This is a genomic window from Polynucleobacter parvulilacunae (assembly GCF_018881715.1).
Taxonomy (GTDB): Bacteria; Pseudomonadota; Gammaproteobacteria; order Burkholderiales; family Burkholderiaceae; genus Polynucleobacter; species Polynucleobacter parvulilacunae.
Genome location: NZ_JACVPW010000001.1, coordinates 56141 through 171483 on the forward strand (window position 1 = coordinate 56141; position 115343 = coordinate 171483).

The following is a 115343-nucleotide window of genomic DNA, read 5'->3' on the forward strand; positions in this document are numbered from 1 at the left end:
ATTATTTTTCATCAACAGAACCTCCAAATGTCATGCGACTCAACAAACCATCTTTATCGATGAACTGATGTTTCAATGCAGCCAGGATATGAAGTCCAACCAATACCATCAGCCCATTTGCTAAAATCTCATGAATTTCCTTTAGTTGATGACCCAAGGCCTTATCTTTATCAACTAAATCTGGCAACTCAAATAAACCAAAGTAGTTCACCGTATACCCCTTTGCGGAACTCATTAACCAGCCCACTACGGGGATCGCCAGCATCAACAAATAAAGAGTGAGATGAGTTAGCTGCATAGCCTTTTCTTGCCATGCGGGCATTTGTAGCTTGAGAGGTGGCACAGAATGTGTAGCTCGCCATAGCAAACGCAGTATCACCAAAAAGAAGATGGTGACGCCCAACCACTTATGCCAACTCAGCCCTGTGATTCTGGCGGGGCTCAAAGGCATGTCGTCGATGGCAATTGCAATTGACCATGTTGTAAAGATCAAGAGCGCCATCACCCAGTGAAGGATGATGGCAATAAAGGTATATCTGACCTTACGCATTAGCCGCGCAATTGCTTAGTGATTTTTGCAATACGCTCCCCATAAAGACGCGCTGTCTCTAGGTCGCCTACATTAACTTCATCAGCACTTGCATCGGATGGGGTTTGCATCATCGCACCGGCAAATGAACCAACATAGTTAACGTCGTCACGTTTAGCGGCTTTTGAATTTGAAGGCATCAACCCTGTACCAATCCATAATCCTGAATGCTGCATTGCCAGTGTAAAGAAGTAATGCAATGTGGAATGTTTATCGCCATTCATGGTTGCTGAATTCGTAAAACCTCCAAATACCTTGTCTTTCCATTGCTGCGAGAACCACTGTTTAGAGCTAGCATCCGCAAACTTCTTAAACTGCCAGCTCACAGTGCCCATGTAGGTTGGCGAGCCAAATACAATCGCATCCGCATCATTTAAAGTCACCCATTGTGCATCGGTAATATTACCTTCAGCATCAATGGCCACCAGAGTGCCATTAGCGCCCTTAGCAACAGCTTCAGCCTGTTTTACAGTGTGGCCATAACCACTATGAAATACCACAGCTACTTTGCTCATGTAATTCTCCTTGTCTTGCTCGGCTTGATTAAAAGATGTCTTTCAATAACTTAAGAGATTTCTCAAGCTGTTGCAATTCATCTGATGATAATTTTTTAAATGCCTTATTTAAAAACTCCAAATGCTCAGGAAATACTTTTTCAAATACAGATTGACCATCCGACGTTAATCCAATGAGCTGACTACGAGCATCCTCTGAATTCGCCTGTCTAAGAATGAGTCCTTTTGCTTCTAAGCGCTCCAATACACCTGTGAGCGTCCCTTTGGTAACCAAGGTCTTCTCCCCAAGCTCCTTACAGCTCATCGGCAACTGATTTCCCAAGGTTGCGATTACATCAAACTGTGTCATCGTCAGACCCAAGGATTTAATGTGGGGTGCGGAATAACGATCAAACGCTTGATAGGAAGAAACCAGGTTTCTTAGGGTTGGTAAAAAGTTCATTTCTCTCATTTAAAGTACTAATTAGGACTAGTTTAGTACTAACGCGAACTAAATGCAAGAACTACCAATAAAAAAACCCCACAGTTAATGTGGGGTTTAGGCCAAATCTCGTGCACACCTCAGAATTGGACCGTCTCACCTTCAGTCATAGGGATGATTTTGATATTGCTACCTTTCATTGCAGCCTGGAACTCTGCCAAGGTACCCTTAGTCATTGGATTTGAGTTGTAGTGCATTGGAATCACCATCTTTGGCTTGATCCAAGTTTTTAATGCATATGCAGCATCATCTGGAGCCATTGTGAAATTTCCACCAATTGGAATCATGACCAAGTCTGGCTTGTAGTGCTCGCTAATAAATTTCATGTCGCTAAATAATCCGGTGTCGCCCATGTGCCAAATCTTGAATCCATTCTCAAGCTCGATGATGTACCCCATCGGCTCGCCAGCAGGATGTGATTCCATTTTCTCGGTGGCAGGATTTTTCCAAACCAACAAAGAAGAATGCTCAGCCTGTACGGCAGTAACTTTAACTCCAGGCAAAGGAGTCACGCGACCGGTCTTATTGAAGCGATGGCCTAAATCTGCAGGCAATATTCCCAGTGTCGTGAGCGGGGTCACCATATCGGCAGGGCCATACAACTTAATATTGTTAGTCTTAGCAACCGTAGGCGCATCACCAATGTGATCCACGTGTGCATGAGTGACTAAAAGTAAATCAATTGGTCCAATAGCCGCTAAATCATTTTTGTACATTGGGGGCGTCTTTGGACCACCAGTAATCCAGGGGTCGATCAAAATCATTTTTCCCTGAGGAGATTTGATCCTAAATCCCGCCTGCCCAAACCAGAGCGCCTCTGTCTTGCCCTGTGCGCTAGGTGCAGTTGAATTCTGCGCACCACTCAATGAGGGTGCAGAAGCAAGCGCCACTGCAATCAATAAACCTAAGCCGCTTTTAGATGCAAAGCTCTTCATGAATGTGTCTCCTGATATTTGTATTCATCAGGAAACTATAGACCAAATTGAACCTTTAGGCTTATGACGCATTGCGTCATTTAGCAAACTACGACTTCCAGAAAAGAAAAATTTTTTGTGGTGAGTCAGACTTGATGGAGAAGGCCCTCTTCTGAACCACCCCCTGGTAGGCAGCCTCAATCACGTAATCCCCAGGCACAAGATTAACCAGCATGTAAGGTCCATCCGCTTGAGCATCAAAAATTACCCGCTTTTTTGCATCGATCATTTTGATAGTGGCCCCAAAGATCCAAACTCCTCTACCATTTTCAATTTGAGACATCTCCAGCAATAAGGGCCATTGCTTTGCCTCGCCAAGTATTGCAACAGTCTCGCCCTCACCAACGCCACCAGTGATGTACGAAATGCCCTGAGAGTGCTGCGTCTCCGGAATTTGTGACAAAGCCCAAGAACTCATTAAGAGTAATTGGATGGAGATAATCATTTTGAGAAGTGTTTTCATACTTTCATGTTACGACCGATTGAGATATAAAAAAAGCCCCGCTGCTAAAACAACGGGGCTTATGTTCGTCAGGACACTTAAATCTAAGGTGTCATCACAATCGCGCCTGAAACTTTTCGACCCTCTGCAGCACGGTGGGCATCAGCAGCCTGCTCCAAAGAAAACTTAGCACCAATTTGTACTTTAACCTGCCCTTTGGCAATTGCATCAAATACTGCTTTGGCATTTTCTTTTAACAATGCTGCAGTAGCGTTATGCGGGAACACAGAAGGTCTCGTTAAAAACAGGCAACCCTTCTTGTTTAGAATTTCTGGCTGAATCTCTGGAGCTGGTCCAGAAGCCGCACCAAACAAAGCGACCGTTCCAAAAGGGGCAGTGCAATCTAAGGAACCTAAGAAGGTAGTTTTAGCTACAGAGTCATAAACCACGTTAGCTTTTTTACCACCAGTGGCTTTAATTACCTCTTCAACCCAATTCGGCTGCGAGTAATCAACAACCGCATCGCAGCCAGCCTCTTTGGCTGCTGCAAACTTTGCTGGCGAACCCACGGTACCGACAACAAATGCGCCCAAGGCTTTTGCCCAGCCAGCCAAAATCTGCCCAACACCACCGGCTGCAGCATGCACTAGGACAACATCGCCTGCCTTAACCTTATATGTCTTCTGAACCAGATATTGCGCCGTCATCGCCTTAAAGAAAACAGCGGCAGCTACCTCATCAGAAATATTGCTCGGTATTAAAACCAATTTATCAGCAGCAACATTACGCGCACTTGCATACGCACCAATACCTGCATTCATATAGACGACGTGATCGCCAACCTTCAAATCAGCAACGCCATCACCAACTAACTCAACGACGCCGGCGGCCTCATGACCAAGGCCAGTAGGCATTTCCAAGGGATAAACACCAGAGCGTTGATACACATCAATGAAGTTGAATCCAATAGCAGTTTGACGAATCTGCACCTCACCTTTTGCCGGGGGTGGCAATTCTTTGTCGATTACTTTAATTACATCTGCGCTACCTAGCTCAGTAAGACTAACTACTCGTGCTTTTGTCACATGTCACCTATATAGTTTTTATCAAAAAATAATCATACAGTAAGGGCGCCTGAAGATTCCTCTTCAATTACTGCCCAAGTACTATCGCCCAATTTTTTTACCGCCATTGAATATGTCCAACCATCAGGAATGCCACAGCTCCATCCGCTTGGGCCATTCTGAATTAATACATTGACGCTATTTCTACTGTCGTAATACAGGTGATAAATCTTTCCGTGGATTGGGTTAAAGCTGAACTTAGCGCTATGCACCATCTCTGTAGCATCTAGTCTTGCTTGCAGGGCTTTAGCTTGCTTCATTAAGACTTCGGCCTGCTCCATGATGCGGTCGTACTCCAGCTTGGCATTCTGACGCGCTACATTGACGGCCTTATCTTTTTCTTCAGTAACTTTAATGGGCGCAAATACAGGGGCGCCCACTTCCATTGGATATTCAATCCCTGCGTGACGCGCCGGATCGGTATCTTCGATTCTCATGTAATGCCCTGTATCTTTAAATGTATTGAAATAGATTACTTAATCAAACCACATGCAATGCGTGGCCCAGAATTTCCAGCGGGCTGAGATTTGTAATCATCCGGATCGCGATGCACTACCACTGAGCGGCCAATAATCCCAGTTGGTCCAGTGTTGACTGAAAATCCATGTAACTTTGCTGTGTAAGTAGCGTTACCACTTGCATCAGATTTAATGTTGGGTAAATCACCAGCATGATTCATGCCGCTGTTAGGCATACCGTGGGATTTCGTTTCGGGATTAAAGTGGCCGCCTGCACTAGTTGCATCTGGAGCCGAGCAATCACCTTTTTCATGAACATGAAATCCCTGCTCTGAATTTGGCTTTAATCCAGAAAACTTACCATTGATCAGAACGTCGTTACCTTGCCATACAAAGTTAACTTCACCTTTGGCTTGTGAGCCTGAACGAGAATCTAAACTTGCACTGGCTTTTTGCCCTGTACCCTGTTCCATCGATTGACAGGCCACCAAAGATAAAATTCCTATGGTGGATAGAGCAATTGAAACCTGCTTAAATTTTAATTTCATTTAGATCTCCATGGGATGGGCGCTCAATGACGCCCTCCAAGAAAGTGTGACACAAATCCAGTGCTTTTGCTCAGCGCTTGTAGAAGCTCAAGGTCACCTCACCCAATTCAATGCCAAACTTACTCATCTTGGCCTTATTGAGCATTACTTTAGGGGTTACTAAGTACATCCAATCGTTAAATTGAACGTGGTAAATCGTGCCATCAACCGGTAAAGCGAGGGTATAAGTCCAATTCAGAGCATTACCAGCCGATTGGCCTAGTGCATCTCCTACGACATCATCTGCCCTGCCAATGTAATTACCTGGAGACTGCTCAGTTAGGGTCCAGATACGTTTTTGTTTTGTGCCATCAGAGTACTCAAAGCTTTCGTCCAATGTTCCTACTTTTTTCCCATCAACTACCGTCCAGTTTGATTTGATAAGAACGGTAAAGCGTTTCTTTACTTCGCCACTGCGATCCGTAAAGATGCCATAGGCATCAATCGTTCCAGAGAAATATTCACTCAGATCTAAGGTCGGTTTCTCAGCAGCATATTGAGAAACCTGAGGTGAGGCACAAGAAACTAAAAGTAATACACAAAATGCAATGGAGATGAAGCGAGTGAAGAGCGATTTCATAAATTAGCAAGTCTCATTAAAGAGCGGTGGTGGACAAGTTTGTCCTAGTAATTCTGTTCTGAGCTTTGGCGCGCTGGTTTTAGGGTCCAACCAGATGCCAAAAAATGCTTTAGAAAACTCGGCACCAGGAATTTGAGCGATCTGCTTACCTTCAAAATAAAAGGTTGTCCCTTGCTTTGGGGCGTAGATGGCAGTCAAAGTTTGTCCTGACTCCACATTAGGCAAAAAGCCAGTTAATTCCTTACCCCAAAGTGTCGCCTGAGCATCAGGAACGCCGATACGCTTCATTTCTTCAACACTCCGATTGGCAATGGAAGCCCCTGAGAAGGATTTCTGATAACGCATCTCCAACGCAAACTCAGGCGAAGATAGTGATCCGACTCGATAAAACGAGGCGTCATAAATATGCAAACCCCACCAAGTTAATCGTCCACTACCCTGAAGCTTGGCAGTGCTTAAATGCTGAGGTAGCTCTAAAGGCTCACGCGCAATGACAGCCGAAGTAGATACATTGAGCAGAACAAGCACGAGAAGATGACGCAGAATCTTCATTGTGATTTTGACTTTACCAAACGCAATGCCGCGGGCCCTAACAGACTTGAAATAGCGTGTCTATTCTTAGCGAAAAAGAGATAAGCCAGCTTCAAGAATGGTTGTAGCGGCTTTCTTGAGAAGAACCAAGCCATACGCGGCAAGTTTGCGCGCCGATAAGCCTCAGGAAATACCGAAACACCTTGAATTAATTTACCGCTAGCAAACTGTCCATACATTGCTGCCAATGCAGCCTCACATGAGACTCCCACTTTTTGCGGATCAAACTGTGCCGAGTTGATATCAACAAAGTCTAAAAGATTGGCCTGATTTCGCCCGGATAGGAAAAGAATCTCAGCCTGACACAAAGGGCAGGCGCCATCATAAAACAAGGTGAACTTTTCTAGCTGAGACATGGTTAAGCAAGTTTACGGCTTATTCAATAAACTGGCTGACACACGAACTTTAAGGTTGTTATGCAAAAAGAGATTGCGTTAAATGTATTTGGAGAGCCATTAATTCCCTGCTCTTTTGACCCTCTAACAGGCTTTTTTAGGGATGGTTGCTGCAAAACCAATGAAGAGGATGTGGGCAGCCATTTGGTATGTGCGATTGTGACAAACGAGTTTTTGCAATTTAGCCTACAAAAAGGGAACGATCTCATTACCCCAAGGCCAGAATATCAATTCCCAGGATTGGTAACAGGTGATCAATGGTGTTTATGCGTCAACCGCTGGGTAGAAGCATTCAACGCTAATTGCGCTCCATTCATCAAACTTGAAAGCACCCACATTAAGGCTCTAGAGACAGTACCCTTAAATATTCTTAAGGAATATGCGAGAGAGGTGTGAGTAAACCGTGAAGGCTTTTTACACAGATCACTTTGTATTACCTCTTCCGTCGGGCCATCGCTTCCCGATGGAGAAGTATTCCCGCTTACGTGATTTAGTTGGTAATCTTTATGACCTGGAGCTTGTGGAGGCGCCACCTGTAACAGATACACAAATTCTATATGCGCATGATCCAAGTTATCTCATTAAGGTAATTGAAGGGAGACTTTCCCCACAGGAACAAAAAGAAATTGGCTTCCCGTGGAGCGAGCAAATGGTAGAGCGCTCCCGCCGCTCTGCTGGTGCTACAGTCGCTGCAGCTAAAACTGCTTTGCGAGAAGGCATTGCCGCTAATCTAGCTGGTGGTACACATCATGCCTATCGAGATACTGGCAGTGGATTTTGCGTGTTCAATGATTCGGCTATCGCTGCGCGAACCCTCCAAAAAGAGGTAAGTCAAAATCTTAAAATTGCTGTAATTGATTTAGATGTACATCAGGGTAACGGAACGGCATCTATTTTGCAAAATGATGATTCTATTTTTACGCTCTCCATTCATGGGGAAAATAACTTCCCATTTAAAAAAGAAGAAAGCGATCTTGATATAGGTCTAGCGGATGGATGTAATGATGAAACCTATTTACAGTCCCTGGAGAATTGTCTAGATCAACTCGATGCACGGTTTAAAGCAAACTGCCTGATCTTCTTAGCGGGCGCTGACCCCCATGAAGGCGATCGACTGGGAAGGTTAAAAATCAGTAAAGATGGAATGCGCCTACGAGATGAAATGGTCTTTGAGTACGGACTAGGTCGACAGTTACCAATTGCATTTTCTATGGCGGGCGGTTACGGTAAAGAAATTGAATCCACAGTCGATATTCACTTCCAGACCATCAAAACCGCCCTGCAATTTCAGAAACAGTATTAACGAATTCATCGAATTAATACTGACAATCTTCAACCCTTCTTTTTAGAAGCGCCCTTTGGGCTGGTAAGGTTGCCGACATTCTCAACGCTCTTCTCAAAATTAGTAAATGAGTCTGCCATTGCAGCACGTATCAATTCAAAATTCTGTAGCGCATTATTAAATGAAGTTTTAAATACGGAAACGTAAGCCTCGCTACCAAGCGGTGCATTGTCAGTAGCGTCATTTACAAAATGAATTAAATCTGCCTTAGATTCCTGAATCATAGTCTCGGCAATATCAGCTAACTCCTGGTTGCCACTTTTAAGCACCTGGAGCAATTGATTGTGATACTGGGTCACTTCTTTAGCAGCATCCTGTAAAACTTCTGCATGGATAAATTCAAAGGCAGACTTAGGGTCTTGAGTTTTCATAAGCTCAGAAACACGCTTTTGAATCATGGAGGCTAATTCTTGGGTGGCTTGCTGATTGATCTGCGCAATCGCCTGCGCACTTTCGATTGCCACACGTCCGGCAGCCTTGGTCGCATCGATAGCTCTTTGTTGGCCTGGTATCGCACTCATATCAAACGATTTCTTACTCATATCAGCCTTTCAATTGGGTGAGGACAGATACCAATCTACTCTCGTTAAGGTGGGTTTCTATAGAGAAATACCAGTAGATACGCTCAGACCAAAAAAGGAAAAAGCCCCGGGTATTGCCACCCGGGGCTCTAAAACAATTAGAAACGGACTATTTCTTCTTGGGAAGACTATTTAAAGTCGCCGCATCATTGAGTTGTTGATCCACTAAATAGAGGGTTCCTCCATAGTTGGCTTGAAGGTCATAACCGGAAAGTCCCACAGTGTAAAAAGTGATCTCAGGATTGAACGAACGGATCGTGCCACCTGAGCCAGCAGAGAAATTGGCATCCACATCAATGCCACCGCGCTTGCCGTCAATAGACGTTAATAAAAACTGATCGATTGCAGCGGGTGTTTTAAAAATTGCCACTTGGTATTGGTCTTGATATCCAGCTCCTAGACCTTCACCCGTTTTAAGTGCCTGCATAAAAATGGGCTCTTTGCGTCGCTTATCGAATAAGACACCTTCGCCACGTGCTACCACTATCAAAACAATATTGACATTGGTGGTGGTAAAGACTGCATAGCCAGCAGCTTGATCAATCTCTTTTTGAACTTCTGGCTTTTGTTTAATCAAAGCATCAAGACCAGTCTTCGACATTTTCAAAGTGGCATCACGCTTTTGCAAGATTTCCGCGGTAGTAAGCGGCTTACCATCTTGGCCAGTAGATTGGCAGCCCGCTAGAAATATTGAAGCAAGCAAGGTAATAGAAATACATTTAGAAAGGATTTTGAATCGGTTAGTCATAGTGAAAGTATCTGGTTAAGTGAATGAATAAGGTTTATGCGGCTTGAACAGCACTAGGTATCAAAACCTTATTCAAGAAAGATACATCGGCCTCAGCAGGCTTAGTTAATATATAGGAAAAGATACAGGCAGCCAAAATAATAAGTGCCCCTGCTACTAGACTCCAAGTTCTGATGTTTGACCTCAATCTCAAATCCTCTGCTTTATTTTTGTTAAATCTATTTTAAAGGCATACTAGGGCCACTATGAAAGCATCCCCCTGGACACAATACTGGCACCAAATAGGCGCCATTCATAGACTGCTAATTGTTGCTTTCACTGGAATAGCGTCTTATTTCCTGCTTTCAGCCGATCAAAGCGCAATCGTCCGGCTAGCTCTTGCATGGGTGTTAGCGGGAGGACTCTACCTTACCCTGACTTACATCATGATGTATTTTTCCACCCCAGAAAATATTCTCGACCTCTCAAAGAAGGAGGATGATGGCGCAGCAATGATTCTCTTGATAATTGTGCTGGCAGCTGCAGCCAGCCTGGTAACCATTGTGATCATTCTTTCAGGCATCAAGGCACTTCCTACCAACCTTGCTATTCGTCATGTTGGGCTAGTTTTAGCGACTTATATTATTTCTTGGTTGTATGTACATAGCGCATTTGCCCTGCACTACGCGAACGTCTATTACCAAGAGCTTGAGAAAAACAGGGAGGCGCCTTTGCTGTTTGCCTCAAAGCCTAAACCTACATATGTAGACTTTCTGTACTTCTCCATAGTGATTGGCATGACCTGCCAAACCGCTGACGTCAATATTGCCAGCTCCAGAATACGATTCTTAGTCATGCTTCAAGGTATGGCTGCCTTTGTCTTTAATGCCTCATTACTAGCTTTAGCCATCAACTTAATTTCAGGAGTGGTCGCTCTTTCCTGAAAATAACTCGTAGCCATTGGTTGCTAAAGAAGCTCGACAAGCGAGCTTCTTTTCAATGCTTAGCGTCTTAACCTCACTCGATTAATTCACCGGAACCAAAATTTTTGGTTGAGCCAATTTAACGTACTTAATTTCTTTAGCATTCACATCCATTTTCTTCAGATCGAATGCATAGACATTACTGTTTTCAAACATCTTGACGTTGTAGACCATGGTTTTGTTGTTTGCCACGATAGTCCATTCAGTTACTTCGTAGCCACCCGTGCCGCCCCCGTAAGGATTGCTAGCCGGCAAGGTCACCGATCCTGGAGGAATATCAAAGCTTCCTAGGATATGCCAAGCAGCACCATCCATCTGAGCATTAGTAAAGTTGGTTGGTACTGAGTTGGATAAAAATAATGCGCGAATGAAACGACTAGGACTGAGGAAATCGCCAGGAAGGCCATGCAAGCCATTACCAGAGCTTGGGGCTGCATAAGTAGCGCCATTAATAACGAGGGGTGGCTTTTCTACTTTAGAGAGATTGGCATAATTTCCAATGCTATTGAGGTGATCCTGAAAAGGAGGATCGTTTGTCAATACAGTCGTTGGATTGTCGAAAATAGACAAGCCATTTTTAGAGTACTCAACCACAATACTTTTCCCATTGCTATCGTGAAATGTATAGTGCACTGGCGGAGTCTGATTTCCATAAACAGCCAACTTAGCGCCATTGACCTTAATCTTCGGTAGACCGGCCTTCACCTCGTCCACAGAAGCAAAATTTGTCAGGACATAAGTGAGTACCTGAACAGAATTGATACTGCTTCCTGAATCAGCTTGTGTAACCGCTGGATATACAGCACTATTTGGGAAGTTAAGCACTCCTCCAATGAGGCCTTTTTCATTCATACCATCTACAAACTCAGGCAAGCCCAGCGCATTCATGCCAGCTACTGCATATTTTGAAGTCCAATTTAGACCTGAGCCGTATTTACCATCAACACCAATTCCCTTGAGGGCATAAGCCCTTGGAATCGAAGTTAACTGAGAATTCAGGGGCAAACCAAACTCCATTGTGCGCCCATAAACATAGCCACCATCACTGCCCTTGAGCAAGAAACTAGTACAAGCATTGCTCGCTATTGGCGCAAATGCTAATGTCATTGAAACTGATGCAGCTAGTAATTTTTTTAAGGTCTTTTGATTCATTATTAACTCCCGATCATTTATAAGTACGTACTTGTAAAACGAATTATTTCAAAATGACTAATGTTGCCGTAGCACGCGCACCCCAACCAGATGGTCCACCTGGTGTATTGCTGACGTAATACATAGGACCCGCTCCAAAGGATATAGGCACACCATCAAATACGAATAATTTAGATACGCCAGCGTAAAGAGGATTAGAGGTACGGCGAGTATCGTAGTTATAAAGAGCCTCCATATTCACCGTATATGTCCAAGCTTCTTTATTGGTGTAGGCAACAAAAGGCTGCCCGTATAAATTATTTTGCGTACCAAAAGTTGGATTGCCGCCCACATTCCATGATTGATAGCCGAGCAAGCCATAGGTCCAGGGGCCTTCACGATTCAACACCACAGCAGTTACACCAGCACCTGTCTGTTGTGAACCAAACTTGCCACTATTGCCTGATGGTGATTGCGCATATGGGCCAATACCCCAAATCCAAGAAGAATTGGTATTCGGCGCATAGAAAGACTCGAGAGTTACGCTAGCAATACCGTACCCGGAAAATGTTTGGCCAGATCCGGTTTGTACACTAGTCTCTCTAACGCCCGCAACAATCGGACGCACAATGAAAGTGTCGCCGCCGCCCAAATTAAATGGCGCAACTGGCTGAAATAGAAGAGTTTGCTCAGAGCCACCCTGATTCAGGCCAACGCCGCGGCTAAATTGGTATTGCAGCGGCACCGAAATCATATTGGCGATTGGATTTGCCAATTTCTTAGCAATGCCCACAGTGTCTACTGCAGGTTTAACGGAAACGGATACAGCACCAGAATTTTCAGCAGCTACCGTGCCAGCGCGCGCAGGAATTTCTTGAGCGAAAGTTGCAAAAGAAGAGAATGATGTAGCTATTAAAGCAGTCGCTATTTGGAATTGAAGTTTCATAGATTTTCTTCTCTGAAGCAGTAATTAGAAGTGGAAAGTTGCCGATAATTGCGGGCCTTGAAAGGTAGTCTTTTGCAGAAGACCTGCACCGTTTGTCTTTGAGCTATTCATGTCATAGTAAAGACTGCGATAGACCAAGGAAACATCAACCCACTTCTCAATGGTTTTCCCAATACCCGCCATCGCCTGCCAAGTCACATTGGTTGTGCCACCACCACTACCGATATCAGCGTAGAAAGGAATATACCAATTAGATCCTGCTAGACGGTAGCGCCCCTTAAAGCCAGCAATCGGATCAACAGTACTTACAGTCTTTGAGTCGCTCAATGAATAATTCGTACCATCAAGCGCAAGATTCAAGGTAGCCGTCATGCTGATCCAACGAACTCCCAGCAAACCATCAACAGTAGCGTCTTGATTATTTATGAAGTTATAGGTAGCTGCTCCAGTCAAAATAGTTTGCTGAAGAGTAGGTTTATACGCTACCTTAAAGTTATAACCTGGTGCTGGAGTTACTGGCGCTGTGCCGCTATTTTGCAAAGTAGCACTTACCAAGTCAGCCATAATTCCCCAGCTACCATAACGAGCCTCTCCAGCAATCATTCCTCCTGATTTGAGGTTGCTGATGATATCGTTCATGGTCACGTCTGCAGTATTAAGATATTTGCCCTTGTAGTTGAGTGTAGAGTTAATATTTGACCCCCAAACATATGGCGTCACGTCAAAAGTCCACTCATTAACAATCTTGGGGATCGGAGTAAGAGCCTCCTCCGCATAAGCGCTGCAATTAGCAGAGAACATTGCATATGCAGTCAATAAAACTGCCAAAATTTTCTTGTTCATAAATAGATCGATTGAATATGGGGTTATGGAAGGGTAATTAATACTAAATTTGAGCGTAATTATAGCCCGCAGGGCTAATGGGATTCGGCTAAATCACTGATTTCTTAATGAGAAACGGGGGAAACAATCTCATAAAAGTAATGCCACCATAAGGTGGCATTACTTGCATCAATCTCATTAAATACTGTACGACTTATGGCGCCACAACATGCCATACATTATTCACGTTATCACCAGTCTTATCGCCAGGATTTTTGTCCTTAACGAAGAAGTACAGTGGCTTGCCTTTATAGGTCAATTGTTTTTGACCATCATTACGGCTGATGTAAGAAAAGTTGTCAGAGAGCTTAATACCAGGCTCTACATAGACTGGCGGCCAATTATCTGCACAAGTTGAAACGCATTCAGACTTACCCGAACCAGCCTGATCTTTATCAAAGGTATACATGGTCTTGCCATAACTGCTGGTCAAGATACCATTTGTCACTTTTACAAAATCTGCTGAGGATGTTTTTACATCCGGAGTATTAGAGCAGGCGACCAATGACATCGCCACAACTACTGCTGCGCAAAGCTTTAATAAATTTTTCATTCTCTATCCTTATATGGGCTATGAATTAATTACCTGGACCAACCAAGGTAACTTCGATACGACGATTTTGTGCACGGCCTTCTGGAGTTGCGTTAGAGGCTACTGGATTGGATTCACCCATGCCTTGCGCAGAAATCAAGCCCTGGCTTACACCCTTGCGAATGAGATAGTCGACAACGTTATCTGCACGCTTAGAAGACAAGTCAAGATTTGTTGTAATGCCTTGCTTGCGCAACTCAGGGCCAATTGAAAGATTGTCTGTGTAGCCACGAACCACAACCTTGGTGTTTTGAAAACCAGAAAGTGTTGGGGCCATTTTTGCCAACACTTGTTCCGCTTTTGCATTTAAACGATAGCCGCCCTCAGGAAACAAAATTTTGTCGCGGATCGTAATGCGTAACTCGCCTTGCAATTGACGAATTTCAACTTCATCACCCTGATAGGCCTGCTGAAGCTGGCTATATGCCTGGTCCAATTGGTTGTATTTGCCCTGAGAAACACAGGCGCCCAAAAGAGCCATCGCTGCAATAGATAAAGCCAAAAATCCTTGTTTAACTAAATTCATACTATTTCTCCGCACTATTAAAAAAATTAGCCATATAGACAATAGATCCACTATAGCCCAATGAAACAACTAAATCCTTCAAAAATCCAAAAATAAAGGGGACAAAAACAGCAATTGTTGGCTTCTAGGCACCCCATACGCCGTAAACAGTCAATTATCTATATTTTCGATAACAAGCATCAAATTTATTCATTAGACAAATAAACAAGTGAGGTTCAAAATTCGTTCAGTTGCATTAGTTACTAAAGAGATTGATTAACCAAAACAAGGAGCACAGTATGTCCATCATTAATACAGCAGTACAGCCATTTAAAACCGAAGCTTTCCACAATGGTAAGTTCGTAACCATTACTGACGAAACCCTTAAGGGCCACTGGTCAGTTCTCATTTTCATGCCAGCAGCATTTACATTTAACTGCCCTACTGAAATTGAAGATGCAGCAGAAAACTATGCTGAATTCCAAAAAATGGGTGCTGAGGTTTACATCGTAACAACTGATACTCATTTCTCACACAAAGTTTGGCATGAGACATCCCCTGCTGTTGGCAAAGCAAAGTTCCCACTCGTTGGCGACCCAACACATACTTTGACAAATGCATTCGGCGTTCACATCCCTGAAGCAGGTTTGGCATTGCGCGGCACATTCATTATTAACCCAGAAGGCATCATCAAAACTGCAGAGATTCATTCAAATGAAATCGCTCGTGACATTTCTGAAACATTGCGCAAGTTGAAAGCTGCTCAGTACACAGCCGCACACCCAGGTGAAGTTTGCCCAGCTAAGTGGAAAGAAGGCGCAGCAACGTTGACTCCTTCTTTGGATCTCGTAGGCAAGATCTAAGCTGCGAAGTTAAATAGCTAATCCATAGACTCTCTTTAAGAGAGTCTATTGGAGAGGACCAGCTCCTGCCCAATAGACTCACCTAAAAAATACCCAAGGAAATTACCATGCTCGATACCAATATCAAATCTCAATTGAAGGTTTATTTTGAAAAGATCGTAAGCCCTATCGTTTTAGTCGCTAGTGTTGATGACGGCGACAGCTCCAAGCAAATGCTTGAACTATTAAATGAAGTTGCTGAGCAATCAGACAAGATCACGGTTAAAACGGATGGTAAGGCTGAACATAAGCCAAGCTTTACGGTAAGTAAAGTAGATCAAGAGGCACGCATTACTTTTGCCGGCCTACCAATGGGCCATGAGATGACTTCTTTTATCCTGGCCATTTTGCAAGCAAGCGGCTATCCAGCCAAGGTAGAGCAAGAGGTAATTGATCGCATCATTAAGCTTGATAAAAAACTGAGTTTTCAGACTTTTATCTCTTTGTCATGCCACAACTGCCCTGATGTTGTGCAGGCTCTGAATTTAATGGCAGCCCTCAATCCAAACGTTACCCATGAAATGGTGGACGGCGCCCTTTACCAAGGCCTGGTTGATCAATACCAAATCATGGCTGTACCAACCGTTATCTTGAATGGCGAAGCATTTGGTCAAGGTCGCATGACTGTTGAAGAGATTGTTGCCAAACTCGATACCGCAAGCCCCAAAGATGAGGCTGCAAAACTCTCTGCCAAAGCGCCATATGATGTTTTGGTGATCGGCGGCGGACCCGCAGGTGCAGCTGCAGCTATCTATGCCGCGCGCAAAGGTATTCGCACTGGTATTGTGGCTGAACGTTTCGGCGGTCAAGTCATGGACACTATGGGCATTGAAAACTTCATCTCCGTCAAGGAGACGGAAGGACCTAAATTGGTTCAAGCACTTGAGCAGCATGTGAAGAGTTATGAAGTCGACATCATGAACCTGCAGCGCGCCAATGCCTTGCGCAAAACCACCAACGGCGTTGAAATTGAGCTAGCCAATGGCGCAGTCCTGAGCAGCAAGTCTGTGATTATCAGTACTGGCGCTCGCTGGAGAGAAATGAATGTTCCTGGCGAGCTAGAATACCGCGGGAAAGGTGTTGCGTATTGCCCTCACTGCGATGGCCCACTATTTAAAGGTAAGCGAGTAGCTGTTATTGGTGGTGGCAACTCTGGCGTTGAGGCTGCAATTGATTTGGCAGGTATCGTTAGTCACGTCACCTTAATTGAATTTGATAGCAAATTGCGTGCTGATGCGGTCTTACAAAAGAAGATGGCTAGCATGCCAAACGTGACTGTCATTATGAGCGCCCTTACTAAAGAGGTATTAGGCGCGAATGGTAAGGTAAATGGCTTACGCTACGAAGATCGCACCAACAAGACTGAGCACACGATTGAACTGGACGGCATCTTTGTACAAATCGGCTTGTTACCAAACACCGATTGGCTCAAAGGCAGTATTGATTTATCAAAGCATGGTGAAGTTATCGTTGATGCTAAAGGCGAAACTTCTGTCCCTGGTGTATTTGCAGCAGGTGACTGCACTACAGTTCCTTATAAGCAAATCATCATTGCGATGGGCGAAGGTGCCAAGGCTTCACTCGGAGCATTTGATTACTTGATACGCTCGTCGGTTGTAGAGACTGAAGAAGCGGTTGCTGCATAAGCAATAATTAGCATCACAAGCATTCAGCAGTAATACAAAAGGGAGTCGAAAGACTCCCTTATTCTTTTTGTGGAATAAACGCAAATTATTCAGTCTGGTCTGGCCTAGGCGCTTGCCAGGGCCAGCGACCATCAATCTCCAGAGTTAAGGACCAGCTCAAGAAACAACGAATTAAAACAATGGCACCTAGTACAGCCACACTTGTTAAGGTTGGGCTAATAGCAACAGTGCGAATCACATCCCCGGCAACCAAGACCTCAAGACCAAGAATGAGAGAGCGAACGATCTGAATGCGAAAGGTTTTGTAGGCAATAGCTGCCGTCTGGGTAATCAAACCCTTAGCGAAACAAAAGAGTCCCCATAAAACACCGATGGATACGACTGCTACCCCAAACGCGTCCATGACATCACTAACGTCGCGAATAATTTCAATTTGATTCATGTTGTAGTCTTCGTAGATTGAACGAGCCCATATTAACCCGTTTAGTAATATATCCCGTTATAAATTACACTGAATCATCTACTTTTTTATTAAATCCAAGGAAATCCGAATGAGCTTAATTGACAAACTTCAGTGGCGCTATGCAACCAAAAAAATGGATCCTTCAAAATCCGTATCCCTGGACAAGGTGGAGCAAATCTTAGAGGCGATTCGTTTGAGCGCCAGTTCTAGTGGTCTGCAACCCTATGAGATTCTAGTGATTACCAATAAAGCGATCCGTGAAAAGATCAAAGCAATATCCTGGGATCAAACCCAAGTAGTAGACTCTTCTCACTTGCTCGTTTTTGCTGCATGGGATACCTATACAGCAGACCGAATCAATCAATCATTCGATATGACAGAGAAGTTGCGAAACTTTAAAAGCGAAGCTGGTGACATCTATCGCCAAAAGCTCCTAGCAGGCTACACCGCAAGAGATGCTGAAACCAATTTCACCCATGCTGCAAAGCAAGCATACATCGGGCTAGGAACTGCACTCATTGCAGCTGCATATGAGCAGGTGGACTCTACGCCAATGGAAGGCTTTGATGCCGTAGCGCTTGATGAAATCCTAGAGCTAAAAGCAAAAGGTTTACGTAGCGTTGTGATGATGCCCCTCGGCTACAGAAAGACAGATGAGGACTGGTTAGTAAATCTGAAAAAAGTGAGAAGACCTAAGGAAAGCTTTATAACTTGGATTGAGTAAGTCATTCATGCAATCGGGAATGAAAAAGCCACCCGAAGGTGGCTTTTGTTAACACTAAAACTAAGTAGCTAATTAAGCAGCTTTACGGCTTTTAGCAGCTGGCTTAGCAACAGCGTATTGACCTTGAATGTTTGCCAAAGCAGCATCAACACTCTTTTCGAAGTTAGCAAATGCGTCAGTTGCAGTTGCACGAACTTGATCGAACTGTTGGAGTGAAGAATCAAAAGCAGTTTTGAATGCAGAAACAAATGCCTCAGAACCAGCAGGAGCTGTCTTAGTAGCTTCTTTAACAAACTTAACCAAATCAGCGCGTGCGTCATCAATAGAAGCGTCAACTACTTGAGCAACTTCTTTGTTACCGTTACGAACTACTTGGTTTACTTTAGCTTGGTAAGCAGCAGCGTATTTAGCAGCTTCTTGAGCAGCTTCTGGCTGAGCTAATTTAGCTAATTGTTGTGGATCCTTGATTGCCAACAATTGTGAGCTTGTATCTTGAGCAGCAACCAAAGCATCTTTAGCAGCAGCTTGGTTGATTTCAGCTAATTCTTGAGCGCTTTCAACAGCAACTTGTGCCAAATGTTTAGCGTTTTCGATAGCTTTAGCTTGAGCAGCAGCCAATTGGTCATTTAATTGAGTTTGGAACATGATTAATCCTTTATTTATTTAATGGGTTTTTTTATTGCGATGCACCATTTTAAAATCGCTATTTTGGAATTGCAAGATATTTTTTGTTGCAAAGCAGCATATATTTTCAAAAACTTCATTTTTAAGCTTTAAATGAGGTTTTTCAAGGACTTAACTCAGTCTTAAAATTAGGAAAATGCCCGGAAATTAGGCCAAAACCCTCCAAAAATGGCTGAAATTACCAACCTAGGAAAGCTACCTTACCCAGGTAGTAAAGTCCTCAGCACTCACCCTAGGGGTAATAAAGGTGTTCACAATCTCGCTTTTATCGGCATAACCCAGTGCCATACCGCACACAAGCATCTCATTCTCCTTGGCGCCAATAGATGGGAGGATGATCTTTGCAAAACCATTCCATGCCGCTTGCGGACAAGTATCTAAGCCCGCACCCCTGGCTGCAATCATCATATTCTGCAAGAACATGCCGTAGTCAAGCATTGAACCTTTGCCAAGATCTTTATCTATAGTAAAGAAGATACAAACTGGCGCACCAAAGGCCTCGAAGTTTTTACGATGCTGAGCATGCATCTTATCTTTGTCACCTTTAGTAATTCCAAGCAAGCCATATAAGCCCCAGCCATTTTCGCGGCGTCTATCAATGTAGGGGCTAAACCATTTGGCAGGGTAATAGTCATAAGCCGGTTGATATTCTTTTGCCAACTCAGGATTTACAGCAATTGCGTCATAAGCCGCGCAAACTTTGCCGCACAACTCTTCAAGCGCCTTACCTTCTACAACATATGCTTTCCAAGGTTGTGTATTTGTTCCTGATGGTGCGCGTGCAGAAATATTCAGTAATTTGAGAATAGTCTCTTTCGAGACGGCATCTTTGGTAAACGCCCGCACAGACATGCGAGAAGTAATTGCTTCAGCTGGAGTGAGTGATTTCATGACTTACCTCTTAATTTATAAATACAAAAACTATTAAGGCGCCTTACTGGCTCGCGCCTTATGCAGCTTTCTGTAGCTATCAATCAGGCGATGGTGCCTATCAAGGCCTTCCAGCTTCATGCTTGTTGGCGTTAAACCAAAGAAGCGGACGCTTCCATCAATTGAACCCAAAACAGCATCCATCCTTGCGTTGCCATACATGCGACGGAAGTTCACCTCATAATCAGCCATCTCCAGCTCGTCATCAAGAAGAACCTCAAGAGCAGCATCTAGAGCTTGATAAAACAATTTTCGCTCAACGGTATTGTCGTTGTACTGAAGAAAGGCGCCTACCAAATCATGCGCCTCGTCAAATTGCTTTAAAACCAAATTAATTAGTAACTTCAGCTCGAGAACGGTAAGCTGCCCCCAAACGGTATTCTCGTCAAATTCGATACCTATCAGTGTAGCGATGTCGCCATACTCATCAAGCTCGTTATTCTCTAGGCGCTCAAGTAAATGTGCCAGACTTGCGTCGTCAAGCTTAGATAAATTTAAAATGTCACTTCGGAATAGCAATGCTTTATTCGTGTTGTCCCAGATCAGATCTTCAATTGGGTAAACCTCAGAATATCCTGGCACCAAAATTCGGCAAGCGGTTGCGCCTAACTGATCATATTCAGCCGCATAGACTTCTTTACCCATCTCTTTCAAGATGCCAAACAAAGCCTCTGCTTCCTTAGCGTTTGAGTCAGGCCCTTGGCTGGTGAAATCCCAATCTACGAATTCATAATCTGACTTTGCACTAAAGAAGCGCCATGACACGATCCCACTGGAATCAATGAAGTGCTCAACAAAGTTATTAGGCTCGGTCACCGCTTCACTAGCAAAGGTAGGTGGAGGTAAATCGTTTAAACCTTCTAAGCTGCGGCCCTGCAATAACTCAGTCAGACTTCTCTCTAGTGCAACCTCAAGACTTGGATGCGCACCAAAGGAAGCAAATACACCGCCAGTGTGTGGGTTCATCAAAGTAACGCACATCACCGGGTAGATGCCACCAAGTGATGCATCTTTGACCAATACCGGAAAACCCTGCTCCTCTAGACTCTGAATACCAGCCAAGATACCAGGATATCTTGCTAACACTTCTTTAGGAACATCTGGCAAGGCAATTTCGCCTTCCAGAATTTCACGCTTGACTGCTCGCTCGAAAATCTCTGACAAGCATTGCACTTGCGCTTCTGCCAGCGTATTACCAGCACTCATTCCATTACTGACAAACAAGTTTTCAATGAGATTAGACGGGAAATATACTGTTGCGCCATCAGATTGACGGACATAAGGCAAAGAGCAGATGCCACGCTCTGCATTTCCAGAATTCGTATCAACCAAATGGGATGCACGTAACTCACCATCTGGGTTATATATTGCTAGACAGTAGTCATCCAGAATTTCTGTCGGCAATGCGTCTTTCTTGCCAGGCTTAAACCAGCGTTCATTCGGATAATGCACAAACTCTGCATTGGCAATATCTTCACCCCAATACGAGCCAGCATAAAAATGGTTATTACTTAGGCGCTCGATGTATTCGCCTAGCGCAGAAGCTAAAGCACTTTCTTTGGTAGCGCCCTTGCCATTGGTAAAACACATTGGTGAATGTGCATCACGAATATGTAAAGACCAGACATTCGGAATGAGATTGCGCCATGAGGCAATTTCAATCTTGATGCCCAGGTTTGCTAGTAAGGCAGACATATTGGCAATCGTCTGCTCTAAAGGGAGGTCCTTGCCAATAATGTGAGTGCTGGATCCAGCATCAGGCTTCAGAGTCAGCAGGCTTTGTGCATCAGCATCTAAATTGGCCACCTCTTCAATAACAAACTCTGGTCCAGCTTGAACTACCTTCTTGACAGTGCAACGCTCAATAGATCGCAGGATACCCTGACGGTCCGCAGCAGAAATATCTGCTGGTAATTCAACTTGAATCTTAAAAATCTGTTGGTAACGATTTTCTGGATCAACAATATTGTTTTGTGAGAGGCGAATATTCTCAGTAGATAAATTACGAGTCTCGCAGTACAGCTTCACAAAGTAAGCTGCACATAAAGCAGAAGAAGCTAAAAAGTAATCGAACGGTCCGGGCGCAGAACCATCACCTTTATAGCGGATGGGCTGGTCAGCAATGACAGTGAAGTCATCGAACTTTGCCTCTAGGCGAAGCTTATCGAGAAAGTTGACCTTGATTTCCATGGGGATGATTCCAAAATTGCGCAAATAATGATGTGGACACCATTATCCACCGCAAAGACAATGCTGTGTGTGCCAGCGCCTATCAGCCTAAGTGCGCACGTACAGAGGCAATAATGGGAATCTGCTGCTCAGGTCTCAAAAACTGGCCAAGCTCTACTCGGAGATTAGATTGACTTATGTGGAATACCTTAGATCCCGCCAGCGGCAATTCAATTTTTGCCCACTGCGTATTGAATTCATACATGGTTTCTTTGTAACCAATAAACTTTTTAATAGTGATGCGCTTACCGTCGACCTCTATAGTTTCACAGTCAAGCGCATGCCTGCAGTAAATTAAAAAACCTAGCGTTACCGCACTCAACTCTATAGCTGTAAAAATGGGGATCATCCAAACACCAGCCAAGAAGAAACCTGTCGCCACTATTAGCGAAAGACATACCAAAGCAATATAAAACTGCAGAAGCTGCTTCGGTGTCAGCGCGCAATTTCTTCGCATTTGCCAATGTTTCATTACTAAACCAATCAGGATTTACTCTTAACTACATCTTCACTGAGTTTTCCACCCACTTCAGGATTTAACTGTTTTGGCTTATTAAGATTTAAGCTTGGAGCAGCCATTTTTTCTCCATCCCAAACTTGCCCACACCAGCATTCGCCAGCATCATTGATGATGCATACACCGGATCCACAACAACGTTTATCTGGGGCTTTCATAAACCCACCTTATCAGAAATTGAAATTAAGACCATTCTAGGATCTTTACCAAACTGCTGCTTGAGGCGCTCTAGCGGTAGGGGCTACTTCCCTTGTTATCGACGCCCTCCAAAAGATGCCCCGTCTTCACAAAAATAGTGCAACCTTCTTTGCTAAATGGCTGATGCAAGCTCATATGAGGACTTCTGATCCAAGAGCCAGCGGGATACCGTCCATGCTCATCCTCAAATACACCATCAACAACAAAGATCTCTTCGCCACCGTAATGCTTATGGGGATTGAAATACGTTTGCGGCGCCCAACGAACTAAGGTTGAGCCACTACCCTGTTGCATTAGCGGCATCACATGAAGACCTGGCACCATACCTTGATACCAAGGGGCAGTTTTAGTATCGATTATCTCTCGCACCACTTGATCTGGACCCAGATGTCGCAACTTCACAAAAAGAGTGCAGCCAGATTTACTAAATGGCGCATGAGAAGATCCAGGGGGATTCATTAAATAGGTACCAGCAGGATAGTCGCCAGTCTCGTCACTAAAAACGCCATCCAAAACCAAGATCTCTTCACCGAATTTATGAGTGTGGGTTTTAAATTGGGAGCCTGGTGCGAAACGTACGATAGAAGTTGCCTTTGCAACTTCATCGCCCATGCGGTCAAGCATGCGCCTCTCAACCCCTGGTTCTGGACTAGAAACCCAAGGTAAATCATGGTGGTTAATGACGACTCGTTGGGTGTAATCGGAGTTAATATTCACTGGATATATTCGTATGTGCAAACAACCCCAAGCATAGCAAGCAAATAGAGTATCTGCTTAAGAGACAAATTCAGGAGCGTACGCTCAGAGCCATTCTGGGATAAAGTCTTTGAAAACCCTAACTTCATTAACACTCTTAAAAACTTTATGAGCTTACTTCCCAATCCATTTAAAGCGCTCATTATTGGGGCCTCGGGAACTATTGGATCGAATTTTGTGAAGCTCCTAGAAAGCAATCCATCTTGCTCGCAGGTAATTGGGATTCACCGCAACTCTCAACATGCGATTGACTACAGCCGCCCCGAAACTATTGAAGCATCTGCAAGTAGCCTGGCTGAATTGGGGCCATTTCAATTAATCATCAACACTATTGGGGTACTGCACTCTGAACAGTGGATGCCTGAAAAGAAACTGGATGATTTAAATCAGGATCAACTAACTGAAATGTTCAATACAAATACTATTGGCCCCGCTTTAACAATCAAGTACTTTTCAAAACTCTTAGATCCAAAGCATGGAGTCATGGCAACACTGTCTGCCAAGGTTGGCAGCATTGAAGACAACCGTCTTGGTGGCTGGTACAGCTATAGAGCTTCCAAGGCTGCGCTAAATATGATCATCAAAACCGCTTCAATCGAATTTGCAAGAACAAAGCCTAATATTGCTCTGATAGCACTTCATCCGGGTACGGTGAACTCTGGATTGTCACAACCTTTTCGTGGTCAACAAATCGGTAGAGACCCTCTAGAGGCTGTGACTGACATGTTTAATGTCCTTGCAAGCGTTAATAAAGAAGATTCGGGAAGCTTTCTGACTTACTCAGGTGAAAAGCTGCCTTGGTGAAATTTAATTACTAACGGTCTAAGAGAAAAGCCACTGGCGCTATGAACGCTAGTGGCTTTTTTGCTGGTGGGCCCACCAGGACTTGAACCTGGGACCAAAGGATTATGAGTCCTCTGCTCTAACCAACTGAGCTATGGGCCCGTTAGTCTTAGATCAATCTTCTTCGAGGAAGGTCTTGAGCTTGTCGCTACGGCTTGGATGACGCATCTTGCGCAGAGCTTTAGCCTCAATCTGACGAATACGCTCACGTGTAACGTCAAACTGCTTGCCGACTTCTTCAAGAGTGTGGTCTGTACTCATCTCAACACCGAAACGCATACGCAATACTTTTGCTTCGCGTGGTGTCAATGAATCGAGAACGTCTTTGACCACATCGCGCATAGAGTCATGCAATGCCGCTTCAGCTGGAGCCAATGTATTGTTATCCTCAATAAAGTCACCTAAATTGGAATCTGCATCATCTCCAATTGGAGTCTCCATGGAGATAGGCTCTTTAGCAATCTTCATAATCTTGCGAATCTTATCTTCAGGAATCTCCATCTTCAGCGCTAAAGTTGCAGCATCTGGCTCATGACCAGTTTCTTGCAAGATCTGACGGCTGATACGGTTCATCTTATTGATCGTCTCAATCATATGAACAGGGATACGGATCGTACGCGCCTGGTCAGCAATCGAACGAGTAATTGCCTGACGAATCCACCATGTTGCATAGGTAGAGAACTTATAGCCACGACGGTATTCAAACTTATCTACCGCCTTCATCAAACCGATATTGCCCTCTTGAATCAAATCCAAGAACTGCAAGCCACGGTTGGTGTATTTCTTAGCAATCGAGATTACCAAACGTAAGTTGGCTACTGTCATCTCACGTTTTGCTTCGCGAGCACGCTTCTCGCCAGCGATCATTTGCTTGTTTACTTCTTTTAACTCTGGAAGTGGAATAACAACATTCTTTTGAATATCAATTAACTTCTGTTGCAGCTCTTGAATCGCTGGAACGTTACGTTGCAAGAGTGCACTGTATGGCTTGTTCTCTTTGAGCAACTTCTCAGTCCAAGTTAAATTCATAGACATCTTAGGGAAGTCTTTTAACACTTCACCACGATTGACGCCTACTTTATCAACTAACAAGCTAACGATGCCGCGCTCAAGCTTCCAAACTTGATCTACCTGTGAACGCATGGTGTCGCATAACTTCTCAACACTCTTCGCGGTTAAGCGGAAGCCGAGCAACTCAGCACGAATCGCATCTTGCGCTTTTACATATGCAGGGCAGTTGTAACCTTCTTTATCAAAGGCGCGACGCATCTTGTCGGCTTGGGCACGAACAATTGCAAACTTCTCTAAAGAGATTTGCTTCAACTCTTCTAATTGCTTAGCGTTCGCTGTTGCAGCACCACCACCGCCGCCACCGCTTTCATCTTCCTCGCCGCCTTCTTCACCCTCTTCTGCATCCGGGTCAATCTCAGGCTCTTCAGGTCCAAGCTTAATATCTTCTGCATTTGGATCAACCAAGCCATCAACGAACTGGTCAATCTCCATTTCGCCACTTGTAATTTTGTCAACGTTGCTCAAAATCTCAGCAATCGTTACTGGGCAAGCAGCCAAAGCCATCACCATGTCTTTAAGGCCAGCTTCAATCTTCTTCGCAATCACGATCTCGCCTTCGCGAGTCAAGAGATCAACAGTACCCATCTCACGCATATACATACGGACTGGGTCAGTAGTGCGTCCGAACTCTGAATCCACTGTAGATAAAGCGGCTTCAGCCTCTTCTTCAGCCTCTTCCTCGGAAGCGGCAGCTGAAGCGTTGTCAGACAAAATCAATGTTTCTGCATCAGGAGCTTGTTCGTAAACAGTAATGCCGATGTCGTTGAGCAAACTGATCAAAGTTTCCAATGCATCAGCATCAGACAATTCGTCAGACATCACGTCATTCATCTCACCATGGGTTAAGTAGCCCTTGGACATACCCATCTTGATCAATGTCTTCAAGCGAGCGCGACGTAATTCTTGTTGCTCTTCAGTACCTAACTGTTGTGCAGCAAATTCTTTTAAGAGGGCCTTCTCTTTAGCCTTACGCTCACGTGCTTTTTGGCGATCCGTTAATACTGGCTCAGCCGCTTCAGCAGGAATATCTTTAGCCTTACGGCCGCGTTTCTTCTCTTCTTCAACTACTGGAACTTCAACTTCAGCAACTTTGGCTTTTTTGTCCTTAGTTTCTTTTACTTCTTTGGATTCTTTAATTGGCTCAGCTTTAGGTGCAGGAACGACCTTACCTTTTTTTACTGAATCTACCTTGACCTCTACCTTTGCAGATTTCGCAGGAACTTTTGCAACTGGCTTAGCGGGTGCTTTTGGAGCTGGCTTTGCAGCGGCCTTCACTGGCTTAACCGGAGTCTTTGCTTTTGGTGCTGGCTTTGCAGCAGCTTTCAGTGGCTTAGCAGGCGCCTTAGCAACTACCTTTGCTTTCGGAGCAGGTTTTGCTGGAGCTTTAGCTTTTGGTGCTGGCTTTGCAGCAGCTTTTACTGGTTTAGCAGGCGCCTTAGCAGCTACCTTTGCTTTCGGAGCAGGTTTTGCTAGAGCTTTAGCTTTCGGAGCTGGCTTTGCAGCTACTTTTACTGGTTTAGCTGGAGTCTTTACTTTAGCTGCAGGTTTTGCGGCTGGCTTAGCTGGTTTTGCTGGAGCTTTAGCTTTCGGAGCTGGTTTTTTGGTCTTGGTATTTGGCATTTATTAGCACTTACTCACATTACTGTTGTTGATATCGACTGATGAAACACACAGCCCCGTAACTCAATTACTCACTTACCCCAAATTTCATCAAAATAAAGCGCAAGTGGCTGAATTAAATCGGTTTTTTCTTGGGAACAGAGGATTATAGTCGATTGCGACTTTTTGGACCCTGCTCTCCCTAAAAATATGGGGTAATTTCAGGGGATTTCTAGGGGTGTTTAGGGAAATTCTTAAGAGAATTTCAGCTTTTCGCCCAATTCCCGATAACGGGCTTTATCTTGCTCGGAAGCAGTACTCCCAGCGATCTTTTGGGCAATTTCGGTCATCTCTTGTTTGAGATGGGTTAATTCCAACTTTTTGAATGCCCCATCAAGATCCGCGGAAGCACCATCCAGGTCTAAATCAGAACCCATCACTCGATTTCTCAGCACTTCATACAAAGGGGCCAGTTCACTACGCGAGAGTTGATCTTGGAACATTGCAAATGCACCAGCGCCTGCGATTGCTGGCTTATTGCCTTCTCCCGGAATTAATTCAACCAAATCACACTGCGACAAAAGATCTTTCATCAAAGCATAGGCTTTTTCTGATCTTTGCTGTGCTGCCTTTAATGCAAGTTCACGTTTATTCGAATCCAGCGCTTTACCCAAATGTGGAAACTGAATAATTACTCGTAACATTTGCTCCGCCAAATCCGTTGGCGCTTTAGGTGGCTCAATGTTTTGAGTAGCCACTCGCTTGGCTGATCCTTTGGATGCTTGCCAGGGAGCGCCCTGTCGATTTCCATTGCCCGCAAAATTATTCTGATTACTTGGATTACCTTGACCACCTTGCGCTCTTGCCTGCATTGGCTGATAAGTCGTTTGACGAACGGGAGCAGGCGCTACTGTTAATCCACAAAATGCTTCCAGCTCTGCCGGAGTCGTATTGGTACGAATTGCTAACTCACGCAAGATTTGTGTACGTAGCGCAATTGGTGGCATCGACAGCAACAGTGGCTTAGCTGCATGATGGGTATGGGCTCGACCCTCTGGGGTAGTCTGCTCATGGCCTTCGCTAACAACCTTAAAGAAGAAGCTCGAGATCGACATAGCTTCTTTAATCACCTTCTCAAAAGCTGGTGCGCCATAAGCGCGTACATAACTATCGGGGTCATGTTCGGTTGGCAAAAATAAGAAACGAATTTCTTTGTCGTCAGACATCAAAGGCAAACAAGCTTCGAGTGCGCGTTGTGCAGCACGCTGACCAGCAGAGTCGCCATCAAATGAAAACACAACTTTGTCAGTCTGGCGCAAAAGCATGCGTACATGGTTTGCAGTACAGGCCGTGCCTAATGTTGCAACCGCATTCGGAAACCCTAATTGCGCTAAGGCAACGACATCCATGTAGCCTTCACAAACCAGAACATATTCTTGTGCGCGAATCGCTTGTCTTGCTTCAAACAAGCCGTAGAGCGTATTACCTTTTGAGAAGAGTGGTGTCTCTGGAGAATTTAAGTACTTTGGTTCACCTTGATCTAGGATGCGTCCACCAAAGCCAATCGTTTGGCCTTTGGGATTGCGAATCGGGAACATGATGCGATCGCGAAAACGATCGTAGCGTTTAACAGGTTGACCGCCTTCCGCTTGCTCACCCTGAATCAATAGGCCACCCTCCACCAAGGTCTTTGCTATCTCATCATTGGCGTAGGTGCCAAATACCGCCTCCAAGCCTTGCCAACCATCGGGCGCGTAGCCCAAAGCATAGCGTTTAGCAATCTCACCAGTAAGACCGCGACCCTTCAGGTACTCCACCGCTCTGGTATTGCCTTTGAGTTGTTGACGATACCAATCAGCGGCTGTGCTCATCACTTCACTCAGCGCCATCGCTTGCTGCTGTCTTGCCACATCATTTGCAGTGCGCTCTTCACGAGGCACATCTAAACCTGCAGAACGCGCTAAGTCTTCAATGGCATCTACATAACCAAGACCCGAGTATTCCATGAGAAAGCTAATGGCAGAACCATGCGCTCCACAACCAAAGCAGTGATAAAACTGTTTAGTTGGCGACACTGAAAATGAAGGGGACTTCTCTGAATGAAAGGGGCACAAACCTTGAAAATTTGCACCCGCTTTTTTTAACTTAACGTGCTGCCCAACCACATCAACGATATCAACCCGATTTAAAAGATCGGCAATGAAGGATTGCGGGATGAGTGCCATATGGCGAGTATGAAACTATTTCTCTTTTTTGAATACTTACTTGGCGAGCGCGGCTTTTACCAAGCCAGAAACTTTACCCATATCCGCTTTACCAGCCAATTGACCTTTAAGCACACCAATGACTTTGCCCATATCTTGTGGGCCTGCAGCGCTAGTAGACGCAACAGCAGCAGCTACTGCAGCTTCAACTTCTGCGTCAGATAACTGAGCAGGCAGGTAAGCCTGCAAGATCACCATCTCAGCTGCCTCGATCGCAACCAAATCATCGCGCCCTGCTTTTTCAAACTGAGAGATAGAGTCTTTACGTTGCTTGATCATTTTTTCAACAGTAGCGATTACGCCAGCATCATCAACCACAATGCGCTCATCCACTTCACGCTGCTTGATAGCGGCCAACAAAAGACGAATGGTTCCAAGGCGCTCAACTTCTTTAGCGCGCATCGCGTTTTTCATATCTTCGGTAATTTGGTCTTTTAGTGTCATGGCTTGATTCCTGTTGTTGAATATATCTAGCTGTAGAGCTTTTACCGCATCGCTTCTATTAAGCAATTCAAAAAGCAAAAACCCGCTGCGTTTCACCGTCAGCGGGTTTCAAAGCTTCTCGGTGAAGAGAGCTTTTAAATTCTATTAGTAAAGCTTCTTAGGCAACATTTGGCTGCGAATACGCTTGTAATGGCGCTTTGCAGCTGCAGCCTTCTTGCGCTTACGCTCAGCTGTTGGCTTCTCGTAGAACTCGCGTGCACGCAAGTCTGTCAAAAGGCCATTCTTTTCAATGGTGCGCTTGAAACGGCGCAATGCCACTTCAAATGGTTCGTTTTCGCGGAGACGGACTGTAGTCATACTTATTTAACTCGTATATGCTCGATAGATATCGAAAAATTAACTGAATAGCGATTCTAGCACGGCTAAGTAAAAAAATGATTGTTTTAGGAATAGAAACTTCTTGTGACGAGACCGGAGTGGCTTTATACAACACCACGCCTTGGGAAGAGGGTAAACCGGCCTTCCAGGGCATACTGGGCCAGGGTTTGCACTCCCAAATCGCCATGCACCGGGACTATGGGGGCGTTGTCCCCGAATTAGCCTCTCGTGACCATATTCGCCGTGTTTTACCCCTTTTAGACCAGTCTTTGGCCCAATCCGGCCTGAAATTAGCCGATATTGACGCCGTAGCCTTCACCCAAGGACCCGGATTAGCTGGCGCCCTCCTCGTAGGTAGCGCTTTTGCTAAATCCCTCGCCCAGGGACTCAAATTGCCCTCCATTGGGGTGCACCACCTCGAAGGACACCTCCTTTCCCCGCTTTTGGGTCAAACAGTGCCGCAATTTCCATTTATTGCCCTTTTGGTGTCTGGTGGTCACACCCAGCTCATGAAAGTCTCCGGAATTGGTCAATACGAGCTACTGGGTGAAACTCTGGACGATGCAGCAGGAGAGGCATTCGACAAGACAGCCAAATTACTCGGCTTAGATTACCCAGGCGGTGCAGCTATTTCCAAAATAGCAGAGCAAGGTCGTCCAGGCATTTTCGATCTACCAAAACCCATGTTGCATTCGGGTGATCTTGATTTTTCCTTTTCAGGATTAAAGACTGCAGTCCTTAATCAGACTAAAAAGTTTGCAGAGAAAAATATAGTTGAAGCGAGTGAGGTTGCGCAGTTTCATGCAGATCTTGCTAGAAGCTTTGTCGATTCAATCGTGACTGTGTTAGTTAGCAAGTCCGAGAAAGCGCTCAAGCAAACCGGTTGTAAGCATTTGGTGCTCGCTGGTGGCGTCGGCGCCAATCTGCAACTCCGTAGCGCACTGCATGACAAAGCAAAGAAAAATGGTTTTGAAGTGCACTACCCACCACTTGAGTTATGTACTGATAACGGCGTCATGATTGCTTTTGCTGGAGCCTTACGCATGCTTGCCAAAAATAATGGCTCCACAACTTCTGGAGCCTTTGATGTCAAACCCCGCTGGGATTTGCAAAGCAATAATCTGAAATAACTGATTGCTTGTTTGTTATTGCCTGTAGTTATTAGTTGCTATTGCTCGTTATTTTTTATGGCTGATTCTGGCAAATGCGCTGTGATTGTGGATGGACTCAAAGTTCTCGGCCTCAACTACAAAAGACTGAATGCGCTTATCTGCCTTGAGGTTGCCGGCTACGTCGCGCACTAAGTCTTCAACAAATTTAGGATTGCTGTAAGAGCGCTCGGTCACCCACTTCTCATCAGGACGCTTAAGTAAGCCCCATAGCTCGCTAGAGGCTTCACTCTCAGCAGCAGCCACTAGATCCTCTACTGTCATTTTTGTTTCAGCGTCTAACACCACCGACATAGTGACATGCGAACGTTGGTTATGAGCGCCAAAATCAGAAATCTCTTTTGAACAAGGGCACAAACTCATCACTGGAACTTGTGCACGCAAACCTAATTCAATATCAGCGCTGCCAGTTAGATTTTGCTTCGCTGTTGCCATCCAAGTCACTTCGTAATCCATCAAGCTTTCCACACCAGACACCGGCGCAGCTTTTTTAACGAAATGCGTATACGTAAATTGAACGTGGCCTTCTTTAGCATCGAGCAAGGGCAACATTTCGCGCACCATCGCCACTACTGAAGTGCTATCAACTGCGACATCTTGTTTTTGCAGAAGCGCCATGAAGCGGGACATATGTGTACCCTTCACATGCGCAGGCAATGCAACATCCATCTCAAAAGTTCCAACCGATGGAAAATTGCCAGAATCGCTTCGAATCGTCAATGGATGACGCACGCCACGAATGCCAACCTGCTCAATTGGCAAAGCACGCTCATCACGCGTTGATTGCACGTCAGGCATTGCGCTAGGCTTGAGAAAGGCGGGGTTCATGTCATTCATGACTCTATTTTCAGGCAAAACCGGCTTATTTGCCTACAAGCGATGAATTTACGGTCAATATCGCTGGAAAACGTTGTTTGATGGACTTGGCAAGACCTTCTACATCCAGGCCACACTTGGTCATGAGCAAGCTATAGTCGCCATGCTCAATAAATTGATCGGGAAGACCTAACTGCAGGAGGGGTTTATTGATGCCAAGATTCGCAAGCGCTTCTAAACACGCGCTACCAGCACCACCAGCAATGGCTCCATCCTCAATCGTCACCAAATAATCATGATCAGCGGCCAGAGATTGAATTAAAGCTACATCAAGCGGTTTAACAAAACGCATATTGGCAACTGTTGCATTAATTCCCTCGGCAACTTCGAGCGCGGGATAAAGCAAAGTACCAAATGCCAAAATCGCGACCCGCTGCCCAGCAGGCGCCGTTGATTTTCGACGAATCTCACCCTTACCTATTGGCAAAGTGCGCAACTCTTTAGAGGGAATGGTGCCAACACCTGCGCCGCGTGGATAGCGCACTGCACTAGGGTGTGGCTGATGAAAGGCGGTAGTTAACAAGTCACGACACTCAGCCTCATCGGCCGGAGCAATCACCAACATATTAGGAACGCAACGTAAGAATGGAATGTCATATGCGCCAGCATGTGTAGCGCCATCGGCGCCAACTAGCCCAGCGCGATCGAGCGCAAATAAGACAGGCAAATCTTGCAAAGCCACATCATGAATAAGCTGATCGTAAGCGCGCTGCAAGAAGGTTGAGTAAATAGCAACAACGGGTTTCATGCCCTCGCATGCCATACCCGCTGCAAATGTGACGGCATGCTGTTCAGCAATACCTACATCGTAATAACGCTTTGGGAAATTCTTTTCAAACTCAACCAAGCCAGAGCCTTCGCGCATTGCTGGAGTAATGCCCACCAACAAAGGATCTGCATGTGCCATGTCGCATAACCACTCACCAAAGACTTGAGTAAAAGTTTTCTTGCTAGCAACAGCCTTTTTAACGCCCTCTTCAGGGTTGAATTTACTTGGGCCGTGGTACAGCACGGGATCGGCCTCAGCCAACTCATAGCCCTGACCTTTTTTGGTCACGACGTGCAAGAACTGTGGGCCACGACCTTCTAGAGCTAGGCGACGTACGTTCTGCAGCATTGGAATGAGTGCATCTAAATCATGCCCATCAATTGGACCAAAATAATTAAAGCCAAATTCTTGGAAGATAGTTGAAGGTGAAACCATACCCTTGGCATGATCCTCGAGTCGCTTTGCAAATTCGCGTAAGGGTGGCGCAATCGATAAGACGCTATCAATACCCTTCTTGGTTGCAGAATAAATATTGCCACTGAGTAATCTAGCGAGGTGACGATTCAGCGCGCCCACTGCTGGGGAGATCGACATATCGTTGTCGTTCAAAATCACCACCAATGGCAAGTCGTCATACACGCCGGCATTGTTCATTGCTTCAAATGCTTGACCACCGGTCATAGCGCTGTCACCAATGACTGCCACTGCTACATGTCGCTCACCTTTAGTTTGGAACGCACGCGCCATACCCATCGCCGCAGAAATACTGGTGGATGAATGGCCTGTACCAAAAGCGTCAAACTCACTCTCCAGGCGATGCGGAAAACCGGAAAGCCCCTTGTACTGACGCAAGGTGTTCATACGCTCGCGACGGCCAGTCAATATTTTGTGTGGGTAGCTTTGATGACCCACATCCCAAACAATACGATCGTCTGGTGTATCAAATACATAGTGCAGAGCAATGGATAGCTCTACTGTTCCTAGATTTGACGATAAATGCCCACCGGTTTTGGATACTGAATCTAAAACAAATTCGCGCAACTCATCGGCCAAAGCGGGTAGCTCTTCACGAGTAAGCTTTTTAAGATCGTCAGGGGAGTTGATGGAATGTAAAGTCATTGAATCTAAATAATTTGTACTAGTGTATTTCTCTTGTATTTTTCTTGCGTCTTTCTTACTTGCCGCGATTGACAACTAAGAGAGCCAAATCTTTTAATGCTTGTGCAGACGCACCAAAACTATCTAAGCTAGCGATTGCAGTTTCTTGCAACTCTTTGGCCTGCTTCTGTGCATAGTCTAAACCCATCAAGGTCACATAGGTCGGCTTATTGGCTGCAGCGTCTTTGCCGGCAGTCTTACCTAGTGTTTGACTATCGGCAGTCGCATCCAACACATCATCCACAATCTGAAACGCTAATCCAAGAGCTTTTGAATAAACATCGAGATGTGCCATTTGCGCTGGATGAAGTTGGGCTACGATCCCACCTAATTGAGTAGCGCATAACAACAACGCACCCGTCTTCATGGCATGCATTTGCTGTAAGCCAGCAAGATCTAACTTCTTACCAACACTCTCCAGGTCAATTGCTTGACCACCGGCCATGCCGCGCGAACCGGAGGCGGCCGCTAAAGCGGCAATCATTTTTAAACGGACTTGCGCATCACAATGAGCATTAGCCAAGATTTCAAAGGCACGGGTTTGTAACGCATCTCCAACTAGCAAGGCAGCAGCTTCATCAAAGGCTTTGTGTACTGTCGGACGACCACGACGTAAGTCGTCGTCATCCATGCATGGCAAGTCATCATGTACTAATGAGTAAGCATGAATACACTCAATCGCCACTGCGGCTGCATCCAATGCATCAGACTCGGTTGCGCTTGATTGATTGCCAAGTTGCCCGGCTGCATAAACCAAGAGCGGACGTATACGCTTGCCACCGCCCTGCGCTGCATAGCGCATTGCCTCATGCAAACGATGAGGGGTAGTTTGTGCGGAATCAAGTAAGCGATTTAACGCTGACTCAGTTCGCTCAGAGTGGGAAGTGACCCACTCCTGAAATTGAAAAACAGTACCCAATTAAGCCTCGAACACTCGAACCTGTTGCTCAACCTGCGCCAACATTCCTTGACAATGTTTTAGCAAGGCAGCGCCCCGTTGATAAGCTAACAAGGTTTCCTCTAGGGAAAATTTGCCGGACTCCATGTCGGAAATCAGCTTTTCGAGCTCTTTTACGGCCTGTTCATAACGAAGATCAGGATCGATTTCGACCTCTAAACCAGGTTTTTGACTCTCGGACTTCTTGGTTGCCATAAGCTTATTTCCTTCGTATTTCCCACACGGATAGCCCTACATATTAAAGCGAGAAACCCCTTGGATGGGTATAATCCATCCCTTCCTTTCCAATATCGATCCGTCGATGGTTGGATTGGTTATTCCGCTTAGCTTCGGCTGACGTTTTCGGGGGTGGGGAGAATGACTAATCTGGCTACCGCGCAGAAGCTTGCGCCGTCCAATCTGCAACTGCCAGTTTCGGCATATTTTGACGCTGACTTGTATCAGCGGGAAATTGCACTGCTTTTTAAGCAGGGGCCTGGCTATGTTGGCCACGAACTCATGGTGCCTGAAATGGGCTCCTATCAAACCCTTAGCGCAGAGAATGAAGGTCGCATTCTCGTTCGCAATGAATCTGGCGTAGAACTACTTTCCAACGTTTGTCGTCATCGTCAAGCACTCATGCTCAATGGCAGCGGCAAGGCCGACAATATTGTTTGCCCATTACATCGCTGGACTTATGACTTGGGCGGCAATTTATTAGGTGCCCCACACTTTGAAGATAAGCCTTGCTTAAATCTTGGCAAATCCCCCTTGCAAAATTGGCAGGGACTATTGTTTGAAGGTCCACGCGATGTTCGTGCCGACCTTGCGAAACTCGGCGTTGCTGAGGATCTGAAATTTGACGGTTATGTACTAGATCATGTTGAAGTACATGAATGTAATTACAACTGGAAAACATTCATCGAGGTATACCTCGAGGACTATCACGTTGTGCCTTTTCATCCTGGATTGGGAAAATTTGTTTCTTGCGAAGATCTCAATTGGGAATTCGGCGATTGGCATAGCGTACAAACTGTGGGCATTCATAAAGAATTACAAACCCCAGGCTCGCCAACCTATCGCAATTGGCACGAGGCAGTATTGCGTCAATTTGATGGCAAATCCCCACGCCATGGGGCTATCTGGCTTACCTACTACCCTAATGTCATGGTGGAGTGGTATCCAGGTGTACTGTGTGTATCTACATTGCATCCAATGGGCCCCGGTAAAACGCGTAACATTGTGGAGTTCTACTACCCAGAAGAAATTGCTTTGTTTGAACGCGAGTTTGTAGAAGCAGAACGTGCTGCTTACATGGAAACTTGCATTGAAGATGATGAAATTGCTGAGCGTATGGACCAAGGACGTGCAGCACTATTGGCACGCGGCATTAATGAAGTAGGTCCATACCAAAGCCCCATGGAAGACGGCATGCAACATTTCCATGAATGGTACCGCCGCGTCATGAACTTTGAAGGCGCATAATCAAAATAAGCTTTATCAATACACCCCGCCACTTATAAAGGAAGCATCATGACTCCTCTAATCTCAGCAAACCAGTTAGAAGAAATCATCAACAGTGGCGAGAATGTTTTGCTTTGTGATTGCCGCTTTGATTTAGTGGACCCACTGATCGGTAAAAAATCTTACGAAGAAAGCCATATTCCCGGCGCGATCTATGTTGATCTGGACAAGGATCTGTCAGGCCCAAAAACTGGAGCCAATGGTCGCCACCCCTTACCAAGCCCTGAAGCTTGGGCACAAACCAAGACTCGCCTAGGCATTAGCCCAAATACTTTAGTGGTTGCCTATGACAAGCAAGGCTCCGTCTATGCCAGCCGCTTGTGGTGGATGCTAAAAGCGACGGGGCATGCCAATGTACAAGTTCTCGACGGCGGTTTAGATTCCTGGAATGGCCCGATGGGTAACATTCCCAGAACCCCTACTCCTTGCACCCAAGCAATCGGGGTGTTGCCTTATGCTGGGCTCGTTCTGGTGGATGAGGTTGTAACCAATCTCCAGGCCCAGAAAAACAAAGTTGTCGATGCTCGTACTGAAGATCGCTTTCATGGTCAGAATGAAACACTCGATCCAGTTGGCGGGCATATTCCCGGCGCCATGAATCGCTTCTTTAAAAATAATCTCAATGCGACGGCATTTAAATCTCCAGAGCAATTATTCAAAGAGTTCTCAGAATTCCTTGGGCCTATTAAAGCTTCTGAGGTGATTCATCAATGCGGATCTGGCGTTACTGCTTGCCACAATCTTTTGGCAATGGAGCTTGCTGGATTTAAAGGTTCACGCCTATATGCCGGCAGTTGGAGTGAGTGGTGCGCAGATCCCAAAAGACCTGTTGAGCTTTAGACTTATCTCGGTTTTTTAATGGAGCAGGGATAGCAGGATCACAAATCCTACGCCACAAGCAATTAATACCGTCTGACGTAAAGACTCTACCCAGTGCGGGCGACGATGCATTTGCGGTATGAGATCACTCACCGCAATATAAATAAAACTACTAGAAGCAATCACGAGCAAGTACGGCATCGCTGCATGGGCGCGCTCCAAGAAGAAATATGCGAGCACGCCACCTACCACTGCTGATAAGCCACAAATAAAGTTATATAACAAGGCGCGTGCACGTGAGAAGCCAGCATTCAACAACACAATGAAATCGCCAATCTCTTGTGGGATCTCATGAGCAATGATAGCGATGGCAGTAAAGATGCCTACCTGATAATCTGCCATAAAGGCTGCTGCAATCAAGATGCCGTCTACGAAGTTGTGAATACCATCACCAACCAAAATCATCCAACCACTACGCCCAGCATTTTCAGCATCGTGCCCATGGTGGTGATGGTGACCATCACCTTCATGATGGTGATCATGGCGCAATAAGGCGATTTTCTCGAGCAGAAAGAAACCCAGTAAACCAGCCAACAAAGTAGCAAACAAGAACTGGGGGTTAGCACCCTCCATGCTGAAAGCTTCAGGTAAGGAGTGAAGTAAAGCCGTTGCCAACAAAATGCCAACAGACAAACTGACCATGTTATTGACCATTTTCGACAGCATGGCCAAAGAACAGCTTGCCGCCACTAAGACGCTAGCTGTACCTGCTAACGCAGTAACCAAAAGAATGCTTTGCAGAACACTCATTGCTATCAAACCACTCCGTTTTTCTTAAACCAAGCCAGGCATTTTTCCCAACCATCCCTTGCGGGACCTTCGCGATAGCTAGCGCGGTAATCGGCATGGAATGCATGAGGGGTATCTGGATACACTTCAAACTCACAAGCTTTAGCGGCTGGATTCTTTGGAGCCGCTTGCGCTAGGGCCGCACGCATTTGGTCAACACTCTCCAAAGATATGCCAGTATCTGCTGCGCCATATAAGCCAAGCACTGGAGCCTTTAAATCCATCGCAATATCTACGGGATGACGCGGATTACCTTCTGTTTTTTCTCCAATGAGACGACCATACCAGGCCACGCCTGCCCGCACTTGCGGCAAGGTAGCCGATAGCCAAGTAATACGCCCACCCCAACAAAAGCCGGTTACTCCAACTCGCTTGAGATCACCACCATTTTTACCAGCCCATACTAAAGCTGCCTGCAAATCGTTTAAGACCTGTGAGTCCGGAGTTTTGGCAACGATGTTTTGCTGAATCTCTGCAATTGTTCCGTAAGTGTTAGGATCGCCTACGCGCGTAAAGAATTCTGGGGCAATCGCAAGGTAGCCTAACTTCGCAAAACGCCTTGTAACATCGGCAATATATTCATGCACACCAAAAATTTCACTGGTCACAATAACGATAGGTAAAGAACCTTTTGCCTTTTCGGGGCGTGAGACATACGCCGGCAACTGAAAGCTACCCACTGGAATCATTTGCTCTCCGGCCTTAAGGCCCTTGAAATCCGTTTCAATCGCAGCCGCCATGACTGGCTCAGACGCCGCCACAAAACCAATACCAATAGCAGCAGTGCCCAGCGCAGATGTCTTAATAAAGTTGCGTCGACTATTTTGAATATCGTTACTCATTACCCTGCCTCCTAGCTTCGATTGCTAATTTCTCATTTTGTAATTAGTTAGTGCGCTTCTTCCCAATTATCGCCAATTCCAATACTCACCACCAAAGGTACTTTTAATTGGGCAACATTGCACATTAAACCGGGTAATGCCGCTTGTACTACCTCAAGCTCATCGAAAGGCACATCTAAGACCAGCTCATCATGCACCTGCAATAAAAGCTTGGTCTTGAGTTGATCTTTTTCAAGCCAATCCTCAACGGCAATCATGGCCAATTTGATTAAGTCAGCAGCAGTACCTTGCATTGGAGCATTAATCGCAGCCCGCTCGGCACCTTGGCGGCGCGGTCCATTCGAGCCCTTGATTTCCGGCAACCAGAGGCGTCTTCCAAAGACCGTCTCTACATAACCATTTTCCCTAGCCTCGAGACGCGTGCGCTCCATATATTGAGCGACTCCTGGATAGCGATCGAAGTATTTGGCAATGTAATTTTGCGCAGCAGAGCGTTCAATACCTAAATTACCAGCCAAGCCAAAAGCACTCATGCCATAGATGAGGCCGAAGTTAATCACCTTGGCATACCGGCGTTGCTCAGAACTTACATCACCCAATGGAATACCAAAGATCTCTGCTGCGGTAGCCTGGTGAACGTCTTTACCCTCTCTAAATGCAGTCAGTAAATTTTCATCTTCAGCAATATGCGCCATGATGCGTAATTCAATTTGCGAGTAATCCGCTGATAATAATTTGCATCCGTCTGCCGGGATAAATGCCTCACGAATACGGCGACCTTCTTCTGTGCGCACCGGAATATTTTGTAAATTTGGATCGCTTGAAGCCAGGCGACCCGTGACCGCAGTGGCTTGTGAGAAGTTTGTATGGACGCGGCCCGTCTTAGGATCAGCCATACGAGGAAGTTTCTCAATATAAGTCGACATCAATTTGGCTAAGCTGCGATAGTCCAGAATGCGTGCTGGCAATGGATAATCCTCGGCCAACTTCTGCAACACTTCTTCATCAGTAGATGGCGCGCCCGATGGCGTTTTTTTAATTACAGGTAACTCGAGTTGCCCAAATAAAATTTCTGCGATTTGCTTGGGCGACTGAATATTAAAAGGCTGACCTGCTAGCTTATGAATCTCGCCTTCCAACTCCAGAAGACGCTTGCCTACCTGCTGCCCCTGTTTTGCCAATAGCGCAGAATCAATTCGAATGCCATTACGCTCCATGATGCCAAGAACCCGCATAGCAGGCATCTCAACGTTTTCATAGATATAGAGCAGTCCAGGACTTTCCTGAATCTGCGGCCATAACTCCAGATGCAGGCGCAAGGTAATGTCAGCATCTTCTGCCGCATAGTCGGTTGCAATTTTCAGGTCTACCTGGTCAAAGCCAATCTGATGAACCCCCTTGCCACACACTTCTTCATAGCGAATGGTTTTCATGCCCAGATGGCGCTCAGCCAAGCTATCCATATTGTGTGGCATGTGTGACTCGAGTACATACGATTCCAGCAAGGTGTCAAATGCAACACCGTTTAAGGTAATGCCATAGTTAGCAAAAATATGGGCGTCGTACTTTAAGTTTTGACCTACCTTTAAATGCGTTTTACTTTCTAACCAAGGCTTAATGCGTTTGAGCACTAAGTCACGATCAAGCTGCGCCTCACCATTGCGATGTGCAACAGGAATGTAACAAGCCTCACCTGGCTTAACTGATAATGAAATGCCAACGAGCTCTGCAGCAAGTGCATCGAGACTAGTAGTTTCTGTATCAACTGCTGTTAGCGCAGAAGAATCTATCTTGCTTAACCACTTATCTAGGCCCACTTCATCAACCACGCACTCATAGTGACGTTCAATGGCATCTTGCGAGTCCCGAGTTTCTTGTGACAAATCTTTGGTTGGCGCACTAGCAATTGAACGAGTCTTTTTTTCTCCGTCTGCACTGCTTTCGACGGAGAAAATTGGACTGCCCGCTAAATCAAATACTGCCGCTTCGCCCTTATTCTCTGGGCTTGTAAGCTGTTTTTCGACATCTCTTAGCCAAGTTTTAAAGGCATAACGATCAAACAACTCGCGTAGCAATGGTGCATCCTCAGACTTCGCATGCAGATCATCCAAGCTAGGTAAATGTGGCGATAAATCACAATCCGTTTTTACCGTAATCAGTTGACGGGCTTGTGGCAGCCAAGGCAATGTGGCACGTAAGTTTTCACCAACGACACCTTTAACTTGATCAGCGTTTGCCATCAAGTTATCAAGATTGCCAAATTCCGCTAACCACTTATTTGCCGTCTTTGGCCCCGCCTTAGGAACGCCCGGTACGTTATCGACGGTATCTCCAATGATGGATAAATAATCCACAATCAATTCTGGTGGAACACCAAATTTTTCTTTTACGCCCTCGATGTCCAATTTTTCGTTTGTCATCGTATTAATGAGAGTGACCGAAGGATTTACCAATTGCGCTAAATCTTTATCGCCCGTGGAAATAATCGTTTCCCAGCCCGCTTGAGTTGCTTGGCAAGCTAAGGTTCCGATCACATCATCCGCCTCCACTCCGGAGACCATCAATACTGGCCAACCTAAAGCCTTGACCATGGCGTGGATAGGTTCAATCTGTTTGACCAAATCCTCGGGCATCGGGGATCGATGTGCCTTGTACTCTGAGTACATCTCGTCGCGAAAAGTCTTGCCTTTGGCATCAAAAACACAGGCGATATGGTCAGCCTTGAGCTCGGATCGCGCCCGACGCATCATATTGACCATGCCATAGATAGCCCCAGTGGGCTCTCCAGCCCCATTTCTGAGGTCTGGCATGGCGTGGAAGGCGCGATAGAGGTAGCTAGAGCCGTCTACCAACAAGAGTCTATGTTTAGTCATACCGCAATCGTACAATCTAGTTGTGAATTGCCTACCGGTCTGGTTAAGGAACCGTCCGAGAGTAGGCTTTAAAAGGTGAAAAAATGCATTATTTAACAAACTCAATTGGCCGTGCAATAAGCCGAAACTTTGCTCTTACGAGCATTTTGGTAGTTTTTGGTCTTTTTGCTACGAATTCAGCCCAAGCTCAGAATAACAGCCAGGCACTGAGCCCATCTGAATTGAATCGCATCAATAATCAACCGCTCGCTCCAACCGTCAGCCCCGCTGGAGCCATGAATACTCCTGAACAGCGTAAACCCAATTATCAGTACAAAGATAAAAATGGCACAACCGTTACCGAATACAAAGATGCCAACTCTCCAACTCAAGTCGATGTAAAAACACCTTACACCAGCTATGAAATGGCGCCCCCAACGTCAGTGATGCCAGGACCTCCAAAAGAAACTGATCTGATTAGCGTTCCTAGCATCAGCATTCCACTTAGATAACAAATCGTTTAATTAATTTAGTCAATTTAGTTCATGGCCGTATTTACTCCAATTAATCTTGAGGATATTTCTCAATGGATTTCTCAAGACTTTGATATTGGCCAAGCCAGTGAAATTCGCGGCATTCATGGCGGGATTGAAAACTCTAACTTTTTCTTAGACACTATAAAAGATGGCAAGAAACAGGAATATGTTTTAACCATCTTTGAAAGATTGTCTGCAGAGCAGCTGCCGTTCTATTTAGAGTTAATGCGCCACCTGGCAAATAAAGGTGTGCCGGTTCCCAAGCCTATTGAGAATAGACAAGGGCAGATCTTATTTGCCCTCAAAGGCAAGCCAGCAGCCATTGTTACAAAGTTGCCCGGCCTATCTAGACTTCAACCAGAAGCCAATCATTGCGCCCTCGTCGGCGAGATGCTGGCGAAGATGCATTTAGCTGGAAAAGATTTTCCCAAGTCACAAGAAAATCTTCGCAGCCTTGCATGGTGGCAAAAAACAATACCCCAAGTGCTATCGCATTTAAATACGTCTCAGAAAGAATTAATTTCTCATGAGTTAAAAACCCAAGAGGAATTCTTTTCTTCTAGTGCATACGATGGTTTACCGCAAGGGGCAAGTCATTGCGATCTATTTCGTGACAACGTCTTGTTTGACCCAAAAGGGTCGAATACAGCCGACGATCAACTTGGCGGCTTTTTTGATTTCTATTTTGCTGGCACTGATAAATGGCTGTTTGATGTCGCCGTTACAGCGAATGATTGGTGTCTTGCAGAAAATAAACAGGATTTAGATCCCGTCCGTCTAGATGCGTTCATGAAAGCCTATCAGTCAGCACGCCCCTTCACTAAAGAGGAGCAGGCTAGCTGGCCCTTGATGCTTCGCGCAGCTGCATTACGTTTCTGGGTATCAAGACTGTGGGATTTCTATTTACCACGGGATGCCCAAATGCTAACCCCGCATGATCCTACGCACTTTGAACGCATTCTTTTAAGTCGTCGCTCACTATGAAACTCAACTCCGTAGCACCTAAAGAGGGTTACACCTGGATTAGGCAAGGCATCTGGCTTTTTAAGCAGAATCCTTTGGGCTTCTTAATGCTGGTCTTTATGTATGTATTTGCCGCACAACTCGCAGTAATCATTCCGGTCATTGGCGTGTTTGCAGTGCTATTGCTTACACCAACTCTCTCCGTTGGCTTTATGACCGCCTGTCGCCAGGCCATTCAAAAAGAGCGTATCAGACCAACGGTGTACTTAATAGCACTCCGGTCTAGCCCCATTATTCGCAAAAGAATTTTGCAATTAGGCTTGGTGTATGCGGGTATGATTTTGTTGTTGAGTTTTATCTTAAGTCTCTTGGTTGACTTTGAATTACTACTCCCGTTGATGACGAGCGAAAAACCTATTACTCCTGAAGTATTGCGTCAGGTTTACTTAGTGCTTTTCTTTGGCGCGATGCTGTATATCCCAGTCGCTATGTTGATGTGGTTCTCGCCAGTCTTGGTGGCATGGGCCGACATGCCTGTACCTCAGGCACTCTTCTCCAGTTGCTTGGCATGCTGGACAAATAAAGCAGCATTCTTCTTGTATCTGTCTATTTGGAGCGCCATTCTGATTGCTATCCCACTAACCGTGGGAATGATTTTTGATGCGCTCGATCTTGGGCAAGCAGCCTCATTCATCATTGCCCCCATCTCCATGGCGGGTTTGACAATCATGCACTGCTCTTTTTATGCGACCTGGAAGGCTTGCTTTACTGAAGATGAAGTGATCTTAGCTGCGTAAGTTAACTGCATCAGCTACTTCAGTCGCGATTGATCAATCAATCGCAGCAAGCTTCGCAATACTCAGCTGTAACCACTTGATGCCGTGACGCTTGAAATTGACTTGCGCACGTGCATCCGCATCCACACCCTCTAGACCGGTCACGCGCCCTTCACCAAATTTGGTGTGGAACACATTCTGCCCAATCGTGAATGGATAATTTCCGCGTGGTGGCGAAGCTAATCTCTTGACTTCCATTGAAGCAGATCCAACTCGCTTAGCCGGTCTCTGACGCTCAGAGCCTGAATCAAAAAAGTCATTCGATTCATACTCGCGTTGACGGGTGTAACCATCTTGCCAAGTTGATCCCGATCTTGAATTACTGCCACCACCCCAGCGCGCATCTCTTGCTTTAGGTGTGAGCCATTTCAATGCATCTGATGGAAGCTCTTCCAAGAAACGGGAAGGCATGTTGTAGCGTACTTGGCCATGCAACATGCGTGATTGAGTGTGTGAAAGATATAAACGCTCTTTGGCACGAGTAATCGCCACATACATCAAGCGACGTTCTTCTTCCAAACCATTCTGCTCATTCACACTGTTCTCATGAGGAAATAAACCCTCCTCAAGACCAGTAATGAACACAGAGGTGAATTCCAGACCTTTAGCCGAGTGCACTGTCATCAGCTGTACCGCATCTTGACCGGCTTGAGCCTGGTTATCCCCTGCCTCTAATGAGGCATGGGACAGGAAGGCAGCTAAGGGTGACACTTCTACTACGCCCAGGGCATTCTCACCCGGCAGCATCGCGGCTGCAGCATCTTGCCCATAACCCTCTTCGGCAATAAATGCAGTGGCAGCATTAATCAATTCCTGCAAGTTCTCTACGCGATCTTGACCCTCACGCTCTGCAAGGTAGTGCTGAATCAAACCGCTATGCTGAATGACAAACTCAACCGTTTCCGGGAGAGTGTTGTGCCGGGTTGCCTCGCGCATATGATCCACTAATCGCACAAATCCACCGAGCGCTGCACCTGCTTTACCTTCTAAGGTGGAGGCCGCTAAATATAAAGAGCACTGCTGCGCTCTCGCTGCATCTTGCAATGCTTCAATCGATCTTGCGCCAATTCCACGCGTTGGGAAATTCACCACTCGAGAGAATGAAGTGTCGTCATTCGGGTTCTCGAGCAAGCGCAAGTAAGCCAGTGCATGTTTAATTTCAGCGCGCTCGAAGAATCGCAGACCACCATAGACGCGATACGGAATACCTGCAGAAAATAATGCGTGTTCAATGATGCGTGACTGTGCGTTGCTGCGATAGAGCAAAGCTACTTCAGTGCGTTTGATGCCGCTATTGACTAAAGCCTTGATCTCATCAACCAACCAAGCTGCTTCAGCATGATCGCTAGGCGCCTCGTAGATACGGACTGGCTCGCCATGACCAGCATCGGTCCGTAGGTTTTTACCCAGACGCTCAGAGTTGTTTGCAATGAGGTGATTTGCTGTATCGAGGATGTGGCCATGAGAGCGATAGTTCTGCTCTAGCTTCACCATCAAGGGGTGATATTGTTTTTCGTAGAGGCGCATATTTTCAACATCCGCACCACGGAATGCATAAATACTTTGGTCATCATCGCCTACTGCAAATACAGAACTACTACCCATGCCGCTGACATTGATGCGACTTGCGTCGTGACCGGATAACAATTTGAGCCATGCATACTGCAAAGCATTGGTATCTTGAAACTCATCAATCAAAATGTGACGGAAGCGCTCTTGATAGTGAGTACGGATCGCTTCACTATGTTTTAGCAATTCATAGCTACGCAATAAGAGCTCAGCAAAATCAACCACGCCTTCACGCTGGCACTGCTCATCATAAGCACCGTAGAGTTGCGCCATCTTGGCCTGGAAGTCATCGCCAACGGCTAAGTCTTTTGCACGCTGCCCACGTTCTTTGGCATGCGCAATAAAGTATTGCAATTGCTTAGCAGGGTACTTTTCATCGTCGACCTTTAAACCCTTCAAAAGGCGCTTAATCGCAGAGAGTTGATCCTGGGTATCCAAAATCTGGAAAGTCGATGGCAGACCTGCCTCTTTATGGTGGGCACGCAATAAACGGTTACACAAACCATGAAAGGTGCCAATCCACATACCCCGGGTATTAATCGGCAACATCGCGCTTAAGCGCAGCATCATCTCCTTGGCAGCCTTATTGGTGAAAGTCACCGCTAGGACGCCAATTGGGGATACCTGGCCGGTCTGAATCAACCAGGCTATACGGGTGGTGAGGACGCGGGTCTTGCCACTCCCTGCACCAGCCAAAATCAAGGCTGATTGGGCCTGGCCATTTTCATTTACGGGCGGGAGGGTCACTGCCTCGCGCTGTTCTGGATTGAGGTTCGCGAGCAAGTCTGAGTACATCAGCCCAATTATAATTTGCCTCTTATGCCAAATGCCTCAAATACCCCTAATTCTCCAGCGGCCAGCTCAGCGGACGAGCTCGCTAAATCCTATGAACCCGCCCCGATAGAGGCCTACTGGGGTCCTGAGTGGGAGCGCCGGGGTATTGCCGACTCCACCATGGATGAGGGTAAGGGTGATTTTTCTATTCAGCTACCACCACCGAATGTGACCGGCACCCTGCATATGGGGCACGCCTTCAATCAAACCATCATGGACGGCTTGGTACGTCACGCCCGCATGTCAGGCAAAAACACCTTATGGGTACCTGGTACCGATCACGCCGGTATTGCTACACAAATTGTTGTTGAGCGCCAACTCGACGCGCAAAAAGTATCTCGCCACGACTTAGGTCGTGAAAAGTTTTTAGAAAAAGTATGGGAATGGAAAGAAACTTCCGGCAATACCATTACTCGCCAAATTCGTCGTCTCGGTGCATCGATCGATTGGGGTAAAGAATATTTCACGATGGACAGCAAGATGTCCAAAGCTGTTGTGGAAGTGTTTGTACGCTTGCACGAGCAAGGTCTGATCTATCGCGGCAAACGTCTAGTGAACTGGGATCCAGTGTTAGGTACCGCAGTCTCCGATTTAGAAGTGGTGAGCGAAGAAGAGGATGGCTCAATGTGGCACATCCGCTATCCATTGACTGATGGCTCTGGCCACCTTACCGTTGCCACCACTCGCCCAGAGACCTTATTGGGTGACGTTGCTGTTATGGTGAATCCAGAAGACGAGCGCTACAAACACCTCATCGGCAAATCAGTCAACCTGCCTTTGTGCGACCGCCAGATCCCCATCATTGCAGATGACTATGTTGATTTGAACTTTGGTACTGGTGTTGTAAAGGTAACTCCTGCACATGACTTTAATGACTATGCAGTTAGTCAACGCCATCAACTACCAATGATCAATATCCTGACATTGGATGCCAAGATTAATGAGAATGCTCCCGCCGCTTATCAAGGCATGGAACGTTTTGCAGCCCGCAAACAAGTGGTTACCGACTTAGATGCCGTCGGACTGCTTGAAAAAGTTCAGCCCCATAAATTGATGGTGCCGCGCGGTGATCGCACTCAAACCATTATTGAGCCGATGCTTACAGACCAATGGTTCGTGGCGATGTCTAAACCAAGTCCAGATAATAAATATCAACCGGGCTCATCCATTGCTGGTGCAGCCTTAGATGCCGTTACCAAAGGTGATATCAAGCTCGTTCCAGAAAACTGGATCAATACTTACACCCAGTGGTTGGCCAATATTCAAGACTGGTGTATCTCGCGTCAACTCTGGTGGGGCCATCAAATCCCCGCTTGGTACGGCGATGATGGGCAAATTTTTGTAGGGCGCTCCGAAGAAGAGGCCAAGGCGAAAGCTGCAGCAGCTGGGTACACCGGCAAACTCAACCGTGACCCTGACGTTCTGGATACCTGGTTCAGCTCCGCCCTCGTTCCATTTAGCTCATTAGGTTGGCCTGAAGAAACGCCTGCTTTAAATCACTTCCTACCTTCATCCGTCCTCGTTACTGGTTTTGACATCATCTTCTTCTGGGTAGCCCGCATGGTCATGATGACTTGCCACTTCACTGGAAAGGTGCCGTTTCATACGGTCTATGTACATGGTCTAGTACGTGATGCCGAAGGTCAAAAGATGAGCAAGTCCAAGGGCAATACTTTGGACCCAATTGATTTGATTGACGGCATTCAGATTGAAGAGTTAGTAGGCAAGCGAACTACTGGTCTCATGAATCCAAAACAAGCTGAGAGCATTGGCAAGAAGACCAAGAAAGAGTTTCCGGACGGTATTCCAGCTTTTGGTACTGACGCCCTGCGCTTTACCTTTGCCTCCCTGGCTTCGCTTGGCCGCAATATCAACTTTGATCAAAAGCGTTGTGAAGGCTATCGTAATTTCTGTAACAAGTTATGGAATGCAACTCGCTTTGTTCTCATGAACTGTTCTGGCAGTGATGAAGACAATGGCTTAGCTCCTTGTGACAACCAGTGTGGGCCTGATGGTTATTTAGACTTCTCGCCTGCAGATAAGTGGATCGTGTCCCAACTCCAAAGAACTGAAGCTGATGTTGCTAAAGGCTTTGAAAACTATCGCTTTGACAATATTGCCAGCAGCATTTATCAATTTGTTTGGGATGAGTATTGCGATTGGTATCTAGAGCTCGCCAAGGTTCAGTTGCAAACTGGTACGCCAGCACAGCAACGCGCCACTCGCCGCACCCTATTGCGTGTTTTGGAAACTATTTTGCGTATGGCGCATCCTTTGATTCCATTCATCACCGAGACACTCTGGCAAACCGTCGGACCGAAGTCTGGAAAAGAACTAGCCAAACAAACAAAACAAACGATTGCACTTCAACCCTATCCAGTTTCTCAGCCCGAAAAAATTGATGAGCAAAGTGAAGCTTGGGTAGCACAGATCAAAGCAATTGTGGATGCATGCCGCAACCTGCGTGGCGAGATGCAAGTTCCCCCAGGTCAAAAAGTACCACTCTGGATTTTTGGGCCACAAGCATTCTTGGAAAAAGCGACGCCTTATTTAACGGCGCTGGCTAAGCTTGCTGAAGTCAAAATCTACAGCGATGAATCCGCCTTAGAAAAAGATGCGCCTGGCGCACCAATTGCTTTGGTAGGCGATATCAAACTCTTGCTCAAGATTGAGGTGGATGTGGCTGCTGAGCGCATTCGACTGGGTAAGGAAATTGAGCGTTTAGCTAACGAAATCAATAAAGCCAAAGGCAAATTGACCAATGAAAGCTTTGTGGCTCGCGCCCCAGCTGAGGTTGTTGCCCAAGAAAAACAACGCCTTGCCGGCTTTGAGCAAAATCATGAGAAGCTTGTTGCACAATTAGAGCGTCTTAAATAAATCATCCAGCAAAAAGAACGGATCATTCATGGCATTGAATTTCAGCTCCAAAAAAGTAACGAAAGCTGTATTTCCTGTTGCAGGATTTGGTACACGCTTTTTACCCGCTACTAAAGCCAGCCCAAAAGAAATGCTGAATGTCGTAGATAAGCCGCTGATTCAGTACGCAGTCGATGAAGCCATTGCAGCTGGTATTACTGAGTTAATTTTCGTTACAGGCCGCAGCAAGCGCGCGATTGAAGACCACTTTGATAAAGCGTATGAATTAGAAGCGGCATTAGAGGCCAAGAATAAGCAGGATCTCTTGCATCTCGTTAGAAGCGTGAAGCCAGACAATGTTGATTGTGTTTACATTAGGCAATCTGAACCCCTGGGGCTAGGCCATGCTGTTTTATGCGCTGAAAAATTAGTTGGCGATGAGCCCTTTGCAATTATTTTGGCCGATGACCTCCTAGATGGTCAGCCTCCAGTACTCTCACAAATGCTAAAGGTGCACGAAGAACAGCAGGGATCCGTCTTGGCAGTAGAGAAAATTGATCCTTCCAAAAGCAGCTCATACGGGATCATCTCAGGGGATGCAGTCAGCAAAGGCATCTATCGTCTCAACGGCATCGTTGAAAAACCAAAGCCAGCTGATGCCCCTTCTGACCTTGCAGTTGTTGGCCGCTACGTACTTTCATCCAAAATTTTTGATCACATTCGAAATGTAAAACCAGGTGCAGGCGGAGAAATTCAACTCACCGATGCCATTGCAGCCCTGCTAAAAGAAGATCCTGTATTTGGCTATGAATATGATGGTGTACGCTATGACTGCGGTAGCAAGCTTGGCTATCTCAAAGCTTCAGTAGATTTCGCTCTACGCCATCAAGAGGTAGGCGCTGAGTTCGCAGAATACTTAAGAAGCTGGTCTTTAAAGTAGCCACTCTTTTGAGGCAATAAAAAAGCAGAGATTGTTCTCTGCTTTTTTATTGATTGCTTACTTATTTTTTAGAAGCATGAACGTCAGACTTTTTCTTATCTACGCTTCATAAAGAAAACCAATACATCGCCTTCAGTAGTACTTGCGAGCAACTCGTTACCAGTTTGCTTAGCAAAGGCAGGAAAGTCATGAGCGGCGCCAGCATCTGTTGCCTTGATCTTCAAGACTTCGCCAGACTGCATAGTTGCCAACGCTTTTTTGGTTCGCAAGATAGGTAATGGGCAATTCATCCCAATCGCATCTACCTCTGCGTTAAAGGCAATATTCACTGACTCACTCATTTGCTGGCTATCCAGTTTTTAACGCCATCTAACGCTGCACCCAACTTACTAGGGTCGGTTCCGCCAGCCATCGCCATCTCTGGCTTACCACCGCCTTTACCGCCCACTTGCTGAGCTACAAAGTTCACGAGATCGCCTGCCTTCACTTTGCCAATCGAGTCAGACGTCACGCCAGCGATCAGACTTACCTTATCGCCTTGCACTGAGGCCAACACGATGGCTGCAGTCTTGAGCTTTGCCTTGAGGGCATCCATGGTTTCGCGAAGCACGCCAGCATCTGCCCCATCAAGTCGAGCAGCAAGTACTTTAAGACCATTTACATCAATAGCTTGACCAGCCAATTCATCGCCTTGACTTGCGGCTAACTTGGAATTCACTTTTTCTAATTCACGTTCGGCTTGACGCAGACTATCTTGAAGTTGTGCAACACGATTTACCAAATCCCCTGGGTGGGTTTTCAGAATCGCTGCAGCTTCATTAATCTTATCTTCTAAGCCTTGCAAGAAATGCAGTGCATTACTTCCTGTAACCGCCTCAACACGACGAATGCCAGCGGCAACACCGCCTTCAGAAACAATCTTCAAGCTACCGATGTCGCCAGTTCGTCCAACGTGAGTTCCACCGCACAACTCTTTAGAAGAGCCGATTTCCAACACGCGCACTTCATCACCATATTTCTCGCCAAAGAGCATCATGGCGCCTGTCTTTTGCGCATCATCCAAAGACATCACTTTGCCTGAGGTTGCCGTGTTTTCCAAAATCTCCTGATTCACGATATCTTCAATGCGACGAATTTGTTCTGCTGTAATCGGCGCATTGTGCGTAAAGTCAAAACGGGTCTTAGTAGCATCTACTAAGGAACCTTTTTGCTGAACATGGTCACCTAATACTTCACGCAATGCTTTATGCAAGATGTGAGTAGCACTGTGGTTGCGCATCGTATCGGTTCTTTGTTGGGTATCAACCAATGCATTGATTGAGTCACCTACTTTGAGTTCGCCCTCAAGGACTTCGCCCTGGTGACCAAACACATCGGCCTGGATCTTGAAGGTATCTTCCACTGCAAAGCGGATGCTCTCGTTGCGTAACTCGCCCTTGTCACCAACCTGGCCACCAGATTCAGCATAGAAAGGGGTGTTATCCAAAACAATCACGGCAGCATCGCCCGCCTTCACTGACGGCACGGCAGAACCATCCACATAAAGTGCAGTCACTTTGGCGCCCTCATGCTTTAAGGTGTCATAACCATGAAACTGCGTAGGTTTGCCCTTGTAATCTAGACCCTGAGCCACCTTAAATTTGCCTGCAGCTCTTGCTTGATCGCGCTGCTTTTGCATCGCCACCTCAAAGCCTTCAGCGTCAACTGTTACACCACGCTCACGACAAACGTCAGCAGTTAAATCCAATGGGAAACCAAAAGTGTCATGTAAGCGGAACGCAGTCTCGCCATCAACCACTTTTGCACCACCAGCTAAAGCACCATCCAAAATCTCCATGCCATTAGCAATCGTTTGGAAGAAGCGCTCCTCTTCTTGCTTGATGACTTCACTGACTTTGTCTTGTGCTACACGTAACTCTGGATAGGCTTCACCCATCTCTTTAACAAGCGCAGGCACCAACTGATAGAAGAACGGTTTGCGTGCACCCAACTTGTAACCGTGACGAATCGCGCGACGCGCAATGCGACGCAATACATAACCACGACCGGCATTACCTGGAATGACACCATCAACGACAATGAAGCTACACGCACGAATGTGGTCAGCAATCACTTTCAGTGATGGGCTTTGTGGGTCACAGTTCTCACCACCAGCGGCATCTACCGCCTCCTTGGAAGCCCTAAGGAGATTGACGAAGAGGTCGATTTCATAATTAGAGTGCACATGCTGTAGAACAGCAGCAATACGCTCAAGACCCATACCGGTATCCACGCTAGGCTTCGGCAGCGGATGCATTACACCAGCTTCATCGCGGTTGTATTGCATGAATACGTTATTCCAAATTTCGATAAAACGATCGCCATCTTCATCCGGACTTCCAGGAGGGCCGCCAGGAATATGATCGCCGTGATCGTAAAAAATCTCAGTGCAGGGACCGCATGGTCCTGTATCGCCCATCATCCAAAAATTATCGGATGCGTAACGTGCACCTTTGTTATCACCAATGCGAATGATGCGATCTGCAGGCACGCCGATTTGTTTATTCCAAATTTCAAAAGCTTCATCGTCTTCCGCATAAACGGTTACCAAAAGCTTTTCTTTAGGCAACTCAAATACCTGGGTTAATAAATCCCAGGCAAATTGAATGGCATCTTTCTTGAAATAGTCCCCAAAGGAGAAATTTCCGAGCATTTCAAAAAAGGTGTGGTGACGGGCCGTATAGCCCACGTTATCCAAGTCATTGTGTTTTCCACCGGCCCGGATGCACTTCTGGGCAGTCGTAGCGCGGCTATAAGGGCGCTTATCAAATCCCAAAAACACGTCTTTGAACTGATTCATACCCGCATTCGTAAATAGCAGGGTTGGGTCATCCCCCGGCACTACTGGGCTGGATGGGACGATTTGATGGCCTTTTTGGGCGAAGAAATCCAGGTAAGCCTGGCGAATTTGGGAGACTTTCATGGCAATAATTATCGCATTGGCACCTCTCTAGGGCAAACCCTAGACAAGATCCCCATATCCTGCCTTACAATCGCTCAACATCAATAAATCGACAAATAAGTCGGTAAATAAGGAGCGCAACTTGGAAATCCGCAATCAAAAAGATTTTGGGGCCGGCCTAATGTATATGGTCATTGGTCTCTTTTTTACCTTCATGGCTACCCAGTACCCAATGGGAACTGCCGCCAAAATGGGGCCTGGATACTTTCCATTCTGGCTCGGCCTAGTAATGACAGCGCTGGGTTTACTCATCCTAGTGAAGTCGCTCAGCGCTAAAGCAGCGATTGAAAAAATCCCTCCTTTCAATTGGAAGGTTATTGGCCTCATTACTGGATCCGTCATTGCATACGGTATCCTCCTGCCAACGATGGGCTTTATCGTAGCCGTCTTTGTTTTGGTATTTATGTCAGCCAGCGCAAGCCATGAATTTCACTGGAAGGGCACTTTAGTTAATGCCATATTTCTAATTGTTTTCACTTACTCGGTATTCGTTATGGGTCTGAAATTACAGTTCCCATTACTGCCTTTCTTCTTACAATAACGAGCCGGGATACTAAAAAATGGATTTATTCGCTAACTTAGCTCTCGGTTTTGATACCGCGTTTACATTACAAAATCTTCTTTACTGTCTGATCGGCTGCGTATTGGGAACCCTGATTGGCGTATTGCCAGGCTTGGGTCCAATCGCGACGATTGCAATGTTGTTGCCAGCTACTTATGCCCTGCCTCCAATCGCTGCATTGATTATGTTGGCTGGTATTTACTACGGTTCACAGTACGGCGGCTCTACAACAGCGATTCTGTTGAATATCCCTGGAGAGACGTCCTCGGTGGTGACGGCGATCGATGGCTACCAAATGGCCAGAAATGGTCGAGCTGGTGTTGCACTGTTCACTGCCGGCATGGGTTCATTCTTTGCAGGTTGCGTGGCAACTTTAGTGTTGGCCGCTTTTGCTGCACCACTCTCACAGTTGGCATTTAAGTTTGGTCCAGCTGAGTACTTCTCTCTGATGATCCTGGGCTTGATCGGTGCGGTTGTATTGGCATCCGGCTCTTTGATCAAAGCGATTGGCATGATCGTCTTGGGTCTTCTAATGGGCTTGATCGGTACTGACGTTAACTCTGGTGTTTCGCGTTATGCGTTTGATATTCCTGAGTTAAGTGATGGTATTGGTTTCGTTGCTGTTGCTATGGGCGTATTCGGTTTCGCAGAAATCATGGGCAACCTTGAGAAGACGGATGAGGATGAAGGCTTTCTCAATAAGATGACCACCATGATTCCTACCAAGGAAGACGTCAAGCGCATGATTCCCTCCATCTTGCGCGGCACAACAATTGGTTCGATTCTAGGTATCCTGCCGGGCGGTGGCGCAGCACTTGCTGCTTTTGGCGCTTACTCGGTTGAGAAAAAATCCTCTAAGTACAGCCATGAGTTCGGTAAAGGCGCCATTGAAGGTGTTGCTGGTCCTGAATCAGCTAATAACGCTGCTGCTCAAACCTCATTTATTCCATTGTTGACTTTGGGTATTCCACCAAATGCAGTGATGGCCTTGATGGTTGGCGCGATGACTATTCACAACATTCAACCAGGTCCCCAGGTAATGACCAGCAACCCAGCCTTGTTCTGGGGTCTGATCGCTTCCATGTGGATTGGTAATGTGATGTTGATTCTCTTGAACTTGCCCTTGATTGGTATCTGGGTAAAGTTACTGAAGATTCCTTATCGCTTCATGTACCCAGCCATTCTGGTTTTCTGCTGTATCGGTGTCTACACCGTAAACAACACTGTGTTTGATGTGTATGTGACCGCTGCCTTTGGCATCATTGGTTACCTCTTCTTCAAACTGGGTTGTGAACCGCCTCCATTGCTTTTGGGCTTTGTGCTTGGACCAATGATGGAAGAGAACTTCCGCCGCGCGTTATTGTTGTCCCGCGGCGATTTCACTACCTTCCTGACTCGTCCACTTTCTTTGGGATTACTCATTGCATCAGCCCTTTTAGTGGTGATCGTAGCCCTGCCTGCGGTTAAGAAGACTCGCGAAGAGGCATTCGTCGAAGACTGATACTTTTACGCCGCACAGAAACGAGCCCGCAGCTGTTTGCGGGCTTTTTCTTTATGGGCGGGGGTTTTCTCTACAATATGGCTATGTCCCAAGATAGTAAATCCTCTAAAGCAGCCGCCAGCGCAATCGCTGAGCCCTCTAACTTTCTACGTCAGATAATTGATCATGACTTGGCAAGCGGCGCATTTTCGCAACGCATGAATTTGGCTGGGGAAGTTATCCCATCCATCATCACCCGTTTTCCGCCAGAGCCAAATGGCTACCTGCATATTGGTCACGCCAAAAGTATTTGCCTCAACTTCGGTTTAGCTGTTGATTACAACAATCAAGCTGGTGGTGCTCGTTGCAATATGCGTCTAGATGACACCAATCCAGTCAAAGAAGATGTGGAATACGCTGACAGTATTTTGGATGCAGTGAAGTGGTTGGGTTTTGATTGGGGAGCTCATCTGTATCACGCAAGTGACTACTTTGACAAACTCTATGAGTTTGCTGAGATCCTGATTCAACATGGTAAAGCATATGTGGATAGTCAAAGTGCTGATGACATTCATACCAATCGCGGCAACTTTGGCCAAGCTGGAAAAAATAGCCCTTATCGCGATCGCAGCCCAGAAGAAAATCTACAACTGTTCCGTGACATGCGCGATGGCAAGTTTAGAGATGGTGAACATGTTCTTCGCCTGAAGATTGATATGGCGCATCCGAACATCGTGATGCGCGATCCCGTGGTTTATCGCATCCGTCATACCGATCACCATCGCACAGGTAGCAAGTGGTGCATTTACCCGCTTTATGACTTCACGCATTGCATCTCGGATGCACTAGAAAATGTCTCTCACTCCATATGTACGCTGGAGTTCGAGAACAACCGTCCACTCTATGACTGGATTGTGAATTCCCTCAAAGAACTGGGCGTCTTTAAAGATCCAGTGCCACATCAATATGAATTCGCTCGTCTTAATCTGACTTACACCATCACCAGCAAGCGAAAACTCTTGCAGCTAGTGGAAGAAAAACACGTTGAGGGTTGGGATGATCCGCGCATGCCAACGATTGTTGGAATTCGTCGTCGTGGCTATACCCCGGAAAGTATTCGCTTGTTCTGCGAGCGCATTGGTGTCTCCAAAGCGGATAGCTGGATTGATATGAGCACGCTAGATCAAGCGCTTCGTGATGATCTTGAAGTGCGAGCACCACGCGCTACTGCGGTGTTAAAACCACTCAAGCTCGTTGTTGAAAATTTTGACGCTTCAGCAAAAGAGGCTTGCTCTGCGCCACGCCACCCTAATCATCCCGAGTGGGGTAATCGTGAATTTAATTTCACACGTGAGTTGTGGATTGAGGCGGATGACTTTATGCAAGAACCTATTAAGGGATTCTTCAGACTGCATCCACCGATCGGAGATCAACCCGGTAGCCGTGTACGTTTACGTCATGGCTTTGTGGTCGAGTGCACTGGTTTTGAAACCGATGCGCAAGGTAATGTCACTCAAGTCAATGTGACCCACTTCCCTGATAGCAAGAGCGGCACTGCTGGCTCCAATAACTATAAGGTTAAGGGCAATATTCACTGGATCAGCGCAGCTGAGGCCATCCCAGCAGAAATACGTTTATACGATCACCTCTTTAGCGATCCACATCCAGATAGCGGCGATAAAAATTTCCTTGATGCCATTAATCCAAACTCCATGCAAACGATTTCCGCATACTTGGAGCCTTGCATGAAAGATGTCAATCCTGAAGATCGCTTTCAGTTTGAGCGTCATGGCTACTTTGTTGCTGATAAGAATGACTCCAAACCTGGCAAGCCGGTGTTTAACCGCACGGTTGGCCTTAAGGATTCTTGGAAATAGTTTTCAGAAAATGTCCTACGCTGGGATAGCGTAGTGGTGTTTTCAGTTCATGCAAACGCGTGTTAGTCACTCTGCGTGATTCACGCATAAAAGACCAAAGCATTGGGCTAACGATTTTTTGCAACTCGTTACCAGGCAATCGAGTTGGTCTCTCCAAACCAAAAGCATCTGCAACTTCATCAAAGTAATCGCCCATCTTGGTTTCGCCGCCATCACAGGTATTAATCACGCGTTGAGGCTTACCGTGATAGATCGCTGCGCAAACTAATCTCGCCAAATCATCGCTGTGGATATGATTGGAATAGGCATCCTCTTCGGGGAGCAGTGCTGGTGTTTTAGCTTGCAGCCGCTCAATCGGCAGGCGGTCAAGAGCGTATATCCCAGGAACCCGCAAAATCGTTAGAGTCACTCCATGCGCAGGCGCCCATAAACGGAGCATCCTCTCGGCATCCGCCCTTCTTTGCGCGCGCTCACTTTGCGGGCTAACTGGGGTCACCTCACTCACTTTACCGCCCCTGTGGTCGCCATAGACCCCTGTAGTACTGACATAGATCAGGCGCCTGACGGCATCAGATCCTTGGGCTAAAATTCGGAGTAGGTTGCGGGTTCGGCAATCACGATTTCCACCATTTTGAGGTGGCGCCAAATGAATGACGGTTTGAGCCAAACCACTGAGGCGCCACAAAGACTCTGGATGATCCAGGTTACCCAAAATCGGAGTCGCGCCAACCTCCCTCAACTCCTGAAAGCGATTCTGTTGAGAAGTGAGTGCAAATACACGGTGACTTCGAGAAAGCTGTTTAGCTACCCGAAGACCTATATCTCCGCAGCCAATAATCAGGATTGAAGGTTTACCAAAAGATTGCATAAATGACATCGTAACGATTTATTGAAAGGAATGAGAGTGTCTTATCAAGTCACGCTCAAAACGAGCGGCAAACAATTTACCGTCAATCCAGATGAAAACCTCCTGGAGGCCGCTCTACGTCAGGGCATCAACCTACCTTATGGCTGCAAAAATGGTGCCTGCGGCTCCTGTAAAGGCAAAGTTTTAGAGGGTCAAGTGACGCATGGCCAGCATAGCGAAAGTGCTCTGAGCAAAGCCGATGAAACCGCCGGTGGAATTTTATTTTGCTGTTCTCACCCACAATCCGACCTCCTCATTGAAGCCCGTGAAGTACAAGGGGCAGGTGATATTGCTATTCGAAAAGTGCCCTGCCGAGTCAATGCCATTAACAAACCGAGCAACGATGTGGCTATCCTCAAACTCCAATTACCAGCCGCTGAACGCTTTCAGTTTCTGGCGGGGCAGTATTTAGAATTTCTACTAAAGGATGGCCAACGCCGCGCTTACTCTATTGCCAACGCGCCTGAGCAAGAAGGTCCGCTTGAGCTACATATTCGCCATTTACCTGGCGGCCTGTTCACCGACTTTGTATTTGGTGCTGTTACACCAGCATTGAAAGAAAAAGATATCTTGCGCTTTGAGGGTCCATTAGGTAGCTTCTTCTTGAGAGAGGATTCTAAAAAACCCATTATCTTTGTTGCTGCTGGTACAGGCTTTGCTCCGATCAAGTCGATCATTGAACAAATGCAAGCCAAGAAGATTGCAAGGCCAATTCACCTCTACTGGGGTGGCCGTCGCCCAAGCGATTTGTATTTGGACGAGCTATGCAAATCTTGGGAAAAAGAAATTGCTGACTTTAAGTACATCCCCGTGATTTCTGATGCATTAGCAGAAGACGCATGGCAAGGTCGCACTGGCTTTGTCCATCAAGCCGTGATGCAAGACCATCCCAATATGAAGGATTTCCAGGTGTACGCTTGCGGGGCTCCAGTGATGGTCAATGCAGCCAGAAATGACTTCTCAGCCAAGTGCCAGCTACCTGAAGAAGAATTCTTTGCCGACTCCTTTACCAGCGCAGCTGATTTAGCAACGGCTTAGAGACTGCAAACCCATTCAGTTAGATAATAGATACTTCTTTTGACCTTATTGACCACTAAATCAGCATGAATAAGCCAGCTCAAGCCATTGACACCCATTCAGTGATGTTCATTACCCCACGCCCTGAAGTGACTATGGTCGAAGGCAAGGGCTCATGGCTAACAGACAACAATGGCAAACGCTATTTAGACTTCCTGCAAGGTTGGGCAGTCAATTGCTTGGGTCATGGCAATCCAGGCATGATTGAGGCGCTCAATGCGCAAGCAAAGAAGCTCATCAATCCAAGTCCTGCGTTTTATAACGAACCCATGATTGGTTTATCTAATCTGCTCACAGAAAATAGCTGCTTTGACAAAGTCTTCTTTGCCAATAGCGGTGCTGAAGCAAATGAAGGTGCAATCAAGTTAGCCCGCAAATGGGGTCAACTCAATAAATCTGGTGCGTTTGAGATCATCACCTTTGATCACAGTTTTCATGGTCGCACATTGGCAACAATGAGTGCCTCCGGAAAGCCGAACTGGGATACGATGTTTGCCCCACAAGTTGCAGGCTTTCCTAAAGCAGACTTGAATGATTTAGATTCCGTTAAAAAGCTGGTAACTGACAAGACAGTCGCAGTAATGCTCGAGCCCGTGCAGGGTGAAGGCGGCGTCATTCCAGTCACCCAAGAATTTATGCGCGAGCTGCGCCAGTTCACTAAAGAAAATAATATTCTTTTGATTGCCGACGAAGTGCAAGCTGGCTGCGGCCGTACTGGCGCCCTCTTTGCTTACCAAAACTATGGTATTGAGCCAGACATCATGACCTTGGGTAAAGGTATTGGTGGTGGTGTCCCTTTAGCAGCACTATTGGCAACGGATGCAGTAGCCTGCTTTGTGCCAGGCGATCAAGGTGGCACCTATAACGGCAACCCACTCATGACTGCAGTAGGCATTAGCGTTATTGAGCAGCTATTAGCTCCAGGATTCTTAGATAGTGTTAAAGCCAAAGGTGAGTTACTCAAGTCTGAATTACTCAAACTGGCAACAGAGTTCAATCTTGAAGGAGAGCGCGGCGAAGGTTTATTGCGTGCACTGATGCTCGGAAAAGATATTGGTCCAAAACTGGTTGAATTAGCTCGCGATCGCAGCCCTGAAGGCTTGTTAATCAACTCCCCTAGACCAAATCTATTACGCTTTATGCCAGCCCTGAATGTGTCTGATGATGAAATTCGTCAGATGTGCAATATGCTGCGTGAGTTACTCAAAGAAGTGGCTTAAGAATTGTTGTTACCTACCGCCTACTTATTCTCCCAAGTAGGCTGCACGCACTCGGGGATCCTCCAGTAAATCTTTACCGGAGCCATTGAGAGTGATTAAACCGCTCTCCATGACATAAGCACGATCCGCCATTTGTAATGCTAGGCGCGCGTTCTGCTCCACTAGCAAAATAGTCATCCCGCTGGCAGATAAGCTACGCACTACATCAAAAATGGTTTCCACCATGATCGGCGATAGGCCCATTGAAGGCTCATCTAACAGCAGCAACTTAGGCTCGGCCATCATCGCTCTACCCATTGCAACCATTTGCTGCTCGCCACCAGAAAGCGTGCCTGCCAGCTGAGATAGACGCTCTTTGAGTCTTGGGAAATAGGAATACACCTCTTCAAGCTTGCGCTCAATTTCTTTAGGGTCTGACTTTAGGTAAGCACCCATTTGGAGGTTCTCCAAAATCGTCATGCGCTTAAAGACGCCTCGCCCTTCAGGCACCATACTCAATCCTAGGCGCACTAATTCATAAGCAGGTAGTTTTTTTGTCGCCTGATTTGCAAAATCAATTTCACCGGCAGAAGGGGTAAGTAAGCCTGCAATTGCTTTTAGACTTGAACTCTTACCAGCGCCATTAGCGCCAATTAATGCAACGAGCTCACCTTGATTGACATGTAGATCAATTCCTTTGACAGCATTAATGCCGCCATAAGACACCTTGAGATCTTTTACATTCAGCAAGGCACTCATTAAGCAGCTCCCTGGCCAAGATAAGCTCTGATCACTTCTGGGTGCACCCGAACATCAGCAGGCTTTCCGGCAGCAATTACTTTGCCGTAATCCAGCACTGTTAGGCTGTCGCAAATTCCCATAACCAAACTCACATCGTGCTCAATAAGTAAGATGGTTTTACCGTCAGCACGAATGCGTAATAGCAATTCACGAAGTTCTAATTTCTCGGTGGCATTCATGCCGGCAGCTGGTTCATCTAAGGCTAGGAGCTTAGGCTCAGTGGCTAAGGCTCTAGCAATCTCCAGACGACGCTGGTGGCCATAAGACAGATTGCGCGCTTCCATCTGCGCAAAGTCACTGAGACCAACGTAAGCCAGCAGCTGGTATGCCTTATCCCGTATGGCCTGCTCTTCACGCCTAGTTGATGGAAAGCGGAAGATCGCCCCCAACAATCCAGCCTTAGTGCGGCAATGACATCCCACCATCACATTTTCAAGAACAGTCATTTCACCAAAGAGACGGATATTTTGAAATGTTCTCGCCAAGCCAGATTTAGTCACTTCAGACACTGATTCTGGAAAATACGATTTGCCATTAAACAAAAATATTCCAGAATCTGCTGGATATAAACCAGTGATCACATTAAAGAAGGTGGTTTTACCAGCACCATTCGGGCCAATCAAGCCCACAATAGATCCTTGAGCAACTTGTAAGCCAACAGAGTCTAAGGCTTGCACGCCACCAAAGCGCTTAGAAACATCCGTCACATCTAGCAATAGAGGAGAACTCATCTACTACCCCCACGCTTTTGCCAAATACCACCTGGACGATAAAGCATGATCAAAATTAAAGCTAAGCCATAAATTAATTGGCGAATGATTTCAACATCAACAATCACATGACCAAATAAAAACTGTTGAACTGGCTGGGCAATGCCCCGCAAGACTTCCGGAAAGACTGCCAATAAAACTGCGCCCAATATCACCCCAGGAATATGACCAATGCCGCCCAGAACCACCATAGCAAGTACTACGATGGACTCCCACAGCGTAAATGACTCTGGAGAAACAAATCCTTGGAAAGCAGAAAACAACACGCCTGCGACTCCAGCAAAGGAAGCGCCAATCGCAAAAGCAAGCAACTTCATATTGCGGGTGTTGATACCCATCGCTTTAGCAGCAATCTCATCTTCACGAATCGCAATCCAAGCACGCCCAATACGCGAATCTTGCAAATGCAAACAGGTAATTGCCACTGCAATCGCCAGCAATAGAAATAAGTAAAAAACCAGATACAAACCTGGGATCTGAAAAAAACCTAAATCTAAGGGCTTGGTAAATGAGATACCAAACAACTGAATCGGATCAATTCCAGAAATTCCCTTAGGGCCATTAGTGAGATTCAAAGGACGATCAAGATTATTCATAAAAATGCGAATAATTTCACCGAAGCCTAAAGTAACAATTGCCAAATAATCACCGCGCAACTGCAATGTAGGTAAACCTAAGATCAACCCAAATAAAGCAGCCAAAATAATTGAGAACACGGCAACCATCCAAGGTGAAAAGTGCATACCCTCCGGAAAGGTTGCTGCAATCGTCTCAAACTGAGTTGGTAGATGCGGGGAAGCCAATAAGGCAAAGCTATAAGCGCCCAAGGCATAAAAGGCGATGTAGCCAAGATCCAAAAGGCCTGCAAAACCCACGACGACATTCAAGCCAAGAGCCAGAACGATATAGAGCAGAGCAAAGTCGAGCACCCGCACCCAATAGTTGCCACCACCAGCACCCACAACCCAAGGCAATAGAACCAATGCAATAACTCCAAGCCACAGATAGGAGGATCGATTAAGGTGAATAAGGCGATTAGCGAAAAGGCTTTTAAGCACGATCAGAAACTTTCTCACCCAATAAACCAGTAGGTCGCAAAACCAGAACCAAGATCAACACCAGAAACGCAAAGATATCTTGATAGTTAGAGCCAAAGACTCCACCAGTGAGTTCGCCAATATATCCAGCACCCAGTGATTCAATCAAACCTAAGAGCAGGCCGCCCAACATCGCACCTTGCAAATTTCCGATGCCACCCAGAACGGCGGCAGTAAACGCTTTAAGGCCCGGTATAAAGCCCATATAAAAATGTACGTTGCCATAGTTACTGGCAATCATGACGCCGGCAAGACCTGCTAATGCGCCACCCAACATAAACGTAATGGAGATCACGCGATTCGGATTAACGCCCATCAGTGCAGCAATTTGGGTTTGCTCAGCAGTAGCGCGCATTGCTCTACCGAGTTTTGTTTTTTCCACTAGGAACAATAAGCCCGCCATTACCACCAAGGCCACTACGATGATCACGACTTCTTTACCGGTAATCGTGGCACCACTGCCCCATAAATCAATTGGAGTGGATGGCAACAATTGCGGATAAGTCATGGGATTGCGCGACCAAATCATCATCGCAATCGTTTGCAACAGAATAGACATGCCAATTGCTGAGATCAGCGGGGCTAAACGAGGTGCGTTACGTAAGGGGCGATAAGCAATACGCTCAATCCAGTAACTCAACCCAGCGCAGACCGCCATCGTGACTGGCAGCACGATCAAGAGAGTGAGCCAACCTGGCAAATCACTGGTTAAGTTGAGGATTACGCGCAATAAAGAAAGCGAAACCATGGCACCAATCATCAGCACTTCGCCATGAGCAAAATTGATGATCCCAAGCACACCGTACACCATGGTGTAACCCAAAGCGATCAAGGCATAGATGCTGCCAAGCACTAAGCCATTAATGATCTGCTGAAGTAGGATATCCATGGGGCTGGGGATTTATTTGGTCTTGATAAAAAAATAGCACCGCAGTAGCGGCGCCAATTTTTATTGAAGCGTCATTACATTTTAATGACATCAAGCACTGTTTTCTTTTTATCCTTGAAGTCATACAGAGTAATTACGCCCTCTTTCATATCACCTTTGTTATCAAAAGCAATATTACCTACCAAGCCCTGCATTTTGGTATCTGGCATTGCGGCCAAAATCTTTGCAGGATCAGTTGAGTTTGAGCGCTTCATTGAATCCACCAAAACATAGACTGCATCGTAAGTGAAAGGCGCATAAATCTGCACATCAGAGTTAAAGCGCTCCTTGTAACGCTTCTGGAAGTCAGCACCTTGTGCCATCTTCGACAAAGCCATGCCAGCCTCAGAACAAGTCACGTTCACCACAGCCTCGCCCGCTAACTCAGCCAGCTTCTCAGTACACATGCCGTCACCACCAACTACCTTAGCCTTAATGCCGAGTTCAGAAGCTTGTTTGGTTAATGGGCCACCAGTAGCATCCATGCCGCCATACATAATGACGTCAGGCTTGCTACCTTTAATCTTCGTCAAGATAGCCTTAAAGTCAGTGGCTTTGTTATTGCTCGCTTCACGAGTAACTACTTTCATGCCAGCAGCTTTCACTGTTTTCTCAAACTCATCAGCCAAGCCTTTACCGTACTGAGTCGAGTCATCAATAATCGCAACAGTCTTTGCCTTCAAAGTATTGGCAACGTAATTAGCCAATGCCGGACCTTGCTGTGCATCAGTAGCTACCAAGCGATAAGTCGTCTTGAAGCCTTGCTTGGTGTAATCAGGATTAGTTGCAGATGGAGAAACCTGGGTAATACCTGCATCGCTATAAATACGTGAAGCTGGAATACTGGTTCCAGAGTTGAGGTGACCGACCACGCCCACCACCTTGGCATCTACTAATTTTTGCGCCACTTGTGTAGCGGTCTTTGGATCTTCAGCATCATCTTCGGGAACCAAAGTCAGAACCACTTTTTTTCCATCAATGGTTAGGCCTGCTTTATTAATTTCTTCAAGTGCAAGGCGGGCACCATTTTCATTATCTTTACCCAAGTGGGCAATCGGTCCAGTTAAGGGAGCAACGTGACCGATTTTTACCTCGACAGCATCCACTGGAACCGCAGCAGACTTATCGCCACCTTTGCCACAAGCGGCTAGCAGCAAAGCTGACGCCGCCAAAGCAAGAGCGCTTTTTGTAATGTGTGATTTGTTCATGTACAGCTCCTCTGTTATGAATTGATGCATAAATACTTTAATCAACTAAATTTTTAGGCAAAGAAAAAGTGACATCCTCAACCACGCCATCTAGTGGGCGCACGCTTCTTGGGCCAAACTTTTGAATCTGACTGACAATCGACTGCGCCAAACTTTCTGGTGCAGATGCCCCAGCCGTTAAACCCACTCGCCTCTTTCCGGCAAACCATTCTGGCTTTAGTTGCTCTGGTGAATCCACCATGTAAGCAGGAACACCAAGCTTTTCAGCCAGTTCGCGCAGGCGATTAGAGTTTGAGCTTGTCGCACTCCCCACCACAATCACCACCTCAACTTGAGGCGCCATAAATTTCACAGCATCTTGACGATTCTGAGTGGCATAACAAATATCTTGTTTACGAGGCTGAACAATATTGGGGAACTTTTTCGTTAATGCTTCGACAATTTCTTTTGTCTCGTCTACTGAGAGTGTTGTCTGGGTAACAAATGCGATCTTTTCATCAAACGGGAATGGAAGAGAGCTCACATCCCCGACTTTTTCGATTAAGAACACGCCTTCCTTAACTTGCCCCATAGTGCCCTCAACTTCTGGGTGCCCTGCATGACCAATCATCAATACAGTAAAGCCGTCTTTGCACATTTTGACAACTTCAAGATGGACCTTAGTTACCAAAGGGCAGGTTGCGTCATACACCTGCAGACCTCGCGCTTCTGCATCCTTACGAACTTCCTGAGAAACACCGTGCGCACTAAACACTACGATTCCACCCTTGGGTACTTCATCCAATTCGTCTACGAATACCGCACCCTTATCGCGCAATTCATTCACTACATAAGCGTTATGAACAATTTCATGGCGGACATATATAGGAGCACCAAAACGATTCAGCGCTTCATTGACGATATTGATCGCACGATCTACTCCCGCGCAAAAACCGCGCGGTTGAGCCATCAAAATTTCTGCGTTATCAGTAGTGCTCATGCTTTACAGAATCGCCACAATCTCTGCTTCAAATTTCACTGGCCTACCTGCCAAAGGATGATTGAAGTCAAACCAAGCGCCCTCATCATCAATGGATTGCAGTACACCGGCATATTGAGCGCCGCCCGGCGCATTGAACTCAATCACATCACCCGGATTAAATTCCACGTCATCATCGCGACCTTCTTTGAGTGCCTTGAGAGAAACCCATTGCACTAAATCTTCTTTGCGCTCGCCAAAGCTTTCTTCGGGAGCAAGCAACGCACTTTTTTTCTCGCCAACACCTAGACCCAACAAAACCTTTTCAAAGCAAGGAGCAAATTGTCCAGACCCCATCAAAACCGTCGCAGGACGATCGATAAACGTGTTGATGTAATCCTCCCCGCTGGGCAAAGTGAGCCGATAGTTGAGGGTCAAAAAGGAATTTGGCAAAACGGTAAGCTTAGTCATAAGGTGATTGTATCTAGGCCTGAGCTGGCTGTGCACTCCCCAATTACAAACTGGCCAAAAAATGAACAACCCAGGGAGAAGCTTCGTCTAAATGGTGCCGCAGCGCTTTCTGATGCGGAATTACTGGCGATCTTTTTGAGGGTTGGAGTCAAAGGCAAAAGTGCCGTTGCCTTAGCCAAGGACCTATTGCATCACTTTGGAAATCTGCCGCGACTCCTGGCCAGTACCCCCGAAGAATTCACCCGTATTCACGGCATGGGACTCTCCAAGTGGTCCCAAATACAAGCAGCTTATGAGCTGGTTAAGCGCAGCCTGGAGGATGGTCTTAGCCAAGACCCTATCTTTTCATCACCCAACCACGTAAGGGAGTTTCTACAGGCCAAAATTGGCCGCCTGCCCCATGAGGTCTTTCTATGCCTCTACTTAGACTCACGCCTCCACCTCATCGAATGCGATGAGCTGTTTAGGGGCTCCATTACCCAAACAGCCATTTATCCCCGCGAAATCCTGAAAGAAGCCTTAGCCAAGAATGCCAGCGCCCTGATCGTGGCCCATAACCACCCCAGCGGTAACCCATTACCCAGCGATGCAGACCAAGAGCTCACCATAGTGCTCTCAAACGCCCTGCAGCTCGTGGATATTCAGCTTCTGGATCACTGCATTGTGAGTGGCACTGGTTTTTTCTCTTTTTCCGACTCCGGGCTTATGAATAATGGCATTAAATGATAGTAAATACTAACTTATTAGCCTTTCATACCCCAGGGAGTACTTTTTATCAGGAATTCACACCCAAGAAAGTCATTTAGGGCTAGCCCAAAATAGGCTAGGACTGATACAATCTTCTTTTTTCGCAATTAATGGAGTTATGTCATGGCAAAAGTTTGCCAAGTCACTGGGAAGAAGCCGATGGTTGGCAACAATGTATCCCATGCAAACAATAAAACGAAGCGTCGCTTTTTGCCGAATTTGCAAAACCGTCGTTTCTGGGTTGAATCAGAAAACCGCTGGATTAGCTTGCGCTTAACCAATGCTGGTTTGCGCGTTATCGACAAGAACGGCATCGACGCTGTGCTGTCTGATCTACGTGCACGTGGCGAAATTTAAGGAGCGCACAAATGGCTAAAGGCGGCAGAGAAAAAATCAAGTTAGAGTCATCAGCAGGTACTGGTCACTTCTACACAACTTCAAAAAACAAGCGTACTAAGCCTGAGAAAATGGAGATCATGAAGTTCGATCCAACCATTCGCAAGCACGTTGCTTACAAAGAAACAAAGCTGAAGTAAGGTATTTATTCGGTATTCATTTAATACTTACTTTCAGTAAGTAAAAAACCCGCTACATCAGCGGGTTTTTTATTGTCTACAGTTTTGAACTGTATTGTTGAGAGCTTTATTTCTTTCGTTGTTTCTCTTTTGCTTAAGCGTAACGACGAAGCCTCAAAGAGAACTCACGCAAACTCGTTAAGCCGCTTTCTTCTGCGTGCTGACACCAAGTATGAAGCTGAGAAAGCAATTGCTCTTTAGTGGCACTAGAGCGACCCCAAATAGCCTGAAGATCACGGCGCATCTCAATCATTTTGCGTAACTGAGCATTACTCGCCATCAACTCTTCTAGCTTTGCTTTTTCTTGTTCCGTTAAACGAGACTCGTCCTTGGCTAACCATGTACGGGCATCGCCTAAATGAGACGCCAAGACCTGCATGTGCTGCACTTCATTGCTAAAGAAACTACGCAATGTTTTGCTGTAGCGAGCCATGATTTCATAGCGGTTTGCAATGATGGCTTCCAGAGTGTTTTGATCGGCTGGACGCAAATCACTCAACACTGGCTTAGGTGGTGTCTTCTTCACGGTAGCCAAACCAACTGCGCTCATGATTTGGATGTACATCCAACCAATATCAAACTCGTACCACTTGTTGGATAACTTCGCGCTCGTGGCAAAAGTATGGTGATTGTTATGCAGCTCCTCACCGCCAATCAAAATACCCCAAGGCACAATATTTCTGGAGGCATCTTCGCAATCGAAATTACGATAGCCCCAAAAGTGACCGATACCGTTAATTACTCCAGCAGCAGTAATTGGGATCCACAACATTTGCACTGCCCAAACAGTTAAACCAACTGCACCAAATAAAAATACATCGACGATGAGCATGATGGCAACACCCTGCCAAGAGAACTTGGAGTAGATGTTGTGCTCGACCCAGTCATCTGGAGTGCCATGACCAAATTTATCTAAAGTCTCTTGATTTGCCGCTTCTTTTTTATAGAGTTCAGCACCACGAGAGAGAACAGTATTGATACCCAAAACTTGTGGGCTATGTGGATCATCTACTGTTTCACATTTAGCGTGATGCTTACGATGAATCGCAGCCCACTCTTTAGTAACCATACCCGTTGTTAGCCAAAGCCATAAACGGAAAAAGTGAGAAACAATCGGATGCAGATCTAAAGCGCGATGCGCTTGGCAACGGTGCAAGAAGATGGTAACTGCAGCAATCGTAATGTGGGTAGCGATTAAGGTGAAAACAACTATCTTCCACCAAGACCAATCCAAATATCCATTCGCGAGCCAATGGAGGAACAAATCAAAACCTGAAGCTGTATTCAAAGGGGGTCCCTAAAGAGGTCTAAAACTCTATTTTAGTTCTTTAGGGGTCTTTTTGTTTTTGACCTTAATCTCTTTTTGATCGTCTTTTTCAGACTTGGGAACTGGAGCGGCAGCTTTCTTCTGGAATACCGCCCCAAAGAAACCATCTGTCCCATGAATATGTGGCCATAACTGCCACCAAGGATTGTCGAGGCTGCATCCTAAAGGTAATTTTTCCTTTGGAAACAAAGGCTTAAGAACCTCAGCCGCTGGGACAGCCTCAAATTGTGGGTGGTTTGCCAAAAATTCCTCGGCAATGGCCTGATTTTCTTGGGGTAATAGGCTACAGGTGGCATAAACCAAGCGACCGCCTGGCTTTAACAGGCGGGCTGCGGAGGCCAAGATGCTTCTTTGCTTTTGGTTTAGCTCCAACACCCCTTCCGGAGTCTGACGCCACTTCAAATCTGGATTGCGGCGCAAAGTACCCATTCCACTACAAGGGGCATCTACTAGGACACGGTCAATTTTTCCGGCTAAGCGCTTGATCTTGGCGTCGTTCTCGCTATCAATCCACACTGGATGGACATTTGAGAGGCCGCTACGAGCCTGTCTTGGCTTCAAATTGGCCAAGCGACGCTCTGATGTATCTAAAGCATACAAACGTCCTGTGGAGCGCATGATCGCTCCAATCGCCAAAGTCTTGCCGCCGGCACCAGCGCAAAAGTCGACAACCATCTCGCCGCGCTTAGGAGCGAGCAGATAAGCCAAGAGCTGACTGCCTTCATCTTGCACTTCAAACATGCCGGCTTTAAAGCCCGGGGTATTTTGCAAAGCAGGTTTACCCATAATGCGCACACCATCAGGCGCGTACGGAGTGGGGATTGCTTGATAGCGACCACCCAATGCATTCATCTGCGCGAGCAATTCTTCGCGATTGGTTTTCATGGTGTTCGCACGCAAGTCTAAAAGCGCTGGATACATCAATGACTTAGCGAGTTCTTCACGAGTTTCTTCACCGGGGTATTTACCAAATGCATCCCATAACCACTCAGGCAAATTGTTGCGCACGAGAGAATTTAAAGCGGCTGGATCTACAGTTGCAAAACGTTGCAACCATTCATATTCACCAGGCTTTAGTACGTGAGCCAAGTCAGCGATGGCACTCTCGGCACGGTTCGCAGAACCCAATCCGCCTTCTGATAGAGCAGACAGCAAACCCAATAGGGCTAAGCGTCTAGCTTGAGAGCCTTCACCGCTAGAAGCAAATTGAGAGAACTCATTTTTACGACGCAAAATAGCAAATGCACTCTCCGCAATCAAGGCACGATCACGATTTCCTAACTGCTTTTCTTCTCTGAAATAACGACTCACAACGCGGTCAGCCGGCTGTTCAAAACTCAGCAATTCGGGAAGTAAACGCTCAAGATGAATTGCATGTTGTGGCAATGCTTTTGCATTCGAAAAATTCTTTTGACCTTCAGGCGCAATTAAATTGCCGCTGGCATTTCTGCGCTCAGGGCGACGCAGCGGATCTTTTGATTTCGCTGCGTAACTTTTGTGTGGGGCTAGTCTGCTGCCAGATCTACGGGGTGGACGTTCTGCGCTCATAATTTAAAAAATTGCGACTCCGGGGGTTGTAACTTCACTTGATTACCTTCTATTCGCAATCGTCCATCGAGGAACCATTTTACGGCCCGCGGGTAAATTTGATGCTCAGCTGCCAAAACACGGGCAGCCAAGGTGTCGGCATTATCGCCTTCTAGCACTGGAACTGAGGCCTGACAAATAATGGGGCCCTCGTCCACGCCCTCGTTCACAAAATGAACGGTGGCGCCGTGCTCCTTCACTCCGGCCTCTAAAGCACGCTCATGGGTATGTAAACCGGGGAAAGCAGGCAGTAAGGCTGGATGAATATTAATCAATCGACCCTCGAAATGACGAATAAAGCTTGGGGTCAAAATCCTCATAAAGCCAGCGAGAACCACCAAATCAGCCCCCAAGGCGTCGATCTGCTCAATTAAGGCCGTATCAAAGGACTCACGAGTAGCGTGCTCTTTATGTTCAATGGCAAAGGCAGGAATACCCTGCGAGCGAGCAAAATCAAGGCCCTTAGCCGCTGAGTGATTCGCTATGACCCCAGCAAAAGTGACTGGCCACCGCTCTTTTTGGGCCGTTTTGACGATGGCCTCGAAATTAGATCCGCGGCCGGAGATTAAGGTGACGATAGAAGGCATGCCCACAATATAATTGATGGCTACCCTGAAAGCGATTTTGTGAACGTATTCCGTGGCCCCACCCAGTTTTCTGCAGGACCAGCTTGTGCCCTAACCATCGGCAATTTCGATGGCGTGCACAGGGGTCATCGCGCCCTGCTCAAAGAACTCGTTGATGGCGCCAAGGATCGTGGCCTGGTCAGTTGCGTCATGACCTTTGAACCACATCCAAAAGAATTCTTTTCTCCAGATCAAGCACCACCCCGCATTCTGAATTTGCGCGACAAATTAGCGGCGCTTGCTAATCTCGGAATTGATCGGGTAGTGGTAGAACATTTCAACTCAGCATTTGCCAAACTCTCACCCGAAGAATTTGTTTCAGAAATTATTGTCAAACGGTTAAACACAAAGTGGATCTTGATTGGTGATGATTTTTGCTATGGCGCAAAACGCGCAGGAAACTTTGCTAGCTTGAAAGCTGCTGGTGAGAAATATGGTTTTGAAGTTTCTAGCATTCAAACCATTCAAGAAAATGGTGCACGAATTTCCAGCTCTGCGTTGCGTGCTGCGCTTGCTAGTGGCGACATGCAACAAGCTGAAAAATTATTAGGTCGTCCATATGGAATCTCTGGCCATGTGATTCATGGTCAAAAACTAGGGCGTCAACTTGGCTTTCCTACTTTGAACTTAGCGGTCGCCAATCATCTTCATCATCGCAAACCAGCTAGCACCGGCATCTTCACTGCGCAGGTTCTCGGCCTATCCGATAAACCGCTACCAGCGGTTGCCAGCTTGGGCGTGAGACCCACAGTAGAAGATGAAGGCCGAGTATTACTTGAGACACACATCTTTGATTACAACGCAGATTTTTACGGAAAAATTATCACCGTAGAACTATTAGAAAAAATTCGTGACGAGGCGAAGTACTCGGACCTCGAAACCCTTACAAAAGCGATTGCAGCTGATGCAGCGCATGCCAGAAATTATTTCCAGAAAAAAGCTTATGTCTGAAAAAGAAAACTCTTATCCCGTCAATCTACTAGATACCTCTTTCCCAATGCGAGGAGATCTAGCCAAGCGTGAACCACAATGGGTAGCGGGATGGCAAAAGAATAAGCTCTACGAAAAGATTCGTGCAGCCCATGCTAATCAGCCAAAGTTCATTCTGCATGACGGCCCTCCATATGCCAACGGCGATATTCATATTGGTCACGCGGTTAATAAGATTCTGAAAGACATGATCGTCAAGTCTCGCTGGCTCATGGGCTTTGACTCTGTATATGTACCTGGCTGGGACTGCCACGGCATGCCAATTGAGATTCAGATTGAAAAAGAGTTTGGCAAAAACCTGCCGACCGCTGAAGTGCAATCTAAAGCACGTGCTTATGCACACGTCCAAGTCGAGAAGCAGAAGAAAGACTTTGAGCGTCTAGGTGTTCTGGGAGACTGGAACAACCCTTACCTCACCATGAACTTCCGCAACGAAGCCGATGAAATCCGCGCTCTTGGAAAGATCTGGGAGAAGGGTTATGTCTTCCGAGGCTTAAAGCCTGTGAACTGGTGTTTTGATTGCGGCTCCGCCCTTGCCGAAGCCGAAGTGGAATATCAAGACAAGACTGACCCCACAGTTGACGTTGGCTTTGCGTTTGATGGTGCGCAGCGTCCACAACTGGCAAAAGTATTTGGACTTCCTGAGCTACCAAATAAACCAGGGCAGATTGTCATCTGGACAACTACTCCTTGGACTATTCCAGCTAACCAGGCAATGAACGTTCACCCAGAGCTTACTTATGCACTGGTAGATGTTGGCGATAAATTATTAATTCTCGCAAAAGACCGTGTTGAAACTTGCCTTCAAGACTATGGCCTAGAAGGCAAAGTACTTGCCACATGCCTAGGTGCGCAATTAGCCAATATTTCTTTCTGGCACCCATTAGCACCTTTGCATGAAGGTTACAAACGCCTCTCACCAATCTACCCGGCCGAATACGTCACGCTTGATACTGGTACTGGCATCGTTCACTCTGCACCTGCTTATGGTGAGGAAGACTTTAAATCCTGCAAAGCAAACAAACTTGCTGACAAAGACATCTTGAACCCAGTCATGGGCAATGGTGTGTATGCCTCATGGTTGCCACTCTTTGCCAATGAATATATCTGGAAAGCAAATCCAAAGATTGTCGAAGCTATGCGTGAAGCAGGTAGCCTACTGCGCGATAAAACTTATACCCACTCATACATGCATTGCTGGCGCCATAAGTCACCCATCATTTACCGCGCAACCTCACAATGGTTTGCGAGCATGGATAAAAAACCATCTGATGGTAAAGCCAGTTTGCGTGAAACCGCACTAGCAGGCATTGAAAGCACCGAGTTCTTCCCAGCCTGGGGCAAGCAACGTCTCAACAGCATGATTGCCAATCGTCCCGACTGGACTTTGTCACGTCAGCGCCAATGGGGTGTACCAATGGCTTTCTTTGTGCACAAAGAAAGTGGTGAGCCACATCCACGTACTGTCGAACTTCTGGAAGAAATTGCTAAGCGCGTAGAAAAAGAAGGTATCGAGGCTTGGCAAAAATTGGAGGCTGCTGAACTGCTTGGCGAAGAAGCTGCGCAATACGAAAAGAACCGTGACACCTTAGACGTCTGGTTTGACTCTGGCACAACGCACTGGCACGTCATTCGCGGCTCACACCGTGACGAATTACTTACCGCGGATACAGCAACACCAAACGGTCGCTTGGCTGATTTATACCTTGAGGGCTCAGACCAACATCGAGGCTGGTTCCACTCCTCCTTGCTGACGGGCGCCATGCTGGATGGCAAGCCGCCATACAAAGCATTATTGACTCACGGCTTTACTGTTGATGGTCAAGGCCGCAAGATGAGCAAGTCCGTAGGGAATGTCATTGCTCCACAACAAGTTGCAGATAAGTTGGGTGCTGAGATCATCCGCCTCTGGGTTGCTTCAACAGACTACTCTGGTGAGATGACCATCTCTGATGAAATTCTCAAACGCGTTACTGAGAGCTATCGCCGTATTCGTAACACCCTGCGCTTCTTATTGGCCAATCTCTCTGATTTTGATCCTAGCAAGCACACGATGTCAGCTGATCAATGGCTTGAGATTGATCGCTATGCGGTTGCTCTTGCTAATCAATTACAGAGCGATGTTGAAGCGCATTACAAGGCATATGAATTCCAGCCAGCAGTAGCTCGCATGTTGACTTTCTGCTCTGAAGATTTAGGCGGCTTCTATCTGGATATCCTTAAGGACCGCCTCTATACGAGTGCGCCCGATTCTCCTGATCGCCGCGCTGCACAGAACGCTCTCTTCCACATCACTCGCAATCTCTTGAAGTGGCTATCACCATTCCTCTCCTTCACTGCAGAAGAAGCCTGGAAGGATTTCCCGCACGGATCAGGAATCAAGCCTGCTGAATCTATCTTTATGGAAGAGTTTGGCGACTTCCCACAAATCGCTCATGCTGATGAGTTGCTCGCAAAGTGGGAGCGTATTCGCGAAATTCGCTCTGAAGTAACCAAGGCCATTGAAGTTGAGCGCGAAGCAGGTAATGTTGGCTCATCATTGCAGGCTGAACTCACTATCAAATTAGGTGACGTGGACTTTGCGATTTTGCATTCATTAGAAGATGATCTGCGTTTTGTCACCATCACCTCTAGCGCCAATATTGAACTCAGCAACGAGGGTCTAGAAGTATTGGTAAGGGGTAGTCAATATAAGAAGTGTGGTCGCTGCTGGCATCACACCAAAGATGTTGGTAGCAACACCGAACATGTAGAGTTGTGTGGTCGTTGTATTAGCAACTTATTCGGTGATGGCGATCATCGCCTCTTTGCCTAAGACACCCATGAAAAGCCTTGCTCTACTTCGTTATCTCGCAATTGCGATCATCGTGCTATTGCTAGATCAACTCAGCAAGTGGTCAGCGCTGAGTAATTTACAAATGGGCGTGCCTGAACCAGTTGTGCCATTTTTAAACTGGTTGTTACTATTTAATCCAGGGGCAGCATTTTCATTTCTAGCGCAAGGCACTGGTTGGCAACGCTGGTTCTTCACTAGTCTTGGCTTAGTAGCATCTATTTATATTATCTGGCTGCTATATAAAAGCCGAAGTGACAAACTCCTCTGCGTTGCCCTGAGCTTGATCTTGGGTGGTGCTTTAGGGAATGTCTTAGATCGCGTAACGTATGGTGCGGTTGTCGACTTTATTGACGTGTATTACGGCAACTGGCATTGGCCTGCATTTAATATTGCTGATAGCGCCATCTGTATTGGTGCCGCCCTCATCATTTGCGGTGAATTACGCAAGTCATTTGGCAAATCTGCCCAATCCCATTAAGCTGGCGCCATGCAATCACTTTTAAATAAGAAGATCGTTCTTGGCATCTCGGGTGGCATAGCAGCCTATAAAGCCCCTGAGCTCGCACGCCAACTAATGCAAGAAGGCGCATCAGTGCAAGTGGTGATGACTGAAGCCGCCCAGCAATTTGTGACGCCAGTCACGATGCAGGCGCTTACTGGCAACCCGGTTTATTTAAGCCAATGGGATAGCAGCATTCCAAACAATATGGCGCACATTGAGTTGTCTCGCTCAGCAGATGCTATTTTGATTGCACCAGCAAGTGCTGATCTAATGGCCAAGCTTTCGTTAGGTTTGGCAGACGATCTATTGACTACGCTTTGCCTCGCAAGAGATTGCCCTCTCTTGCTAACCCCAGCCATGAACAAGCAAATGTGGGAGCATGCCGCGACCCAGAGAAGCGCAAAACGACTTGCTGATGATGGCGTTACCCTTCTTGGCCCCGCTAGCGGTTTCCAAGCCTGTGGCGAAGTAGGCATGGGCAGAATGCTCGAGCCTACTGAAATTACTGAACAAGTGATTGCCTTCTTTCAGAAAAAATCTTTAGCCGGCAAAAAAGTCTTGATTACTGCTGGCCCCACATTTGAAGCAATTGATCCAGTACGCGGCATCACCAATCACAGTTCCGGCAAGATGGGTTTTGCCATTGCAAGAGCGGCTATTGAAGCTGGCGCCCAAGTGCATTTAATTGCAGGACCATGCGCCCTTTCAACGCCACTTGAAGCTACCGGAAAAGTTACACGCACTAATGTCATTAGCGCCAAGGAAATGCATGCAGCTACCTTAAGCGCAATAGACTGCGATGTCTTCTTTGCAGTAGCTGCCGTTGCTGACTGGGGTATTGCTAAGCCAGCCAAAGAAAAGATCAAGCGCCAAGGAAAAGAGGCACCAAGCATCGAATTTTCAGCTAACCCAGATATTCTGCTTGACGTTGCCAAGACTGTAAAAACCAAGGGCGGTAAACCTCACCCTTACTGTGTAGGCTTTGCAGCCGAATCTACCGATCTAGAGAAGCACGCCGATGAAAAGCGCAAGCGTAAAGACATTCCGATGATTGTTGGCAATATTGGTCCAGATACCTTTGGAAGTGATCTAAATCAGTTACTTGTCATTGATGCCAGCGGCAGCAAAAAAATTGCTAAAGCAGAAAAGATTCAATTAGCACGCCAGCTTATTCAAATCGTAGCCAAGAAAATCTAAACTCAATTCTTTGTAGTTTTTTACTCTCTATACCCACTGCTTTAGGAAATTTCATGCAATCCCTTCAAGTCAAAATTCTCGATGAACGCATGCGCGATCAGTTGCCTGCTTATGGCACCCCTGGAAGCGCTGGACTAGATCTGCGTGCCTGCATTGATCAAGCAATTGAGATTGCCCCTGGTCAAACCGTACTGGTACCTACTGGCCTAGCAATCTATGTTGAAGATCCACGCTATGCTGCATTTATTCTTCCGCGCTCTGGCTTAGGTCACAAGCATGGCATCGTTCTTGGTAACTTAGTTGGTCTGATTGATTCCGACTATCAAGGCCAACTGATGGTGAGCACCTGGAACCGTGGCTCTACCGCATTCAAGCTAGAGCCTATGGAGCGCCTTGCTCAATTGGTAGTGATGCCCGTGCAACAGGTTGAACTCAAAGTTGTAGAGGAGTTCACCGAGAGCAGTCGTGGTGCTGGTGGTTTTGGCAGCACCGGTAGAGCCTAAGTCAAATACCTCTAGTGTCCAGATTTTTGGGCAAACAAAAAGCCACTCTTGAGTGGCTTTTCTTTTTAAGCAAGAATGCTTACTTACGAATATGCGCTTTACGAGCAGCATCTTGTGACATGCCAGCACCAGCGCCTTCGCGAGACTCTTTCTCAGCCGTAATTTCTTTACGGCGCTCTTTGCAAGAACCAGCAATCTCTTGCAAAGCCTTACGAGCACGAGCTGCAGAAGCCTTAATACCTTTACCTTGAAACTTTTCGTTCTCAGCTTTGTAGTTTTCAAAAGCTTCTAGTAATTTATCGTGATGAGACATATCTTCCTTTTTTGGATTGTTTTAGTTTAAAAATGAGTTAATTAAATTTCTTCAGCAGGCGCTACATCGGCTTTAGAACGCTTTCCTGGCAATACCGGGACTTCAAAGTTCAGCAGCACTTTACCGTCAGCATCGATATCGACATCCACATGGCCACCTTGAGCCAACTTACCAAATAACAGCTCGTCGGCAAGGGCTTTGCGCACGGTATCTTGAATAATGCGCTGCATTGGACGTGCGCCCATCAACGGATCAAAGCCATGCTTCGCCAAATGCGCCCTTAATGCTGGGCTAAAGGTAGCGTCAACCTTCTTCTCATGCAACTGCTCTTCAAGCTGCATTAAGAACTTATCGACAACGCGCATGATGATAGATTCATCAAGTGCCTTGAAGGAGACGATGGCATCCAAACGGTTGCGGAACTCCGGTGTGAAGAATTTCTTGATATCCGCCATCTCATCGCCAGACTCGCGTGCATTGGTAAAGCCAATGGTTGATTTCTGCATCGCCTCAGCACCAGCATTCGTAGTCATAATGATGATCACGTTACGGAAATCTGTCTTACGACCATTGTTATCCGTCAAAGTGCCGTGATCCATCACCTGCAACAAGATATTGAAGATATCTGGATGGGCCTTTTCGATTTCATCAAGCAGGAGTACGCAATGCGGCTTCTTATTCACAGCCTCAGTAAGCAAGCCGCCTTGATCAAATCCCACATAACCCGGAGGCGCGCCAATTAAACGACTTACTGCATGGCGCTCCATGTACTCAGACATATCGAAACGCAAGAGTTCAATGCCAAGAATGTAAGCAAGCTGCTTAGCCACCTCAGTTTTACCAACACCTGTTGGACCAGAGAATAAGAATGAACCAATCGGTCTATCAATCTTGCCAAGGCCCGCACGTGTCATCTTAATGGCGCTAGCCAAGGCTTCAATCGCAGGATCTTGACCAAAGACTACGCTCTTAATATCGCGATCTAAAGTCTGCAACTTACTACGATCGTCCACAGTGACTGATTGTGGCGGTATGCGTGCAATCTTTGCCACAATCTCTTCAATCTCTGGACGACCAATGGTTTTCTTCTGCTTAGACTTCGGCAAAATACGTTGCGCAGCACCAGCTTCGTCGATCACATCAATCGCCTTATCGGGCAAATGACGATCATTGATATAGCGCGCAGAAAGCTCTGCAGCAGCAACCAAGGCACCGGCCGCATATTTCACGCTATGGTGCTCTTCAAAACGAGACTTCAAGCCACGCAGAATTTGTACGGTTTGATCTACTGTTGGCTCAACAACATCTACCTTCTGGAAACGACGTGATAGAGCTGCATCCTTTTCAAAGATGCCACGATATTCTGTAAAGGTAGTTGCACCGATACATTTGAGTTGGCCATTTGATAAAGCAGGCTTTAGTAAATTGCTTGCATCTAATGTGCCACCAGATGCGGCACCAGCACCGATCAGTGTATGAATCTCATCAATAAACAAAACGCCGTGTGCGTGATCTTTTAATGATTTAAGAACACTCTTTAAGCGTTGCTCAAAATCACCACGGTATTTAGTGCCCGCCAAAAGCGCACCCATATCTAATGAATAGACAGTTGCATCGGCCAAGATATCGGGCACATCGCCCTTAACAATTCTCCAGGCTAAGCCCTCAGCAATCGCTGTTTTACCAACACCGGCTTCACCAACCAATAATGGATTGTTCTTACGGCGACGGCATAACACCTGAATTACACGCTCAACCTCGCTCTCGCGCCCAATCAATGGGTCGATCTTGCCCTGGCGAGCCATGACATTTAGGTTTTGGGTGTACTGCTCAAGAGGACTTTCTTTGCCAGATGAGGCAGATTCTTCGGCCTCTTGGGTAGGCTCAGCAGGCTTAACATGCTCAGATTGATCCTTGCGCACGCCATGACTAATGAAGTTCACTACGTCTAAGCGTGTAACACCTTGCTGCTGCAAGAAATAAACCGCATGAGAATCTTTTTCACCAAAGATGGCAACCAATACATTTGCACCAGTCACTTCTTTCTTACCATTTGATGTCGATTGCACATGCATGATGGCGCGCTGAATAACGCGCTGAAATCCTAGCGTAGGTTGCGTATCTACTTCATCATTACCCGGCACCACAGGTGTGTTGTCGTTAATAAAGTTTTTAAGTTGGGCACGCAGCTCTGCAATATTGACTGCGCAAGCCTTTAAGACCTCAACCGCAGTAGCGTTATCCAGTAAGGCTGCGAGCAAATGCTCGACCGTAATGAACTCATGTCGCGATGCCCTTGCGTCAACAAACGCCATGTGCAAACTCACTTCTAATTCTTGGGCAATCATGCTTCCTCCATAGTGCACTGTAGTGGGTGACCCGCTTCACGGGAGAGTTCAATAACTTGATGCACTTTCGTGGCAGCGACGTCGCGAGTAAATACCCCGCAAATGCCTTTGCCAACTAAATGTACTTGCAACATGATGCGTGTAGCTGTTTCATGATCTTTATTAAAATACTCCTGAATGACCATCACCACAAATTCCATTGGCGTGTAATCGTCATTCAATAGTAAAACTTTATACATCGATGGTGCCTTAACTTGCTCGACCTGTTTTTCGAGAAGAATGGTGTCCTCAACATAAGGATTGCTGGGGTTGCCAGTAGTGGGATTTTTTGGTGCGCGACTCATGAGAAACATTCTAAACACAGATATTGAAACTTTAATTTACTGGGGTCTTGTTGCAAAAACCACGCAAAAATCCCCTTTAAACCCATATTGGGGCATTTTTCGATAAAAAAAGGGGTATTTACTAGGGGGTAGGGGCATATAACTCCTTGACACCCCTCCAAAAAGGGCAAACAATCAGGGGGTAGGCTTCAAGAGAGGTTCTATTTAGGCGTGTTGTGGATTGAGACTGATTAAAAAGTATTTACCCTCATCACGGTTGTTTTAAGTTTATGTAATGGAGTTCGCATGGCGACCGGAATTGTTAAGTGGTTCAATGATGCAAAAGGTTTTGGCTTTATCAAACCTGATGATGGTGAAGAAGAGTTGTTCGCGCATTTCAGCGCAATTACTATGCCTGGGTTCAAAACCCTCAAGGAAAACCAAAAGGTAACGTTTGACATTACCCAAGGTCCTAAAGGCAAGCAAGCTACCAATATCCAAGCGGCTTAATAGTCCTTAGATCATTATTAAAAACCCAGGATTCGTTCCTGGGTTTTTTTTCGTCTGCAATTTGCCTCACTTAAAATGTAACTCATGCTTATTTCAAAAAATCCATTTAGCCATCTCATTGCCGCCATTCTCTTTATTTGCTCAAGCGCCGCTCTTGCTCAAGTCAACGTCGGCCTCCCCACTATTGAATTAAAAACAGGCATCTACCGCATACAAGCTGAACTCGCCGATACCCCTAAGGCTAGAGAAGTTGGCCTCATGAATCGCACTAGCATGCCAACTAATGCTGGGATGCTATTTGTCTTTGAACAAAAAGCAGGCCACTGCTTCTGGATGAACAACACCAAGATTCCACTTTCCATTGCATTCATTGCGGATGATGGCAAGATTGTGAACATCGAAGAGATGCAAGCAGAAACCACTAACAATCACTGCCCTAAAGCAGCTGTGCGTTATGCGTTGGAAATGAACAAGCAATGGTTCGCAGAAAGAGTAATCGTACCGGGCACAGTTGTTACTGGCTTACCAAAAAGATAAAAGTGGGTGTTGAGAAATAAAAAACGCAGACCTCGGTCTGCGTTTTGCTTTAGTACTCTGTTGTTTTATTCAAAGTGGCAAACGTAATGAACTGGTTGTTCAGCACGGATAATGAAGTAACCACCCTTCTCCACTTCCCAACTCTGGCCTGCCTTGAACTCTTGTTCAGGGGAGCCGTTGATGCTAACAAAAGCATTGCCATCAACCACTTCCATGATTTCTTTAGTGCTTAGGTCAAAACGTAAGGTGCTTGGCAAAACAACGCCCACTGACTTACGCACGCCATTAGGCAATGTCACAGTGTGTGAAACGCACTTGCCATCAAAAAATACATTGGCTTTCTTGCCTACGGAAACTTGATCAAATTGCATGCTCATTCTTTCTTTTCTGCTTGGTTCAAATGTTTTACTTGCTTTTCTTTGTGTTATTTCTTGGCACGCTTACGTCTAGCTGTTTCAGCAATACGCATGCGTAAAGCATTGAGCTTAATAAAGCCACCAGCATCCGCCTGGTTGTAAGCGCCACCATCATCATCAAAGGTCGCGATGTTCTGATCAAACAAGGTATTGGCTGAATCACGTGAAATTACGGATACAGAACCCTTGTAGAGCTTCAAGCGAACAACGCCGTTTACTGCCTGCTGCGTGTGGTCAATCAAAGTCTGGAGGGCCAGACGCTCTGGTGCCCACCACAAGCCGTTATAAATCAAGCTTGCATAGCGCGGCATCAAATCATCTTTCAAATGAGCCACTTCGCGATCCAAGGTAATACTCTCAATGCCGCGATGCGCCTTGAGCAAAATGGTGCCGCCAGGAGTCTCGTAACAACCACGGCTCTTCATACCCACAAAGCGGTTTTCTACCAAGTCGAGGCGTCCAATGCCATGCTTGCCGCCGATGTGATTTAACTCAGCCAACAGCTCATGTGGCTTATAGGCCTTGCCATCAATCGCTACTGGATCACCGGCCTTAAATTCGATCTCAATAATCTCTGGAGCGTCCGGAGCTTTTTCTGGAGAAACTGTCCAACGCCACATGGACTCTTCTGCTTCAGCATTTGGGTTTTCTAAATGACGGCCTTCGTAGCTGATGTGCAATAAGTTGGCATCCATAGAATATGGTGATCCACCTTGCTTGTGCTTCATCTCAACCGGAATGCCATGCTTTTCTGCATAAGCCATCAACTTCTCGCGTGAAAGAAGATCCCACTCACGCCAAGGAGCAATCACTTTAATGCCTGGCTCTAAAGCGTAGTAACCCAACTCAAAGCGAACCTGGTCATTGCCTTTACCGGTAGCGCCATGCGATACGGAGTCAGCACCAGTTAAGCGCGCGATCTCAATCTGACGCTTAGCAATTAATGGGCGAGCAATCGATGTGCCCAATAAATATTCGCCTTCATAAATCGTATTGGCACGAAACATCGGGAATACGAAATCACGTACAAACTCTTCGCGCAAGTCATCGATAAAAATATTTTCTGGCTTGATACCAAATTGCAAAGCCTTGGCACGTGCCGGCTCTAACTCTTCACCCTGACCCAAGTCAGCAGTAAAGGTCACGATCTCACAGCCGTAAGTATCTTGAAGCCACTTCAAGATCGCGCTGGTATCTAGACCGCCGGAATACGCTAGGACTGCTTTTTTAATATCGGACATTTTTTATTCAATCAATAATTAACTAAAAACTTACTAAAACAAAACTCAGACTAATGACTTCGTATTTTATTGCTGACGTTGCATTGTTTAATCCAAACGACCGCAGAGCAAATACTCCATCAAGGCCTTTTGAACGTGTAGACGATTTTCTGCTTCTTCCCAAACAATACTTTGAGGGCCATCAATCACTCCCGCAGAAACTTCTTCGCCGCGATGGGCTGGCAAGCAATGCATGAACAATGCATCAGGCTTAGCCAAAGACATCAACTCCTCGTCAACCATCCAGTCCTGGAATGCATTCATACGGGAAGTGTTTTCATCCTCATAACCCATGCTGGTCCATACATCAGTAGTAACTAAGTCAGCACCTTTACAAGCTTCTTTAGGGTCGGCACAAATCGTCAAATGTTTTGCTGCCTTTGCTGTCAAACGCGCTGGATCTAATTGGTATCCCTCTGGCGCAGAGAAGCGCAACTGGAAGTCCAAGCACTCAGCAGCCTGAAGCCAGGTGTAAGCCATATTATTGGCATCGCCCACCCAAGCCACTGTCTTACCTTGAATAGGGCCACGAGCCTCAACAAAGGTAAAAATATCCGCCAAGACTTGGCAAGGATGAAACTCATTGGTTAAACCATTGATCACAGGCACACGAGAGTTAGCCGCAAAGCGCTCAATAATCTCCTGACCAAAGGTGCGGATCATGATGATGTCCGTCATCCTAGAAATCACCTGAGCGGCGTCCTCTACAGGCTCACCACGGCCTAACTGGGTATCTCGGGTGTTTAGGTATACCGCGTGACCACCTAGCTGGTGAATGCCTGCCTCGAAGGATAGACGGGTACGAGTGGAGTGCTTCTCAAAAATCATTGCCAAAGTACGGTCATGCAGTGGGTGCCATGTCTCGTAACTCTTAAATTTGGCCTTGAGCCAAGCCGAACGCTTGAGCAAATAGTCATACTCATCACGAGTGAGATCAGAAAACTGCAGGTAGTGCTTTACCTTACCGGGCACTTGAGGCTTTGCCAGGGATGTCATAGTTGAGCTTTCTACTAAAGTTTTGGCTTGCATTTTTTTCTTCAAACATTCGGCTGCACGAAAATAGATCCTAAAGTCATCTTACGGCCAACTGGGGCTGTTAAGCTAGAGGGCTTAGTAATACTATTTCTTACAACCATCATTACGCGAACTTGAACCACAAAAAGCTTTTCATTCAAGGCATTACCACTTCTGGCAAACCATTTCGGCCCAGCGATTGGGCGGAGCGTCTGTGCGGGGTGATGGCTACTTTTCGCCCTCCCGGAGATTCCTGTGACCCTCGCTTCACTTATTCGCCCTATGTCAGACCAGTGCTTATTGCAAAAGTGAAATGCGTTGTTATCGATACCAGACTGAGGGACCTAGATCCTCGAGCGCTAGACTTTGTCATGAACTTTGCCAAAGACAACAGCCTACCGATCGAAGAGGCTTGTGAGTTCAACCCAATGACCCCTACCCAGCCTTAAAAACAAAAACCCGCTCTGATGAGGAGCGGGCCTAGGTCGAAACTACTTCGACCAGCCTAAAACTAAAACTGTATTACGCTGCCATCGCCTTGATAGCTGCAGACAAACGTGACTTCTGACGAGCTGCAGTATTTTTGTGAGCAATCTTTTTGTCAGCAATCTTGTCGATTGTTGCTTGAGTTGCTGAAAACACTTTAGCTGCAGCAGCTTTGTCACCAGTTTCAATCGCTTTACGAACTGCCTTAATGGAAGTGCGGAGCTTTGAACGCAAACTGGAGTTATGTTCGTTTTGTTTTACTGCTTGGCGTGCACGCTTGCGCGCTTGTGCTGTATTGGCCATCTTTAAACCTTGCCTCTATAAATTGCAAAATGCGATTAGTTAAAAATCTTGCGGACTTGCCAGATTCATAAGCAAGTTCGCCAAAACCCAAGATTTTACATTAAAGGGGCAAAAAAGCCCAGCCGACTGATAAATAGGTGAAAATCGGCTCATGAACCTGCTTTCTGCCGCCGCCAAGGTCAGCTCTCTAACCATGGTGTCCCGTATTACGGGATTACTCCGGGAGACCCTCATTGCCCGTAGTTTCGGGGCTTCCGAGTGGACCGATGCCTTTAATGTGGCTTTTAGGCTACCCAATTTGCTGCGTCGATTATTTGCCGAAGGGGCCTTTTCCCAGGCATTTGTTCCTATTTTGGGGGAAATTTCCAGCAAAGGGAATCAAAAACAGGCCCAAATCCTCGTAAATGCAGTCTCTACCCTCTTATTTTGGGCTTTGCTGCTCACGGTATTGGCTGGCGTGATTGGCGCCCCAGCGCTCATTTTGGCCATTGCTACCGGATTTAAGGGTGGGCCAGCCTATGAGGCCAGCGTTGTCATGACAAGGATTATGTTTCCTTACATTGGCCTGATTTCACTGGTTTCTCTATCAGCCGGCATTTTGAACACATTCCAGCGCTTTGCGATTCCAGCCTTCACTCCGGTTTTACTTAATTTGGCATTAATCGGTAGCGCACTATTTTTAGCGCCGCATCTTGAGCAGCCTATTTATGCCCTCAGTATTGGCGTTCTCATCGGCGGCATTTTGCAGCTAGCGATTCAAATTCCTGCGCTTAAACGCATTGGCTTATTACCTCGCATTGGCTTATTACCGGGCGCCATAAAAACAGCCCTTACCAATCCCGATGCAAGACGTGTGTTGCGTTTAATGGGGCCCGCAGTATTTGCGGTCTCGGTTGCGCAGATCTCTCTCATTATTAATACCAACATTGCTTCACGCCTGCAGGCAGGAAGTGTTTCTTGGTTGTCATATGCCGATCGCTTGATGGAGTTTCCAACCGCACTGCTTGGCGTTGCACTAGGCACCGTACTTCTGCCCAGCTTGAGCAAAGCGAATGCAAAGAATGATGTAGCGCATGCTGGAGAGTTGCTTGTTTGGGGATTGCAACTGACATTTCTACTAGCCGCGCCTTGTGCGTTAGCGCTCTTTATTTTTGGCGAACCACTGGCAGCAGTGTTATATCACTACGGAAAATTCAATGCGCTAGATGTCCTCATGACGCAACGCGCATTAGCGGCTTATGGGGTTGGACTCATTGGCTTGATTCTGGTGAAGATTTTGGCGCCCGGTTTTTATTCTCGCCAAGATATTCGCACCCCGGTCAAAATTGGCTTGCTCGTTTTAGTTGCTACACAGTTAGCCAACCTCGTCTTTGTACCCTGGCTTGGTCATGCTGGACTTGCTCTTTCTATAGGGGCCGGCGCCTGCCTTAATGCCTCCCTACTGTGGGTTGGACTACATCGACGCGGCGCTCTACCAAGCTCGGCCTGGGCTAAGTATTTAGGTCAATTACTCCTGGCTCTTATCCCTTTCGCGGCGGTACTTTTTTATGCTGCGGGTGCGCATAACTGGATTGAACTGCAGGCACAGCCATGGCTCCGGATTGGCTTGCTAGCCGCATGGCTAGCTGTTGCTGCGATTGTTTACTTTGCTGCCCTAGGTTTAGTTGGAATTCGCTGGCAAAAATTCTTGCGTCATGCAAAATAGCCTTTATGCCAACACAACAACTCGACTATTTCACTTCCTTAGTTGCTGAAGACGAACACTTCCCATTAACGGAAGCAGCAATTGCCGTCGCACAACATGCCTACCCCGATTTAGATGTTCAAGGTGTCTTGGATAAGCTCGATCAATTGGGGAATAAATTAAAGTCGCGCGTGACTCCAGATACATCCCCAATTCAACGGCTACAAATTCTGAAGCATTTCTTTTATACCGAGCTGGGCTTTGGCCCAAATCCAAATGATTTTTACGCCCCCGAAAATTCATACTTGCACTACGTGCTTGAAAATCGCAGAGGCATTCCAATCTCATTAGCCATTCTCATGATGGAGCTAGGAAATCAAATTGGTTTAAAAATTCGGGGCGTCTCATTTCCGAATCACTTCATGATGCGTATCTCGCTTCAGCAGGGCGAGGTGATCATGGATCCTTTAACTGGTGAATCACTCTCCAAGACTCAGCTTCAAGAAATGCTTGATCCTTACTTGGATGCCAAGGGTTATCGTGGTGAACTCAGTCTGCCACTCAATATCTTCCTGCGCGCCTCTAGCTCAAGGGAGATTTTGTCGCGCTACCTGAGAAACCTCAAAATGATTTATTCAGAGCATGAGCGCTGGGAGCGTTTGCTAGGCATACAAGAGCGCCTAGTCATTCTTCTGCCTGATTCAATTGAAGAGATTCGAGACCGCGGCCTAATCTTTGCTCAACTGGAGTATTTGCGTCCAGCCTTAGAAGACATGCATCGCTACCTTAGCGAAATGCCAGAAGCAGAAGATGCAAGCGATATTCGTGAGCATATCGCTACGCTCGAAAGCCAAACTAAACTCCACTAAAACCAAATAACGTTGGTTTTAGTTGTTTTGCTTTATTGGATTTCTTTTTAGCTTTTCTGACGCTGAAAAATTTTGTAGATTGCAGCGAATGCGACCGGAATTGCAGCAGCGCCAACACCAACCAGTACGATCACATTCAAGTTCTGGCGAATGATAGGAATATTGCCAAAGAAGTAGCCGGCAATCACCAAGCCAAATACCCACAGGGCAGCGCCCGTGATATTAAATAACTGAAAGCGCGAGAAATTCATTTCGGATACACCGGCAATAAAAGGTGCAAAGGTACGAATGATCGGCAAGAAGCGTGCAAGGATAATGGTCTTGCCGCCGTGCTTTTCATAAAAAGATTGGGTTTTTAATAAAGCACCTTGATCAATCCAGCGCGATTTGCTGCTAAAGACGCGTTTGCCAATCCAGCGACCAATGAAGTAATTCACGGTATTGCCGGCAACTGCAGCAATTAGTAAGCCAATACATAAAGTCCAGATATTGAAATGCTCAGTAGCGCAATAAGCGCCAGCAATAAATAAAAGGGAGTCGCCAGGCAAGAATGGTGCAACAACTAAACCCGTCTCTGCAAATACAATCGCAAATAGCAAGCCATAGGCCCAAGGACCATATTGCTGAATCACCACATCGAGATGTTTATCAATATGTAGCAATAAATCACTAATTTGCAAAAGGGTATCCATCGAATCGCTCTCTAACTTACAGGTTGTTGCGGATATTAACAGGCTCTTATAATCAGGTATGCCAACTGAACCCTACATTCAGCCTATGCATGCTCCAAACAATGCCCCAACTCTTTGTATTGTTGGGCCTACCGGTGCAGGCAAAACCCATCTCGCCATGTCCTTGGCTGAGTATGCAAAATCGATTGGCCAAACCATTGAGCTCATCAGCATGGACTCGGCATTGGTATATCGTGGTTTGGACATTGGTAGCGCTAAGCCAACGAAAGCAGAACAAGCAGCTGTCATTCATCATCTGATTGACATCATCGAACCCACCGAGGTTTACTCGGCTGCTCGTTTTGCAAACGATACAAAACGTCTTTGCGCAGAAATTCGCGAACGGGGAAATGTTCCGGTCGTCGTTGGCGGCACCATGCTGTACTGGCGCGCTTGGGTACATGGTCTCTCCTCACTCCCGCCAGCCAATCCAGAAATTCGCGCCCGCTTAGATGAAGAAGGTAAAGCCATCGGCTGGCCAGCCATGCATGACAAGCTTGCCACAGTAGATCCCGAAACTGCCGCCCGCCTACAACCCAATGACTCTCAGCGAGTACAGCGTGCTTTAGAAGTTTTTGAAATTACTGGTAAGCCCATGTCAGAGTTACTCGCAAACTCACCCAGCGAAGATGGCAGAGAAGGCTCGGAAATTCCACCATGGATTAATTTAGTTTCACTTGAGCCTAGCGATCGCAAGAGATTGCATCTCAACCTAGAAAAACGTTTTGATGAAATGCTTGCTGCAGGTTTTCTGGATGAAGTGAAAACGCTGAGAGCAAATACTGGATTGCATGCAGACTTGCCAGCAATTCGCTCCGTTGGCTATCGCCAAGCCTGGGAATTTCTCAATGGAGAAATTGACGCTGAAGAGATGCGCTACAAAGCATTGGCAGCCACACGTCAGCTTGGCAAGCGCCAGCTCACCTGGCTACGTGCAATTGAGGGGAGAAAAACTTTTGACCCCTTCAACCCAGCAGAATTGAAGGCGGCCCTAGATTACTGCAAAGCCAACTTAAAAAAATAAGTTCGCTGCTATCGCTTTAGATAACGATAGTTTGTGGCGCATCCTTTGGACGCTCAACTACTTCGCCAACCGTCCAAGCCTTGAGGCCTTGCGCAGTTAATGACTTGATCGCAGTATCCGCTTGATCAGGGGATACGATCACTACCATGCCAATACCACAGTTAAATACGCGAACCATTTCTGCATCAGCAACGCCACCCTTCATTTGCAACCAACGGAAGAGTTCTGGCATTTGCCAGCTATCGCGATGCAATACTGCTTGCGTATTTTCTGGCAGCACGCGCGGAACGTTATCTACCAAGCCACCGCCAGTAATGTGCGCCATTCCTTTTACATTGATTTCAGAAATCAATTTCAACAGTGGCTTCACATAAATCTCCGTTGGCGCCATCACAACATCAGCCAATGAGCGGCCACCTAAATCATCAGTTGGCTTTGCGCCAGCACGTTCAATAATTTTGCGTACTAAGGAGTAGCCGTTCGAATGTGCACCGCTTGAACCAATCGCTAACACCACATCGCCCGGCACAATTGTTGCGCCAGTAATGATTTTAGATTTTTCAACTGCACCCACTGCAAATCCAGCGAGGTCATATTCACCTGGTGGATACATGCCTGGCATTTCTGCGGTTTCACCACCGATTAATGCGCAGCCAGATAATTCGCAACCTTTGGCAATGCCGCCAACAACTGTTGCTGCCGTATCGACAGTCAATTTTCCGCAAGCAAAATAATCTAAGAAGAAGAGTGGTTCGGCACCCTGAACCAAAATGTCGTTCACGCTCATGGCCACCAAGTCTTGACCAATGGTTTCGTGACGATTCCACTCAAAAGCCAATCTAAGCTTGGTACCCACACCATCGGTACCAGAGACCAATACTGGCTCTTTATAGCGCTTAGGCACCTCAAAAAGAGCTCCAAAACCACCAATTCCAGCTAAAACACCCTCTCGCATGGTTTTCTTGGCAAGCGGCTTAATACGGTCAACCAAGTCGTCCCCAGCGTCAATATCAACGCCAGCGTCACGGTAGGAAAGGCCTTTTGAGGAAGAATTAGTAGATGAGGTCATGTGAGCGCTGGAATATTAGTAAAAAATGCTTGTAGATCAGTAGAATCATTGAATTCTAGAGGATTACTCGTAATGGCTGAAATTTTTACCCCTTTTCTGGCTGCATTCATCCTAGCCTACATCCTGAGGCCTGCTTTTCTATGGCTGGAAAGACGGCGAGTGCCTTCGCCCTTGGCAGCAGGATTGACTGTAGTTCTCGGCTTAGCTGTCGTAATAGCGATTTTGAGCCTTTTTATTGGGCTCCTGAAAACAGAGATCCCCCTAATTAAAGCCCAGTTACCAACCTGGATCGCAAATACACAAGCCTGGCTTGGGCCTAAATTAGCTGAGTTTCATCTTGATGTGGATTGGGGTGCCTTAAAAAATTCAGCCTCACAAAAAATTTCGGAGCATATTAGCGATAACGCAGACTCACTCATGAGTAGCACCATTGACACCGTACTGATGTCCGGTAGCTCAGTGATTACTGGATTTGTAAATTCCGTATTAATTCTTTTTGTGATGTTTTATTTGCTGCTCGATTGGAATCAATTTTTTCAGTACGTTAAAAATATAGTGCCTCAGCGCGCCCAAGAAACTGTTCATCACCTTGCAATGCACACAGATGGCCTTCTATCACAGTATCTCAATGGCATGGTCATCGTTGTTTCCATCATGACCGCTTTTTACAGCATTTGCTTAAGTCTGATTGGCATTAAAGGTGCGGTGGCTTTAGGCGTATTCACTGCACTCATGATTGTGATCCCTTATATTGGCATCGCGTTGGGATTCACTCTTGCCGTCATTTCGGCGCTGCTTCAGTTTGGCCCAGGCCCAGAAATCATCGGCGTGCTCTTGGTATATGGGATAGGGCAGTTTCTCGAGGGCTTCTTTCTTACGCCTCGCCTAGTAGGCGAGCGCATTGGCCTCCATCCGGTTGCAGTGCTATTTGCCTTGCTCTTTTTTGGCAAGATATTTGGTTTCTTTGGCGTACTTCTAGCATTACCTATCAGCGCTGTTAGCTTAGTGTTAGTGCAATATCTCTGGTCCGTGTACTCGCAAAGCTCTTGGTATCAAAAGTAAATTCGGCAGCAATGAATAAATCCTCTCTTCCAAAACAATTTGCACTTGATATCAGCCACGCTCCTAAAGCGAGTTTAGAAAACTATCTGCCCGGCAAAGACCTTGCTTTGATTTCTGCTCTGCAGGATATTGAAAAGACCTGGGTGAAGGTGAATGCTTCTGGCTCTGAGAATCCATTAAATCAACGCTGGATTTACTGGTGGGGACCGGAAGGTTCTGGGCGTACCCATCTACTTCATGCCCTTGAGAATGCAGCTGAAAAATGTGGTCTTGAACACACCGCTCTTACTCCAAGCGAACCGACCGCATGGGTTCGTCTAGAAGAAAAGATGGCGACCCTAACGGAAAGTACAACCCCTTCCGTCATTACCGTAGATGATGTTGATCGCTTGGATGATCGTCTTGTTGGGTCACTTTTCAGAATACTGAATGGCGTTCAAGCAAGTAAGGCGATCTACGTTTTTATGGCCGGCAATGCTGCCCCAGCCAATTTAAAGCTTCGAGAAGACCTGCGGACCCGCCTGGGCTGGGGTTTGATCTTTCAGACCCAGCTTTTGGACGATGATGAGAAAATACAAGCATTAGAGGGGGCAGCCAAAGCGCGAGGACTTGTTTTATCTCACGATGTGTTGCCTTGGCTCTTAAGTCGTTTTTACCGAGATATGCCCAGCTTAATGGCTTTAATTGACGCATTGGATGCTTACTCGCTAGAAACAAAACGTGCTGTAACCTTGCCTCTTGTTCGTGAGCTCTTACAGCCCAAATAATTTACTCGATATTTCATTCGTGACTCAGTTAGCCCTCTTCGATTTAGACCACACTCTTTTGCCCTGCGATAGTGATTACGAATGGGGTCAATTTTTGGCTCGCATTGGTGTTGTGGATAGCGAATATTACGCACGACAAAATGAGCGTTTCTATCAAGACTACAAAGATGGCAAGCTCGATATTCATGAATTTTTACGCTTTGCCTTAAAGCCGCTTTCAGAGCATTCACGCGCGCAGCTTAAAGAGTGGCACGATGCCTTCATGAAAGAGGTCATCAACGGCCAACTACGCCAACAAGCGATTGATCTTGTAAAGCGCCATCAGGATGCTGGCGACCTTTGCTGCGTTATTACAGCTACTAATAGTTTTGTGACACGCCCGATAGTCGAAAGTTTTGGTATCGAACACCTCATTGCGACTGAGCCAGCCACCAAAGACAATCAACCACTAGCCAACTACACTGGCGAAGTCAGGGGGATCCCAAACTTTCGTGAAGGCAAGATTCAAAATTTGCATGACTGGCTGGCATCTCAACACTTATCTTTAGACACCCTGCCTTATAGCTACTTTTATTCCGACTCGATGAATGATCTTCCCCTACTTGAAAAGGTAAGCCATCCTGTTGCTACTAATCCAGATGAGCGTCTTCGCAACGAAGCCAAGCAGCGCAACTGGCCCATTCTTGAATTGTTTGCATGATCACTAAATTTATTAAACGTATTTTGCGGCGTGACCCAATGGTCAAGCACACCCAGGCCAATAACTCTGGTGCACCAAAACGCATTCCCAAAAAAGCGCACCGCATCGACCCACATTTACTTTCAAAAAATGCCGTTAAGGTAACCCACACATTGCAGCAAGCGGGATATGAAGCATTTATTGTTGGTGGCGCTGTCCGAGATCTTGCACTTGGCATCAGCCCCAAAGATTTTGACGTTGCCACCAATGCAACACCAGATCAAGTTCAAAGACTCTTTCGCAAGGCACGTCTCATTGGTCGCCGCTTTCAGATTGTGCATGTGACTTTTTTTGGCAAGGGTCATCCTGAAATTATTGAGGTATCGACCTTTAGAGCCCTGCTGGATAACGCTGGGGATCACGTAGCCGAGAGTGGTCGCATTTTGCGCGACAACGTTTGGGGGTCACAAGGTGAAGATGCTGCGAGACGTGACTTCACAATCAATGCGATGTATTACGACCCTTCATCAGAAACAGTGCTCGACTATCACGGCGGCATGGCCGACATGCAAAAGAAAACCTTGCGCATGATTGGCGATCCAGCAAAGCGTTATCGCGAAGACCCAGTTCGTATGCTCAGAGCAGTTCGTTTCGCCGCTAAGACGGGTTTTGAATTAGATAATGCAACACGCGCACCGATTGCAAAGCTAGGCAAACTCTTAAACGATGTTCCCTCGGCCAGACTGTTTGATGAAATTCTGAAACTCTTGATGTCGGGCTACTCTTGGAAAGCCATCCAAGGACTAAAGGATGCAGGACTGCATCATGGCCTACTTCCGCTGCTAGATCACATTCTAGATAAAGGCGAAGACTCCAAAGGGGCTAATAATTTTGTAAAGCTTGCTTTAGCCAATACCGATGACCGCATTCAATCTGGCAAAAGTGTTTCTGCTGGATTTTTATTTGCCACCCTACTTTGGCCTGACCTACTCAAGAATTGGAAGGCTTACTCTGCTAAAGGTATGGCCAATATTCCAGCCCTGCATGATGCGATGGATGACACGATTGCCACCCAAAGTAGCGGCATGACCATTCAACGCCGCTTTGAGAGCGATATGCGTGAGATTTGGTCTATGCAGCCCCGTTTTGAAAGGCGTGTAGGTCGCTACCCCTACCGCTTGATCGAATCCCCGCGCTTGAGAGCAGGTTATGACTTTATGTTGCTACGCTGCGCCACCGGGGAGCTAAACCCTGCGATCGGTCAATGGTGGACAGACTTCATTGCAGCCGACCCTACCGGGCAAGAAGAACTCATGGCGGCAATCAAAAATGAATCCGGCAATAGCCTCAGCCCGACTAAACGGCGGCGGCGCAGAAAGCCCAAGTCAGCAGTGCCCCCTGAGAGTGCAGCGAGCTAAGCAAACTTAGAGAAATTTCAGTAAAGTAGTTTCATCTCTTGTTTGGAAAACTATGGCACGGGCATTTATCGGATTTGGCGGCAATATCGGCGACACGCGTCAGCTCATTACTGATGCCATCGTTTGCTTGGCATTACGCTCCGAACTCCAAATTCTTGCAAAAAGCTGTTTTTATCAAAGTGCGCCAGTTGAGGCTACAGGCGGCGACTACATTAATGCTGTCATTGAAGTTGAAACTGAACTAAGCCCCTACGGCCTTTTACATGTATGCCAAACCATTGAGCAGGAGTTTGGTCGTGAGCGACCCTATGCAAATGCTCCGCGAACTCTAGATTTAGATATCCTTTGTTTTGAAGGGGTCACTCAGAGTGAAACAGAGTTAATGCTTCCGCACCCCAGAATCATTGAGCGCTCATTTGTATTGCTACCTCTGCTAGAAATAGCGCCAGATATCTTTCTACCCAATTGGGGCGAACTCAAAGCCTATTTACCTAATGTAACCCACCAAAGAATTGAAAAACTCGCCTGCAGGAACTGCAATTGCGGGGAAAAAGACGTTTATAGCCAAACGGCACATTAATTCATTAAACTCTCGCCATGGGTTACTTACAAGGCGACAAGCCAATCACGATTACTAAGCTCCTCGCAATGCACGCTGAGGGTGAAAAGATTTCTATGCTCACCGCATATGACTCCACCATGTCAGCGCTTCTCAATCGCTGTGGGGTAGAAACCATTTTGATTGGTGATTCATTGGGCAATGTGATTCAAGGACACTCAAGCACTACACCAGTCACCATTGAACAAGTGGCTTATCACACTGAATGTGTAGCTCGCGCCAATACCCATGCTTTTGTTATTGCTGATCTCCCATTTGCAAGCTACGGCGATACCGTACAAGCCTTAGATTCAGCGGCCACTCTCATGCGTGCTGGTGCTGATATGGTGAAGCTAGAAGGTGGTGGTGACTGGCAAGTAGACATCATCCAATATTTAGTTGAACGTAGTGTTCCTGTCTGTGCACACTTAGGCTTGTTACCGCAATCCGTTCATGTTTTGGGTGGCTACAAAGTACAAGGCAAATCCAAAGATGCTGCTAGTGTCATGCTTGAGCAAGCGCTGGCATGCGAAGCAGCTGGAGCCCAAATGTTGGTACTAGAAGCTATCCCCTCTTCGCTAGGCGAAAAGATTACTGCTGAACTGCACATTCCAACGATTGGTATTGGTGCTGGCCCAGATTGTTCTGGCCAAGTATTGGTTCTGCAAGATATGTTGGGCATTAGCCCAGGAAAGCCGCCAAAGTTTGTTAAAAACTTTATGGATGGTCACTCTTCCGTTGAGGCCGCTATCAAGGCTTATGTACGCGAAGTGAAGTCCGTGAAATTCCCCGGACCTGAGCATGGCTTTGCTGGCTGATTGCCAGCTAGCCTGCCCACCAGCAATTAACTAAAGAAACTCTTTACGCCGTCAAACCAGCCTTTTTGTTGGGGGCTATGCTTATCACCGCCAGACTTTAAGCTGTCATCAAACTTTTGCAACAATTGCTTTTGTTCATCAGTTAACTTAACCGGCGTTTCCACTAGAACGTGCACAAAGAGGTCGCCCACTAAGGTCGAGCGCAGGCCCTTGATGCCTTTGTTGCGCAAGCGGAATGTTTTACCAGTTTGCGTACCCTCCGGAATCAGAAACTCAACGCGCCCAGCAAGGGTTGGCACTTCGATGTCTCCGCCAATCGTTGCTGTCGCAAAAGAGATTGGCATCTGCACGTGCAAATCACTACCGTCACGCTCAAATACTTTATGCGGTTTAACCCGCACCTCTACATAGAGATCGCCAGCTGGTCCACCATTAATGCCGGGTTCGCCGTTACCGACTGAGCGAACGCGCATACCATCATCGATACCTGCTGGGATTTTGATCTCCAGCGTTTTTTGTTCTTTGTGTTTTCCACTGCCATGACATGTTTTGCAAGGCTTGGGAATGTACTCGCCAGTACCGCGGCATTTAGGGCAAGTTTGCTGCATGGAGAAGAAACCTTGCTGAACACGTACTTGGCCGTGTCCGCCGCAAGTTGTACAAGTTTCCGCTTTTGTTCCTGGTTCTGCGCCAGTGCCATGACATGGCTTGCAATTACTCCAACTAGGCACGCGAATTTGGGTTGTATAGCCCTCAGCCGCTTGCTCAAGGGTGATGTCCATGTTGTAGCGCAAATCTGCGCCTTTGTAGACTTGCGGACCAGCCTGACGGCCACCACCTTGACCAAAGATGTCGCCGAAGATATCTCCAAACGCATCAGCAAATCCGCCGCCGCCGAAACCACCACCGCCAAATCCGCCACCCATGGATGGATCAACGCCTGCGTGACCATATTGGTCATAAGCAGCGCGCTTATTGGGGTCGGTTAGTGTTTCGTAAGCTTCTTTAACTTCTTTAAATTGAGCTTCAGCCGTTTTGCTATCGGGATTGCGATCTGGATGATGTTTCATCGCCATCTTGCGATAAGCTTTTTTTAACTCATCATCACTGGCACCTTTTGCTACACCAAGCACTTCATAAAAATCGCGTTTACTTTTAGGCACGGCCTATTCCTCTCAACAACCTGAATGACACAAGTCGGCACGAGGCCGACTTGTTATTTAAGTACATCAAAACTACGTTAATGAATGTCTGATTTCAGAATTACTTCTTGTCATCAACCTCTTTAAAGTCAGCGTCAACAACATCTGCATCAGGAGCAGCGCCTGGAGCTGCGCCACCAGGAGCCGCACCAGCAGCACCGCCACCAGCTTTCGCTTGTTCAGCAGCCATGACTTTTTCGCCCAGCTTCTGACTTGCTTTACCCAAAGCTTCAGTTTTAGCTTCAATTGCCTCTTTGTCGCTACCTTTGATAGCCTCATCCAAGTCTTTCAAAGCCGCTTCAATCGCTTCTTTTTCGGAGGCTTCTAAGCTAGCGCCGTGTTCTTCCAAGGCCTTCTTGGTTGAGTGAGCCAAGGCATCCGCAGTATTACGTGCAGTCACCAACTCCAGTGCCTTCTTATCTTCAGCGGCATTAGCTTCTGCATCTTTCACCATGCGTTGAATTTCTTCTTCGGTCAAGCCAGAGTTGGCCTTGATAGTGATCTTGTTCTCTTTACCAGTGGTTTTGTCTTTTGCTGTTACATGCAAAATACCGTTGGCATCAATATCAAAGGTCACTTCAATTTGCGGCATGCCACGTTGTGCTGGAGCGATACCCTCAAGGTTAAATTCACCAAGCAACTTGTTTGCAGCAGCCATCTCGCGCTCACCTTGGAAACACTTGATAGTTACGGCAGGCTGGTTATCTTCCGCAGTGGAATAAACCTGTGAATGCTTGGTAGGAATCGTTGTGTTCTTAGGAATCATCTTAGTCATCACACCACCAAGAGTCTCGATACCCAATGACAACGGGGTAACGTCCAAGAGCAATACGTCTTTACGATCGCCAGACAATACGGAACCCTGAATCGCAGCACCAACGGCTACGGCTTCGTCTGGGTTAACGTCTTTACGTGGCTCTTTGCCAAAGATTTCTTTAACTTTGTCTTGAACCGCAGGCATACGTGTTTGACCGCCGACCAAAATCACGTCGTCAATGTCAGCTACGTTCACACCAGCATCTTTAATCGCAGTTAAGCAAGGACCAGCGGTGCGCTTAATCAATTCCTCAACCAAAGACTCCAACTTGGCACGGGTCAACTTCAAGTTCAAATGCTTAGGACCGCTAGCGTCAGCTGTCACGTATGGCAAGTTGATCTCAGTTTGCTGCGCAGATGACAATTCGATCTTGGCTTTTTCTGCAGCATCTTTCAAACGCTGTAATGCCAATACGTCTTTGCTCAAATCCACGCCTTGTTCTTTCTTGAACTCATCAATGATCCAGTCAATGATGCGCTGGTCAAAGTCTTCACCACCCAAGAAGGTATCGCCGTTAGTGGAGAGCACTTCAAACTGCTTCTCACCGTCAACGTTAGCAATCTCAATGATGGAAACGTCGAATGTACCGCCGCCCAAGTCATACACAGCGATCTTGCGATCTACTTTGTCTTGCTTGTCCAGACCAAAAGCCAATGCTGCAGCAGTTGGCTCATTGATGATGCGCTTCACATCCAAACCAGCAATACGGCCAGCATCCTTAGTCGCTTGACGTTGGCTGTCATTGAAGTAAGCAGGAACAGTAATCACTGCCTCTGTTACTTCTTCGCCGAGATAGTCTTCGGCTGTTTTTTTCATTTTGCGCAGAATTTCAGCGGACACTTGTTGTGGCGCCATTTTCTTGTCGCGTGCTTGAACCCAAGCATCGCCGTTATCAGCAGCAATAATTGAATAAGGCATCAAGCTGATGTCTTTTTGTACTTCAGGATCTGTAAATTTACGGCCCATCAAACGCTTCACTGCGTAGATAGTATTTTTAGGATTCGTCACTGATTGACGTTTTGCTGGTGCGCCAACCAATACTTCACCATCCTCAACGTAAGCGATGATGGATGGAGTTGTGCGACCGCCTTCGGCGTTTTCGACAACTTTAGGTGCATTGTTTTCAACGACTGAAACGCATGAATTCGTGGTTCCTAAGTCGATTCCGATAATCTTTCCCATAATTGCTCCAAAAAATTAAATTGTTTGTTGTACTAATGAATATTTCGATACCCATTAAATGGGGTCTAAAAAAGGGATTTCAAGGGGATAAAGAGCAAAAAAGGCAGAAATCTGCCTTTTTTATGCTTTTTAGGGGTTTAAGCCCTCTTTTTGGCCTATTTCGGGGCGCTAACCGTCACCAAAGCCGGTCTGAGAACCCGATCCGCTACGGTATAGCCACGTTGCAGCACTGAAACCACGGTATTAGGCTCTTGCTCAGAAGGAACTGAAGCGATGGCCTGATGGTGGTGAGGATCAAATTTATCCCCAACCGCTGGGTTAATTTCAGTCATGCGGCCTTTTTCAAAGGCGGAAAGCAACTGCTTGAGAGTAATCTCCAGGCCTTCTTTAAATGCTTTGGCATCGCCAGCATCAGTACTCAATGCTGCGTAGAGACTATCAGTCACTGGCACCAAATGCTCTGCAAAACTTTCAATGGCGAACTTATGCGCCTTGGCAATATCTTCTACGGCACGACGGCGAATATTTTCACCCTCAGCCTTGGCGCGCAAGAAGTTATCTTGCAATTCACCAACCTTTTGATTGAGCTCGGCAATTTCTTGCTCAGGCGTTTTTACAGCAGGAGTTTCAGATGCAGTTTCCGCAGCAGGATTAACCACTGAATCTACCGTAGGATTTTCTTGCTCAGAAGATGGGTTTTGATTTTCTTGTGTCATGGACGCTATTTTACTTTTCTATAAAGAATGGCTATTACTTTGCAATATGGGGTCAATTCATTCAATTTCAAGACTTCATTCTTTCGGCGATTTCAGCTCTTTCATTACGCTTCACCAATTCAGCCTCAGACTCCATTCCTAAAGACCAACCTTGAAGATGGTGATGGGCAATGTCGCCCAGAGCCTCTATCCACTTAGGGTTGTTGTTTAGGCAGGGAATATAACGATAGTCTTTGCCGCCATGTTCTAAGAAGATTTCGCGAGCTTCCATCGCAATCTCTTCAAGAGTTTCCAAGCAATCCGCCGGAAATCCAGGGCAAAAAATATCGATGCGCTGACAACCTTCTTTAGCTAACTTTTCAATGGTTGGGGCTGTGTAAGGCTTTAACCACTCAGCTTTACCAAAGCGTGATTGAAAGGTCACAATATATTGACCCGGCTCCAAACCTAGCGACTCACCAAGCAAGCGCCCAGATTTAAGACACTCGCAATGATAGGGGTCGCCCTTCATGAGGTTGCGTTTTGGTAAACCATGAAACGACATTACCAAACGATCGCCTTTTGCAAAATCAGGTCGACCGTCTTTATCCCAACTACTTAAGACCTGATCACGCAAAGCATTAATGTAAGCCGGGTTGTCATGATAGTGCTTCACTAAACGCAGTTCTGGTTGATCTCGCCAAGTGCTGAGAACACGGAACACCTCGTCAAAGCTAGAGGCTGTTGTTGTAGCGGAATACTGGGGATACAAAGGCAATAGTAATAAACGCTCCATACCTTGTGCCTTGAGGCCTTCAAGTACAGCCTGAGTTGACGGCTCACCATAGCGCATTGCTAAATCTACTAAAACGGCATGGCCCTCGTTAGCAAATTTTTCACCCAGCTCTTTAGCTTGCAAGCGGGAGTAATGCATCAAGGGAGAACCAAGTTTCGGCAGCCAAATAGAGGCGTATTTTTTAGCAGATGCACTACTGCGGATTGGCAAAATAATGCCGTTCAAAATACACCACCAAATGATGCGCGGAATTTCTACTACGCGCGGATCAGAAAGAAATTCTTTTAAATAGGCGCGAACTGCTTTTGGCGTTGGAGCAGATGGCGTTCCCAAATTAAGTAGTAAGACTGCTGTTTTGGAAGCGCGTAGGTGCGGGTTCTGATTCAAGATATTGTGTCTCTAGTAAATAAATATATGGATTGATGATCAGGGGTGTAATTACGAACTTAGGGCACCCGACAATAATTTTGAGGTGATGTCTACGATTGGAATAACTCTGTCATATGCCATACGGGTTGGGCCAATCACGCCAAGCGTACCAACTACTTGGCCGTCTACGCTATATGGGGCGCTGATTACAGCCAGATCTTCATAGGGCAATAAGTCACTCTCGCCCCCAATAAAGATCTGAATTCCGTCAGCATGACTCGACACATCAAGCAATTGCATGAGCACTGATTTTTGTTCCAACATGTCAAACATCTTGCGTAACTTGTCTAGGTTAGAACTGAGATCACCAACATTTAGCAAGCGTCGTTCGCCAGACAAGACCATATCGCCACGACCCATATCGTAATCAGCAACACCGGTTTGCAAGGCCAATGCCATCAATCCAGAAATATCGGCGCGCAAATTATCCAGATCGGATTTGAGGTGCATGCGAACTTGATCAAAGCTTTTTCCAGCAAACTGGGCATTAATAAAATTGCCAGCTTCAATCAATTGACTCGGTGTGTAATCCTGAGTTGTCGGTAATATGCGATTCTGCACATCGCCCTCTGGAGTTACCATAATCAGCAAAATCTTGCCTTCGCCCAAACGCAAGAACTCAATATGCTTAAAAACCTGAGCTCGCTTGGGAGTCATCACAACCCCAGCAAAATGGGTCAAGTTCGACAAAATCTGCGCAGCTGAGTTCAGCACCCTTTGCGGGGAATCTGGCAAAAGGCCTTTTTCAACCTCCCGAGCAGCCATTGCCTCTAAGGGGCGAACTGTCACCATAGTGTCCACAAATAGGCGATAACCCCGTGGAGTTGGAATACGGCCGGCAGAAGTATGGGGACTGGTAACCAACCCCATATCCTCCAAATCAGCCATCACATTGCGAATGGTGGCTGCAGAGAGGTCCAAACCCGAGAATCTAGAGAGCGTGCGCGAGCCAATAGGCTGACCCTCCTCGATATAGCGCTCGATGAGGGTTTTGAGTAGGGCGCGGGAACGTTCATCCATGGTGGAAGGGATTTTATGCCTATGGTTTAATCGTTATATGTTAAGCCCATCCCCAAATTCCAGCAAAAAGGCATTTAGCCGCGTTGCGCTTGTCGGCAAATTTCATGCCGATGGCATTGAGGAGCACTTAAAAGACCTAGCCAAACTAGTGACAGGATTGGGTTGTGAAGTCTTTATTGAGTCTGAGACAGCCACTCACCTTGGTTTAAACAGCTTCCCCACAAAAACTGCGCAAGACTTTGCTGGGGCAATTGATCTTGTTGTTGTTCTAGGAGGCGATGGCACCATGCTTGGTATCGCCCGTCAATTAGCAGGCAGTAACGTTCCGCTGGTTGGAATCAATATGGGTCGCCTTGGCTATATGACGGATATTCCGATTCAGTCAGTCCAAACTACGCTACCCAAAATTATTGCTGGCGAATATGAGGCGGATACGCGCACTTTGCTCGATGCCGTAGTTCTGCGTAATAACAAAGAAATTAATCGTGCGTTAGCGCTCAATGACGTAGTTGTAAATCGTTCTGGCATTTCTGGAATGGTTGAGTTGGCAGTGCATGTCAACGGCTCCTTTATGTACAACCAACGCTCTGACGGTCTAATCGTATCGACTCCGACTGGCTCAACAGCTTATGCACTCTCAGCTGGTGGTCCAATTTTGCATCCGCACGTTGCAGGCATTTTGTTAGTACCCATTGCACCACACTCACTTTCGAATCGGCCGATTGTGTTGCCACAAGATAGTGTTACTGTGATTGAAGTGGTGAATGGACTTGAGGTGATTGTGAATTTTGATATGCAATCACAAACCAATTTACAGAGCGGAGACAAAATAGAAGTACGTCAATCCGATAAAACGATCGCCCTTTTACACCCCAGCAATCACAGCGACTACAAAACTTTGCGTGAGAAATTGCATTGGAATGAATACCCATCGACTTTCTGATGTCGAGTTTTTTGCTACGCTAATACATGCTTCAAACCATCTCACTTCGTGACTTCGTCATTGTCGATCAATTAGAGCTAGATTTTTCTAGCGGCTTTACTGTACTTACCGGCGAAACTGGTGCCGGCAAGTCGATTCTGCTTGATGCCCTTGGTTTAGTCCTGGGTGAACGCGCAGATAGTAGCCAAATACGTGAAGGTAGCAACCGCGCAGAAATCTCCGCACTCTTTCGGATTGAATCAGAACTAGTCCAATCCTTTAGTCAATGGCTGGACGCCCAAGGCTTCCCACTGGAAGACGATGGTCAAAGTTTATTACTCAAAAGAACCGTGGAAAGTAATGGACGTAGTCGCGCCTTTATCAATGGTAGCGTCGCTACGCTAGTGCAATTGCGCGAAGCGGGCGATCAACTGGTAGATATTCACGGGCAACATGCACACCAACTCTTGCTTAAGGGTGGCGCTCAACGCGAACTCTTAGATCGTCATGCTGGCTTATTGCCCCTCGCTACAGAAGTAGCGCAAGCGTTCAAAACGCTAGCTGACTCTCGTCGTCGCCTTGAGCAGGCAGAAAATGCTGGCCAAGATGTCGAGCGTGAGCGTGAGCGCCTGGAATGGCAGCTCGAAGAACTTACTGAGCTTTCTCCGCAAGAAGGCGAATGGACCAGCATTCAAAGTGAACATGCACGCTTAGCAAATGGTGCAAAGTTAATAGGCGGCTGCCAAGAAGCCATTGAGATTTTGAGTGATGCTGATAACTCTCTTGAATCCACCCTCTCAAAAGTTTGCACTTCTGTAGGTGCCTTGGCAGAACATGATCCAGCGCTAGGCGATATCAATCAAGCCTTAGAGTCCGCCAGCATTCAGCTTGATGAAGCGATCCATGGACTTAATCGTTACTTGCAAAAGATTGACTTAGATCCTGCAAGACTTGCTCAAGTAGAAGAGCGTATGCAAGCATTACACAGCACAGCCAAAAAATATCGCGCCGATGTCGATGAGCTGCCAGCATTACTACAAACTACCCATGAGCGGCTTGATGCCTTAACTGCATCACAAAATATTGAAGCGCTGCGAGAGCAGGTCAAGCAGGAAGAAACAGCTTACTTAAAGCTGGCTAAACAGCTTTCACAAAAACGTGGCAAAGCAGCATCCGATCTTGGGCAATTGGTAACGGATGCAATGCAAGACTTATCTATGGCCGGTGGTCGTCTTGAAATTGCGCTGACACCCCTTAGCGAAGGCGGATCCCACGGTCTTGAGCAAATAGAATTCTTGGTAGCAGGACATGCTGGCAGCACTCCGCGTTCGCTTGCAAAGGTGGCTTCTGGTGGTGAGTTAGCGCGTATTAGCCTAGCAATCAGCGTGATCACCAGCAAGGCCTCATTCACGCCAACACTGATATTCGACGAGGTGGATGCTGGTATTGGCGGCGCAGTTGCCGAAACTGTTGGCAAACTCTTGCATCAACTGGGTCAATCCCATCAAATCTTGTGCGTAACCCATCTACCGCAGGTAGCCGCTCAAGGCAACCATCACCTCAAAGTCAGCAAGTCACAAGCCGGAGAGAAGACGGTTTCACAAGTACAAATCTTAGGTAGATCTGAGCGTGTTGAGGAAGTGGCACGCATGCTTGGTGGCGCTACGATTACCGACACTACTCGCCGTCATGCGCGCGAGTTGCTAGAACAAAACTAAATTTAGTAAGTTTCTTATAGGCTGCGTTACTTTCAAACTAGCCCCTAACTAAGATTAGAAGGCGCTTGAAAGATCTCCAACCAAAGCGCTTCTACCGTATCTTTTACCGCAACGAGCTCTGGCTCATTTTCTAGATTGATGCGGAGTTTTTCTACACCATCCAAACGCAAGCGATGCTGACGAGCCCTTAAGAGACGATAGGCATCCCCAACGGATTGGGCTGCCTCTTGCGAAATTAAGCCCACATCACCAGCAATCCGTAACAAAGCAATATTACCTAGATTACCAATGAGTTGTGGATGCTTGTGGGCATAAGCCAGCACTAAAAACTGCACAATAAACTCGATATCGACCATACCACCAGCATCATGCTTTAAGTCAAACTCGAGGTTAGTGTTGGGATGACCTGCGTGCACCTTACGACGCATCTCTAAAATCTCGATCCGAAGATAGTCGATGTCTCGCGACTGACTCAACACCTCGGAGCGAATAGAGTCAAAAAATACGCCCACACCGGGATTGCCTGCGGAGAAACGCGCCCGAGTCAGAGCCTGATGCTCCCAAACCCAGGCGGCATTATCACCTTCACGCAATTGATATTTTTTAAACGCATCAGCATTAGTTACTAAGAATCCGGCAGATCCATTTGGACGAAGACGAGTGTCAATTTCAAACAAACTACCGGTTGAAGTAAATGCTGTTAGCCAATTAATCATCCGCTTCGCTAAGAGCGCATAAATCTCTTGCGCAGCATAATCAGACTCATCCGCTTGGTATAAAAATACGATGTCCAGATCAGACGCGTAACCTAATTCTTTCCCACCTAACTTGCCATAAGAAATGATGGCAAAGGGTGGATGAATCTCATGGGGAAGATCAAATTTTTTCACTACGCTCGGCCATACGCGCTCAAAAGTAGTCTGCAAAATTAAATCTGCCAGCGCAGATAGATGGTCGCTCACCCGCTCTACGGGAAGCGCCTGCTGCACACCAATACCCAAGTCCGTTAATAAGGTAATAAATGTTTCGTTGTGGTGAGTGACTCGCAAAATATCCATCGCCTGCTCAGAGCCATCCTCCTCAGTCATCACGTCATCCAGTCGCATATTGAGGTTAGCGCGCACCTCCGTCCAATATTTTTCTGGGTCCTCTATTAATGCTCTCTCTGATTGCGCATTCAGCAGGTGGTCCAAGAGATGGGGGTGGCGTGTTAAATATTGCGCGCCCCATTGGGATGCTTTAAGCAAATTAAGCACATTGGATAAGGCCCTAGGATACTCAGCCAGAATGGATAGATAGGCGCTACGTCTTGCAATTGCCTCAAGTAAATCAAAGAAACGTAATAGCGTTTGATCGGCAAGGGAGGATGCTGCGCCATCATTTTGCAAACGCTCTGCCGCCTTGCACATTAAGTTATCAAAAATTAATCGACTTTTTTCGGGTAACAGTTTTTGCTTGGGGCTATCTACCCATGCCTGCCAACGAAGATAGGAATCAGGGAAGGCGGCTAGATCCGGGGCCCAGTCCTGAGCTAAAGGTGCGATCTCAAGACGTGCACTACCATCCAATAGAAATGCTTTCTCAAATAACTGCGCAACATTATTTTGATGGCGATCTAGTTCAGCCATAAAGTCATTTGCCACAAGGTCTTGACCTTGCATCGAAATCGCCAAACGCGAGCGCGCCGCTTCATCCTCAGGCAAATAATGTGTTTGCTGGTCATCCCACACCTGAATACGATGCTCTAAACGCCTTAAATAAACGTAAGCTGCTCGCAAAGATTCCACTTCGCCAGCAGGCAAAATGCCACACTGCTTAATAAGCTCTAAAACTTCTAGACTTGGACGGACCCTAAAGCGGGGATCTGTACCACCCCGCATGAGCTGAAACATTTGCACTAGAAACTCAATTTCTCGAATACCGCCCCGTCCTAACTTAATATCGCGAGAACGACCTTGATGACCAGAGGATCTCTTTTCTGCTTCCGCCTGTATCTGTGCGTGCAACTCTCGAATAGAGGCAATCACACCGTAATCCAAATGCCGGCGATAGACAAAAGGACGAATCAGTTGCTCCAGCTCTTTTTGACAATGTGCAAAAGCCGGGGATTCTGGTAGCGGAGCAATTAATCTGCCCTTAATCCAGGCGTAACGCTCCCACTCTCTACCCTGCACCAATAGATATTCTTCCAACATATCGAGACTGCACACCAAAGGTCCAGAATCACCATTCGGTCGGAGGCGCATATCTACCCGAAATACAAAGCCATTAGCATCATGTTCGGCAAGTAGCTTAATCAAGCGCTTACCCATGCGTGCAAACCACTCGTGATTAGACAATCTTTTGGGACCGCCGGCGGTCTCACCCTCATGCTCATATAAAAAGATGAGATCAATATCAGATGAGAGATTTAACTCCAACCCACCCAGCTTGCCCATTCCAACAACCATGAGGGGCATCTCAGATTGCGTTGAATTACTCCAAGGTAAACCAAAACGATTTTTGAGATCTTCGCGAATAAAGGCAATTGAAGCAGAAACGGCTAGCTCGGCAAAATGGCTAAGTGCATGGGTAACCTCTTGTAAGTCAGCCATCCCGTTTAAATCCCGAAATGCTATCCAGAGCATCAGGCGCTGCCTTGCTAAACGCAGATTAGCCATCCATAGGGCCTCATCCTGATCATCGGTCAGGCATTCGACGCCACAGTCTTTTAGCAGGTCCCTAATACCCTGAATATCGACTTTTTTCTGCCCCTGAGTACGGAGCCACTCAAGCCATTCGGGGCGAGCATTTAGCCAGCGCCGCGCATAAGTGGAGTGTTGCTGCAGAAAATCGATTTGTCGGGAAAAATCATCCATTCCCCCATCTTAATCCGACCCTAAGGCCCAGGCCAGAAGCTTGGCGATCAAGCCAAGGCTGACGGATAATAGAGTCCATGCTGCAAAAGATCATCCCGCCTCGCCTCAAGAGCGTGCTTGCTAAACGTCCTCAAGGTTTGGGTAGGGCTTGGCGTAAGCGTGCCCTGATTTTGGCTGTGGTTATTACAGCCCTTTTTGTGCTCGGGCATGTAGGCGTGCGTTTTGTCCTTTGGCCACAAATTGAGAAATCCAAAGCCTCAGTTGAAAAACTGATTAGTGCTCGAATTGGTGCAGATGTTTCGATGGATGCTCTACAAGTCTCATGGACAGGCATCAGACCCAATTTTGAAATTGAAGGTTTACGATTCAACAGCCCAGACAAATCAAAACCCGTTTTATTCATTCAGAAAATTAATGGGCAACTGAGCTGGGCATCTTTTTACCATCTCACGCCATTTTTTCACGAGCTCAATATTGAAAACGCAGAAATTTATGCGCAACGCAATAGCAAAGGCATTGTTACTGTTGCTGGGATTTTGATTGATGGTAAACCAAATGACTATTCCGCAGAAAATTGGCTCTTCTCACAAAATGAAATCCACGTTAGTAATGTCAAACTATTTTGGGATGATCAACTCAAGAAAAAAACAAGCATCTCAATTGACATTCAAAGCCTCACTCTGAGTAACGGCATTCGCAGCCACCAAGGCTCACTGAGTGCCACCACACCATGGAACAAAGGTCCTCTCACGCTAAATATTGATTTAGTACATCATATCGGCGGCCAAGCTGGTAATTGGCGCGACTGGATTGGCAACATCTCCTGGAATCTAAATGAACTGCAGCTCAGCCAAATAGCCAATGACTTTTCCCTCCCTCTGAATACGCTTGAGGGAGTCCTGAATTCCAACGGAAAACTAAAAATAGATAACGGCAATCCTGATGGTGGAGAAATTTATCTTGCAGCCGATAATTTAACTATTCAGCTATCTAAGGATGAAGATGCCATTGCACTGGGAAGACTAGAAACAAATCTATCTCAAGAAACCGACAGCGGGTTGATATCAGTCACCACTCAAACATTTGCTTGGCGAGATATTGACAGCCCAAAATCAACTCCGCTAGAAAATTTAAGTCCGATGACCTTTCGCTGGAGACCTCCGGCCGGAGGTGGGGAGATTAAAGAATTTGGATTTTCTTCGCCAAAGATTTCTGTAGAAGATATTGCTTTATTTGCCCTGAATCTGCCGCTATCTAAAAAAGTTCATCAATGGATTAAAGCCTCGAAAGCGGATGGTGAACTACAAGATTTGGATATTAATTGGTCGGAAAGTAAGTCACCCCTATCCGCCCTCAATATTCCCGGTGGATGGTTTAAGTCAAATAAGCTGGACTTTACCGTTAGCGGAAAATTGATTGACTTAAGTTTTGTCGGCATCAATAAATCAATGCCTTCCGTATCAAAACTTTCTGGCTTTCTGACTGCGGACCAAAATAAAGGCAACTTCTCAATCAAATCAAATGATCTTGAGCTTGAGGTAAATGACTTATTGGTCGATCCCAAAATCAAACTGGATCAAGCGACCGGTCAAATTTCTTGGTCAAAGCAAAAAGGTAATTGGGTTGTTAATGCAAAGCAGTTAGAGCTTAGCAATCCTGATATATCAACAACGCTCAACCTAAATTACGTCATCGGTGAAGTTAAAAAGCCTGACTTCATGACTTTAGATATGGATTTTGCGCGCGCTAATTTAATAACTGCATACCGATATTTACCGGTTGGCATGGGAGGCGAAGCGAAAACGTATTTGAGCAAAGCCTTTGATGCTGGAACCATTCAGAAGGGCAACTTGCACATTAAGGGCGACCCTAGTGATGTGCCCTTCGCAAAATCGGGCTCTGGAGAATTCACACTCAATCTGCCCATTACAGGCGCCACTTTTAGCCCTGTTCCGAGCTCATCTACCGCACAAGGAGTTTGGCCCGCCTTCAATAAAGTCAATGGCGTTATTAATATGCAAAATGCCAACCTCACGGTAGATATTAACCAGGCAAGTTACAAGCAAGTAGCTCTAAGTAAGTTTCATGCAGAAATCCCAAGTGTTAGCGCAAAACAACTTTTACTAACAGTCAGCGGTGAAGCACAGGGTGATGCCCCACAACTTCTCGACTATCTATTTGCCTCACCCGTCGGCAAGAAGCAGATCGCACTTGAGCGAAACCTAAAGGTAACAGGACCCACCAACCTCAGCCTGGGTCTGAAAATTCCACTATCCGGGAACGGGGACGCCGCCACCGATATTCAGTTGAGCTTTCCAGGAAACAGGGTTCAATGGGCTGACTTGCCTCCATTTGAAAATCTCAAGGGGAAAATTCGGATTACCGAAGTGAATCCAGAGTTTGAAGATATCACTGCCAACTTTCTAGGTGGCGCAATTAAGATTTCTAGCGCGACCCCTAATCAAGGCGGTCAAACCTACAATATTTCAGGCGACATCGGCGCCAGCTTTATTAAAGACTACTTTGCAACTAATCCAGCAGTTCAAGCCTTCCCCATATTGCAGGCAATGAGCGGCGTTGCAAAATATGAAGGTGCAATTAATTTCAATAAAGGAAATAGCGAAACCAATTTAAAGATTGATATGCGCGATTGGGCGAGTACCGCACCCGCTCCTATAAAAAAACAAATGGGCACCCCTTTATCTGGACAGCTAAATCTAAAAACGTTTGCAAAAAATAAATCGAATACAAGCCGTTTTTCCTGGGATGGAAAAATTGGAGATGGCTACTATGTTCAAGGCGAACTGACCGGTGATGACACCCTTCGCCATGCGGTAGGCATAGGAACACCAGCCATCCCTCCACAACAAGGCTTCCAGTTAAACCTCGCAAGTAATGAGCTGAACCTGGATCATTGGTTGGAGTTTTTAGGCCATCAAAATCGGAAAAATTTTGCGCCAAACTCCAATGCAAACGGCATAAATAATATCCAGGTTGCAGCGCAGGTTAAGCAGCTCACTGTATTTGACCGTATGTGGCAAGACCTCAATCTAGCGGCAAGCAATAAAAATGCTATATGGCAGATTCGCTTAAGAGGCTCGCCTCAAATTGCTGGAAATATTCAATATCAACCAGCAAGTCAATCACAAGCCAGTGGCCTGATTAGCGGTCGCCTGGTGCGCCTGAAGATTCCGGAAGCACTAGCGCTCCCGGCAGTCCCAACAAAAGCAACTCAAAAACCCCAGGCAAGCAAAAGTGCGATTGAGCCAAGCTCAATACCGAGTATTGACTTAACAATTGATGACCTTGATTGGAATAAAGCTCAGCTTGGCCAAGCAAAAATTCAGACCAAAACTAATGGCAATACTCTAAGTGTTGATTCCATTCAATTTAATAACCCGCAAGGAAGCTCGACTCTTGGTGGGCGCTGGGTTGGTGGAGCGCAAAACTCCCCGGCACATACCAACTTAAATGTCGCGTTAGATATTAAAGATGCCGGCCAAATTATTAGTCACTGGACTAGCCAAAAGTCCGTAGAAGGTGGTCGAGGCAAATTAAGCAGCACCGTTGAATGGGATGGATCACCTTTTGACCCTAAATATGAAACGCTCGCTGGCAAGGTAAGCTTAAACCTTGAAAAAGGACGACTACTGGAGGTCAACACCAGCGGCGCCAAAATACTCGATGTACTGAGTCTGCAAAGTTTGTTTAGATTTGCCACATTAGATCTTCAAGGAAGTCTTGGCAATATCGTCACCAAAGGTACTCCGTTTAATACTATTGATGCCTCTTTCGATATTAGTGCTGGCGTAGCACAAACCAAGCAATTCACAATGGGCCTAGATCAAGCTCGTGTTGCTATGAATGGGCAAATCAATATCCCTAAACAAACCCAAGATTTACGCGTCACCATCTTCCCAACAATTGATGCTACTGCTGGGTCTCTTGCTGCATTTGCCATCAACCCTATTGTTGGGCTTGGTGCATTAGTTGGGCAGTACCTGATTACCAGTCAAATAAACCGCAATCTTCAATCCGACTATTTGGTGCAGGGCTCTTGGGATAATCCAGAGGTAATTCCTTTAGATCAAAAGGGTCAGCCAATCGACTCTAAAACTTTAGATACGATTCGTAGCAAAGAATTGCTTAAAGAGCAAAGCAAGCCAAGCGGCAACAACTCAGGACCACAGAGCAATCCAAGCAATTCTGATGTCCCCAACAAATCCCCTAACTAAGCATAACTAGGCGCAACTAATACAGTATGAGTACATCAGTAAAAAGTGTGGAACTCAAGATTGCATCTATACAGATGGTCTCAACTCCTGATTTGCAGGAGAATCTATCTACAGCGAGCAGACTCATTTCCGCTGCTGCAGCAGATGGTGCGCAGTTAGCGGTCTTGCCAGAATATTTTTGTCTGATGGGCCTCAAAGATACGGATAAAGTGCGTGCTCGAGAGGGGTTTGGTAGCGGACCCATACAAGATCAGCTCTCCCAAATTGCCAAAGAGAACAAAATTCATCTTGTAGCAGGCACCATTCCATTGGAGGCCAAAGATCCCAATAAAGTGCTCAATACAACTTTGGTTTTTGATCCAACTGGCCTGCAAATTTGTCGTTACGACAAAATTCATTTATTTGGTTTTCAAACTGCAACCGAGCGCTATCAAGAATCTGAAACCATTGAAGCCGGCAATGAACCGGGTCTATTAAAGATTTCAGCCAGTGGAACTGAGTGGACCTTTGGCTTGAGTATTTGTTATGACCTGCGCTTCCCTGAGCTCTATCGCGCACTAGGCCAGGTTGACTGCCACATCATCCCGGCCGCATTTACCTACACCACAGGCAAGGATCATTGGGAAATCCTATTGCGCGCTCGTGCCATTGAAAATCAATGCTACGTATTAGCTTCTGCACAGGGTGGTAAACATCAAAATCAACGCCGCACCTGGGGCAATAGCATGTTGATTGATCCTTGGGGTGAGGTTTTGGCCAATCTACCAGAGGGCGAAGGCTTTATTTCTGGAGTCTTGTGCAAAGATAAATTAAACGAGGTACGCTCTAAGTTACCTGCACTTGCGCATCGCAAGCTTTAAAGAAAGATCTGCCGAATCACATGAATGCACCAGAAGCACTATTCCATGCCAATTGGACTAAAGCCAAGAAGCAAGCAGACCTGATTAAATTAGCTAAATCTATCTTGCTAGAGCCAACTGGACTATCCGAGCAAGACCTTCACCACACCTTTGGCAATCTATTTACCCACCGCCTTGATGATGCTGACTTGTACTTCCAACACACACGCAGCGAAAGTTGGAGTCTTGAAGAAGGCATCGTTAAATCCGGCAGCTTTAACATTGATCAAGGCGTTGGTGTTCGTGCTATCTATGGCGATAAGACTGCCTTTGCATACTCAGATGAAATTAATTTAGAAGCTTTAAATAAAGCAGCGAAAGCTACTCGGGTGATTGGTCCTGAGGGCGGTAAGCAGGCGGTTGCGAGCAAACTATTTAATCCTGTTTCTAACAAGCTTTACTCAGACATTAACCCTTTAGACTCTTTGCAGCCCAAAGAAAAGATTGCACTACTAGAAAGTATTGAGCGTCGCGCCAAAGCACGTGATCCGAGAATCATTCAAGTGATGGCAAGCCTAGCCGGTGAGTTTGATGTTGTTTTAGTTGTCCGTGCAGATGGATTATTGGCTGCCGATGTTCGCCCACTGGTGCGCGTTTCAGTACACGTTATCGCCGAACAAAATGGTCGCCGTGAATCTGGCTCCTCAGGCGGTGGCGCCCGCCACGACTACCTTTACTTTGATGAGGAACTAATCAACCGCTATGTCGATGAAGCGGTTGATGGCGCACTGGTTAATCTTGAATCTCGTCCAGCACCTGCCGGTCCAATGACCGTAGTGATGGGGCCTGGTTGGCCTGGCGTTCTATTACATGAGGCTGTAGGTCATGGCCTCGAGGGTGACTTTAATCGCAAAGGATCTTCTGCTTTTGCGGGACGTATTGGGCAACGCGTTGCCGCTAAAGGTGTCACTGTAGTTGATGATGGCACCCTATCTGGACGCAGAGGCTCTTTAAATATTGACGATGAAGGTACGCCTACGCAATGCACCACCTTAATTGAAGATGGTATTTTGAAGGGCTATATTCAAGACAGTCTCAATGCACGTCTGATGAATATGCCGCTCACTGGTAACGGACGTCGCGAAAGCTTTGCCTCCCTACCAATGCCACGCATGACCAATACCTATATGTTGGCCGGTAAAGATGATCCCCAAGAAATTGTGGCGAGCATTAAGCGCGGTTTGTATGCAGTCAATTTTGGCGGTGGCCAGGTCGACATTACTAGCGGCAAATTTGTTTTTTCTGCATCAGAAGCCTATTGGGTTGAAAACGGCAAAATCCAATACCCAGTTAAAGGTGCCACCATTATTGGCAGTGGTCCAGAATCCCTAAAACAGGTTTCTATGATCGGAAATGACCTCAAACTCGATGGTGGGGTGGGCGTTTGCGGCAAGGAAGGACAAAGCGTTCCAGTCGGGGTTGGGCAGCCTACCCTGAGGATTGATAGCCTGACTGTAGGTGGCACTGCCTGATATCGACTAATTACGGCTTAAAATAGCCGGATGAGCCAACAAAATACGAATCCCGCTAATTGGTACTCTGCTGTCGACAAGACTTCAGATACTGACGATCAACGCATTGACAATATTTCTGTTCTGCCTCCGCCAGAGCATTTAATCCGCTTCTTTCCGATTTCTGGAACACCAACTGAAGCGTTGATCAGCACAACCCGCAAAAAAATCCGTGACATTATTCATGGCAAAGATGATCGCTTATTAGTCATCATCGGACCATGCTCTATTCATGACCCAAAAGCAGCATTGGAATATTGCCAGCGCCTCTTAGTTGAGCGTGAGCGTTTTTCTGGGGAATTAGAAATTGTGATGCGCGTGTATTTTGAAAAGCCACGCACTACAGTTGGTTGGAAAGGTTTGATCAACGACCCTTACTTGGATGAAAGCTATCGCATCGAAGAAGGTCTTCGTCTTGCTCGCCAAGTGCTGATGGAAATCAATCGCCTTGGTATGCCAGCCGGCAGTGAATTCTTAGACGTGATTTCTCCGCAATACATTGCTGATCTGATTTCTTGGGGCGCAATTGGTGCACGCACTACTGAGAGCCAAGTTCATCGCGAACTCGCATCTGGTTTATCTGCGCCAATCGGATTCAAGAATGGCACTGATGGCAATATCAAAATTGCTACTGATGCTATTCAAGCAGCAGGTCGTCCACACCACTTCTTATCTGTTCATAAGAATGGTCAGGTATCCGTTGTAGAAACAAAGGGCAATAAAGATTGCCACGTGATTTTGCGCGGCGGCAAAGAGCCAAACTACGAAGCTAAATTTGTACAAGCAGCCTGCTCCGAGCTAGAAGCAGCAAAGCTCCCAGCTAGTTTGATGGTTGACTTGTCACACGCCAATTCAAGCAAGAAACATGAGCGTCAAATCGTGGTTGCAGATGACGTAGCCCAGCAAATTGAATCTGGATCACATCAGATTTTTGGTGTAATGGTTGAAAGCCACTTAAATGATGGTGCTCAGAAGTTCACGCCAGGCAAAGATGACCCTAGTAAATTGGAATACGGTCGCAGTATCACTGATGCATGTATTAACTGGGATGATTCTGTAAAAGTATTGGAGCGTCTTGCTACTGCCGTTAAGAATCGTAGAAGCAAGAAAAAGTAATGTAGATTTCTAAAATCTGAGCTTTGGGTAATGCAGCTAAAAGAGACTAATTTATTTAGTCTCTTT

At 46.4% G+C, this 115343-nt stretch carries 113 protein-coding genes and 1 tRNA gene (2 of these 114 running past the window's edge); 46 read left to right on the plus strand and 68 right to left on the minus strand.

The genetic code is table 11. From position 1 onward, the window contains the following. The 12 genes from ICN18_RS00315 to ICN18_RS00370 form a co-directional block, all read right to left on the minus strand. Nucleotides 1–12, minus strand: the 5' end (the start) of a protein-coding gene (locus ICN18_RS00315) for a YceI family protein (RefSeq protein WP_216188575.1). 576 nt of this gene lie to the left of the window's left edge; 12 of the gene's 588 nt are visible here — the first part of the coding sequence; its start codon is at nucleotides 10–12; its stop codon lies off the left edge, out of view. Continuing rightward, nucleotides 2–550, minus strand: coding sequence for a cytochrome b (locus tag ICN18_RS00320; protein ID WP_216188576.1), 549 nt, complete (start codon nucleotides 548–550; stop codon nucleotides 2–4). Before ICN18_RS00320 ends, ICN18_RS00315 begins: the two co-directional genes overlap by 11 nt. After that, nucleotides 550–1104 carry a flavodoxin family protein gene (locus ICN18_RS00325; RefSeq protein ID WP_216188577.1) on the minus strand — a complete coding sequence of 185 codons (555 nt, stop codon included), beginning with the start codon at nucleotides 1102–1104 and terminating at the stop codon, nucleotides 550–552. The genes ICN18_RS00320 and ICN18_RS00325 overlap by 1 nt, the downstream gene beginning before the upstream one ends. Before the next feature lie 28 nt (nucleotides 1105–1132). Continuing rightward, on the minus strand, nucleotides 1133–1546 hold the full coding sequence (locus ICN18_RS00330) for a MarR family winged helix-turn-helix transcriptional regulator (RefSeq protein WP_216188578.1): 414 nt from the start codon (nucleotides 1544–1546) through the stop codon (nucleotides 1133–1135). A 119-nt stretch (nucleotides 1547–1665) separates the two neighbouring features. After that, the gene (locus tag ICN18_RS00335; protein ID WP_216188579.1) at nucleotides 1666–2520 is read right to left on the minus strand and encodes a metal-dependent hydrolase; all 855 of its coding nucleotides are present in this window, start codon (nucleotides 2518–2520) and stop codon (nucleotides 1666–1668) included. A gap of 88 nt (nucleotides 2521–2608) precedes the next feature. Then, nucleotides 2609–3022 carry a carboxypeptidase regulatory-like domain-containing protein gene (locus tag ICN18_RS00340; protein ID WP_216188580.1) on the minus strand — a complete coding sequence of 138 codons (414 nt, stop codon included), beginning with the start codon at nucleotides 3020–3022 and terminating at the stop codon, nucleotides 2609–2611. Nucleotides 3023–3105: 83 nt separating this feature from the next. Then, the gene (locus ICN18_RS00345; protein ID WP_216188581.1) at nucleotides 3106–4086 is read right to left on the minus strand and encodes a quinone oxidoreductase family protein; all 981 of its coding nucleotides are present in this window, start codon (nucleotides 4084–4086) and stop codon (nucleotides 3106–3108) included. Nucleotides 4087–4118: 32 nt separating this feature from the next. Then, the gene (locus ICN18_RS00350; protein ID WP_216188582.1) at nucleotides 4119–4562 is read right to left on the minus strand and encodes a DUF2452 domain-containing protein; all 444 of its coding nucleotides are present in this window, start codon (nucleotides 4560–4562) and stop codon (nucleotides 4119–4121) included. A 35-nt stretch (nucleotides 4563–4597) separates the two neighbouring features. Further along, nucleotides 4598–5131, minus strand: a complete 534-nt coding sequence (locus ICN18_RS00355; RefSeq protein ID WP_216188583.1) for a superoxide dismutase family protein — start codon at nucleotides 5129–5131, stop codon at nucleotides 4598–4600. Between the two features lie 70 nt (nucleotides 5132–5201). Continuing rightward, nucleotides 5202–5750 (minus strand): DUF3833 domain-containing protein, encoded by a 549-nt coding sequence (locus tag ICN18_RS00360; RefSeq protein ID WP_216188584.1) that lies wholly within the window; start codon nucleotides 5748–5750, stop codon nucleotides 5202–5204. Nucleotides 5751–5753: 3 nt separating this feature from the next. Further along, entirely contained in the window at nucleotides 5754–6302 is a 549-nt protein-coding gene (locus ICN18_RS00365; RefSeq protein ID WP_216188585.1) for a chalcone isomerase family protein, read from the minus strand. Further along, complete coding sequence (locus ICN18_RS00370) at nucleotides 6299–6697, minus strand: thiol-disulfide oxidoreductase DCC family protein (protein WP_216188586.1); 399 nt, start codon at nucleotides 6695–6697, stop codon at nucleotides 6299–6301. Before ICN18_RS00370 ends, ICN18_RS00365 begins: the two co-directional genes overlap by 4 nt. 60 nt (nucleotides 6698–6757) lie before the next feature. On the opposite strand from ICN18_RS00370, the gene ICN18_RS00375 reads away from it, so the two are divergent. Together ICN18_RS00375 and ICN18_RS00380 are read left to right on the plus strand one after the other, a co-directional pair. After that, entirely contained in the window at nucleotides 6758–7132 is a 375-nt protein-coding gene (locus ICN18_RS00375; RefSeq protein ID WP_216188587.1) for a DUF2237 family protein, read from the plus strand. Between the two features lie 7 nt (nucleotides 7133–7139). Then, nucleotides 7140–8039, plus strand: a complete 900-nt coding sequence (locus ICN18_RS00380; RefSeq protein WP_216188588.1) for a histone deacetylase family protein — start codon at nucleotides 7140–7142, stop codon at nucleotides 8037–8039. A 29-nt stretch (nucleotides 8040–8068) separates the two neighbouring features. On the opposite strand, the gene ICN18_RS00385 is transcribed toward ICN18_RS00380, so the two are convergent. After that, entirely contained in the window at nucleotides 8069–8620 is a 552-nt protein-coding gene (locus tag ICN18_RS00385; RefSeq protein WP_216188589.1) for a phasin family protein, read from the minus strand. A 148-nt stretch (nucleotides 8621–8768) separates the two neighbouring features. After that, nucleotides 8769–9407, minus strand: a complete 639-nt coding sequence (locus ICN18_RS00390; protein WP_216188590.1) for a lipid-binding SYLF domain-containing protein — start codon at nucleotides 9405–9407, stop codon at nucleotides 8769–8771. Between the two features lie 245 nt (nucleotides 9408–9652). Here ICN18_RS00390 and ICN18_RS00395 point away from each other — a divergent pair, with 245 nt between their 5' ends. Further along, nucleotides 9653–10330, plus strand: a complete 678-nt coding sequence (locus ICN18_RS00395; RefSeq protein ID WP_216188591.1) for a DUF1345 domain-containing protein — start codon at nucleotides 9653–9655, stop codon at nucleotides 10328–10330. An 81-nt stretch (nucleotides 10331–10411) separates the two neighbouring features. Here ICN18_RS00395 and ICN18_RS00400 read toward each other — a convergent pair whose 3' ends face one another. The 5 genes from ICN18_RS00400 to ICN18_RS00420 form a co-directional block, all read right to left on the minus strand. Continuing rightward, nucleotides 10412–11521, minus strand: a complete 1110-nt coding sequence (locus ICN18_RS00400) for a linear amide C-N hydrolase (protein WP_216188592.1) — start codon at nucleotides 11519–11521, stop codon at nucleotides 10412–10414. Nucleotides 11522–11564: 43 nt separating this feature from the next. Continuing rightward, nucleotides 11565–12446: a hypothetical protein gene (locus ICN18_RS00405; RefSeq protein ID WP_216188593.1), complete on the minus strand. Its 882-nt coding sequence runs from the start codon at nucleotides 12444–12446 to the stop codon at nucleotides 11565–11567. Between the two features lie 24 nt (nucleotides 12447–12470). Then, on the minus strand, nucleotides 12471–13289 hold the full coding sequence (locus ICN18_RS00410; protein ID WP_216188594.1) for a hypothetical protein: 819 nt from the start codon (nucleotides 13287–13289) through the stop codon (nucleotides 12471–12473). 193 nt (nucleotides 13290–13482) lie between these two features. Then, the gene (locus tag ICN18_RS00415) at nucleotides 13483–13881 is read right to left on the minus strand and encodes a COG4315 family predicted lipoprotein (RefSeq protein ID WP_216188595.1); all 399 of its coding nucleotides are present in this window, start codon (nucleotides 13879–13881) and stop codon (nucleotides 13483–13485) included. 25 nt (nucleotides 13882–13906) lie between these two features. Further along, nucleotides 13907–14446: an OmpA/MotB family protein gene (locus ICN18_RS00420; protein ID WP_216188596.1), complete on the minus strand. Its 540-nt coding sequence runs from the start codon at nucleotides 14444–14446 to the stop codon at nucleotides 13907–13909. Nucleotides 14447–14724: 278 nt separating this feature from the next. Between ICN18_RS00420 and ahpC the strand changes: the two genes are divergently transcribed. Both ahpC and ahpF read left to right on the plus strand, forming a co-directional pair. Next, entirely contained in the window at nucleotides 14725–15288 is a 564-nt protein-coding gene (ahpC, locus tag ICN18_RS00425) for an alkyl hydroperoxide reductase subunit C (RefSeq protein WP_216188597.1), read from the plus strand. Nucleotides 15289–15395: 107 nt separating this feature from the next. Continuing rightward, complete coding sequence (gene ahpF / locus ICN18_RS00430; RefSeq protein WP_216188598.1) at nucleotides 15396–16973, plus strand: alkyl hydroperoxide reductase subunit F; 1578 nt, start codon at nucleotides 15396–15398, stop codon at nucleotides 16971–16973. Nucleotides 16974–17058: 85 nt separating this feature from the next. Here the strand turns inward: ahpF and ICN18_RS00435 are convergent, their stop codons facing one another. Beyond that, on the minus strand, nucleotides 17059–17415 hold the full coding sequence (locus ICN18_RS00435; protein ID WP_216188599.1) for a DUF1622 domain-containing protein: 357 nt from the start codon (nucleotides 17413–17415) through the stop codon (nucleotides 17059–17061). A 109-nt stretch (nucleotides 17416–17524) separates the two neighbouring features. Here ICN18_RS00435 and ICN18_RS00440 point away from each other — a divergent pair, with 109 nt between their 5' ends. Next, a complete protein-coding gene (locus tag ICN18_RS00440) occupies nucleotides 17525–18160 on the plus strand; it encodes an NAD(P)H-dependent oxidoreductase (protein ID WP_216188600.1) in 636 nt (211 codons plus the stop codon). A gap of 72 nt (nucleotides 18161–18232) precedes the next feature. Here ICN18_RS00440 and ICN18_RS00445 read toward each other — a convergent pair whose 3' ends face one another. From ICN18_RS00445 to ICN18_RS00470, 6 genes are all read right to left on the minus strand, one after another. Continuing rightward, the gene (locus tag ICN18_RS00445; protein WP_216188601.1) at nucleotides 18233–18805 is read right to left on the minus strand and encodes a phasin family protein; all 573 of its coding nucleotides are present in this window, start codon (nucleotides 18803–18805) and stop codon (nucleotides 18233–18235) included. Nucleotides 18806–19039: 234 nt separating this feature from the next. Further along, on the minus strand, nucleotides 19040–19735 hold the full coding sequence (locus tag ICN18_RS00450; RefSeq protein ID WP_216188602.1) for a nitroreductase: 696 nt from the start codon (nucleotides 19733–19735) through the stop codon (nucleotides 19040–19042). Between the two features lie 33 nt (nucleotides 19736–19768). Continuing rightward, on the minus strand, nucleotides 19769–21964 hold the full coding sequence (locus ICN18_RS00455) for an OsmC domain/YcaO domain-containing protein (protein ID WP_216188603.1): 2196 nt from the start codon (nucleotides 21962–21964) through the stop codon (nucleotides 19769–19771). A gap of 82 nt (nucleotides 21965–22046) precedes the next feature. Then, nucleotides 22047–22475 (minus strand): DUF2244 domain-containing protein, encoded by a 429-nt coding sequence (locus ICN18_RS00460; protein ID WP_216188604.1) that lies wholly within the window; start codon nucleotides 22473–22475, stop codon nucleotides 22047–22049. A gap of 11 nt (nucleotides 22476–22486) precedes the next feature. Then, a complete protein-coding gene (locus ICN18_RS00465; RefSeq protein WP_216188605.1) occupies nucleotides 22487–22678 on the minus strand; it encodes a hypothetical protein in 192 nt (63 codons plus the stop codon). A 70-nt stretch (nucleotides 22679–22748) separates the two neighbouring features. Further along, entirely contained in the window at nucleotides 22749–23444 is a 696-nt protein-coding gene (locus ICN18_RS00470; RefSeq protein ID WP_439650809.1) for a cupin domain-containing protein, read from the minus strand. A 138-nt stretch (nucleotides 23445–23582) separates the two neighbouring features. Between ICN18_RS00470 and ICN18_RS00475 the strand changes: the two genes are divergently transcribed. Next, nucleotides 23583–24278, plus strand: coding sequence for an SDR family NAD(P)-dependent oxidoreductase (locus ICN18_RS00475; protein WP_216188607.1), 696 nt, complete (start codon nucleotides 23583–23585; stop codon nucleotides 24276–24278). Between the two features lie 64 nt (nucleotides 24279–24342). Here the strand turns inward: ICN18_RS00475 and ICN18_RS00480 are convergent. The 5 genes from ICN18_RS00480 to rpsU all read right to left on the minus strand — a co-directional run bounded on the left by ICN18_RS00480 (nucleotide 24343) and on the right by rpsU (nucleotide 30052). After that, nucleotides 24343–24419: transfer RNA gene (locus ICN18_RS00480), tRNA-Ile, on the minus strand. 12 nt (nucleotides 24420–24431) lie between these two features. Beyond that, nucleotides 24432–27008, minus strand: a complete 2577-nt coding sequence (gene rpoD, locus ICN18_RS00485) for an RNA polymerase sigma factor RpoD (protein ID WP_216188608.1) — start codon at nucleotides 27006–27008, stop codon at nucleotides 24432–24434. Between the two features lie 233 nt (nucleotides 27009–27241). Next, on the minus strand, nucleotides 27242–29212 hold the full coding sequence (dnaG, locus tag ICN18_RS00490; protein ID WP_216188609.1) for a DNA primase: 1971 nt from the start codon (nucleotides 29210–29212) through the stop codon (nucleotides 27242–27244). A gap of 36 nt (nucleotides 29213–29248) precedes the next feature. Continuing rightward, a complete protein-coding gene (locus ICN18_RS00495; RefSeq protein WP_216188610.1) occupies nucleotides 29249–29695 on the minus strand; it encodes a GatB/YqeY domain-containing protein in 447 nt (148 codons plus the stop codon). Nucleotides 29696–29839: 144 nt separating this feature from the next. Further along, a complete protein-coding gene (rpsU, locus tag ICN18_RS00500) occupies nucleotides 29840–30052 on the minus strand; it encodes a 30S ribosomal protein S21 (RefSeq protein WP_011903537.1) in 213 nt (70 codons plus the stop codon). 77 nt (nucleotides 30053–30129) lie between these two features. Here rpsU and tsaD point away from each other — a divergent pair, with 77 nt between their 5' ends. Next, nucleotides 30130–31203, plus strand: a complete 1074-nt coding sequence (gene tsaD, locus ICN18_RS00505; RefSeq protein ID WP_216188611.1) for a tRNA (adenosine(37)-N6)-threonylcarbamoyltransferase complex transferase subunit TsaD — start codon at nucleotides 30130–30132, stop codon at nucleotides 31201–31203. A gap of 48 nt (nucleotides 31204–31251) precedes the next feature. Here tsaD and folE2 read toward each other — a convergent pair whose 3' ends face one another. The 4 genes from folE2 to xseB are packed head-to-tail and all read right to left on the minus strand — an operon-like array spanning nucleotide 31252 to nucleotide 35198. Continuing rightward, the gene (folE2, locus tag ICN18_RS00510; RefSeq protein ID WP_216188612.1) at nucleotides 31252–32079 is read right to left on the minus strand and encodes a GTP cyclohydrolase FolE2; all 828 of its coding nucleotides are present in this window, start codon (nucleotides 32077–32079) and stop codon (nucleotides 31252–31254) included. Nucleotides 32080–32104: 25 nt separating this feature from the next. Further along, nucleotides 32105–34006 (minus strand): 1-deoxy-D-xylulose-5-phosphate synthase, encoded by a 1902-nt coding sequence (gene dxs / locus ICN18_RS00515; protein WP_216188613.1) that lies wholly within the window; start codon nucleotides 34004–34006, stop codon nucleotides 32105–32107. A 55-nt stretch (nucleotides 34007–34061) separates the two neighbouring features. After that, entirely contained in the window at nucleotides 34062–34964 is a 903-nt protein-coding gene (locus ICN18_RS00520) for a polyprenyl synthetase family protein (protein WP_216188614.1), read from the minus strand. Continuing rightward, nucleotides 34965–35198: an exodeoxyribonuclease VII small subunit gene (xseB, locus tag ICN18_RS00525; protein ID WP_216188615.1), complete on the minus strand. Its 234-nt coding sequence runs from the start codon at nucleotides 35196–35198 to the stop codon at nucleotides 34965–34967. A 162-nt stretch (nucleotides 35199–35360) separates the two neighbouring features. Here xseB and ICN18_RS00530 point away from each other — a divergent pair, with 162 nt between their 5' ends. Both ICN18_RS00530 and ICN18_RS00535 read left to right on the plus strand, forming a co-directional pair. Then, nucleotides 35361–36467 carry an aromatic ring-hydroxylating oxygenase subunit alpha gene (locus ICN18_RS00530; RefSeq protein WP_216188616.1) on the plus strand — a complete coding sequence of 369 codons (1107 nt, stop codon included), beginning with the start codon at nucleotides 35361–35363 and terminating at the stop codon, nucleotides 36465–36467. 48 nt (nucleotides 36468–36515) lie between these two features. Further along, complete coding sequence (locus ICN18_RS00535; RefSeq protein WP_216188617.1) at nucleotides 36516–37346, plus strand: sulfurtransferase; 831 nt, start codon at nucleotides 36516–36518, stop codon at nucleotides 37344–37346. Between the two features lie 15 nt (nucleotides 37347–37361). Here the strand turns inward: ICN18_RS00535 and ICN18_RS00540 are convergent, their stop codons facing one another. Genes ICN18_RS00540 through polA form a run of 3 tightly spaced genes read right to left on the minus strand, consistent with a single transcriptional unit; the run spans nucleotide 37362 to nucleotide 41889 of the window. Then, the gene (locus tag ICN18_RS00540; protein WP_216188618.1) at nucleotides 37362–38135 is read right to left on the minus strand and encodes a ZIP family metal transporter; all 774 of its coding nucleotides are present in this window, start codon (nucleotides 38133–38135) and stop codon (nucleotides 37362–37364) included. A 5-nt stretch (nucleotides 38136–38140) separates the two neighbouring features. Beyond that, nucleotides 38141–39016: a dienelactone hydrolase family protein gene (locus ICN18_RS00545; protein ID WP_216188619.1), complete on the minus strand. Its 876-nt coding sequence runs from the start codon at nucleotides 39014–39016 to the stop codon at nucleotides 38141–38143. Nucleotides 39017–39063: 47 nt separating this feature from the next. Continuing rightward, nucleotides 39064–41889 (minus strand): DNA polymerase I, encoded by a 2826-nt coding sequence (gene polA / locus ICN18_RS00550; RefSeq protein WP_216188620.1) that lies wholly within the window; start codon nucleotides 41887–41889, stop codon nucleotides 39064–39066. A gap of 83 nt (nucleotides 41890–41972) precedes the next feature. On the opposite strand from polA, the gene ICN18_RS00555 reads away from it, so the two are divergent. The 3 genes from ICN18_RS00555 to ICN18_RS00565 are packed head-to-tail and all read left to right on the plus strand — an operon-like array spanning nucleotide 41973 to nucleotide 44164. Next, a complete protein-coding gene (locus ICN18_RS00555) occupies nucleotides 41973–42380 on the plus strand; it encodes a hypothetical protein (RefSeq protein WP_216188621.1) in 408 nt (135 codons plus the stop codon). Between the two features lie 33 nt (nucleotides 42381–42413). Next, nucleotides 42414–43388, plus strand: a complete 975-nt coding sequence (locus ICN18_RS00560) for a homoserine kinase (RefSeq protein ID WP_216188622.1) — start codon at nucleotides 42414–42416, stop codon at nucleotides 43386–43388. Then, nucleotides 43385–44164 carry a BPSS1780 family membrane protein gene (locus ICN18_RS00565; protein WP_216188623.1) on the plus strand — a complete coding sequence of 260 codons (780 nt, stop codon included), beginning with the start codon at nucleotides 43385–43387 and terminating at the stop codon, nucleotides 44162–44164. The genes ICN18_RS00560 and ICN18_RS00565 overlap by 4 nt, the downstream gene beginning before the upstream one ends. A 33-nt stretch (nucleotides 44165–44197) precedes the next feature. Here ICN18_RS00565 and ICN18_RS00570 read toward each other — a convergent pair whose 3' ends face one another. After that, entirely contained in the window at nucleotides 44198–46567 is a 2370-nt protein-coding gene (locus tag ICN18_RS00570) for a UvrD-helicase domain-containing protein (RefSeq protein WP_216188624.1), read from the minus strand. 24 nt (nucleotides 46568–46591) lie between these two features. On the opposite strand from ICN18_RS00570, the gene ICN18_RS00575 reads away from it, so the two are divergent. Both ICN18_RS00575 and galU read left to right on the plus strand, forming a co-directional pair. Next, on the plus strand, nucleotides 46592–49483 hold the full coding sequence (locus tag ICN18_RS00575) for a valine--tRNA ligase (protein ID WP_216188625.1): 2892 nt from the start codon (nucleotides 46592–46594) through the stop codon (nucleotides 49481–49483). 28 nt (nucleotides 49484–49511) lie between these two features. Further along, nucleotides 49512–50402 (plus strand): UTP--glucose-1-phosphate uridylyltransferase GalU, encoded by an 891-nt coding sequence (gene galU, locus ICN18_RS00580; protein WP_216188626.1) that lies wholly within the window; start codon nucleotides 49512–49514, stop codon nucleotides 50400–50402. Nucleotides 50403–50497: 95 nt separating this feature from the next. Here the strand turns inward: galU and ICN18_RS00585 are convergent, their stop codons facing one another. After that, nucleotides 50498–50743 (minus strand): sulfurtransferase TusA family protein, encoded by a 246-nt coding sequence (locus tag ICN18_RS00585; protein WP_216859952.1) that lies wholly within the window; start codon nucleotides 50741–50743, stop codon nucleotides 50498–50500. Next, complete coding sequence (gene alaS / locus ICN18_RS00590) at nucleotides 50740–53364, minus strand: alanine--tRNA ligase (RefSeq protein ID WP_216188627.1); 2625 nt, start codon at nucleotides 53362–53364, stop codon at nucleotides 50740–50742. The genes ICN18_RS00585 and alaS overlap by 4 nt, the downstream gene beginning before the upstream one ends. A 121-nt stretch (nucleotides 53365–53485) precedes the next feature. Between alaS and ICN18_RS00595 the strand changes: the two genes are divergently transcribed. The 3 genes from ICN18_RS00595 to ICN18_RS00605 all read left to right on the plus strand — a co-directional run bounded on the left by ICN18_RS00595 (nucleotide 53486) and on the right by ICN18_RS00605 (nucleotide 57322). Continuing rightward, nucleotides 53486–53944, plus strand: coding sequence for a tripartite tricarboxylate transporter TctB family protein (locus ICN18_RS00595; protein WP_216188628.1), 459 nt, complete (start codon nucleotides 53486–53488; stop codon nucleotides 53942–53944). Between the two features lie 19 nt (nucleotides 53945–53963). Next, nucleotides 53964–55466, plus strand: coding sequence for a tripartite tricarboxylate transporter permease (locus ICN18_RS00600; RefSeq protein WP_215358500.1), 1503 nt, complete (start codon nucleotides 53964–53966; stop codon nucleotides 55464–55466). A gap of 83 nt (nucleotides 55467–55549) precedes the next feature. Then, a complete protein-coding gene (locus tag ICN18_RS00605) occupies nucleotides 55550–57322 on the plus strand; it encodes a glutamine--tRNA ligase/YqeY domain fusion protein (protein WP_216188629.1) in 1773 nt (590 codons plus the stop codon). Here the strand turns inward: ICN18_RS00605 and ICN18_RS00610 are convergent. Further along, nucleotides 57303–58190 carry an SDR family oxidoreductase gene (locus tag ICN18_RS00610; protein WP_216189416.1) on the minus strand — a complete coding sequence of 296 codons (888 nt, stop codon included), beginning with the start codon at nucleotides 58188–58190 and terminating at the stop codon, nucleotides 57303–57305. The two genes, ICN18_RS00605 and ICN18_RS00610, sit on opposite strands and share 20 nt — an antisense overlap. A gap of 36 nt (nucleotides 58191–58226) precedes the next feature. On the opposite strand from ICN18_RS00610, the gene ICN18_RS00615 reads away from it, so the two are divergent. After that, nucleotides 58227–59267 carry a CDP-6-deoxy-delta-3,4-glucoseen reductase gene (locus ICN18_RS00615; RefSeq protein WP_216188630.1) on the plus strand — a complete coding sequence of 347 codons (1041 nt, stop codon included), beginning with the start codon at nucleotides 58227–58229 and terminating at the stop codon, nucleotides 59265–59267. A gap of 65 nt (nucleotides 59268–59332) precedes the next feature. Further along, the gene (locus ICN18_RS00620) at nucleotides 59333–60526 is read left to right on the plus strand and encodes an acetylornithine transaminase (protein ID WP_216188631.1); all 1194 of its coding nucleotides are present in this window, start codon (nucleotides 59333–59335) and stop codon (nucleotides 60524–60526) included. A gap of 24 nt (nucleotides 60527–60550) precedes the next feature. Here the strand turns inward: ICN18_RS00620 and ICN18_RS00625 are convergent, their stop codons facing one another. From ICN18_RS00625 to ICN18_RS00655, 7 genes are all read right to left on the minus strand, one after another. Further along, entirely contained in the window at nucleotides 60551–61264 is a 714-nt protein-coding gene (locus tag ICN18_RS00625; RefSeq protein WP_216188632.1) for an ABC transporter ATP-binding protein, read from the minus strand. After that, nucleotides 61264–62037: an ABC transporter ATP-binding protein gene (locus ICN18_RS00630; protein WP_216188633.1), complete on the minus strand. Its 774-nt coding sequence runs from the start codon at nucleotides 62035–62037 to the stop codon at nucleotides 61264–61266. The genes ICN18_RS00625 and ICN18_RS00630 overlap by 1 nt, the downstream gene beginning before the upstream one ends. Then, nucleotides 62034–63104, minus strand: coding sequence for a branched-chain amino acid ABC transporter permease (locus tag ICN18_RS00635; protein ID WP_439650810.1), 1071 nt, complete (start codon nucleotides 63102–63104; stop codon nucleotides 62034–62036). The genes ICN18_RS00630 and ICN18_RS00635 overlap by 4 nt, the downstream gene beginning before the upstream one ends. A gap of 22 nt (nucleotides 63105–63126) precedes the next feature. Further along, nucleotides 63127–64062 carry a branched-chain amino acid ABC transporter permease gene (locus tag ICN18_RS00640; protein WP_216188635.1) on the minus strand — a complete coding sequence of 312 codons (936 nt, stop codon included), beginning with the start codon at nucleotides 64060–64062 and terminating at the stop codon, nucleotides 63127–63129. 74 nt (nucleotides 64063–64136) lie between these two features. After that, the gene (locus ICN18_RS00645; protein WP_216188636.1) at nucleotides 64137–65309 is read right to left on the minus strand and encodes a branched-chain amino acid ABC transporter substrate-binding protein; all 1173 of its coding nucleotides are present in this window, start codon (nucleotides 65307–65309) and stop codon (nucleotides 64137–64139) included. Nucleotides 65310–65346: 37 nt separating this feature from the next. Beyond that, nucleotides 65347–66288 (minus strand): 4-hydroxy-3-methylbut-2-enyl diphosphate reductase, encoded by a 942-nt coding sequence (gene ispH, locus ICN18_RS00650; protein ID WP_216188637.1) that lies wholly within the window; start codon nucleotides 66286–66288, stop codon nucleotides 65347–65349. Nucleotides 66289–66291: 3 nt separating this feature from the next. Beyond that, nucleotides 66292–66738 carry an FKBP-type peptidyl-prolyl cis-trans isomerase gene (locus ICN18_RS00655; protein WP_216188638.1) on the minus strand — a complete coding sequence of 149 codons (447 nt, stop codon included), beginning with the start codon at nucleotides 66736–66738 and terminating at the stop codon, nucleotides 66292–66294. Nucleotides 66739–66741: 3 nt separating this feature from the next. Between ICN18_RS00655 and radC the strand changes: the two genes are divergently transcribed. From radC to rpmG, 3 genes are all read left to right on the plus strand, one after another. Beyond that, a complete protein-coding gene (gene radC / locus ICN18_RS00660) occupies nucleotides 66742–67464 on the plus strand; it encodes a RadC family protein (RefSeq protein WP_216188639.1) in 723 nt (240 codons plus the stop codon). 144 nt (nucleotides 67465–67608) lie between these two features. Further along, nucleotides 67609–67842 (plus strand): 50S ribosomal protein L28, encoded by a 234-nt coding sequence (gene rpmB, locus ICN18_RS00665; protein WP_011903570.1) that lies wholly within the window; start codon nucleotides 67609–67611, stop codon nucleotides 67840–67842. An 11-nt stretch (nucleotides 67843–67853) separates the two neighbouring features. After that, entirely contained in the window at nucleotides 67854–68021 is a 168-nt protein-coding gene (rpmG, locus tag ICN18_RS00670; protein ID WP_015421876.1) for a 50S ribosomal protein L33, read from the plus strand. Nucleotides 68022–68154: 133 nt separating this feature from the next. On the opposite strand, the gene ICN18_RS00675 is transcribed toward rpmG, so the two are convergent. From ICN18_RS00675 to purN, 3 genes are read right to left on the minus strand one after another with little or no spacing between them, the layout of a single operon-like run. Continuing rightward, nucleotides 68155–69348, minus strand: a complete 1194-nt coding sequence (locus tag ICN18_RS00675) for a DesA family fatty acid desaturase (protein ID WP_216188640.1) — start codon at nucleotides 69346–69348, stop codon at nucleotides 68155–68157. Nucleotides 69349–69375: 27 nt separating this feature from the next. Next, nucleotides 69376–70935: an RsmB/NOP family class I SAM-dependent RNA methyltransferase gene (locus tag ICN18_RS00680; RefSeq protein ID WP_216188641.1), complete on the minus strand. Its 1560-nt coding sequence runs from the start codon at nucleotides 70933–70935 to the stop codon at nucleotides 69376–69378. Continuing rightward, nucleotides 70932–71561 (minus strand): phosphoribosylglycinamide formyltransferase, encoded by a 630-nt coding sequence (purN, locus tag ICN18_RS00685; protein WP_216188642.1) that lies wholly within the window; start codon nucleotides 71559–71561, stop codon nucleotides 70932–70934. The genes ICN18_RS00680 and purN overlap by 4 nt, the downstream gene beginning before the upstream one ends. A gap of 39 nt (nucleotides 71562–71600) precedes the next feature. Here purN and ICN18_RS00690 point away from each other — a divergent pair, with 39 nt between their 5' ends. From ICN18_RS00690 to dut, 5 genes are read left to right on the plus strand one after another with little or no spacing between them, the layout of a single operon-like run. Beyond that, nucleotides 71601–72551 carry a bifunctional riboflavin kinase/FAD synthetase gene (locus ICN18_RS00690; RefSeq protein ID WP_216188643.1) on the plus strand — a complete coding sequence of 317 codons (951 nt, stop codon included), beginning with the start codon at nucleotides 71601–71603 and terminating at the stop codon, nucleotides 72549–72551. Further along, nucleotides 72526–75405, plus strand: coding sequence for an isoleucine--tRNA ligase (gene ileS / locus ICN18_RS00695; RefSeq protein ID WP_439650811.1), 2880 nt, complete (start codon nucleotides 72526–72528; stop codon nucleotides 75403–75405). Before ICN18_RS00690 ends, ileS begins: the two co-directional genes overlap by 26 nt. Nucleotides 75406–75412: 7 nt before the next feature. Further along, entirely contained in the window at nucleotides 75413–75904 is a 492-nt protein-coding gene (lspA, locus tag ICN18_RS00700; RefSeq protein WP_216188645.1) for a signal peptidase II, read from the plus strand. A 9-nt stretch (nucleotides 75905–75913) separates the two neighbouring features. Continuing rightward, on the plus strand, nucleotides 75914–77125 hold the full coding sequence (gene coaBC, locus ICN18_RS00705) for a bifunctional phosphopantothenoylcysteine decarboxylase/phosphopantothenate--cysteine ligase CoaBC (RefSeq protein ID WP_216188646.1): 1212 nt from the start codon (nucleotides 75914–75916) through the stop codon (nucleotides 77123–77125). A 53-nt stretch (nucleotides 77126–77178) separates the two neighbouring features. Next, nucleotides 77179–77628 carry a dUTP diphosphatase gene (gene dut, locus ICN18_RS00710; protein WP_216188647.1) on the plus strand — a complete coding sequence of 150 codons (450 nt, stop codon included), beginning with the start codon at nucleotides 77179–77181 and terminating at the stop codon, nucleotides 77626–77628. Nucleotides 77629–77707: 79 nt separating this feature from the next. On the opposite strand, the gene ICN18_RS00715 is transcribed toward dut, so the two are convergent. The 3 genes from ICN18_RS00715 to clpS are packed head-to-tail and all read right to left on the minus strand — an operon-like array spanning nucleotide 77708 to nucleotide 80642. Continuing rightward, on the minus strand, nucleotides 77708–77941 hold the full coding sequence (locus ICN18_RS00715; RefSeq protein ID WP_072582836.1) for an Hc1-related histone H1-like protein: 234 nt from the start codon (nucleotides 77939–77941) through the stop codon (nucleotides 77708–77710). A gap of 41 nt (nucleotides 77942–77982) precedes the next feature. After that, the gene (clpA, locus tag ICN18_RS00720) at nucleotides 77983–80289 is read right to left on the minus strand and encodes an ATP-dependent Clp protease ATP-binding subunit ClpA (RefSeq protein ID WP_216188648.1); all 2307 of its coding nucleotides are present in this window, start codon (nucleotides 80287–80289) and stop codon (nucleotides 77983–77985) included. After that, nucleotides 80286–80642: an ATP-dependent Clp protease adapter ClpS gene (gene clpS, locus ICN18_RS00725; protein ID WP_216859974.1), complete on the minus strand. Its 357-nt coding sequence runs from the start codon at nucleotides 80640–80642 to the stop codon at nucleotides 80286–80288. The genes clpA and clpS overlap by 4 nt, the downstream gene beginning before the upstream one ends. Before the next feature lie 276 nt (nucleotides 80643–80918). Between clpS and ICN18_RS00730 the strand changes: the two genes are divergently transcribed. Both ICN18_RS00730 and ICN18_RS00735 read left to right on the plus strand, forming a co-directional pair. Beyond that, nucleotides 80919–81122: a cold-shock protein gene (locus ICN18_RS00730; protein WP_011903586.1), complete on the plus strand. Its 204-nt coding sequence runs from the start codon at nucleotides 80919–80921 to the stop codon at nucleotides 81120–81122. 84 nt (nucleotides 81123–81206) lie between these two features. Then, the gene (locus ICN18_RS00735) at nucleotides 81207–81659 is read left to right on the plus strand and encodes a DUF192 domain-containing protein (RefSeq protein WP_216188649.1); all 453 of its coding nucleotides are present in this window, start codon (nucleotides 81207–81209) and stop codon (nucleotides 81657–81659) included. 65 nt (nucleotides 81660–81724) lie between these two features. Here ICN18_RS00735 and ppnP read toward each other — a convergent pair whose 3' ends face one another. The 3 genes from ppnP to argF form a co-directional block, all read right to left on the minus strand. Then, nucleotides 81725–82036 (minus strand): pyrimidine/purine nucleoside phosphorylase, encoded by a 312-nt coding sequence (gene ppnP, locus ICN18_RS00740; protein WP_255532028.1) that lies wholly within the window; start codon nucleotides 82034–82036, stop codon nucleotides 81725–81727. Between the two features lie 47 nt (nucleotides 82037–82083). Further along, complete coding sequence (locus ICN18_RS00745; RefSeq protein WP_216188650.1) at nucleotides 82084–83316, minus strand: argininosuccinate synthase; 1233 nt, start codon at nucleotides 83314–83316, stop codon at nucleotides 82084–82086. 87 nt (nucleotides 83317–83403) lie between these two features. After that, a complete protein-coding gene (gene argF, locus ICN18_RS00750) occupies nucleotides 83404–84351 on the minus strand; it encodes an ornithine carbamoyltransferase (RefSeq protein WP_216188651.1) in 948 nt (315 codons plus the stop codon). Between the two features lie 152 nt (nucleotides 84352–84503). Here argF and ICN18_RS00755 point away from each other — a divergent pair, with 152 nt between their 5' ends. Continuing rightward, nucleotides 84504–84818 carry a DUF3579 domain-containing protein gene (locus ICN18_RS00755; protein WP_216188652.1) on the plus strand — a complete coding sequence of 105 codons (315 nt, stop codon included), beginning with the start codon at nucleotides 84504–84506 and terminating at the stop codon, nucleotides 84816–84818. 73 nt (nucleotides 84819–84891) lie between these two features. Here ICN18_RS00755 and rpsT read toward each other — a convergent pair whose 3' ends face one another. Continuing rightward, entirely contained in the window at nucleotides 84892–85158 is a 267-nt protein-coding gene (rpsT, locus tag ICN18_RS00760; protein ID WP_215391548.1) for a 30S ribosomal protein S20, read from the minus strand. Between the two features lie 151 nt (nucleotides 85159–85309). Between rpsT and murJ the strand changes: the two genes are divergently transcribed. Both murJ and ICN18_RS00770 read left to right on the plus strand, forming a co-directional pair. Beyond that, nucleotides 85310–86863 carry a murein biosynthesis integral membrane protein MurJ gene (gene murJ, locus ICN18_RS00765; RefSeq protein WP_216188653.1) on the plus strand — a complete coding sequence of 518 codons (1554 nt, stop codon included), beginning with the start codon at nucleotides 85310–85312 and terminating at the stop codon, nucleotides 86861–86863. A gap of 5 nt (nucleotides 86864–86868) precedes the next feature. Next, nucleotides 86869–87711: a SirB1 family protein gene (locus ICN18_RS00770; protein ID WP_216188654.1), complete on the plus strand. Its 843-nt coding sequence runs from the start codon at nucleotides 86869–86871 to the stop codon at nucleotides 87709–87711. A 47-nt stretch (nucleotides 87712–87758) separates the two neighbouring features. Here ICN18_RS00770 and ICN18_RS00775 read toward each other — a convergent pair whose 3' ends face one another. Then, complete coding sequence (locus tag ICN18_RS00775) at nucleotides 87759–88403, minus strand: VTT domain-containing protein (protein WP_216188655.1); 645 nt, start codon at nucleotides 88401–88403, stop codon at nucleotides 87759–87761. 58 nt (nucleotides 88404–88461) lie between these two features. Between ICN18_RS00775 and miaA the strand changes: the two genes are divergently transcribed. Next, nucleotides 88462–89466, plus strand: a complete 1005-nt coding sequence (miaA, locus tag ICN18_RS00780) for a tRNA (adenosine(37)-N6)-dimethylallyltransferase MiaA (RefSeq protein WP_216188656.1) — start codon at nucleotides 88462–88464, stop codon at nucleotides 89464–89466. Between the two features lie 16 nt (nucleotides 89467–89482). Here the strand turns inward: miaA and purM are convergent, their stop codons facing one another. Further along, nucleotides 89483–90535, minus strand: coding sequence for a phosphoribosylformylglycinamidine cyclo-ligase (gene purM / locus ICN18_RS00785; RefSeq protein WP_216188657.1), 1053 nt, complete (start codon nucleotides 90533–90535; stop codon nucleotides 89483–89485). Between the two features lie 72 nt (nucleotides 90536–90607). On the opposite strand from purM, the gene ICN18_RS00790 reads away from it, so the two are divergent. The 6 genes from ICN18_RS00790 to panB are packed head-to-tail and all read left to right on the plus strand — an operon-like array spanning nucleotide 90608 to nucleotide 95877. Continuing rightward, on the plus strand, nucleotides 90608–91597 hold the full coding sequence (locus ICN18_RS00790) for an AI-2E family transporter (protein WP_216188658.1): 990 nt from the start codon (nucleotides 90608–90610) through the stop codon (nucleotides 91595–91597). Between the two features lie 11 nt (nucleotides 91598–91608). Further along, the gene (gene hda, locus ICN18_RS00795; protein ID WP_216188659.1) at nucleotides 91609–92364 is read left to right on the plus strand and encodes a DnaA regulatory inactivator Hda; all 756 of its coding nucleotides are present in this window, start codon (nucleotides 91609–91611) and stop codon (nucleotides 92362–92364) included. 19 nt (nucleotides 92365–92383) lie between these two features. After that, nucleotides 92384–93064 (plus strand): histidinol-phosphatase, encoded by a 681-nt coding sequence (locus tag ICN18_RS00800; RefSeq protein ID WP_216189419.1) that lies wholly within the window; start codon nucleotides 92384–92386, stop codon nucleotides 93062–93064. Further along, nucleotides 93061–94461 (plus strand): polynucleotide adenylyltransferase PcnB, encoded by a 1401-nt coding sequence (gene pcnB, locus ICN18_RS00805; protein WP_216188660.1) that lies wholly within the window; start codon nucleotides 93061–93063, stop codon nucleotides 94459–94461. Before ICN18_RS00800 ends, pcnB begins: the two co-directional genes overlap by 4 nt. Before the next feature lie 52 nt (nucleotides 94462–94513). Further along, nucleotides 94514–95041 (plus strand): 2-amino-4-hydroxy-6-hydroxymethyldihydropteridine diphosphokinase, encoded by a 528-nt coding sequence (gene folK / locus ICN18_RS00810; RefSeq protein ID WP_216188661.1) that lies wholly within the window; start codon nucleotides 94514–94516, stop codon nucleotides 95039–95041. A 17-nt stretch (nucleotides 95042–95058) separates the two neighbouring features. Then, nucleotides 95059–95877 (plus strand): 3-methyl-2-oxobutanoate hydroxymethyltransferase, encoded by an 819-nt coding sequence (gene panB, locus ICN18_RS00815; protein ID WP_216188662.1) that lies wholly within the window; start codon nucleotides 95059–95061, stop codon nucleotides 95875–95877. Nucleotides 95878–95903: 26 nt separating this feature from the next. Here panB and dnaJ read toward each other — a convergent pair whose 3' ends face one another. The 5 genes from dnaJ to hrcA form a co-directional block, all read right to left on the minus strand. Continuing rightward, a complete protein-coding gene (dnaJ, locus tag ICN18_RS00820; protein WP_216188663.1) occupies nucleotides 95904–97040 on the minus strand; it encodes a molecular chaperone DnaJ in 1137 nt (378 codons plus the stop codon). Between the two features lie 100 nt (nucleotides 97041–97140). Next, nucleotides 97141–99078 (minus strand): molecular chaperone DnaK, encoded by a 1938-nt coding sequence (gene dnaK / locus ICN18_RS00825; RefSeq protein ID WP_216188664.1) that lies wholly within the window; start codon nucleotides 99076–99078, stop codon nucleotides 97141–97143. 155 nt (nucleotides 99079–99233) lie between these two features. After that, nucleotides 99234–99794, minus strand: a complete 561-nt coding sequence (gene grpE, locus ICN18_RS00830; RefSeq protein ID WP_216188665.1) for a nucleotide exchange factor GrpE — start codon at nucleotides 99792–99794, stop codon at nucleotides 99234–99236. A 67-nt stretch (nucleotides 99795–99861) separates the two neighbouring features. Further along, the gene (gene hemH, locus ICN18_RS00835) at nucleotides 99862–100956 is read right to left on the minus strand and encodes a ferrochelatase (RefSeq protein WP_216188666.1); all 1095 of its coding nucleotides are present in this window, start codon (nucleotides 100954–100956) and stop codon (nucleotides 99862–99864) included. A gap of 51 nt (nucleotides 100957–101007) precedes the next feature. Further along, on the minus strand, nucleotides 101008–102018 hold the full coding sequence (gene hrcA, locus ICN18_RS00840; protein ID WP_216188667.1) for a heat-inducible transcriptional repressor HrcA: 1011 nt from the start codon (nucleotides 102016–102018) through the stop codon (nucleotides 101008–101010). A 37-nt stretch (nucleotides 102019–102055) separates the two neighbouring features. Between hrcA and ICN18_RS00845 the strand changes: the two genes are divergently transcribed. Both ICN18_RS00845 and recN read left to right on the plus strand, forming a co-directional pair. Continuing rightward, a complete protein-coding gene (locus ICN18_RS00845; RefSeq protein ID WP_216188668.1) occupies nucleotides 102056–102961 on the plus strand; it encodes an NAD kinase in 906 nt (301 codons plus the stop codon). Nucleotides 102962–102987: 26 nt separating this feature from the next. Next, nucleotides 102988–104658 carry a DNA repair protein RecN gene (gene recN, locus ICN18_RS00850; protein WP_216188669.1) on the plus strand — a complete coding sequence of 557 codons (1671 nt, stop codon included), beginning with the start codon at nucleotides 102988–102990 and terminating at the stop codon, nucleotides 104656–104658. Between the two features lie 44 nt (nucleotides 104659–104702). Here recN and glnE read toward each other — a convergent pair whose 3' ends face one another. Then, entirely contained in the window at nucleotides 104703–107516 is a 2814-nt protein-coding gene (gene glnE / locus ICN18_RS00855) for a bifunctional [glutamate--ammonia ligase]-adenylyl-L-tyrosine phosphorylase/[glutamate--ammonia-ligase] adenylyltransferase (RefSeq protein WP_216188670.1), read from the minus strand. 77 nt (nucleotides 107517–107593) lie between these two features. Between glnE and ICN18_RS00860 the strand changes: the two genes are divergently transcribed. From ICN18_RS00860 to ICN18_RS00875, 4 genes are read left to right on the plus strand one after another with little or no spacing between them, the layout of a single operon-like run. After that, a complete protein-coding gene (locus ICN18_RS00860) occupies nucleotides 107594–111751 on the plus strand; it encodes a YhdP family protein (protein ID WP_216859955.1) in 4158 nt (1385 codons plus the stop codon). A gap of 26 nt (nucleotides 111752–111777) precedes the next feature. Next, nucleotides 111778–112611, plus strand: coding sequence for a carbon-nitrogen hydrolase family protein (locus ICN18_RS00865; RefSeq protein WP_216188671.1), 834 nt, complete (start codon nucleotides 111778–111780; stop codon nucleotides 112609–112611). A gap of 20 nt (nucleotides 112612–112631) precedes the next feature. Further along, nucleotides 112632–114122: a metalloprotease TldD gene (gene tldD / locus ICN18_RS00870; RefSeq protein ID WP_255532029.1), complete on the plus strand. Its 1491-nt coding sequence runs from the start codon at nucleotides 112632–112634 to the stop codon at nucleotides 114120–114122. Nucleotides 114123–114152: 30 nt separating this feature from the next. Next, nucleotides 114153–115277 carry a 3-deoxy-7-phosphoheptulonate synthase gene (locus tag ICN18_RS00875; RefSeq protein WP_216188672.1) on the plus strand — a complete coding sequence of 375 codons (1125 nt, stop codon included), beginning with the start codon at nucleotides 114153–114155 and terminating at the stop codon, nucleotides 115275–115277. A 51-nt stretch (nucleotides 115278–115328) separates the two neighbouring features. Here the strand turns inward: ICN18_RS00875 and ICN18_RS00880 are convergent, their stop codons facing one another. Continuing rightward, a protein-coding gene (locus ICN18_RS00880; RefSeq protein WP_216188673.1) for a cob(I)yrinic acid a,c-diamide adenosyltransferase crosses the window boundary here: on the minus strand, nucleotides 115329–115343 show its 3' portion. 555 nt of this gene lie beyond the right edge of the window; 15 of the gene's 570 nt are visible here — the last part of the coding sequence; its start codon lies off the right edge, out of view; the stop codon is at nucleotides 115329–115331.

Excerpts from the sequence above, each read along its gene's own strand:
- ICN18_RS00450 (WP_216188602.1), bottom strand. The coding sequence starts at position 19,735 with ATGAAATCACTCACTCCAGCTGAAGCAATTACTTCTCGCATGTCTGTG.
- ICN18_RS00435 (WP_216188599.1), bottom strand. The coding sequence starts at position 17,415 with ATGAATCAAATTGAAATTATTCGCGACGTTAGTGATGTCATGGACGCG.
- ICN18_RS00865 (WP_216188671.1), top strand. The coding sequence starts at position 111,778 with ATGAGTACATCAGTAAAAAGTGTGGAACTCAAGATTGCATCTATACAG.
- ahpF (WP_216188598.1), top strand. The coding sequence starts at position 15,396 with ATGCTCGATACCAATATCAAATCTCAATTGAAGGTTTATTTTGAAAAG.
- ICN18_RS00625 (WP_216188632.1), bottom strand. The coding sequence starts at position 61,264 with ATGAGTGCCTTGCTGAATGTAAAAGATCTCAAGGTGTCTTATGGCGGC.
- ICN18_RS00790 (WP_216188658.1), top strand. The coding sequence starts at position 90,608 with ATGGCTGAAATTTTTACCCCTTTTCTGGCTGCATTCATCCTAGCCTAC.
- ICN18_RS00645 (WP_216188636.1), bottom strand. The coding sequence starts at position 65,309 with ATGAACAAATCACACATTACAAAAAGCGCTCTTGCTTTGGCGGCGTCA.
- ICN18_RS00385 (WP_216188589.1), bottom strand. The coding sequence starts at position 8,620 with ATGAGTAAGAAATCGTTTGATATGAGTGCGATACCAGGCCAACAAAGA.
- ICN18_RS00575 (WP_216188625.1), top strand. The coding sequence starts at position 46,592 with ATGCCAAATGCCTCAAATACCCCTAATTCTCCAGCGGCCAGCTCAGCG.
- ICN18_RS00585 (WP_216859952.1), bottom strand. The coding sequence starts at position 50,743 with ATGAGTGAGTCAGTGAATATTGCCTTTAACGCAGAGGTAGATGCGATT.
- ICN18_RS00845 (WP_216188668.1), top strand. The coding sequence starts at position 102,056 with ATGTTAAGCCCATCCCCAAATTCCAGCAAAAAGGCATTTAGCCGCGTT.
- ICN18_RS00360 (WP_216188584.1), bottom strand. The coding sequence starts at position 5,750 with ATGAAATCGCTCTTCACTCGCTTCATCTCCATTGCATTTTGTGTATTA.
- ICN18_RS00540 (WP_216188618.1), bottom strand. The coding sequence starts at position 38,135 with ATGAGTGTTCTGCAAAGCATTCTTTTGGTTACTGCGTTAGCAGGTACA.
- folE2 (WP_216188612.1), bottom strand. The coding sequence starts at position 32,079 with ATGAATGACATGAACCCCGCCTTTCTCAAGCCTAGCGCAATGCCTGAC.
- ICN18_RS00775 (WP_216188655.1), bottom strand. The coding sequence starts at position 88,403 with ATGGATACCCTTTTGCAAATTAGTGATTTATTGCTACATATTGATAAA.
- panB (WP_216188662.1), top strand. The coding sequence starts at position 95,059 with ATGGGTTACTTACAAGGCGACAAGCCAATCACGATTACTAAGCTCCTC.
- ICN18_RS00335 (WP_216188579.1), bottom strand. The coding sequence starts at position 2,520 with ATGAAGAGCTTTGCATCTAAAAGCGGCTTAGGTTTATTGATTGCAGTG.
- ICN18_RS00735 (WP_216188649.1), top strand. The coding sequence starts at position 81,207 with ATGCTTATTTCAAAAAATCCATTTAGCCATCTCATTGCCGCCATTCTC.
- galU (WP_216188626.1), top strand. The coding sequence starts at position 49,512 with ATGGCATTGAATTTCAGCTCCAAAAAAGTAACGAAAGCTGTATTTCCT.
- clpS (WP_216859974.1), bottom strand. The coding sequence starts at position 80,642 with ATGTTTCTCATGAGTCGCGCACCAAAAAATCCCACTACTGGCAACCCC.
- coaBC (WP_216188646.1), top strand. The coding sequence starts at position 75,914 with ATGCAATCACTTTTAAATAAGAAGATCGTTCTTGGCATCTCGGGTGGC.
- rpsU (WP_011903537.1), bottom strand. The coding sequence starts at position 30,052 with ATGACTACAGTCCGTCTCCGCGAAAACGAACCATTTGAAGTGGCATTG.
- ICN18_RS00610 (WP_216189416.1), bottom strand. The coding sequence starts at position 58,190 with ATGCAATCTTTTGGTAAACCTTCAATCCTGATTATTGGCTGCGGAGAT.
- xseB (WP_216188615.1), bottom strand. The coding sequence starts at position 35,198 with ATGGCAACCAAGAAGTCCGAGAGTCAAAAACCTGGTTTAGAGGTCGAA.
- ICN18_RS00400 (WP_216188592.1), bottom strand. The coding sequence starts at position 11,521 with ATGAATCAAAAGACCTTAAAAAAATTACTAGCTGCATCAGTTTCAATG.
- ICN18_RS00340 (WP_216188580.1), bottom strand. The coding sequence starts at position 3,022 with ATGAAAACACTTCTCAAAATGATTATCTCCATCCAATTACTCTTAATG.
- dnaK (WP_216188664.1), bottom strand. The coding sequence starts at position 99,078 with ATGGGAAAGATTATCGGAATCGACTTAGGAACCACGAATTCATGCGTT.
- rpmG (WP_015421876.1), top strand. The coding sequence starts at position 67,854 with ATGGCTAAAGGCGGCAGAGAAAAAATCAAGTTAGAGTCATCAGCAGGT.
- ICN18_RS00530 (WP_216188616.1), top strand. The coding sequence starts at position 35,361 with ATGACTAATCTGGCTACCGCGCAGAAGCTTGCGCCGTCCAATCTGCAA.
- ICN18_RS00325 (WP_216188577.1), bottom strand. The coding sequence starts at position 1,104 with ATGAGCAAAGTAGCTGTGGTATTTCATAGTGGTTATGGCCACACTGTA.
- ICN18_RS00560 (WP_216188622.1), top strand. The coding sequence starts at position 42,414 with ATGGCCGTATTTACTCCAATTAATCTTGAGGATATTTCTCAATGGATT.
- ICN18_RS00640 (WP_216188635.1), bottom strand. The coding sequence starts at position 64,062 with ATGGATATCCTACTTCAGCAGATCATTAATGGCTTAGTGCTTGGCAGC.
- hrcA (WP_216188667.1), bottom strand. The coding sequence starts at position 102,018 with ATGGATGAACGTTCCCGCGCCCTACTCAAAACCCTCATCGAGCGCTAT.
- ICN18_RS00365 (WP_216188585.1), bottom strand. The coding sequence starts at position 6,302 with ATGAAGATTCTGCGTCATCTTCTCGTGCTTGTTCTGCTCAATGTATCT.
- ahpC (WP_216188597.1), top strand. The coding sequence starts at position 14,725 with ATGTCCATCATTAATACAGCAGTACAGCCATTTAAAACCGAAGCTTTC.
- dut (WP_216188647.1), top strand. The coding sequence starts at position 77,179 with ATGCAATCCCTTCAAGTCAAAATTCTCGATGAACGCATGCGCGATCAG.
- ICN18_RS00370 (WP_216188586.1), bottom strand. The coding sequence starts at position 6,697 with ATGTCTCAGCTAGAAAAGTTCACCTTGTTTTATGATGGCGCCTGCCCT.
- tsaD (WP_216188611.1), top strand. The coding sequence starts at position 30,130 with ATGATTGTTTTAGGAATAGAAACTTCTTGTGACGAGACCGGAGTGGCT.
- ICN18_RS00320 (WP_216188576.1), bottom strand. The coding sequence starts at position 550 with ATGCGTAAGGTCAGATATACCTTTATTGCCATCATCCTTCACTGGGTG.
- folK (WP_216188661.1), top strand. The coding sequence starts at position 94,514 with ATGGCACGGGCATTTATCGGATTTGGCGGCAATATCGGCGACACGCGT.
- ICN18_RS00465 (WP_216188605.1), bottom strand. The coding sequence starts at position 22,678 with ATGAAAGCCCCAGATAAACGTTGTTGTGGATCCGGTGTATGCATCATC.
- ICN18_RS00715 (WP_072582836.1), bottom strand. The coding sequence starts at position 77,941 with ATGTCTCATCACGATAAATTACTAGAAGCTTTTGAAAACTACAAAGCT.
- rpmB (WP_011903570.1), top strand. The coding sequence starts at position 67,609 with ATGGCAAAAGTTTGCCAAGTCACTGGGAAGAAGCCGATGGTTGGCAAC.
- ICN18_RS00605 (WP_216188629.1), top strand. The coding sequence starts at position 55,550 with ATGTCCCAAGATAGTAAATCCTCTAAAGCAGCCGCCAGCGCAATCGCT.
- lspA (WP_216188645.1), top strand. The coding sequence starts at position 75,413 with ATGAAAAGCCTTGCTCTACTTCGTTATCTCGCAATTGCGATCATCGTG.
- ICN18_RS00375 (WP_216188587.1), top strand. The coding sequence starts at position 6,758 with ATGCAAAAAGAGATTGCGTTAAATGTATTTGGAGAGCCATTAATTCCC.
- grpE (WP_216188665.1), bottom strand. The coding sequence starts at position 99,794 with ATGACACAAGAAAATCAAAACCCATCTTCTGAGCAAGAAAATCCTACG.
- ICN18_RS00455 (WP_216188603.1), bottom strand. The coding sequence starts at position 21,964 with ATGGAAATCAAGGTCAACTTTCTCGATAAGCTTCGCCTAGAGGCAAAG.
- ICN18_RS00555 (WP_216188621.1), top strand. The coding sequence starts at position 41,973 with ATGCATTATTTAACAAACTCAATTGGCCGTGCAATAAGCCGAAACTTT.
- glnE (WP_216188670.1), bottom strand. The coding sequence starts at position 107,516 with ATGGATGATTTTTCCCGACAAATCGATTTTCTGCAGCAACACTCCACT.
- recN (WP_216188669.1), top strand. The coding sequence starts at position 102,988 with ATGCTTCAAACCATCTCACTTCGTGACTTCGTCATTGTCGATCAATTA.
- rpsT (WP_215391548.1), bottom strand. The coding sequence starts at position 85,158 with ATGGCCAATACAGCACAAGCGCGCAAGCGTGCACGCCAAGCAGTAAAA.
- ICN18_RS00395 (WP_216188591.1), top strand. The coding sequence starts at position 9,653 with ATGAAAGCATCCCCCTGGACACAATACTGGCACCAAATAGGCGCCATT.
- ICN18_RS00405 (WP_216188593.1), bottom strand. The coding sequence starts at position 12,446 with ATGAAACTTCAATTCCAAATAGCGACTGCTTTAATAGCTACATCATTC.
- ICN18_RS00745 (WP_216188650.1), bottom strand. The coding sequence starts at position 83,316 with ATGTCCGATATTAAAAAAGCAGTCCTAGCGTATTCCGGCGGTCTAGAT.
- alaS (WP_216188627.1), bottom strand. The coding sequence starts at position 53,364 with ATGAAAGTCTCCCAAATTCGCCAGGCTTACCTGGATTTCTTCGCCCAA.
- dnaG (WP_216188609.1), bottom strand. The coding sequence starts at position 29,212 with ATGGCACTCATCCCGCAATCCTTCATTGCCGATCTTTTAAATCGGGTT.
- ispH (WP_216188637.1), bottom strand. The coding sequence starts at position 66,288 with ATGAGCACTACTGATAACGCAGAAATTTTGATGGCTCAACCGCGCGGT.
- hda (WP_216188659.1), top strand. The coding sequence starts at position 91,609 with ATGAATAAATCCTCTCTTCCAAAACAATTTGCACTTGATATCAGCCAC.
- ICN18_RS00655 (WP_216188638.1), bottom strand. The coding sequence starts at position 66,738 with ATGACTAAGCTTACCGTTTTGCCAAATTCCTTTTTGACCCTCAACTAT.
- ICN18_RS00570 (WP_216188624.1), bottom strand. The coding sequence starts at position 46,567 with ATGTACTCAGACTTGCTCGCGAACCTCAATCCAGAACAGCGCGAGGCA.
- ppnP (WP_255532028.1), bottom strand. The coding sequence starts at position 82,036 with ATGAGCATGCAATTTGATCAAGTTTCCGTAGGCAAGAAAGCCAATGTA.
- rpoD (WP_216188608.1), bottom strand. The coding sequence starts at position 27,008 with ATGCCAAATACCAAGACCAAAAAACCAGCTCCGAAAGCTAAAGCTCCA.
- purM (WP_216188657.1), bottom strand. The coding sequence starts at position 90,535 with ATGACCTCATCTACTAATTCTTCCTCAAAAGGCCTTTCCTACCGTGAC.
- ICN18_RS00415 (WP_216188595.1), bottom strand. The coding sequence starts at position 13,881 with ATGAAAAATTTATTAAAGCTTTGCGCAGCAGTAGTTGTGGCGATGTCA.
- ICN18_RS00460 (WP_216188604.1), bottom strand. The coding sequence starts at position 22,475 with ATGAAACATTGGCAAATGCGAAGAAATTGCGCGCTGACACCGAAGCAG.
- ICN18_RS00330 (WP_216188578.1), bottom strand. The coding sequence starts at position 1,546 with ATGAACTTTTTACCAACCCTAAGAAACCTGGTTTCTTCCTATCAAGCG.
- argF (WP_216188651.1), bottom strand. The coding sequence starts at position 84,351 with ATGACATCCCTGGCAAAGCCTCAAGTGCCCGGTAAGGTAAAGCACTAC.
- ICN18_RS00350 (WP_216188582.1), bottom strand. The coding sequence starts at position 4,562 with ATGAGAATCGAAGATACCGATCCGGCGCGTCACGCAGGGATTGAATAT.
- dxs (WP_216188613.1), bottom strand. The coding sequence starts at position 34,006 with ATGACTTTACATTCCATCAACTCCCCTGACGATCTTAAAAAGCTTACT.
- ICN18_RS00355 (WP_216188583.1), bottom strand. The coding sequence starts at position 5,131 with ATGAAATTAAAATTTAAGCAGGTTTCAATTGCTCTATCCACCATAGGA.
- ICN18_RS00770 (WP_216188654.1), top strand. The coding sequence starts at position 86,869 with ATGCCAACACAACAACTCGACTATTTCACTTCCTTAGTTGCTGAAGAC.
- ICN18_RS00475 (WP_216188607.1), top strand. The coding sequence starts at position 23,583 with ATGAGCTTACTTCCCAATCCATTTAAAGCGCTCATTATTGGGGCCTCG.
- ICN18_RS00860 (WP_216859955.1), top strand. The coding sequence starts at position 107,594 with ATGCTGCAAAAGATCATCCCGCCTCGCCTCAAGAGCGTGCTTGCTAAA.
- murJ (WP_216188653.1), top strand. The coding sequence starts at position 85,310 with ATGAACCTGCTTTCTGCCGCCGCCAAGGTCAGCTCTCTAACCATGGTG.
- tldD (WP_255532029.1), top strand. The coding sequence starts at position 112,632 with ATGAATGCACCAGAAGCACTATTCCATGCCAATTGGACTAAAGCCAAG.
- ICN18_RS00440 (WP_216188600.1), top strand. The coding sequence starts at position 17,525 with ATGAGCTTAATTGACAAACTTCAGTGGCGCTATGCAACCAAAAAAATG.
- ICN18_RS00535 (WP_216188617.1), top strand. The coding sequence starts at position 36,516 with ATGACTCCTCTAATCTCAGCAAACCAGTTAGAAGAAATCATCAACAGT.
- ICN18_RS00565 (WP_216188623.1), top strand. The coding sequence starts at position 43,385 with ATGAAACTCAACTCCGTAGCACCTAAAGAGGGTTACACCTGGATTAGG.
- purN (WP_216188642.1), bottom strand. The coding sequence starts at position 71,561 with ATGCCTTCTATCGTCACCTTAATCTCCGGCCGCGGATCTAATTTCGAG.
- ICN18_RS00410 (WP_216188594.1), bottom strand. The coding sequence starts at position 13,289 with ATGAACAAGAAAATTTTGGCAGTTTTATTGACTGCATATGCAATGTTC.
- polA (WP_216188620.1), bottom strand. The coding sequence starts at position 41,889 with ATGACTAAACATAGACTCTTGTTGGTAGACGGCTCTAGCTACCTCTAT.
- ICN18_RS00730 (WP_011903586.1), top strand. The coding sequence starts at position 80,919 with ATGGCGACCGGAATTGTTAAGTGGTTCAATGATGCAAAAGGTTTTGGC.
- ICN18_RS00445 (WP_216188601.1), bottom strand. The coding sequence starts at position 18,805 with ATGTTCCAAACTCAATTAAATGACCAATTGGCTGCTGCTCAAGCTAAA.
- ICN18_RS00680 (WP_216188641.1), bottom strand. The coding sequence starts at position 70,935 with ATGAGCGCAGAACGTCCACCCCGTAGATCTGGCAGCAGACTAGCCCCA.
- ICN18_RS00630 (WP_216188633.1), bottom strand. The coding sequence starts at position 62,037 with ATGAGTTCTCCTCTATTGCTAGATGTGACGGATGTTTCTAAGCGCTTT.
- ICN18_RS00545 (WP_216188619.1), bottom strand. The coding sequence starts at position 39,016 with ATGAGTAACGATATTCAAAATAGTCGACGCAACTTTATTAAGACATCT.
- pcnB (WP_216188660.1), top strand. The coding sequence starts at position 93,061 with ATGATCACTAAATTTATTAAACGTATTTTGCGGCGTGACCCAATGGTC.
- ICN18_RS00600 (WP_215358500.1), top strand. The coding sequence starts at position 53,964 with ATGGATTTATTCGCTAACTTAGCTCTCGGTTTTGATACCGCGTTTACA.
- ICN18_RS00620 (WP_216188631.1), top strand. The coding sequence starts at position 59,333 with ATGAATAAGCCAGCTCAAGCCATTGACACCCATTCAGTGATGTTCATT.
- miaA (WP_216188656.1), top strand. The coding sequence starts at position 88,462 with ATGCCAACTGAACCCTACATTCAGCCTATGCATGCTCCAAACAATGCC.
- ICN18_RS00390 (WP_216188590.1), bottom strand. The coding sequence starts at position 9,407 with ATGACTAACCGATTCAAAATCCTTTCTAAATGTATTTCTATTACCTTG.
- ICN18_RS00495 (WP_216188610.1), bottom strand. The coding sequence starts at position 29,695 with ATGACACTAAAAGACCAAATTACCGAAGATATGAAAAACGCGATGCGC.
- clpA (WP_216188648.1), bottom strand. The coding sequence starts at position 80,289 with ATGATTGCCCAAGAATTAGAAGTGAGTTTGCACATGGCGTTTGTTGAC.
- ICN18_RS00420 (WP_216188596.1), bottom strand. The coding sequence starts at position 14,446 with ATGAATTTAGTTAAACAAGGATTTTTGGCTTTATCTATTGCAGCGATG.
- ICN18_RS00875 (WP_216188672.1), top strand. The coding sequence starts at position 114,153 with ATGAGCCAACAAAATACGAATCCCGCTAATTGGTACTCTGCTGTCGAC.